We start from the raw sequence: 114688 nt of genomic DNA, 5'->3' as shown, positions 1-114688 counted from the left end.
CATTTCGGCGATGTTGCCCAAATGCAAGGCGGCCCCGCCCATCAGCTGCACATCGAAGTGCCGCATTCCCAGGGTCCGTGATGACGCCTCGCGAACGGCGGCAAAGGCTTCGGGCAGCAGGGCCTCAAGGGTTTCGCCGTCTTGGTGGCGGGCACGGAGGCGATCCGTTTCCCCACGGAGTTCAGCGTCCGTGAAGGACTTGAAAGAGTCTTCCAGGGCATTGATGGAATCGGCATAGTTCCGCAGTTGCTTGAGTGTCTTTTTGTCACCCGTGCGGAGAAGTTTTTCGATTAGTGATGCCACGTGAAATTGCTCCCAGTCTCATGCTGCCGAATTCTGGCTGTTTCAGTCTACGGGAGAGACCAACGCCACGTTGCCGGGTTCACCTGTGAGCGGACTGCTCGGCTGGGCCGGGCCGGCACTATCGACACTGAGGACTGCCACCTCACTGGCCAGGCTGGCTGCAAGGTCACCAACGGGCCAAACCACCACTTCGTCCAAGCCGAGCCATCGGGCCATCAGGCAGAGCTCTGCGGCAAGTTCGACGGCGGTACCCGCCGGTGCGTCGGCCTCACCGAACGCCGAGCGCACCAGCAACTGGCCGGAGGCCCTGTCCGCCTTCAGGTCCACCCGGGCCACAATGCGTTCCCCCAGGAGGAACGGCAGAACGTAGTAGCCGAAACGTCGTTTGGCGGCCGGGGTGTAAATCTCAATCCGATAGTGGAAGCCGAAGAGCTCTTCCAGGCGTCGACGTTCAAAGACCAAAGAGTCAAAAGGACTGAGCAAAGCGCGCCCCTCCGCTTTTCGCGGCAATTTTGCCTCGACGTGCTTGAACGTTTCCCGGTCCCAGCCGCGGACGGAGACAGGTTCCAGCCGCCCTGATTTCACTAAACGCCGGACCGATTCCGCTCCCGCCTTCACCGGTGTACGGAAATAGTCCGAGAAGCACCGCACCGTGCCAATGCCATGGGCTTGGGCTGCCGCGTCCATCAATCGGTCCAGGGATGCTTCGGGATCAAGAACCGGCGGAGCCAGATCCGGAACGACCCGGGTGGTGAGGGTGTATTTCCGCTCGAATTGTTGTGTCCTCATAGCCGCGGAAACCCTTCCTTCTTCAAAGAGGTGCTCAAGCACGCGTTTGACCACGTTCCAGTTCCAACCCCATTGATCCCGCGAAGCGTCGTGGACATGCCCGAGCTTCGCAGTCAGTTCGGACGCGGTCATTGGATGCCCTGAGGCGAGGGCCGAGAGAATGCGGTCTTCCATACCCTGACGTTCCAAGGGATCCAGGTTGTGCGCGCCAACCCAAGCGCGCTTTTGCCACAGCAGGAGGTCGTGGAAGTGCTCCGGCCGGATAAAGCTTGCCTCGTGCGCCCAATACTCCATCATCTTGCGCGGCTTCCGGCCAGCCATGACATGCAGGATGTCGGGGTCGTAGTTACCCAACCGGGAAAAGAACGGAAGGTAGTGGCTGCGTGACACTACGTTCACTGAATCGATCTGGACCAACTGGAGCCGGGCAAAGGTCCGGCCCACCGCCCGTGCTGTGACGGGGCCGGTGGGCCGGACCTTTGCCAAACCCTGAGCTGCCAACGCGATCCGCCGTGCCTGTGAGAGGCTCAGCGAAGCGGTCATTGAAGTCCCTTCATGCAGGAGTTGACGACTTACTTTGCCGTAGCGGCCTGGTCATCGGAGCGATAGGCGTGGATCTTCTCTTCCACTGCCTCTTCCCCCGGTTCGCAGGTGGAATCAAGGGTAATCACACCATAGGTCCAGCCACTGCGCCGGTAAACGACAGAGGGCGCGTTGGTTTCCTTGTCCAGGAACAGATAGAAGTTGTGTCCCACCAGTTCCATGCTGTCCACGGCGTCGTCGAGTGTCAGCGACGCTGCGGGGAACACCTTGCGGCGGATCAGGACGGGTGAATCGCCCGCCGGGATGTCGTTCTCAATCTCGTAGGGAGAACGCTCATCGGTTTGTGGCTCGGAGTCCTGGTGATTGCTTGCCTCGACGTAGAGCGGCTCGCTGGTGCTGGCCGGCTCCAACGTTGCCGTGGCCTCCCTGACGGCCTTGGGCGTGTGGCGGCCGTGGTGGACCTTCTTGCGGTCCTTGGCACGGCGGAGCCGTTCCAGCAGCTTGTTGTACGCAAGATCGAAGGCAGCGAATTTGTCAGCGGCTGTGGCCTCGGCACGGATAACGGGGCCTCGGCCCAGGACTGTCACTTCGACGGTGAGCTGGCCCGGCGTCTGCCGGGGATTGGTTTCCTTGGAAACCTTGGCGTCTACTCGCTGGACCTTATCCCCCAGCGATTCAATCTTCGAGATTTTTTCGCCGGCGTATTCGCGAAAGCGGTCAGAAACTGTCAGATTTCGTCCGCTGATCATGAACTCCATGGTGCCCTCCAAATAACTCGGTGACACGACAACGACTCTGTTGGGGGCTGGTCTGACGGACAGTCGAGCCCCTTTCCGAGCCGCTATCGACAGGTACATCTGTTCTTGGTACCCACAACCGACGTTAGTTCATCGTCACGTGTTATTCATCCTTTGGCCGTTTATTTTTTGATTTTGTCTTATCAACTGCCGTGGGGTCGTCTGGGATCACTACGGAGGCGTAGGCTGGTGGCCTCGTGGCCGCGAGAACAACGGCGCCGCAAACCACGCCCCCGGCAGCGGTGACGGCCCGCGCAGCCTCGGCCAAGGTGGCGCCCGTAGTGAGCACGTCGTCGAGCAGTATGCATCGGGCACCATTGAGCTCCTTGCGCCAGCGGCTCCGCACACGCATGGAGCCGCGGACCCTGCTGGCCCTCCCGCCCCGCCCCAGCCCCTTTTGCCCGCCCCGATCCTGGCCGGCGTCGCCACCCAGCACGGACTTGGCAAGCCAAATGGCAAGATCGCGGGGTGCGAATTGGCCCAGCCCGTGGCGGAACGGACGGGCGGTCTTCACCAGCGCATCCAATGCACGGCCTTGCGGGTGCGTCCTCCGAAGCCGCATCCAGAAGAGCAGGAGGTGCACCGGGCTGAATCCGCGCTTCGCGAACGCCGTTGTACTGGTCGGTACCGGGACGAGGCGGTAGCCCTCCAAGCCGCCGGTGGCAGAGTCCACGGCCTTGCCCAGGCAGCTCGCCAGCACTCCGGCCAACTTCCATTGGCCATGGTGTTTGAACGAGAGCAGGCATTGTGCCAGTTCATCGCGGTACGGCCCCGCAGCCACCACACCGATCTTCGCCGTACCGTCGACCTCGACCAGCGCTGGCGCCTCCAGCTCCGCCCGAAAGGGCTGCCTGCAGAGTTGTCGGACCCGCTTCGCGCAAGTTCGACACAGGACGGTGTCTTCGGCATTGCAGCAGACACATTCAACAGGGATCAGCAAGGCCAGCAATTCAGCCGCGGTTCTTTGGAGCGCGGAAAGGATCCTGCCCATGGGTTGCCTGTCCGGACCGCGACGCCGTGCGGGACCGCTGGCTGGTGCTTCCAGGTCAGGGTCCTCGCGGCGACGGCGGCGGGCTGCTTTTGGGGCGGGAGGAAAAGAAGTCATTCCATCAGCCTGTGCCAGCGCCCTACTGCACGGAAGGACTTTGTCGGCCTATGTGGACAGAGGCCCTATGTGAACAAAGGGCCGTGATACCGGCCCGGCGAAGACGTCAGCCGGGAAACGCGGGCTCCGTAGGTCCTTTGAGCTGGAGTTCCCAGCCGTTGCCGACCCGCTGGAAAATCCCCGCCTCTGACTGACCATAGATCTGCTCGGATCCGTTGCCGGCACTGAGGCTGGTCAGTCCGTCCCAGGGTGCGAGCTGCTGGGGTTCACCTGAGGCCAAACTGAGCAACTCCGGAACAACCGTGGACGTCGCGGAACCGGACATAACGGCTACCGTTGACCCGTTAATCCATACACCCTGGTTTGCGTTGCCGGTGCTAAGGAGGGTGACCGGAGTTGTGAGGTCCTTGGGCACGCCGTCAGGAGTACGGACTATTCCGGTGATCTGGACCGCGGATTTGCCGTTGGCCTCCGAAATGACCAGGGCCCGGGTCCCTTCCCTGGACACCCGGAAATCCTTCACGGTCCGGCCCGAGAGCCAGGACGGGGTGATCGTGACGGCAGGCACGGTGGTGCCCGGTGGTACTCCGGTGGGTTTGTACGCCACCACTTCGGCAGCGCCGTTGGCACCGGGCCCCGCGGTCCAAACCCAATCCTGTGGGCTGAACGATGGCCCGGTCAGTGTGCTCCTGGTGGTGAGTTGTCGCGCAGGCTGTCCTGGTTCGATGGAGTACAGGGTGGTCCTGTCACCGTTGAGGAAGGCGGCCGTCTGGGACACTGGCGACTCCGCGGGAGCGTGCGGCCCCAAGCCCGCAACGGATTGGATGTCCGGGAGCGGGGAAACCCTGTTGTTCTCGTACCGCACCAGGTCACCATTGTTCACGGCGATCTGGCGTGCAGGAACATTCTTGTCCAGCACGGGCGGCAGCACCGTTCCGTTATCCTCGACCCGGACCAGGTCCTGGTCCGCCCGAAGTTGGACGTTGATGACATCAGGCTGGCTCCTGAAGGTCAGGGCCAGTTGGTTTTGCATCCTCTGGCGATCCTCCGCGGAGGCATCAAACAGTTCCTTCGCCGACAGGTCCACCTGCGCAGCACCTGAGACCACGGGCACGGATTCGCGGGCAAGTTTCATCCCCGATGGGAACGCACTGACCACAGCGCCCCGAAGGTAGGGTGCCGGGCCGGCCAACAAGGCGCTGGTCATCGATTTGACGGTGTTCTTCTTGATGAACCACCGATAGTCAGGGACCGCGTAGGTGAAGGTCGGGTCGTAGAAGTAGATGGGGTTTGCCCCATAAATGACCTTGAACGTTTCTTCCGGAATAGCCGTGCCGTCCGGGACCTTTGAAATGCGCCACTCCCCCTCTACCTGCTCCAAGGTCAGGGGGATGGTCTCCTTGGTTCCCGGTGGGAACTGGGTGGCAACGCCGTCAGCGTCCACGGAGTAGGCAAGATCAAGTTCGTAGACGTATTCGTTTTCCGCGGCAGCCTTGACCACGTGCGCCGCACGGAAAACGAGGGCCTTCTTGTCAGGCTTCCAGGTCACCGACTGCGCCTGTGTCAGGTACTGGCGGGCAACAGGGTAATCGTCCTCATAGCCGCTGCCGGCCATGTAGAAATCCTCAATGATGGTTTCCGGGCTGGAACCGGACCGCGGAGCGGCAGGAAAGAAGACCGGCGCATTCGGATTGCCTGCACCTTCATCCTTGCTCTTGCCAACTGGTCCTGATCGGGGAATTTGCGCGCAGGAGGTGAGCAGGAGCATCAGCACGGCCAGAATGACGGCTGCGGCCTTGGAGCGGGCAAAACGCGTTCTCGTCACGGGGCCTCTCCCGTTCCGCTGCCTGTTTGCGGATTCCGGTCAGCATCTGAAGCAGTCTGACCGGGATTGCCCGTGGATCCCGTGGATCCCGTACCAAGCACCAGCATGTGGCGTTCGTTTGCCGATCCGGGGAATTCGATGTCCGCAGGTTCCAGAAGCAACGGCGACTTTACGATGGTGCCGCCTTGGCGCAGCGGCAGCGTCAGGCGGAAATTGGATCCCGATCCCTTACGGCCCCAGGCCTGCAGCCATCCGTTGTGCAATTTGGTGTCCTCGGCAGCGATTGACAGGCCAAGGCCGCTGCCTCCCGTGGTTCGGGCACGGGCCGGATCTGCCCGCCAAAAACGGTCGAATACCCTCGCTGCCTCTGCCTGGCTCATGCCGATGCCGTGATCCCTGACGGACACGGCCACAGCATCATGGTTTGCTGCCACCGAAACATGGATGGGCCTGCCTTCACCATGTTCGAGTGCATTGAGCAGCAAGTTGCGCAGGATCCGATCGATTCTCCTGGAGTCCATTTCCACCACAATGCTCTTCTGGCGGGCGCTCAGCCGGACTTCCGAGCCATACTCCTCGGCCACGGGCGCAGCACCGTCAATGACGTGGGAGATCACCTGGAAGATGTCCTGGGGCTCGGCGTCGAGGACAGCGGCGCCGGCGTCGAACCGGGAAATCTCAAGCAGGTCCGACAGCAACGACTGGAAACGCTCAACCTGGTGATAGAGCAGCTCCGCGGACCTTTTGTTCATGGGATCGAACTCGTCACGGGCGTCGAAAAGGACCTCTGCGGCCATGCGCACGGTTGTCAGCGGGGTGCGGAGCTCGTGGGAGACATCAGAGACGAAGCGCTGCTGCATCTGGGACAGCGTCGCCAGCTGGGTGATCTGTTCCTGGAGGCTTGCAGCCATGTGGTTGAACGAGGCACCCAATCGTGCCACCTCGTCTTCGCCCTTGACTACCATGCGTTCCTGGAGCTGCCCGGCGGCAAGCTTTTCCGAGACCACTGCAGCGTGGCTCACGGGACTGACGACATTTCGGGTGACATACCAGGCAATGGCACCAATCATGAGAACCAGTGCTGCGCCACCGGCCCAAAGGACGTTCTGGATCTCATTGAGGGTCTGCTGGGCCGTGTTGAGGTCATAGATCAGGTACAGCTCATAGGCCGTGCCGTTGAACGTCACCAGGTTTCCGACCGCGATGCCGGGCCGGTCCTCGTTGCCCACAGGGAACTGCGTGGAGGCCCAGAACTGCTGCTTCCCGCCTTCCTGGACGGCCTTGCGCAACTCCGGCGGAATGACCCGGACTGTCAATTGGTCCGAGGCCCTCGACTCGACCCAGCGGTTTCGCGGCTTGGTCTGTTCGGGTTTGGCTTCGAAGACGTATCGCCGTTGAATGACCGATCCGCGGCCTTCCACCGCAGTGAGGGTGTCGTAAACCAAGGTGATGACGCTCGACTGGTCGGTGACCTGAGCGCCGTCGAACGTGTCCTGGACCTGTTTGACGTTGTAGCGTGACTCGGACTCCGCTTGGGCGAGTCGTTCCTGGAACAGGTTGTTGGCGATTTGGTTGGAAAGGTACGCACCCACGATGGCGAACGATGTCACGGCCAGGAGCAACGTGGTGAGGACCGTTCGGAATTCCAGTGAACGGCGCCAGCGTCGCAGTAAGGACTTCCACAGGAAGCGCAGGCCAGGCCGGATGTGCCTGATGCCGGTGACAACCAGCCGCGACACCCGCAGGACAAGGATCAGGGCCCGGCGCGTCCAGATCCGGGTTCGGGTCAGGAACCACGAGAGGTCCCGTGCCGGAGGCGGGGACGATTCTGCCGGTTTTGGGGTGGCCGAAACAGCCGGCGTCGGTTGTTCGACGCCGGATGTTTCGGAAACCTCGGGGGCAGTATCCCCTTTTGCCGCGCCGGCCTCGCCGGCTGCGGACTCAGGAACCTGCTTTATATCCGACACCACGCACCGTCAGGACAACCTCTGGCGCTTCCGGGTCGCGTTCAATCTTTGAGCGCAAGCGCTGGACATGGACGTTGACCAACCGCGTGTCCGCGGCATGCCGATACCCCCACACCTGCTCAAGGAGGAGCTCGCGCGTAAAGACCTGCCACGGCTTCCGGGCCAGGGCCACAAGAAGGTCGAATTCGAGGGGCGTCAGCGAAATGCGCTCACCGCCACGGGTCACCAGGTGCCCTGCGACGTCGATCGTGACGTCCGCAATTCGCAGCGTTTCGGGGGCCTTCTGGTCGCCCGGACGCAGGCGCGCACGAACACGCGCCACCAGTTCGGCAGGCTTGAAGGGCTTGGGCACGTAGTCGTCGGCACCGGACTCGAGGCCACGAACCACATCGGACGTATCGGACTTCGCCGTGAGCATCACGATGGGGACATCTGACTCGCCACGGATCTGGCGGCACACTTCAATGCCGTCCGAGCCCGGGAGCATGAGGTCCAGCAGCACGAGGTCGGGCTTCGAGGAACGGAAGATTTCCAAGGCCTGTCCACCATCCGCGCAGAAAACGGGCTCGAAGCCGTCATTGCGCAAGACGATGCCAATCATCTCGGCGAGTGCTTCGTCGTCGTCCACTACCAGAATGCGTGCCTTCATAGTTATATATTCCCTTATCGCCAAGTCTTTGTCCCGTTGGGCACGGCGCACGGCATGGCGCCCCCAGGGCAATTCCACCGTAACGCACCACGGCGCGGCCCTGCTTGTCGACGGCGGCACCGCGGCAGGCTAGGAGCGACGACGGCGGGACTATAGGCTGGGTGCGAGGGTCCGTATGGGGGACGTCGGACGTCGACGGAGCGGGCCTTATGGGGAGGATATCGTGTCACAACCACAGCACGGCCAGGATGGGGTGCCAGGCAACCAACCCGCGTGGGGCAACCAGCCACAGTGGGGCGGCCCTCCTGCGTGGGCAGTTCCGCAGGCCGGCGGCCAAGGCGTCGCAGGGCAGCATTCGCCAGGGTGGCCACCCGGAGCTCCCTACGGCCAGCCCCTCTACGTTGCGCCCCCAAAACCCGGCGTCATTCCATTGCGTCCGTTGCAGTTCGGCGAGATTCTCGACGGCTCCTTCCAAACCATCCGCCGCAATGCCGCGGCGATGTTTGGCTCGGCCCTGATCGTGCAGGCCATCGGGGCGATCCTGATCGGGGCAGTCACGGTGGGGATGGTCCAGATGACCTCATCCCTTGAAACCGTCAACTCCGAGGAGGAGTTCCTCCAAGCGATGGGCCCGGTCTTTGCCTTCATGGCAGGGGCCATGGGCATTTCGGTCTTGATCGGTTTCCTGGGCTCGGTCCTCCAGGGAGTTCTGGTGGTCCCGGTGGCGCGGTCGGTCCTTAACCGACGGACCGGCTTCAAGCAGATGTGGACGCTCGCCGGACGCAGGATCTGGCCGCTGCTTGGCGTAGCCGCCTTGCTGACGGTGGGCGGGTTGCTCGCTGTTGCTGCCGTCGCGGGAATCGCTGTACTGCTGTTTACGGCCCTGGGTCCCATGGCCTTGTTTATTGTCTTCCCGGTGGGGCTGGGCTCAGTCGTCCTTATTGTGTGGATCGGCCTGAAGCTCATGCTCGCCCCGGCGGCCATCGTCGTGGAACGCACGGGCGTCTATGACGGCCTCCTTCGGTCCTGGCAGCTGACGAAGAACAACTGGTGGCGTATTTTCGGGATCACCCTCGTAGTGGCGATCATGGTGGGAATCATTGCCCAGATCGTGCAGATCCCGGCCTCGCTGGCTGCCACTGCCATCGGCGGAGTGGTCTCACCCCATCCCGACCAGGACACAGTCGCTTCCGCTGTGGTGGTCAGTACGGTTATTTCCTCCGCTATCGGAGCTTTGGTGGGCTCGGTAACTTTCGCCTTCCAGGCGTCAGTTCTGGCGTTGCTCTACATGGACCTGCGCATGCGCCGTGATGGCCTTGATGTGGAGTTGATGCGGTTGATGGAAACCGGAGCGGACCCTGAGGGCATCCCGGGCACCCCTTCGGCCCTACCCGGCAACGGGCAGCCACCCGCCGGTGGACAGTTTCCATACATCCCGCCTGGTCAGCGTCCTCCCGCATGAGGTTTCCCGGCTGGAACGTACCGGTGGGCACGGAGCCCCCGGTGGTACCGGGTCGCGACGAAGCGCGCCAATGGGCCGCCGAAGAACTCGCAAAAGCCCAATACCCCGACGCACGTCCAGGCTGGGTTGACCAGCTGTGGCGGGATTTCCTGGACTGGCTCTCGTCCTTCGACGGGGAGCTGTCCGGTCCCGGCCCCGACCTCGCCGTGCCCATCATCCTTGCTGTGGCCGTAGCGGTCATTATTGTGGCCATCTTTGTTGTCCGGCCACGGTTGAACGCACGGCGAAAAGCAGCGGACACGGACATTTATGGTGACGAACGCATTATGGATGCGGACGGGTACCGTTCGCGTGCCGCAGCTGCGGCCGACGACGGCGACTGGCCGGCCGCCGTCGTCGACTTGTTCCGCGCCCTGGTCAGGTCCGCCGAAGAGCGGGACGTCATTGATGTCCGGGCCGGCAGGACCGCAGACGAAGCTGCAGCCCAACTGGGAAGTGTTTTTGGCGCCGCACAAAGCAGGCTCATTGCCGCTGCCCGCGTGTTCGACGCAATACGCTACGGCGAGGCGGGGGCTACGAAAGCCGATTACGGTTCCCTGCGCCAGTTGGATACCGATGTCCTTGCCATGAAGCCCGACTATGCAGGGCAGGCAGCTGCCGGCTTCGCGGTGCCGCGATGACGACAACTTTGCAGGAACGCTCCCACGGCTCGGATGAGGCGGCACCCACCAACGGCTCCACCCGGCGCGGCTTCCCTGACTGGTTCCGAAAAAACCTGGCGTGGATCGCGATCGGTGCGTTGCTCGCCGGCCTGGTGGCCTTTCTCGCTGTTTCCACTCTCACTGGCAACAGCGACAAGCGCCCCCTGTCCGCCCGGAATCCCGCCCCGGATGGCGCCATGGCCGCGGCAGAAATCCTGGGGCAGCACGGCGTTTCCGTCACTCCGACCGGCACGTTGGAGGAGACCCGGGCCGCGTTGACGGAAAAGCCCCAAGCCACAGTGCTTGTCTATGATCCCCGTGGCTTCCTCAATCAGGACCAAGTACAGGACGTTGCGGCGATGGCCGACCGGTTGGTGCTGGTCAAGCCAAGGTTGCGAAGCCTCGGTGGACTGGGGCCGGACTTCCATCCCGGTGGCGTCGTTCCTGAAGCAACCACCGCGATAGAGCCGGGTTGCGAGCAGGAGGACGCTACGTCGGCCGGCAAAATCTCCGCGCAGGGACCTGTTTTCCGGGGTCCCGTAGTCTGCTACCCCATCCGGGACGGTGGACCGGGCGTGTACGCCGCATCAGCCGACGGGACGTTGGTGGTCATCGGCAGCTCCGAGGTGCTGGACAACGAACACCTTGCATCTGAGGGAAACGCCGCCCTGGCGCTTCGAACCCTTGGGAACAACCCGGACCTTGTCTGGTACCTGCCCGGCATCGAAGATGTTGCGGCATCGGATTCGACACCTACCCTGAACGATCTGGCACCCCGATGGCTGGCATTCGCCGGCCCCTGGCTTGGCTTGGTGGCCGTCCTTGCCATTGCCTGGCGGGGCAGGCGCATGGGGCCGCTGGTCTTCGAACCGCTTCCCGTGGTTGTCAAGGCAGCAGAGACAGCAGAGGGAAGGGCCCGGCTGTACCAGGACTCCCGGGCCATAGACCGCGCAGCGGACAATCTTCGGGCAGGAACCCTCACCCGCTTGGCCCGTCATTTCAACCTCGGGGCCGACGCCACCGCCGAAGCCATCGTGGACGCCTGTTCCAACCGCTTGGGGAGGCCGGCACCGGAAGTACGGTCAGTCCTGATCGACGCCATACCCGCAACCGAAGGCCAACTGGTGCAGTGGGCCCAACAGATCGAACGAATCGAAGAGGAGGCAACCGCCCGATGAGCAGCCAGCCGAACAGCTACACGGACAGCAACAGCCAACACGCAGGCGGCGCCGCCCCACAGCAGGCACCGGAGCGGCCGGCCGGAGAAGACCCTGCACGACAGTCGCTGCTCAACGTCCGGGCGGAAGTGGGCAAAGCTGTCGTTGGCCAGGATGCCACCGTGACTGGAATGCTGATCGCCCTGCTGTGTGGCGGCCATGTGCTCCTGGAGGGTGTGCCCGGGGTGGCGAAGACACTCCTGGTACGGGCGTTGTCCACCGCTCTCAGCCTTGACACCAAGCGGGTGCAATTCACCCCCGACCTGATGCCAGGCGATGTGACGGGCTCCCTGGTGTACGACTCCCACTCGTCCGAATTCACTTTCCGCGAAGGCCCGGTCTTCACGAACATCATGCTCGCGGACGAAATCAACCGGACACCGCCGAAGACCCAGGCTTCGCTGTTGGAAGCCATGGAGGAGCGTCAGGTCTCGGTCGATGGGCTGTCCCGTCCCTTGCCGGTTCCTTTTATCGTGGCGGCGACGCAGAATCCTGTGGAGTATGAAGGCACCTATCCGTTGCCTGAGGCCCAGCTCGACCGTTTCCTTCTCAAGCTGACCATGCCGTTGCCGGGAAGGGCCGAGGAAATTGAGGTCATCCGGCGCCATGCCGTCGGCTTTGATCCACGCAACCTCGCGGCCGCCGGCGTGCGGCCGGTCGCTGGCGCCGTCGAGCTGTCCGCCGCCCAGGTGGCAGTAGCGGATGTAACCGTTGCACCCGAAATTCTTGCGTACATCGTGGACGTGGTGCGGGCCACCAGGTCCGCACCTTCTTTCCAGCTCGGGGTCTCCCCCAGAGGTGCCACCGCATTGCTCAATACGTCCAAAGCGTGGGCGTGGTTGTCGGGCAGGTCCTTCGTGACACCGGACGATGTCAAAGCGTTGTCCTTGCCCTGCCTGAGGCACCGTGTGGGCCTCCGGCCGGAAGCCCAAATGGACGGCATCCAGGTGGACGATGTCCTGGGCAGTATCCTGGCATCCGTCCCGGTGCCACGATGACTCCGGGATTTCCCAAGGACCGGGCGGCCTAAATGGCAATTACCGGGCGTTTCGTGCTCCTGGCCGTGCTGGGCCTGGTTCCCTTGGTGCTGTTCCCCGCGTGGAGCACCGTTCTCTTTGTCGGCATCGGACTCCTGCTCCTGTTGGTCCTTGACCTCGTGGTGGCGGTGTCTCCGGCCAAACTGGGCTTGGAACGACGACAACCCGGCAACGTCACGCTTGAAGGCCAAGCGGATTCGGTGGTGATGGTATTCAATCCCACCGGCCGTCAACTGCGGGCCCGTATCCGTGATGCATGGCAGCCTTCGGCGGGAGCCATCAGCCCTGTCCAACCCCTCACGATCCCGGCCGGTGAGCGGCGCCGCCTGAGCGTGGCCCTGCTCCCCCGGCGTCGCGGGGACCTGGAAAGCCCCCACGTGACCATCCGCTCAATGGGTCCCCTGGGTCTGGCCGCCCGGCAGCGCACGCGCGTGCTCCCCGGCCGGCTGCGGGTGCTGCCACCTTTCCACTCCAGGCGGCATCTGCCCTCCAAGCTAAGGAAGCTCAGGGAACTGGACGGAAAGGCGGCCGTGCAGATCCGCGGCGCCGGAACGGAGTTCGATTCCCTGCGGGACTACGTCCGCGGAGACGATGTCCGGTCCATCGATTGGCGCGCCACGGCACGCCGGACCTCTGTGGTGGTGCGGACGTGGCGTCCGGAGCGGGACCGCCGCGTCGTCATCGTCCTCGATACGTCCCGCACAGCCGCGGCCAGGATCAACGATGAACCCCGCCTCGATACAGGCATCGAAGCCGCCTTGTTGCTGGCTGTGCTCGCCGAGAGGGGTGGAGACCGGGTGGACTTCCTCGCCTACGACAGGAGGCTGCGCGCCCGGGTCGAATCGGCGTCGAAGGGCAATCTGCTCGGGCAGTTGGTCCAGGCCATGGCCCCCTTGGAAGCGGAACTGATCGAACTTGACTGGCAACAGATACCGGGCCAAGTGCGGGCCGTCTCGGCGCACCGCTCGCTGGTGGTTTTGTTGACGGCGCTCGACGGCGGCGCCCCCGAAGAAGGGTTGCTCCCCACCGTCGCGCAGTTGTCGCGTCAACACGCGGTAGTGGTTGCCTCGGTCCGCGATCCCCTGCTCACCGGGATGAAGGAACAACGGACCACGGCCAGCCAGGTGTTTCGTGCAGCCGCCGCTGAACGCGCACTGTTGGAGCGGGCCGCTGTTACAGCCCAACTGCGACAACTCGGAGCCGAGGTGGTGGACGCTGACCCCCTCGACGTTCCGCCTCTGCTCGCAGACACCTATATACGGCTCAAAGCCGCCGGACGGCTCTAGGAAGGACGCCCATGAACAGCCCCATCTATGAACTCGCCCTCGGAGAGGACTTCAAGAGACTGACGCCGGAACTCCAGGAGTATTTTTCGCTTTCCGCTGGTTCAGGCACCTATGGCATAGGCGAGGGGATCTTTGATGTTGTGGGTTGCCGGCAGAAGTGGCTGCGGCCCCTCCTCGCATTGACCGGAAGCGAGGAGGCCTTCTTCCCCGAGTACGGTGAAGGCATAGCGTTCCGCATAGAAAACCACGCCCATGTCGACCCCTTCGGGCGACCAGCGCTCACAGCCCGCCGCGAGATCTACTTCCCGTCCGGAACACGGCTTTTCCATGACACGACCAGTGCGATTCCGACGTCCGGCGGGCAACCGGCACCTGGGGTGGAAGCCCGACTGGTGGACCATGTGGGCCGGTACCGCCGGTTGGTCACGGACCTGGATGTCAGCGTCACCCCAGAGGGCCGGCTGCGTGGAGTGTCGAAAGCAAGCCGGCTCCTGCTGGGGCCGTTGCGGATTCCGTTGCCTGAAGCCCTGGACGCCCGCGCCTACGCCGAGCAGTGGTGGGACGGCGTCGAGGGCAAGCACCGGATCCAGGTCAAGGTCATCCAACCGCAGATCGGCCTGGTCCTGGTGTATGCCGGGCGGTTCGATTACCGCCTGACACCCTACCTGCCGGGCACGGCACCCGGCACAACACTCCCACGGTACGCGGAACCGGACCGCTGGGAGGAGCGGATTTAGCCCTGGATGAGTTGGTCCAGACCGTCAGCGACCTTCGTCAGCTTCGAAAGGACGGCTTTGGCGGACGACGGTGTGAAGTGTTCCAAACCAGTGGACGGGGTGACCCGAACCCCGGCAAGCTGCGATGCCGGCAAGCCGAGTTGGCGCCACGGTTTCCAGATGCACTCCACCACGTCGGCAGTCCGGGGCAGCAGGGACTGGGGATCTCCCGTCGGCAGGGCACCTGCCCACAAGCGTTTGCCGTTTTCCACGGCCTCTGCAAGCTGTTCCCATTGCCGGGTCGTCAGGGCCTTGAGGGGCACGGCGACACCGTCAGCCCCGGCAGCGATCACACGGTCAATGGGTGCTTCTATTTCGGGAACCGACACCACGGTTTCCACCACGCCCGCAGCCTTGAGCGCCTTGATCACCAACTGCCACGCGCCGGTAACTTCCTCCCCGGGGATGGACCTCAGGGTCCGGTAACCACTCGCCGTCGGAATGGTCCCTGCCATGATCGACGCGATATCCGGTTCGTCCATCTGGACCACGATCCCGGCGCCCGGCACCGCGGCTGAGATCCTGCGGACATAGTCGCCAACGCCCGCAGCAAGGGACTCCGCAACATCCCGCCTGGCGCCATAGTCCAGGAGGGCCCGCTCCCCGTTGTGCAGGTAAAGGCTGGCAGCGAGGCTCATCGGGCCCAGCAACTGGACTTTCAGGGCCGTGGCCGAAATATCCTCGGCGCCGGCGATGTCGGCCAGGATGTTGATGTCGGTAGACAGGGCCGAACGAGCGCGTTGGGCGTCCTTGCCGGGCCTGTCCACCAGACGCCAACCATGGGGCTGGACATCGATGGCCAGGTCCACCAGCAGGGAACCCGTTCGGCCAACGGGGTCCGATCCCACACCCCTGTCCGGCAACGACGGCAGGAACGGAAGATGCGGGTCGCCCAACTCGCCGCGGATAATCCGGTTTGCTTCTGCCGGGTCGCTGCCTGGCCACGGCCCCAGCGCCGTGGCACCGGCACGCAGGTCATTCACTGAGGACATGGATCAGGCCTGCTGGCTGGAGATCTGGTGATCCTCGGCAATAGCCTCATGGTGTCGGATCACTTCGCTGATGATGAAGTTCAGGAATTTCTCCGCGAAGGCGGGATCAAGGTGCGCGTCCTCAGCGAGCCTCCGCAGCCGCGCGATCTGGGCAGCTTCACGCCCCGGGTCACCAGCAGGAAGCTTGTGCGTGGCCTTGAGCACCCCTACTTTCTGGGTGGCCTTGAAGCGTTCCGCGAGGAGGAAAACCAGGGTCGCGTCAATGTTGTCGATACTGGACCGAATGGACAGCAGCTCATCCATGACGGCGCGGTCCACCTGGCCGGCCAGGGAACTCGCAGCCGGGTTGAAGGAATCGGCGTCATCGGGAAGGGCATTGTTGTACTCGGTCATGCACCCCAGTCTAGGGTGTGGGGACGTGACGGCGCCGGTGTTACCTGCCCTCCGCAAGCAGGGCATGCACCACGCCTGGCGAGCCGGTCAGGGCAGTGTTCGTGCCGCCGGAAACGGAGCAGAATGGCACCATCACCGCAGCCTAGGCAAAGGAGCTCCCATGAAAATCGCTGTGCTGGGTACGGGAATGGTAGGGCATGCGCTCGCCGGAAAACTCGTCACCCTGGGTCATGAAGTAACCATGGGTTCCCGCGAGGCCGGTAATCCCAAAGGCATGGAATGGGCCCGAAGCGCCGGCGCAGGGGCAAGCGCCAGCTCCTTCGCGGAGGCCTGTGCACGGTCCAGCCTGATCATCAACGCAACCCCCGGCACCGTGAGCCTGTCAGTCCTGGCCGAGGCAGGTGACAGCACGCTGGACGGCAAGATCCTGTTGGACGTCTCCAACCCCTTGGATTCATCGAAGGGATTCCCTCCCCCGCTCACGGTCTGCAATACGGACAGCATCGCCGAAACCATCCAAAGAGCCCATCCGGGAGCCAGGGTGGTGAAGTCGTTGAACACCGTCACCGCACCGGTCATGGTGGATCCCGGCCGGCTCCCGGGACCACATGACATCTTCATGGCCGGCAACGACGCTGACGCCAAGGCCGTAGTGTCGGGCCTGCTCCAGGAATTTGGGTGGACGCCCGCGCACATCCGGGATCTGGGCGGGCTGGACGCTGCGCGCGCAATGGAGATGTGGCTCCCCCTCTGGTTGCGGATTTTCATGCAACAGCCCCAAGGAAAGATGTTCAATATCGGCATCGTTTCCGAATAGAAACAACTACGGCAAAGGCACGCCCCCATGCAGGGGGCGTGCCTTTGCCGTAGCTCACGCGCCGGGATAAATGCCGGGCTAGCCGCCCAGCAGTGCCCGGTGCGCTTCCCGCCGTCGTGCTTGTTCGTCCGGGTCCGGCACCGGCAGCGAGGCAATGAGCCGCTTGGTGTAGTCATGCTGGGGCGAACCCATCACATGGTTGCCGATCCCCTGCTCCACCAGCTGGCCTTTGTAAAGCACTCCCACCCAATGCGACAACATGTCCACCACTGCGAGGTCGTGGCTGATGAAGAGCGCCGCGAAGCCGAACTGCTCCTGGATCTCCTTGAAGAGGTCCAGTACCTTGGCCTGCACCGACACATCCAGGGCCGACGTGGGTTCGTCGGCGATCAGAAGCCGCGGGTTCAGCGCCAGCGCCCTCGCCAGCGAGGCCCGTTGCCGCTGCCCACCTGATAGCTCGTGGGGGTAGCGCTGAGCATACGACGCCGGTAACTGGACTGATTCGAGCAGCTCACCGACCTTTTTCCTCGCTTCGGCGGCGCTCGGTTTCGTGTGGATGACCAGCGGCTCCGCCACGCACTCACCAATGGTCAGGTGCGGGTTGAAGGACGCCGCCGGGTCCTGGAAGACAAACCCGATCTCTTTCCGCAGTGGACGGAACGATCGTTCCTTGAAGTCCAGCATCTCGTAGCCGAGCACCTTCAAGCTGCCCCCGGTTGTCCGGTTCAGGCCTGCGATGGCGCGACCAATCGTGGACTTTCCGGAGCCGGATTCACCCACCAGGCCAAAGACCTCGTTCTCTGACACCGTGAAGCTGACGTTGTCCACTGCCTTGAACCCGTGCCGTCCGAACCGGCCCGGGTACTCAATTGTCAGGTTCTTGGCCTCAACCAGTACCTTGCCGTCCTGGTGGAGGCGGCTCCGGGCACCTTCAGAGGCCGAGTGCCGGCCCAGATGGGGAACCGCGGCGAGGAGGTTGCGGGTGTACTCCTGGCGGGGTTCGGCGAAGAGGACGCGGGACGGCGCCTCCTCCACCACGTCGCCCTGATACATGACAACCACGCGGTCAGCGAGGTCAGCCACAACGCCCATGTTGTGCGTGATGAGCACAATGGAGGTGCCGTAGTTGTCCCTGAGGTCGCGCAGCAGCTGCAGGATTTCGGCCTGGACGGTGACGTCCAACGCCGTGGTGGGTTCGTCGGCCACGATCAGCCCGGGGTTCAACGCGAGCGCCGCGGCGATGACGACACGTTGTTTTTGGCCCCCGGAGAACTGGTGCGGATAGTAGTCGACCCTGGTTTCAGGGTCCGGGATGCCTACTTTCCGCAGCGCCTCCGTGGCCCTTTTCTTGGCTTCCTTGGCGGAAACACGCTTGCCGTCCGTTGCGTGCGCCCGGATACCCTCGGCGATCTGCCAGCCGACGGTAAAGACAGGATTCAGCGCCGTGGAGGGTTCCTGGAAGACCATGGCAACATCCCTGCCACGGATTTTCCTGAGTGTGGATTTGCTGACACTGATCACGTTGTTGCCATTGATCACCACGGCACCGGAGCTGATGGCCGTTTCGGGAAGCAAGCCCAGGATCGTTTTTGCGGTGACGGTCTTTCCCGATCCCGACTCGCCCACGATGGCCACTACTTCACCGGCCTTCACCTCCAGGCTGACGTCCTTGACGGCGTGAACGTCTCCGCCATCGGTGGCGAAAGTGACTTGGAGACGGTCAATGGTGAGCACGGGCTCACCAGCAACGGACTGGTCTGAGACATTTCCAAGGTTGGTGGTCATGGCTTTCCTGCCTCTGCCGGGGCTTCCGGCGTTCCTGTTTCCGGGGTTGCGGACAGTACCGGGGTCCTGCCGGCGCGCTTGCGTCCGCGGATGCGGGGGTCGTTGAGGTCGTTGATGCTCTCGCCGACCAACGTCAGGCCCAGCACTGTCAGGACGATCGCGATGCCCGGGAAGACACCTGTCCACCAAATTCCCGACGAGGTGTCAGCCAATGCCTTGTTGAGGTCGAAACCCCACTCGGCTGCTGACGTTGGTTCGATGCCGAAGCCCAGGAAGCCCAGGCCGGCCAGGGTGAGAATGGCCTCCGATGCGTTGAGGGTAAACATCAGCGGCAGGGTCCTGGTGGCGTTCTTGAAGATGTGCCGTCCGATGATGCGCAGGCTCGAGGCGCCCAGGACCTTGGCCGATTCGACGAATGGTTCGGCTTTGAGGCGGATGGTTTCGGCGCGTATCACGCGGAAATACTGTGGGACGAACACCACGGTGATCGAGAACGCGCAGGAGAAGATCCCGCCCCAGAAACTGGACTGACCCCGGCTGATGACAATGGAGATCACGATTGCCAGGAGCAGCGTCGGGAAGGCGTAGATGGCGTCCGCGACCACCACGAGGATCCGGTCAAGCCAGCCCCCGAAGTACCCGCTGAGCAATCCCAGGGCGACGCCGAGGAACAGGGACATTGCAACGGACACGATGATGACCGTCACGGCCGTCTGCGATCCCCAGATAACCCGCGACAGGACGTCGTAGCCGCCCACGGTGGTTCCCAACAGGTGATTTCCACCGGGAGCCTGCTGGGTGGGGAAGGAACCGGAGGCATCGCTGAGCTGGGAATATCCATAGGGTGCCAGCAGCGGTGCGAAAATGCTCGTCAGGATGAACAGCCCGCTCAGGACTACCCCCACGATGAGCATGCCGCGTTGGAGCCCTACGCTCTTCTTGAGGTGGGACACTACCGGAAGCCTCGAGAACAGGGGCTGCCGTGGCGGTGTGAGCGTTGGTGTGCTCATGGTCAGTACCTCACTCGGGGGTCGATGAGCGCGGCGATGATGTCCACGATGAAGTTGGTGACGGCCACGATGATGGCCAGCAGCACCACGATGCCTTGTACTGCCACGAAGTCGCGGGCATTGAGGTACTGCACCAGTTGGTACCCAAGGCCCTTCCACTCGAACGTGGTTTCCGTCAGGATGGCACCGCCCAGCATCAACGCGATCTGCAGGCCCATGACGGTGATGACCGGGATCAATGCCGGTTTGTAGGCGTGCTTGGTCACCAGCCTGTACTCGCTGACGCCCCGGGACCGGCCGGCCTCGACGTAGTCCTTGCCGAGGGTACCGATCACGTTGGTGCGCACCAAGCGCAAGAACACCCCGGCGGTCAACAAGCCCAACGCGATGGCAGGGAGAACCGCATGGGCTGCGACATCGCCCAGTGCCGTGAAGTTGCCGCTGCGAATCGCGTCCAGCCAATAGATGCCCGACGGCGCCGCGAGTCCGCCCATGGTCAGTTCCGTCCGGGTTGAAGCACGGCCCGCGACGGGAAACCAACCCAGCCAGACGGAGAAGGTGAGCTTCAGCAGCAGTCCCGAGAAGAAGACGGGTGTCGCGTAGCAAAGGATCGCAAAGAACCGCAGCACGGCGTCGGACGTCTTGTCCCGGTGTTGCGCGGCGATAAGTCCGAACGGAATTCCCACTGCGAGCGCAACGATCAGTGCGTTGATGGACAACTCCAGGGTTGCCGCACCAAAGGTAGTGAGCACCTCGACGACGGGACGCCGGTCCGTGATCGTGGTACCGAAGTTCCCGGTCAGGAGTTGGCCGAGGTATTCGAAGTACTGGACGAGAACGGGCCGGTCGTAGCCGGCGTCATGGATGCGCTGGGCCAAGACGTCCGGAGGAAGCCGGCCTCCTTGTGCCGCGGTGATGGGGTCGCCAATGACCCGCATCAGGAAGAAGACGAGTGTCACGAGGATAAAAACTGTGGGGATGATCAGGAAGAACCTAACCACGATGTATCTGCCAAGCCCTCCTCCGGACCTGGACTTGCTCTTTGGAGCAACGATCCCTGGCTCTGCCTCGGGGACCTCAATAAGTGTTGTCATTGTTACCTGTATTTCCTGCCCGTGGATTGCGCGGGATTTGGCTCATGCGTGCTGCCCACCTTGGTGTTCAGCAAGGAGGCGGGACGTCTGGTGGACGTCCCGCCTTCCTTCCATGGAGAGGCTCGGTTACTTGGAGACAGTTCCGAGGCGGAACTTGAAGGACGGATCCAATGTCTTGTCGACACCGTTCACGCCACTGCCGACAACTGCCACCTGGGCGCCCTGGAGCAGGGGCAAGGTGGAGATGTCCTTAGCCAGTGCGTTCTGGACATCCTTGATGTCGGATTCGCGCTTGGTCTTGTCCGCTTCGGTGAGCTGCTTGGCGATGAGGTCGTTGACCGTGGCGTTGTTGTAGTGGTTCTTGAGGAAGCCGCCCTCCGGGAAGAACGGGGTGAGGTAGTTGTCCGCGTCGCTGAAGTCCGGGAACCAACCGAACTGGAACAGCGGGTACTCGTCGGCGCGGCTGGCCTTGCTGTAGGTCACCCACTCGGTGGATTGCAGGTTGACCTTGAACAGGCCGGACTTCTCCAGCTGTTCCTTCACCATGGCGTATTCGTCGCCGGAGGATCCACCGTAGTGGTCCGGGTTGTACTGGAGGTTCAGTGAGACGGGTTCAGTGATCCCGGCATCTGTCAGGACCTTCTTGGCCTTGTCCAGGCTCGGCTTGCCGGCGTCGCCATAGGCGTCCTTAAAGGACTCGTTGGCTCCCATGAATCCGTTGGGGACGTTCGAGTACAGGGGCAGGTAGGTGCCCTTGTAAACCTGGTCGGCGATGGCCTGGCGGTCAACAAGGTTGGCGATTGCCTGCCGCACGGCAAGTGCTTTGGCGGGATCAGCACCGGTGGCCTTGGTTCCGAACGGCATGGTGTCGAAGTTGAAAGTGATGTAGCGGATTTCGCCACCGGGGCCTGTGAGGACCTTGACTTTGGAATCCTTGCGGAGATCGTCGATGTCCGTCGCGCTGAGGCTGCGGAAGGCAACGTCAATGGCACCTTGCTGGATTTCCAGTTTCAGGTTGGTGGGGCTGGCGTAGTACTTGATGGTGGCGGCGTCGTTCGCCGGCTTGCCAAGGACACCCTTGTAATCGGCAAATGCCTTGAAACTGACCAGCTCGTTCTTTTTGTAGCTGTCGATGGTGTACTGGCCATAGAAGGCGTTGGCCTTGATGATTTCGTCGTCCGAGAGGATCTTGTCTGCCGGGAAGACTTCATCGTCCACGATCGGCGCGGCAGGGCTGCTGAGAATCTGGCTGAACGTTTGGTCATTGGCGTTCTTGAGCTTGAACACCACGGTGGTGGCATCCGGTGCGCTCACGCTTTGGATGTTGGTAAGCAACGAGGCCGGTCCAGCGGGGTCGTTGATGGCTACCTGGCGGTCGAACGAGAATTTGACGTCCTTGGAGTCCAAGGTGTGGCCATTGGCCCACTTGAGCCCCGACTTGAGCTTGACCGTGTACTCGGAAGGGGACGTGAACGACGCCGATTCGGCGAGGTCGGGTACGGGCTCTGCGCTGCCCGGCTTGGAATTGAGGAGGAACGAGTAGACCTGGTTCATCACCATGAATGAACCGTTGTCGTAGGAGCCTGCCGGGTCAAGGGAGGTGACCTTGTCCGTGGTGCCGTAGGCGATGGGGCCGCCGGCAGCCGGAGCGGATGATGAACCGCCTCCGGAGGGCCCGGTGCATGCCGTCAAGGCGAATGCGGAGATGCCCGCCAGCGCGATAACGCCGTGCAGGGCCTTCTTGTTCAGTGCCATCTGGTGAACCTTCTGTTCGATGGATTGGGCGCGCCGCCGTGGAAAATTTGTGACGGCGGACACTCTTGATCCCACGATTCAACCAGACTTCCCGAGCGGAGAACCCCGGATTTTGTGATTCGAGACATAAAATTTACCTTCCAGTAGCTTTCTTCTTCGTCCGGCAGCTATTGCCCGGCCGCGGAGGCGGGAATATGGTGGTCCCGGGGATCAGTCAAGGGGCGACGGCTTGGACAAGCACATGGATAAGGCAGCACTCTGCGTAGGTATCAATCAGTTCGCTTCCCTGCCGCAGTCGAGCTGGCTACAGGGCTGCGTGAATGATGCCAAGGACCTGGCCGCTGTCCTGGGAGACTCCTACGGCTTCGAGGCTTCGGCCATCACTGTTCTCTGCGACGCCCAGGCCACGAAGAAGGCAGTCATGGCGGAGCTGAACAAACTGGTGGACACGGCGGTCGCCGGCAAAGCCAAACACCTCGTTTTCACCTTTTCCAGCCACGGCACCCAAATCCCTGATACCAACGGGGACGAGGACGACAGCCTGGATGAGGCTTTCGCGTGCCATGACATCAACAGCAGCGGGGACGCGTGGGACCCGGACACCGTGATCTCGGATGATGAACTCTCAGCCGTTTTTGCCCGCCTGCCCGAAGGTGTCCTCATGGACGTTGTCCTGGACACCTGCCACAGCGGCACGGGGCTCAAGTCCCTGGACTTGCTGCCCGGCAGGCGGCCGCGTTTCCTCCCCGCACCGACGCCGGAAGCTGCCATAGCGAACGAAGACAAGGAGCTCCGAAGCCTGCGCGACCTGGTCAAAACCGCCAAGCTATCAGCTCCGGTGCTGATGGCGGCCTGCCGATCGGACCAAACGGCCGCCGACGCGTTGATCGAGGGCCGCTATAACGGCGCCTTTACCTACAACTTCCTGAAGACACTCCGATCCGACGGGGCGTTGGGGCGGGCCGAAATCCTCAAGCTGGTCAGCAAAGGCCTGAAGGCCGGAGGCTTTGACCAAGTGGCGCAACTGGAAGCCCCCAAAGCAGCCCGCAAGGCCGCATGGGGAAAGTGAGAGTTCGGGCATGAATCGCCTAGTCACCGGTGCCGTGAAACCTGTTTCGCACGCCCGCTGAGGCGGCCAGCTCGGCGTCGTGCTGTTGGTCGGAACCGAACAACTTGCCTTGGCGGTCCCGGTCCATCACGGGCTTCAGCGCGGCATACACGAGCCGCCCACCGGCGTCGAACCGCAAAAGTCCTCCACCCCGAATGTCCACGTAGTCCCTTGTGGTCCTCAACCCGAGGCGGACGTTCGCTTCCCGCCGGCTCATCCGCACCGTCTGGATGAAGGAAGCCCCAATTTCGGAAATGACGAACCCGTCCGGGGACACGCGCTCCGATGTCCGGACGCGCGTGGAGCTCAGTGGCGTCCGTCGTTCCAGCCGTGCCGCGTCCAGGAGCCTCGGGTTTTCCCAGACGAAGCGCTGCACTTCCTGGGGGTCCGAGCCCAGGGCCGATAGGCGGATGGGATAGCGGAGCCCCTGGTAGTTCTCAACGCCGCTGATGTTGTCCCTGGACACCCTCCGGATGCCGATTGCGGAGAATTCCGCTTGAAGAGCGTCGCGGTACCCGTGGATGTCCTCCGGGACCATGTCCAGGTCGGCTGCGATGATGCCCCGCAGGAGATCACGCCAGGACACATCAACCGGCGGCATGTAGGACAGTCCCCGGATAACCATCCGCAGGACCCGGGTTGCCACGATGGAGCCGGATTCGGCTTTTTGCCGGAGGCTTTGCCCGTCTCCCAGTCTGGCATTCCTTTCGACCCAGAGCCGCTGGACGGCGCGGAGCACGGCGCCCACCACCACGGCACCGCGTGCATGAGGTTCGCACAGCTCCTGCCAGTGGTCGGGGACGACGCCCACGAACGGCTCACGCAGCGGCCCCCGGGCGAACAGGTCGCGGGCGAAATCGAAAAGCGATCGCATCATGACCACGTCGTCGACCACCTGCCCGGCTCCGAAACCGGCTCGAGCTGCTTCAAGCTGGCGGTAGACGACGTCCCGCGAAGAAAAGACCGAAAGGATAGCCACGAGGTCAGCCAGGGCCTCGTGCATCGCCAGCTGCTCCATGGTGGCCAGCTCATCGGCCCAGGCGGGACGGAACCCGTCCAGGATCGCGTGCGTCACCTCGTGGGCCACGATGTCCCTGTAGAGGGCCGTCGGAACCTTGTATCCCATCCGGTCCACCGAGCCGAAGCGGATGATGTTGCTTCCACGCTGATATCCGGTATCCGTGGCTGTGACCAGGTCGCGGGCTTTGAGGACCACGCGCCCCTCCGGGTTCCAAGGCATACGCCGTCCCAGGGTGCTTTCAAAGATGTCCAGGGTGCTCATCGCCACCCCGTACACATGTTGGGCCAGGAAGCGGGTGTCATCCAGCAGCTCCCGCAGACCGTGCGGAGGTGGCTCGTCGACCAACTGCCAGGGGTCTCCCTGCCGGGTAAGCGTTACCGGGGATACGTTGGTACCGCGCCACTTCCGGATGTGGATCGCGTAGCGATGCCCGGTGGGTCCGCGCCTCAGCCGTTCCACAGGGATCCGTACCTGCGCCGTCTCCGGGGCAGTACCGTCCGCTCCGATTGGCCCCTCAGCCAGGACGGTCACCGTGACCATTTGCCCGGCTTTGACATCTCCCGGGCCCTTCTTTGGAAATGCCACAGTCATCGCCATCCCGGATGCGGACCCCACATACCGCAGCGGAAACGCTGCTTAGCCCAGTATGGAGGCCGGCCAATCCGGTGGCAATGGTCCTTTAGAGTGCCGCGCGCTGGAGGGAGCGGGCGGCGTCGATGGTTGCCTGGCCCAGTACCCTGCTCCCCTGGTAGAGCACGACTGTCTGGCCCGGCGCAACCCCACGCAAGGGATCCGTCAGGGTAACCACGAGCTCAGCCCGCTCAATGCCGGAGTCGTCGGTCACTGCTTCCACGCGTGCAACTGCCGGCACGGGATCACCGTGGGCGCGGACCTGGGCGTAGCAGTCGAACTCCGCACCGGTAGCAACCTCGGAAATGGGCAGGCCCGCCCACGAAACCTTGATGCCGCGAATCTCATCGATGGCCAGGAGCGCTTCGGGACCAACCACCACTTTGTTTTCCTTGGGACGGATCTCCAGGACAAACCGGGGCTTGCCATCGGCAGCGGGAGTCCCGAGCTTCAGGCCACGACGCTGGCCCACCGTGAAGGCATTGGCGCCGGGATGCTCCCCGACTTTGGCGCCGGTTTCATCGACGATATCGCCGGTGGTCATCTCGATCTTTTCGGCCAACCAGCCACGCGTGTCGCCGTCGGAAATGAAGCAGATGTCGTGGCTGTCCGGCTTGTTTGCCACGGACAGGCCCCGGCGTTCAGCTTCGGCGCGGACCTCCGCCTTGGACGGCGTATCAGCGAGCGGGAACATGGAGTGCTTGAGCTGCTCGTGGGTCAGGACACCCAGAACGTAGCTCTGGTCCTTTGCCCAGTCAGCGGCACGATGGAGTTCGCGGTTACCGTCGGCGTCTTCGATGACCTTGGCATAGTGGCCGGTGCACACAGCATCAAAACCCAGAGCAATGGCCTTCTCCAGCAATGCGGCGAACTTGATGCGCTCGTTGCAGCGCATGCACGGATTGGGCGTGCGCCCGGCGGCGTACTCATCGATGAAGTCCTGGACCACATCTTCCTTGAAACGCTCCGAGAAGTCCCACACGTAGTACGGGATGCCCAGGACGTCGCAAGCACGCCAAGCGTCACGGGAATCCTCGATGGTGCAGCAACCGCGGCTTCCGGTGCGGAGGGTCCCCGGCATGCGCGACAACGCGAGGTGGACCCCGACGACGTCGTGACCCGCTTCGACGGCGCGGGCGGCTGCCACGGCGGAGTCGACTCCGCCGCTCATTGCTGCAAGTACTCGCATGCTGGCTTTCTGTGTGTTTGGGGCTGCCCTGTGTCCGGCCCGGAACGGCCAGTGTGCCCGTCCATTCTAGCTCGCGGTGGCCGGAGTGTGCTAAATGCCTTGACCACTCCTACCCGTAATTCTAAAATGAGAACAACTGATTTTAGAATCGAGCTGACATGGCTTCAGGACGAATGGTCATATCCGGCGGGGGCCTGGCCGGTGCCACTGCCGCAAGGACCCTGCGGGACGAAGGTTTCGATGGTCCCATCACACTGCTCGGCGCCGAGAACCGTATCCCCTACCTCCGCCCTCCCCTCTCAAAGGAGTTCCTCCTCGGAAAGGCGGGCGAAGATTCCGTGCCCGTGGTTCCTGCCGGCTGGTACCAGGAGAACGGCGTCGAACTCCTGCTTGGTGAAGCCGCAACCGAGGTCGATCCACCCAACCATCGGATAGTGCTGCAAGGTGGCCACCATCTGGAATACGCCAAACTGCTCATCGCCACCGGCGCACGCCCCAGGACCATCCCCCTGCCCGGCTCGGACCTGGCGGGCGTCATGACCTTCCGGACCTTCGAGGACAGCCTGCGGCTGCAAAGCCTCCTCAAAGACGGCGGCAGGAAAGTGGTCATGATCGGATCCGGCTGGATCGGCATGGAATTGGCGGCGGCAGCCCGCACATACGGCAACGACGTCACGCTCATCGGGCTGGAGGACATTCCGCTGAGTGCCGCCATTGGACCGGAATTGGGACGTTACTTCCAACGCCTTCACCAGGATCACGGTGTGGCCTTCAGGCTTCCGGCGAGCGCGGCGGGAATCGAGGGACGCGCCGGAACAGTGGAAGCAGTGGTCACGGACACGGGCGAAAGGCTCCCGGCCGACGTCGTCATCGTTGCCGTCGGCGTCGTCCCGGATACCGCGCTCGCCGAGACAGCCGGCCTGGCCGTCCGCAACGGGATCCTGGTGGACAGCGCCCTCCGCACCAGTGCCCCGGACGTCCTCGCCGCAGGAGATGTGGCCAACGCCCTCCATCCGTTCACCGGCGAACACCACCGCAACGAACACTGGTCCAACGCACTCAACGGCGGCAAGACCGCGGCGAGGTCGATGCTTGGCCAGGACGCCACGTTTGATGCTGTGCCCTACTTCTATACCGACCAGTTCGAGGCGAGCATGGAATACTCAGGCTTCCCTTCACTGGCATCCGGCCTTTCTCCCGTCATTCGCGGCACCGTGGCTGACGGCAGCTTCATCGCTTTCTGGGTCAACGACGGATGCGTGGTTGCAGGCATGAGCCTCAACCAACGCCGTGTCCAGAAGGCGATCAAGGCCCTCATCACGGGCAGGGTTCGCGTCAGCCTGGATCGGCTGGCCGATCCGGCAGTCCCCCTCGAGGAACTTCTGCCCACCCCGTAACGGGACGGAACTGCCTACGCCCTAGCGGCGCGCAACAGCTCAGGCCTGGTGTTGCCTGGCTACCGTCGCCGCCGTTTGAATGCTGGACTCGTGACCGGCCATCCCGGCCTGACGTGCCCGTGCACAGGCCTCCGGCAGGGCCTTGAGGAGTGCGTCGACGTCGGCATCCGTAGAGCTGTGGCCCAGGGTAAACCGCTGTGCCCCGCGGGCCGTGTCCTCATCCAAACCCATGGCAAGGAGGACATGCGAAGGGCGCGGCACTCCCGCGGTGCATGCCGATCCCGTGGACGACTCCACGCCGGCCAGGTCAAGGAGGAAGAGCAGCGAATCCCCTTCACATCCCGGGAACGTGAAGTGGGCGTTGCCGGGCAGGCGGCCAGCGCCCGGCGCTCCCCGCAGTACGGCATCGGGAACCGCCGCCAGGACGCCGTCGATCAGGCGGTCGCGCAGGCCAGCCAGCCGCTCCTGCTCTTGGGCCAAATGGGCGGTGACTGCTTCGGCGGCCGCAGCGAACGCAGCGATGGCCGGCGTGTCCAGGGTTCCCGAACGTACGTCCCGCTCCTGGCCGCCACCATGCTGAACCGGAGTCAAGGTCACGGCCCTGCCCAGGAACAACGCGCCCACGCCCACTGGTCCGCCGAGCTTGTGACCTGAGACGGACATTGCAGACAGGCCCGATCCCCGGAAGTCGACGGGAACAGAACCGAATGCCTGGACGGCGTCCGAATGCACCGGGATTCCGTGGGGCTTGGCCAGCCCCACCACCTCGGCTACCGGCTGGATGGTCCCGACCTCATTGTTGGCCCACATCACGGTAATCAAGGCGATCGAATCAGGGTCACGTTCGATCTCGCGCTGGAGTACATCCAACCGGACGGCGCCTTCACTGTCCACGGGAAGCCATACGACGTCGGCCGCCTCGTGGCGCTCGAGCCACTCAACGGTGTCCATGACGGCGTGATGTTCGACGGCGGAGCAGAGGATGCGGGTCCGGCGCGGATTTTCGTCACGGCGGGCCCAGAACAGGCCTTTGACAGCCAGGTTGTCCGCTTCAGTTCCACCCGAAGTGAAGATCACTTCCGATGGATGGGCGCCGGCTGCGGCAGCCAACGTCTCGCGGGCATCCTCCACCGCGCGGCGTGCACGACGGCCCGCGCCGTGAAGCGACGACGGATTGCCTGTTCGCGCCAGCTCACGCGTCATGACGGCGAGCGCTTCAGCCGAAAGGGGCGTGGTGGCAGCGTGATCGAGGTATACAGGCACCTTGCAATTCTACCGGGCCGCGTCGTGGCCGGAGTCGTCAATGTGGCGGGTGATCCTGGCGCAGCAATGTCCGGGCCCTGTGTCTCCCACCACCGTTGACGGGTCGGCACCGGACGTCACCGCCACACCCCGCAGGAAGGCCCCGCTCATGGGGCAAACCACCTCTGAGTGGTCCCGGGAGAGTCGATGGAAGGGGCAGTTGAGCAGCCGGTACCCGCCGGCGTCGTCGGGCGTTGGCTGGTAGCCGCAGTCGGCGAGTGCGCCAATGAAGTCACCCGATCGACCGGCCTCCCTGCCGGAGGCATCGGCCACATCGAGAAGGGCATGTGAGACCGGAACTCCCTCCGCCGCGGAGTGGGCAATCGCGGAAGCCATGAGGTGGCCGGCAAGGTCGTAGCTCCGCTGCGGAACCGAGGCGCCGACTTCATCGAGTGTGGGCCTGTAGAGCTTGGCGGGCCGCCCGGACCCGGGACCGGTTTTACCTCCCGGCCTTTTGAACTCTGCGCGAAGAAGCCCGTCGTCCACCAGCCGGTCCAGATGGAAGGACGCCGTGCTTCGCGATAGTCCAAGGGCCGTGGCAGCCTGGTCCCGGCCAACGGCTTCACCCGATGCCAGCACGTACTGGTACAGCGCCCGGCGGTTCTCCTCCCCCAAGGAGGCTACGGCGGCGATTTTTCGGATCCAGGGGAAGTCGGTTGCGCCCATGGGAACAGCTTATCTCTAAAAGTAGATTCATTGATTTAAGAATCCTGCGGTTCTAAAATCAAGGTATCTATTTTTAGAAAGGATGAGTCATGGAAACCTCAACAACAGCAATGCCGCGGGCCACATTTCGCCGCAACCCCGACCGGCAGGCGTTCATCCTGCTACGGACCGTCTTTACGGTCGCACCCGTGGTTTTCGGCCTCGACAAGTTCACCAACCTCCTGACGGAGTGGACCCACTACCTCGCTCCAGTTGCCACGGCCGTGGTACCGGTGCCTGCGCAAGTCTTCATGTATGGGGTGGGCGTGGTGGAGGTAGTCGCCGGGATCCTGGTCGCTGCGCGTCCGCGCGTAGGCTCTTTGGTGGTTGCCGCCTGGCTGCTCGGCATCATCGTCAACCTTTTGGTCCTTGGCGCTTTCTTCGATGTTGCGCTGAGGGATTTCGGCCTCCTCATAGGAGCATTGGCGCTGAACCGCCTCGCCACAGCCCGCGCACCGCAAGGCTAGGACCCAGCCGGGCAAGCCGCTCAGGAAGGGGGAACTACTGCCAGCTTGGAAACCATCTCCGCCCGCGCGCTCGCAAGCGCTCCAGGATTCGGGCAAGCGAGGGAGATGTACACCGAGGACGCCGGCGCACTGAATAGCCTTGCCAGCACCAGCGCCGCGGTCCCTCCGGGAGATGACGAGTCCAGGGCGAGGAACTCCACACTGTGCTGCGGTTTGTCAGTGTCTCCTCCCCATCGAAGTGAGGCGGGCTTCAGCGTCTCGGCGGCGATCCCTGCATCCAGGTATTGGAACAATGCCCTGGTTGAAGCGTTGTCGTCGCCTGAGACCACCAGAGGGCCCTGGTTGACGCTGACCCGGATTGCCAACGCGCATCCATCGGCCCTTTTGTACCGGACTTCGCCCTGCAGGCCCGAATGAACCAGTGACCACCCAGGCACCTCCTCCATCCGGCTGGAGACTGTCACAGGATCCCCCGACGCCAAGGTGCTTCCTGCAGTCATGGGAAGGTCCTTGGCAGCCACCGCCTCCGCATCGTGCCCGGGCGTAATGGTGGGGGTCGAAAGCGTGGACTCCGACGGCGAGGGCTTCGGCGCTTCCGGATCCGGGACGTTGACGCTGCAAGAGGCCAACAGGACACCTACGGCGGCGATGGCGGCCGACCCGGCCAACCGCCGTCGAACATTCCCTGACACTGTCGCTCAAGCCCCTTCCGGCTTTCCCGGCCCCGGCCCGCGGCCCTGACGCGATCGAGTCTATCCGGCTACCGCTCAGGCGAGGACGCGCAAGCCGCCAGGCACCACTTCCACGTCGACAGGCAATTCGCCCAGCCTCTCGCCGTCGGCATAGGCAACGACACCAGCGGCCTCCAGCCGCACCTGCCTCACCCTGCGGATCTGTACTGCCGGGTGGTCGGTATGGTTTCCCGCAAACACCTTGGGGAAGACAGCCAGGAAGCGCAGCCTGGAAAGCGGCCGCACCACGAACAGGTCCAACCATCCATCGTCAGGGGCGGCTTGCGGGGTGATCCTCATCCCGCCACCGATCGATTGCCCGTTGGCCACGGAGATCAACAACGCCCGCTGCCTCCACTGCCGGCCGCCCGCAGTCACCCGATATTCGATCGGACCGAAGGAGACAAGCTCACGCAGCATCGCCAGGTTGTATCGGTTCTTTCCCCGCGGCCAACGCCAGGAATTGGCCCGTTCATTGACTGCTGCATCGAATCCCGCTGAGAGCACCCCTGCAAAGCAGGTGGTACGACCCTCCACGGTGACCCGTCCGACGTCGATCTTCCGCCCATCGAACGCCAGCGCGGCCAGCGCCTGCCTACACGCAGCGGTGGTGTCATGGAGGGGCAGGTTCAGCAAACGCGCCACGTCATTGCCAGTACCGCTGGGGACGATACCCAATGGAATGTCCTTGCCAGCAAGGGCATTGATGCCCAGGTGGACCATGCCATCGCCTCCCACCACCACCAACGCAGCCACACCCGTCCTGCCCAGCGCGCGGTCCACCATGTCAGCCAGGGCGCCATAATCTTCAGCTTCGAGCACGACGACGTCCCAGCCTGCGGCGCGGAAACACCCTGCGGCCTGGTGCCCGGCATGGCGGGTACGGCCGAAGGAAGCAGCAGGATTTATTGCCAGGACAATATTTCCCGATGCGCCGGAGGACGGGACGGGAAGGGCGGGTGACGTCACAGCCTGCATTATGCCAGCCGGGAACCACGCACCCTCCTGCACTCGTTCACCACGTAGCTGGATAAACTTGCCAGTGCCGCGCCTGTCTTGCGCGGACCGTCATAAGAGAAGGGCCCGTGCTTGGCCGAGGGCAGCAGTTCGCACTATCAGGTTCTCCGTGTCTCCGTCACCGCGACGGACAAGGAGATCAAAGTGGCCTACCGCAAGGCCGCCCGCAAGGCACACCCCGATCACGGCGGAGAAGCGGAAATGTTCCGGCGGGTGACCTTGGCCTACGAGACATTGATCGATCCACAGCGCAGGGCAGAATATGACCGCCGCTATGCCAGCGGAGCGTCGGGTGTCAGCCAGCCGCGGCCAGGCGATTACACGGGCGCGTCCGCTCCGGGTCCGACCACCAACATCAAACGGCCCCAAGCCCAACGAAACACAGCCGGCGATCCCCCGGTCTACGTCCCCGGCTTTGAGGACCCCAACGAGGTTCCCCTTATCTCCGCGGCAGAGGCGGCCCGGCAAGTCCACGGCATACCCCGCAAACGCGGCATCTTTGGCGCCGAAGCGCGCATCCAGCGCGAAATGAGAACGGTCCAACTCATCAGCCGGCAAGTCCTGACCGCTATCCCCGCCGCCCGCCTGATCAACGGTCTCCGGTCGCCGTCGGACAATAACCACATCGATCACGCTGTCCTGTCGGGCTACCGGCTTGCCCTGGTGGGCTCCATGCTGCTGCCCAAAGGCGCCTATGCGTGGGACGGACAATCGCTGCGGCATGGCGGACGTTCCGTTGCTCCCCCGCAACTGGCTCACATCGTCCGCCATATGCAGGAGATCTTTCCTGAACTGAACGTCACCGGCTGGGTGGTCCTGCACAGCCCGGACGGAAACCTCCACGAACCGGTCATCGACCAGTACGGCAAGGGCCAGTCCACCCACAACCCGGTGGAAGTGGTCAATGGCGCCGGTCTGGCTCGGGGCTTGAAGCAGTTCCTCAGCTCCGGCCCCGCACCCAACACCGTTGTAGTCCCGGTGTTGGCACGCCTCCTCCGCGGGATGCACTAAGCCCAATCAGTAGCTCCTCCGGGCCCCTGACTAAGATGGGACAGTGTTCCGCATCCTTTTCCACACTCCAGAAATCCCGGGCAATACGGGCAACGCTATCCGCCTGGCGGCCATCACCGGGGCTGAGCTCCATTTGGTGGAGCCCTTGGGTTTCGACTTCTCCGACGCCAAGCTGCGTCGCGCCGGCCTCGATTACCACGACCTGGCTGTCGTGACTGTCCACAAGGACATCGACGCCGCGTGGTCGGCCCTGCAGCCGGAGCGCGTCTTCGCCTACACCGCCGACGGCGAAACGTCCTACACGGACATCAGCTACCGCGAAGGGGACGTCCTGATGTTCGGCCCCGAGTCCGTGGGCTTGCCGGAATGGCTCAAGCAGGATCCCCACGTCACCGCACGTGTACGCCTGCCCATGAAGCCTTCCCTCCGCTCACTGAACCTGGCCAACGCGGCCTCGATCGCAGTCTTCGAGGCCTGGCGGCAAAACGGATTCGCGGGCGCCAAACTCTAGCCCATCCAAGGACCCCACAGCACCGAATACCTTATGCAGGGACAACCCCTGGCCCGGATATTCATTGAGGGAGCCTACGTGAGCGTGCAGCAGACCAGCGTGATGGCAGCAAGGCACCGTCCCGCCGCGCCCACAACACCAGCGGCTCATGCTGCGCGATTCAAACGGGACAACATATGCTGGACGGTGATGGACATCCCCAACAAACCCTCCGTTCCGGTGGTCGAGCCGGCCGATACTGCGACAGACCTGAACTCGCAGCTCACCGGCCTGCTCAACCTTGTGGCCGCAGGAGACCAGCAGGCCTTCGCAGAGTTCTACCGTCTCACTTCGCGGAGGGTATTCGGCATGGCCAAGCGGGTCCTGATTGACCCGGACCTCAGCGAAGACGCCACCCAGGAAGTCTTCATCCAGGTATGGGAAGGCGCAGCAAAGTTTGACCGTGCCGCAGGAACTCCGCTGGCCTGGCTCATGACCATCGCGCATCGTCGCGCCATTGACCGGGTGCGTTCCGTGCAGTCCGCAACGGACCGTGAGGCCAAATACGGCGCAGCCAGCTTGGACCCGGACAGGGACGTGGTGGCAGAGGAAGCGGACAGCAACCTCGAAGCCGAGGCCGTCAGCCGATGCCTTGGCACCTTGACTGACACCCAGCGCGAGTCGGTCCGGCTCGCCTACTACGGCGGCCTGACCTACAGGGAAGTGGCCGAGCACCTTGGCGCCGCCGTTCCCACGATCAAGTCCCGCATCCGCGACGGACTGCTGCGCCTGAAGACCTGCCTGGGGGTGGGTTCCTTTGAGTGAGAACACTGGTGGAGGCTTTATCCGCAGAATGTTTGCCAACGACATTGCTACCGACCTCGCCGAGGGCCGGGTCCTCGAATTGGCTGAGATCTATGCCCTGGACGCCGTCAGTGACGATGAACGGGCCATGATCGATGAGTACGTCAAGGACGCCCCCGAAGCTCCGGAATTCCTGGAGCGGGTCCGTGAAGCCCGCGAGACCCTTGCGGTCAGCTTTGCGCCCGAGGAAGAGCCGCCTGCCGCACTTTTCGGGAACATCATGGACCGCATCACCAAGGACGCTGCCACGGAGCCCGTCTCCGCGCCCGCAGCGCCTGCGGTGGCCGGGCCCGCCGTCGACGATCTCGCGGCCGCCAGGGCAAAGCGCGAAGAACGCCGCAATGGTGGCGCGCGCCGATGGATCGTAGGAGCGGCAGCCGCCGCGGCGCTTGCCCTGGGTGGGATTGGTGTGGGGTCGTATGTCTCCGCCCAGAATGATCCCGTCAACCAGGTCCTCCAGGCACAGGATGTCCAGAAGCAGTCTGCAGCGGTTCCCGGCGGCGGCACAGCCACCATCTCGGCGTCCTCGGCCAAGGACTCCTTTGTGGTCCTGATGAATGGCGTAGCACCTGCACCCGAGGGCAAGGTCTACCAGCTGTGGACGCTGCCAAAGGACGGATCCGCCCCTGTACCCCAAGGCACCATGGACGCCCAAACGCTCTCAAAGCCGGCAGTTGTAAAGGGCCTCTCCTCGGCTTCCTCGGTCGCCATTACCGTGGAACCGGCAGGCGGGTCAAAAGCACCCACCACAGCCCCCGTGCTCGTAGTGGCGTTGTCTGCTTGAGCGCTGACGCGCTGATTTAACGCCCGACGGCGGCCGCCCCACCAACAAGGGACGGCCGCCGTCGGCGTCTTAATGCGTTCCGGAACCTATAACACCAGCGACAGCAGCATCACGAAGCCGAATCCAACCACGGAAATCAAGGTCTCCATGACCGACCACGTCTTGAACGTTTGCCCGACCGTGAGGCCGAACAGTTCCTTGACCAACCAGAATCCGGCGTCGTTGACATGCGAGAGGAACAGCGAGCCGGCGCCGATCGCCAACGCAAGCAGAGCTGCATGGGTTGGGCTCAGGCTGCTGGCGAGGGGCGCGACGATACCGGCTGCCGTGACCGTGGCGACCGTTGCCGAGCCAGTGGCCAGGCGGAGGGCCACTGCGACAATGAAGCCCAGGACCAGGACCGACATGTTGGCCCCTTCTGCCCACTTCTTGACGGCGTCTCCCACTCCGGCACCAATGAGCGTCTGCTTGAAACCGCCGCCTGCACCCACAATGAGGAGGATGGCTGCGATGGGGCCAAGGCTCTCCCCCAGTTTGGCCGTGATCCTGGTTCCGGTGAATCCCACGGCGTAGCCGAAGGTAACGATTGCCAGGAGCACAGCAAGGGTCATGGCTACCAGCGGCTGGCCGACGAAGTCGAAGAAGATCCTGATGCCGGGCGCAGTTGCGGCGTCCGGCCAAATGATGCCACCCAAGGCCTTCAGGAGCATCAGGACAACCGGGAAGATGATGGTCAGCAGAGTCACGCCAAAGGAAGGCTGGCGCTTGACGTCGCTCAAGTCCGCCGTGTGCTGGGTGTCAATGCCACCTGCAACGGCCGGAGCATCCACGGGGACCCAACGGGCTGCAAGGCGTGAGAAGAGGGGACCACAGATGATTACGGTGGGGATCGCCACCAAAATGCCCAGGCCCAGCGTTGTGCCGAGCTCCGCTTTCACTGCACTGATGGCAATGAGCGGTCCCGGGTGCGGTGGCACGAGGCCGTGAAGCACCGACAGGCCAGCCAGTGCCGGGATGGCTATGCGCATCAGCTTCATCTTGGATCGCTGGGTGACCAGCACGATGACCGGCAGCAGCAGGACGAGCCCGATCTCGAAGAACATCGGCAGGCCGATGATGACCGCGACCAGGGTGATCATCCAGACCAGCTTGTTACCGCTGGCCTTGGCCAGCAGCGTATCAACAACCCGGTTGGCCCCGCCGGAATCGGCGAGCAACTTCCCGAGCATGGCGCCAAGGGCAATCAGCAGGCCGACTTCCTTCAGGACACCGCCCACGCCGTCCTCGAAGTTGGTGATGACTTTCCCCAGCTCCACCCCTGACGCAAGCCCAACAAAGGCTGAGCCCAGGACAAGTGAAAGGAACGGGTGCATTTTGAGCTTTGCGATCAGCACCACGATCAGGGCGATTCCCAGCGCCGCAACTACCAGGAGCTGGGTGTCGTGCGCGGTCCATTGCTGCACTTCCGTCGCAGCTTCCAAGGCCTTCACGAGGCACTCGTTCCGGTATTGGCACCCATGGGGCGAAGACCAAGCCGCTCGATGACTTCGTCAGCTTCCTCGGCCGGCGAGGCGGAAACGCACAGCGAGATGTAGTTCTCGTCGTCGGTGGGTTCCTCCAGGGCGTCAAACTGCGATTCCAGAAGCGACGGCGGCATGAAATGCCCGTGCCTGGAGGCCAGTCGGTCCGAGATCTTGTCCTTGCTTCCCTGCAGGAATACGAACACCACGCCTTCGCCGCGGAGAACGTCGCGGTACTTCTTTTTCAGTGCCGAGCACGTAATGATTGCCGGGATTCCGGCGTCCGTGCGCTGACGGATCCAGTCCGAAATGATGTCCAGCCAAGGCCAACGGTCCTCATCAGTGAGGGCGAGCCCCGACTGCATCTTGGCGACGTTGGCTTCGGGGTGAAGGTCGTCGCCCTCAGCGAGATCCCATCCCAGCTTCCCGGCGAGAACACCGGCCACAGTCGATTTGCCGGAACCGGAGACTCCCATAATCACCAGTACGGGTTGTTGCGCAGTCTTCGCCATCAAAGTCTGCCTTCCTCGAATAAATATGATTTAACCGAGGTCAAGCATATGACACGGGTTACATCACGGCAATATCAGAAGCCTGCTATGGTGCTGGATCCATTGACAGACACCACATGGAAGCCCTCGGCGCTGGTCCCCTCCGGCAGTCCGGCACGCTGTCCGTTAGCGACCATGAGGCCGCGGACCACCCTCTCCATCGCTTCGACATCCGGGTGCTGGCTCGCGTGGACCCGTATGGCGTCGAGCTTGGCGGAAACGTGGGCCGAGACATCCACGAAGTGGTTCTCCCGGGCCTCCGGGCTCGAGATAAACCAGAGCCACGGCAACTTGTAGGCCTCGAGCCCGGCCTCCGCCAGTTCCGGATAAGCGAAGGGATTCTCCACCGCCGGATACACGGCCCGGGTCACCGCTTCCCCTGCCGCAAGGTGGTCGGGGTGGCTCTTCTGGAGGCGGTCCCAGTTCCGCTCCGGATGCATGGTCAAGACGATGTCCGGCCGGATCTCACGGATCAGCTTCACCACCTGCCTGATGACGCCGTGAGTCGGTTCAAGGTAGCCGTCGCGCTCGTGAAGGTAATGGATGTCAGTGACACCAACCAAAGCAGCGGCCCGCTTCTGCTCCTCGGCCCGCAACTCGATGATGCGTTCCCGGTCCACAGGATCGAATCCGCCGGCATCGCCGTCGGTCATGATGCAGTAGCTGACCTCGACACCGGCTGCCGTCCAGGCTGCGATGGTGCCCGCAGCGCCAAAATCGATGTCGTCAGGATGGGCGGTAAAACAAAGCACCCGCTCGACACGCTCCGTGGAGGCATCGAACGGGCTCTTTGCTGACGGGACGTCAGTAGGCAAAGCGATCAGCCTTTCCGCTTCTTGATTTCTGCGGTTGCCTGCGGAAGGACCTTGAAAAGGTCACCGATGATGCCATAATCCGCGATCTCGAACACCGGAGACTCGGCATCCTTGTTGATGGCAACGATGACCTTGGAGGTCTGCATTCCGGCCTTCTGCTGGATGGCCCCGGATATGCCGGCGGAGATGTACAGCTGCGGAGACACCGTGACACCGGTCTGGCCGACCTGGGCATCGTGACCGATCCAGCCGGCGTCGGTGGCGGCACGGGATGCACCCACCGCGGCACCCAAAGCATCTGCAAGCTCTTCAAGTGGACCGAAGTCCCCGTCCACGCCGCGTCCGCCGGCAACAACGATCCTGGCTTCGCTGAGGTCCGGCCGCCCACTGACCGGCGCTTCGGTGCGGGCCGCGATGCGGGCAGAGTTCGCTGCGGCATCGGCCGGTACATCCACCGTGGTGGTCGTCGGGACAGCGGTAGCACCAACCGGAGCCGGCTCAACGTTATTGGCCTTCACCGACAACACCGTGACCGGCGTCGTGGCCTTGGCAGTGGTGGTGTAGGAACCGGCCAGCACAGACTTGTGCGCAGTGCCGTCAGCTTCGACGCCCACAACATCCGTGATAACACCTGCGCTGAGTTTGATGCCGAGCCGGCCCGCAATTTCCTTGCCCTCTGGCGAGTTGTCGAGAAGCACTGCGGTGGCTCCCGAAGCGTCGACGGCTGCCGCAAGGTAAGCGGCCTTCGGCCCAACAAGGTATTCGTCAAGGTTCGCCAGCGACGGCTGGTACACCGCAGAGGCACCGTAGGCACCCAAGGTGGCCGCGACGTCGTCGGTCAGTTCACCGGTAATTGCGACGGCGGTCTCCCCCAGCGAACGGGCGATGGTCAGGAGCTCCAGGCTGCTCTTCTTGAGAGCCGCTCCCGGGTTGTCAATGAAAACAAGTGCATTTGCCATGGTTGGGATCCCCTTAGAGCAGCTTCTGTGCGGCCAGGAAGTCGACCAGCTTGATGCCGGCGTCGCCTTCGTCTGTGATGATGGTGCCTGCGGTCCGGGGTGGACGCGCATCCGCCGATTCCACCACTGTCCAGGAGCCGGCCCGGCCGACCTGGGAGGGGTCCAGCCCAATATCGGACAGCGTCAGGGAATCGATCTTCTTTTTCTTGGCCGCCAGGATTCCCTTGAAGTTGGGGTACCGGGGCTCGTTGATCTGGTCGGTGACCGAGACGACGGCCGGAAGGCCCGCTTCGACAGTCTCCGAAAAGTGGCCGGCGTCGCGGCGTGCGCGGACCTGACCGCCCGAAACCTCCAGGCTCGACGCGAAGGTCACCTGTGGGTACGACAACCGCTCGGCCAGCTGCGCCGGAACAAGCGAGGTCTCGCCATCGGTCGATGCCATGCCCGTCAGGACAAGGTCCACCGGACGGCCGTCAGCCGAAAGGTGCTCAATGGCGGCGGCAAGGGCAAGCGACGTAGCCGCCGCATCCGAGCCGGCCAGCGCGTCGTCACTCAGGTGGACGCCCGAATACGCGCCGATCTGGAGGGATTTCTTGACGGCATTAACGGCTCCCGAAGGACCCATGCTCAAGGCGATGACCTCGTTGCCGGCTTTGGGGCCGCCACGCTCTTCGGCGAGCTGCAGCGCGGCCTCGAGGGCGTACTCATCCAGTTCGGACAGGATGCTCTCGTCACGGTCGGTTGTGTTGTCTGGGCCGGTGATGTGCCGGTCGAACTGCGCGTCCGGGACGTGCTTGACCAGAACGACAATCTTCAATGTCTCTTCCACTGTCTTCGAAGCAGCCTTCCATGCTTGTGGACGGCCAAACGCAGAAGCGTGGCCGTGAATTGCCCAGCGCGTGGGCTCGTCCTAGCTAAGCATATTGCCCACGGAATTCCACTCCCAGCGTTAACCCCTGTTTCGGGCCAAACGGCCGGGTGCAACGACGAAGCGGGCAACACCCAAGGGTGCGGCCCGCCGTCGTACTTCACTTTTCCTGTGTTGCTGCGTGCTTACTGCTGGGCAGCCGCGTCGAGGGTAACTTCAACCTCCTGCGACTGGCCGCCGCGGAGGATGGTCACCTTCACCTTGGCGCCCGCCGGCTGCTCCCGGACCGCTGCCGTGAGCTGGTTGGGGTCGCTGACCGTGTAGTCCCCGAACTTGGTAACGACGTCGCCCACCTTGAGCCCCGCCTTTGCGGCGGCGGAGCCGGACGTCACCGAAGCAACCTCGGCGCCCACCGAGAAGCTCGAGTCACTGCCCGTGGATGACTTGGCCCGCACCGAGACGCCGAACTGGCCGTGGCTGGCCTTGCCGGTATCGATAATCTCCTGGGCCACACGCTTGGCATGGTTGATCGGGATGCTGAAGCCCACGCCGATGTTGCCGCTGGAAGAACTGGAGGTGCCGCTGCCGGCGGAAGCGATCGCGACGTTCACGCCAATGATTTCACCCTTGCTGTTGACCAGGGCGCCGCCGGAGTTACCCGGGTTGATCGCGGCGTCAGTCTGGATCACGTTGATGGAGATGGATCCCTCATTCGCCGTGGACTGGCTCTGGCCACCGCCTGGAGGGGCGAATTGGAAGCCCTGTCCGCCGCCTTGGGAATTGTCCGTGCCCTCCTTCGGCGCGGCCGACGAAGCCACGCTGATGGTGCGGTTCAGGGTCGAAACGATGCCGTCCGTGACAGTCCCGGTCAGGCCCAGCGGCGAACCGATCGCGACGGCGGTGTCCCCCACGTTGATCTTGGAAGAGTCACCCAACGCCGCCGGAACCAGGCCCGAGGCGTCGTCCACCTTGATGACGGCCAGATCTGACAGAGGATCTGTGCCTACGACCGTGGCTTTGAGCACCTTGCCATCGCTGGTCCGTACCTCGATCGCCGCGTTGGACGTCGCTCCGTCCAAGGTGACCACGTGGGTGTTGGTCAGGATGTGGCCCTTGTCATCGAGGATGATGCCGGAGCCCGTACCGCCTTCGTTGCCACTGGTTGCCTTGATGGTCACCACGCTGGGCGAGGCCTTGGCGGCTGCTGCGGTGATGACGTTGACGTCGTCCTTGTTGTTCACGATGACCGTGCTGGACTGGCTGCCCGTCGAGGCCGCAGGTGAGGTGTTGTTGTCCCACAAGGCGTTGCTTCCAGCCACCACGCCGCCGCCAATCAAGCCAGCGGCGAGCATGCTCGCGACCAGGGTCCCGACGCCGAAAGCCGGCTTGCGTTTGGTAGTGACCGCGGTCGACTGTCCAGGTGTGTGCTGCGATCCAGGTCCCTGATGGGGTCCCTGGGCGTTGCTGAAATGCGAGCCCGGGTTGTTGGCCTGTCCCCCGCCGTAGAACGGCTGCTGCGAGGGGTACGCAGGACGCTGCGTTGGGGCTTGGTGCTGCGCACCGGGCTGAGCCCCTTGGGCCGGGCCCTGTTGGGCGCCGTAGTAGTGGGGGTTCGGCGCCGTCGGCTGGTGCTGTCCGGCCGGCGGCTGATGCTGTCCGGCTGGCGGCTGATATGCCGGAATGGGAGTTGTTGGTTGTGCTCCGCCCTGGGCCGGGCCGCCCTGCCCTGAAGTCCAGGCAGGCTGCTGCTGGTTAGCGTTGGCATCGTTGTGCTCGCCCGAAGTGGCCCGTGGCTCTGACGGCTCACGGTTCTCTGGGGCGGTGCCCTGCGCTGGGTTCTCCGTCATGGGTCTTCCTTTCGTCCTCGTCTTCATCAACTATGTACCCATTCACTGGAACAAAAGCGGACGTTCGCTGGGAGCTTCCTGAAAGGGCAGGGCGAGCGGTGCAGGGGTTCCTTGGATTGCCCTGAACGTGCCAACAGCCACGCTTTCTCCTATATTTCGCTGGTGGCATATTCACCGCTGTGGACGGGCTATGGGGTGCACCATAGAATCAAGAGGAATTGCCACAGCGACCTGCGGCTTTACACCATGCGTGGGGGCGCTGAGCATTCTGTGACGATTGGTACGCCTTGTTCCAGTCGCAGACGTGCTGAAGGGTTGCACATGCGGTCAATATTTAAACGCGTACTCGCTGTCGTTGGCGTGGCTGGAGTGTTGGCCTTCCCGGCCGGCGCGGCTTTTGCTGCCGATCCCGTGACGATACCGTCGGGGCAGAACATCGTGGATGATGCGAATCTCCTGGGCAGCCGCAAGGGTGAAGTCCAGGATGCGATTCAAAAGACGCTCAAGGACCACAAATACAACTTGTATGTGGTGACGGTGGACTCGTTCACGAATCCCTCCGATCCCAAGGCCTGGACACAAGCCGTAGCGACGGCCAAGAAAATGGGCAAAGCAGACGCCGTTCTGGCCATCTCTGCAGCAGGTCAGTACAACTTCGTGGTGAACTCTGCGAGTTCGATCGCCTCCAAGCAGGCCAACATCACTCAGAACGCTGTGACGGCCAACCTGGCAGGTGGCAAGAAGGACTATGCCCAGGCCGCGATTGATACTGCAGCCGCTATCGGCGATGCAGCCGGCGGCGGCAGCGGAACTGTGCCCAGCGGCAACGCAGGTGTCGGCGTCCTGGTTGGCGTCGGCGCCGTTGCTGCTGGTGGCGCAGGAACCTACCTCTACCTCCGGAACCGCCGCAAGAAGGCCGGCACCAAGGCAGTCAGTGCAAGTTACGGTCCGCAGGGCGAACAGCTTGACCCGTTGGCTGGCCTGAGCATCCCCGAGTTGAGGCAGAAGAGCGGTTCGCTGTTGATTGAAGCCGATGATGCCATCAAGTCGAGCGAGCAGGAACTCGGCTTCGCGCAGGCACAGTATGGCGATTCCGCAATCGGCAACTTCACCAAGGCCCTGGAAGAGGCCAAGAACCACATGACCGAGTCGTTCAAGCTGCAGCAGCAGCTCGACGACCATATCCCGGACACCGAAGAGCAGCAGCGGACCTGGCTTGGAGAGATCATTCGCCGGTCCGAGGCCGCCTTGGCATCACTCCGCGACCAAAAGGCGGATTTCGACTCCCTGCGCGAGCTGGAAAAGACCGCGCCGCAGGCTCTGGCAGCCGTCTCGGTAGGGGCCAAGGACGCTGACGCCAGGATCGCCAGCGCGGAGCAATCCCTTGAAGGACTTCGTGCCAAGTACGCCGAAACTGCTTTGACCCAGGTTTCGGACAACATTCTCCAGGCCAAGGAGCGCCTCGAGTTTGTACAGAACGCCGCCTCCACCGCACAGGAGAAACTGGCTGCAGGTGAGAACAGCATGGCGGCAGTGGCCGTCCGCGCTGCCGAGGAAAGCCTGCACCAGACGAACATCCTGATCGAAGCAATATCCAAGACTGCGGGAAGCCTGGATGAAGCCCGCGCGTCGCTTGACGGCGCCGTGGCAGAGACCAGCCAGGACCTTGCCCAGGCACGTGCGATGATCCAGTCCGGTGCACACCCCGAGCTGGCCGGCCCGGTGGCTGGCGTGGAATCTGCCTTGGCGCAGGTCAAAGCAGAGATTCAGGGCGGCAAGATCGATCCCATCGCCACGCTCAGCCGCGTTGAGTCGGCCCATCAGGTCCTGGACCAGTCGTTGACGGGTATCCGGGACCAGCAGGAACAGGCCCGGCGCGCCCAGGCCTCGCTGCAGCAAACCATCATGGCGGCACAGGCCCAAATCAGCGCTACCTCGGACTACATCACCGCTCGACGCGGCGGCGTAGGCACAGAAGCCCGTACCCGACTGGCCGAAGCACAGCGAAACCTCGACTACGCCTTGTCCATCTCCCGCAATGATCCCGTAACGGCCCTGACCTACGCCCAGCAGGCACACTCCCTCGCCGCGCAGGCAGCTCAGCTCGCACAGTCCGACGTTGACCAGTTCGGCTACGCAGACCAAGGCTACGGTCGTGGTGGAATGTTCGGCGGCGGCGGAGGCGGCGGTGGTGGCCTCGGCGGCGCCATCCTCGGCGGAATCCTCATCAACTCCATCCTCAACGGCGGCGGGGGTGGCTGGGGTGGTGGCCACAACGACGGCGGGGGCGGCGGAGGCTTCTTCGGCGGCGACTCGGGCGGTGGCGACTTCGGTGGCGGTGGCGGCGACTTCGGTGGCGGCGATTCCGGCAGCTTCTAGACCTACAAACTAAGCGGGGTCCGTGCCCCGAATAGCAGCGGTACAACAACTGATCACTGATTTCAGTGGGCATTCACTGAGCAGGACGAAAGGCAACACCATGGTTAAGCAGTCCATTTTCGGTCGGATCTCCCAGCTGGCTAAGGCCAACATCAACGCCTTGCTCGACCAGGCAGAGGACCCGCAGAAAATGCTGGACCAGATGGTCCGCGACTACACGAACAACATTGCCGAGGCCGAGTCAGCTGTGGCGCAGACCATCGGCAACCTCAGGATGCTGCAGGCCGACTACAACGAGGACATCAAGAATGCCCAGGACTGGGGCAACAAAGCACTCGCTGCATCCCGCAAGGCCGACGAATACCGTGCTTCCGGTAACGCTGCGGATGCCCAGAAGTTCGACAACCTCGCCAAGGTGGCCATCCAGCGGCAGATGACTGCCGAATCCGAGGCACGGACCGCTGAGCCCAGCATCGCGTCCCAGACCGAGGTTGTGGACAAGCTCAAGACCGGGCTTGACCAGATGAAGAACAAGCTCAACCAGCTCACCGCCAAGCGCAACGAGCTCGTGGCACGCTCGAAGACCGCCGCTGCGCAGTCCCAGGTACACGACGCCCTCAAGAGCATCGACATCATGGACCCGACCAGCGAAGTAGGCCGCTTCGAAGAAAAGATCCGCCGCGAAGAGGCAAAGGTCCTCGGCCAGCAGGAACTCGCCAGCTCCAGCCTCGATGCCCAGTTCAACCAGTTGGAAGATCTGGGGGAACAGACCGAAATCGAGGCCCGGCTCGCGGCGCTCAAGTCCGGCGGCGCCAAGCCGGCTATCGGCGCCGGCACCCCGGCCTCGAGCGGCTCGACCGTTGACGAAGCCGACTTCGACAAGCTCTAGACAGTCGCCGGCACGTTCAGGCCGGCACCGTTGTAAACCTTGAACCGGCACCGTTGTAAACCTTGAAGTGGGTGGGACCGGAGACGGTCCCACCCACTTTTTGTTGCCTCTTTTGACGCCGGCACGGTAACTATCCACCAGGCTGCGGCTGGTCCTGGCCCGGGCTGGCATCCGTTGCCACTTCGGCCCGGATCTCAAAACCTTTCGGATGGAAGTACGTCACTGTGCATTCCAAAACCTCGCCGTGGGGTCCGAGCGTGGTCCGTTCCAAGCGCGGGACCATGGGGAATTCGCGCACGTTCAGGGCGTCAGCGAGGTGCTCCGGGGGAGCATGCATGGTTACCGTGATTTCGGCCCGGTGCAGGGGCTTGAGGGTCCTGTCCTGGATGACCTGGTAAATCGAGTTCCGCTCCGCGTCGGCAAGACTGATGTGGCGTCCAATGTGCGACGGTATGAATATCTCAGCAATCGCATAAGGCCAGCCCGCGCTTGAATAGGAGCGGCGAATGACCAGAACAAGGTTGTCCTCGGAGACCAGCTTGGCCGGCACCGATTGATCCTTTTCCATCCACTTGTATTCGATGAGCCCTTTGACGGTCTTCATCCCCGCCGCAGTAAACGTCTCCATGAACGGCGCCAGGCGGTTGAGCATCTTGACCGGCCGCTGGGCCATCACGAACGTCCCCTTTCCCTGCCTGCGGATCAGGAGACCCTTGACCACGAGCTTCTCAATGGCTTTACGAACAGTCGTACGGCTGATCCCGTACTCATCCATGAGGGACTCTTCCGTTGGTATGCGGGAGCCCGGTTCCAAGCGGCTGATCTGTTCTGTCAGTACGTCGGCCACTTGCTGGTAGACAGCGACTGGGCTGTCCCGTTGAAGGATCCGACGATCGAGGCCAAGGTGGGGGTCTTCATTGACCAATGGGGCCGTCTCCTCTGTTCCTGGCAAAGTATGGCAACTATCAAACGCAAGGAATTCCATGCGCAGCCAATCCGCTTCGATGCTAGCATCGGCGGCCCGACCTGCCCTTAAGGCAAAAGATCCGGATCAGTAATACTGATCCGGATCTTTGTCCAGTTGCGGGGACAGGATTTGAACCTGTGACCTCTGGGTTATGAGCCCAGCGAGCTACCGAACTGCTCCACCCCGCGTCGCAAGAACAACTCTACCGCACCCGCGGTGCGGTTCTGACCAGTCGGGCCGGAAGGTGCCGGAGATCACCTCAACCCCTCCCCCAAACGGGTAGGACGTGAGAGAGCGTCACACCCAAGCGGGCGGGAGGTGAGAGAGCGTCACACCCAAACGGGCGGGAGGTGAGAGAGCGTCACACCCAAGCGGGCGGGACGTGAGTGAGCGTTGGAGGCAGGCCGTTCGAGACAAAACAAAAGGTCCGGATCAGTGATGACTGATCCGGACCTTTTCCAGTTGCGGGGACAGGATTTGAACCTGTGACCTCTGGGTTATGAGCCCAGCGAGCTACCGAACTGCTCCACCCCGCGTCGCAAGAACAACACTACCGTCCGGTGAACGGCAGACCAAATCCTGGCTACGTGATGTGCATCTCCCCCGCACGAGCAAGGGCCGGTACCGGCCTCCAGAAGGAGGCTGGTACCGGCCCTCGCCGGAGGCGCCGCTCTTAGCTACTGGGCGAAGGCGACGGGGTCGCGCTCGGAGTAGCTCCCGGCGTCGTGGTTGGTGCCGGTGTGGCACCCAAACGGTTTTCTGCGTCCACGGCCTTCTTCAGCGCCTCGGAGAGCTTGGTTTGCTGTGCGCCGTATCCGGCGAAGTCGCCCTTGGCCAAGGCCGCCTGTCCGTCCTGGATGGCCTTGTTGGCCTCGTCCAAGGCCGCCTTCAGGTCAGCCTTGGCATCGCTGGGACCGGCCGGGGGCGTCGTGGTGCCCGGAGGGGTGGTTGGCGTTTGGCCATTGTTGGCGACGTCGCCGGCAGAAGCGCCGGAGTCTCCGCCAAACAGCTGGTTGAGTGCCGCATCCAGTGTGGGCGCGAAGCCGATCTTGTCACCGAAGGCTACCAGGACGCGCTGGAGCGTGGGATAGGACGTCTCACCAGTGGACTTCAGGTAGACCGGCTGAACGTAGAGCAGGCCACCACCAACAGGCAGTGTCAGCAGGTTGCCGTTGAGCACATCCGAGGCACCCTGGCGCAGGAGGTTCAATGCCTGGGACACGGTGGGGTCCGAGTTGAACTTGTTCTGCGCCTGGCCCGGTCCCGGTACCTGGGTGTCGGTGGGAAGTTGCAGGAGCCGTAGCTGCCCGTAGCTGTCCGCCTTCACGCCCTTGACGTTTCCGGCGTCGGAGTCGGCCGCCAGGAATCCGTAAAGAATGTTCCTGGCACTGCCATTGACCGTTTGCGGAATGAACGAGGACGTCAGCTGGAAGGCAGGTTTGTTCTGGTCCGGCATCTGCAGCGACATGTAGAACGGTGGCTGCTTGACGGCTTCCGAAACGGTGGGATCGTTCGGGACGCTCCAGGCATCGTTGTTCTGGTAGAAGCTATCCGGATCCGTGACGTGGTACCGGCCAAGCAGTTCACGCTGGACCTTGAAAAGGTCCTCCGGGTAGCGGACGTGGCTCATGAGGTCGCCCGACATCTCAGAGAAGGGCTTGATGACCGTGGGGAAGACTTTCTGCCATGCCTTCAGGATGGGATCCTTGTCATCCCAGGCATAGAGATTCACGGAGCCGTCGTAGGCGTCCACGGTTGCCTTAACCGAGTTGCGGATGTAGTTCACCGAGCTGTTGGGCAGCGCGACGGTACGCCCGGCGTTGGTCTGGGAATCAGCGGTGGCATTCTGCAGCTGTTGTGGTTGGGAGTACGGGAAGTACTGGCTGGTGGTGTAGCCGTCAACGATCCATTTGACCCTGCCATCAACGACCGCCGGGTAGGCGTTGCCATCCACGGTCAGGTAAGGGGCCAGCTTCTCGACGCGTTCACGAGGGTTGCGGTCATAGAGAATCTGGGATTCCGCATTGACACCATCCGAGAGCAGCAGATCAGAGGACTGGAACTTGATGGAGTAGAGGATCCGGTTGAGCCAGTTGCCCACGTTCGGGCCGCCGTTGCCATTGAAGGTGTACTGCGTTTCACCCCCGCCTTCGCGGCCAACGGGCCGGTCCTGCTCGCGGTTCGGGGCACCGTCCGGGGCTCCCACGATGGAGTATTCCGGCGAGTTTTCGCCGAAGTAGATGCGCGGCTCGTACGAGGTGTCGTTGCCGAGGACGCCATTGGAAGGGATGCCTGACTGAAGGAAATCCGGTTTGCCGTCGGGGGTGAACTTATTGCCCTTCGCAGCAACGACGCCATATCCGTGCGTGTAGACAATGTGCCTGTTGACCCACGTCTGCTGGTTGGCGCTCAGGCCGTCAGGGTTCAGCTCTCGAACCGCGATCACTGTGTCCTGCACCTTGCCGTCAACCACGTAGCGGTCGACGTTGAGTGTCTGCGGGAACTGGTAATAAGGACGGAACTGTTCCAGCTGCGCAAACGCCGATGAGATGAGGTTCGGATCCAGGAGGCGGATGTTTGCAGTCGTTTGCGCGTCGGCGGCCAGCGCACCGGACGTAGCGTTGGTGGTGGCGTTGTAAGCCGACACATCAACCTTGTCCAGGCCGTACGCCGCACGGGTCATCTTGATATTGCGGTCAATGAAGTCTTTTTCCAGGGTGTTTTCCGAAGGCCGGACCTGGAACTGCTGGATGACCCACGGGTAGACGCCACCGGCCAGGATCGCTGTGATGACGAGCATCGCCGTACCGATGACCGGCAGGCGCCAGCGTCCGATGATTGCGGCGATGATGAAGAGGATCGCCACGAGTGCAGCGGCAACGGCAAGGATGGCCTTGGTGGGAACCACCGCGTTGACGTCCGTGTAAAGGGCACCGGCCCATCGGCCCGAATTGCTTTGGACGGTGGTGTACCTGTCCAGCCAGAAGTTGATACCCAGGAGCACCAGGAAAATCGCACCTGTCACGGCAATGTGGATCTGGGCAGCGCGGCTGGTGAAGATACCGCGCTCCATGAGCCGGATGCTGCCGTAAAGGTAATGCGTCAGGATGCCCGCGATACCAGCCACGACGGCGATGCTGATGAGGAATCCGGTGACAAATCCCAAGAACGGCAACGTCATCAGGTAGAAGCTGATGTCGAGGTTAAACAGGGGATCTGTCTGGCCGAACGGTTCCTGGTTGAAGAACAACAGGGCCTTTTGCCACTGGCTGGCGGCCGCACTGCCGGCGAAGAGCCCGAACAGGATAGGCAGGCCAATCATGACCACCCGGCGCACCGGCTCAAGCTGCGCCTGGTAGCGGTTCAGGTTGTCCCTGGACTCGGCATCGGGAGCGTAAACGGGCCTGGACCTGTACGCAATCCGGATGGCAAAGAACACGGCTGCGAACATCATCGCGAAACCAATGAGGAAGGTAATGATCCGGGCAAGGTTTTCGCGCAGATAAACTTCGAAGAAGCCGAGCTGCTGGTACCAAAGGACGTCAGTCCAGACATTGGCGAAGAAAATGAACCCGACGACGGCCACTGCCACGACAATAAGCGTCGGCGTCAGGGCACCTCGTCTCAGCGGTGATCTTCCGGGCGGGTTGGAGCTGGCGGGACGGGACAAACTCTGTACCTCATTGGTGTCAGTGAACAGTCGGTGTGCGAGTGATTGACATTCTCTGCCGCTGGGATATGGCGGAGGCCGTCATATATGCCACGAGTGGCAGTAAAGCTAAGTTCCACCGTCAGTCTAGTTGTTTGTGCAGGTGGGAAGGCCCGCCGTGTCTTGTCCCGACGCAAGCCGCTCCACTGCGGAGGTGGCATCGGCGAGCGTGTCGACCTTGACCACCTGCAAACCGTCCGGAACGTGGCCTACGACATCGGCGCAATTGGCGGCCGGGGCAAGGAACATAGTGGCCCCGTGGCTGCGCGCTCCGATCATCTTCTGTGCAATGCCGCCAATCGGCCCCACAGCACCGTCGGCGTTGATGGTTCCGGTGCCTGCGACATGCTTTCCACCCGTGAGGTCGCCGGGTGTGAGGTTATCCACGATCCCCAAGGCAAACATCATTCCGGCACTCGGCCCACCGACGTTATCCAAGGAAATCCGGACATCGAACGGGAACGTGAAATCGCTGGCGAGCAGCACACCCAGCACGTAGCGTCCGGCATCGTTCTTGGTCGGCGTGACGGTCTCGGACACCTGCGTGCCTTTCCGGTCAACGACGACGGCGGCAGGGGCTCCCGCCGCGGCGGCCAGTTCCGCCTGGATCACGCTCATCGACGTGATGGACTTGCCGTTGATGGAGATCAGACGGTCCCCCTCCTGGATCTTCCCTGCCGACGGCGAAGGGTCGGACAAGCCGGCCACCGTCAGCCGCTGTTCAAACGGGATATCCAGCTCGCGCAGCGCCGCCGCAACAGCATTCTCCTGGGACGTCTCCATGGCGATCTCGCCTTGCTGGACCGTCTGCTCCGCGGTGGTGCCCTTGGGGTAGATGAGTTCCTCGGGATAGATGGCTTTGGAAGGGTCGACCCACGCACGGAAGACATCGAAGATGGTGGCGGGGCTCTTCGGTCCTCCCGTCATGACCACGGTGGTCAGGTCCAGGTTGCCACTGGCGGGGAAGGACTCATGGCCGGAGATGGTGATGACCGGTTTGTCGCCGTCTTTACCCAACGTATTGAAGGTAGGACCTGCTGACTCAATAACGTACGGAACGGGCAGTGCTGCTGCGCCGACACCAAGACCCACGGCCACCAGGCCGGAAATGACCATGACCATGAACCGGTTGTCCCGAGCAGGTGCCGGTGGCACGGAGGAGGGATCGGCGTCGTGCACTTGACGCGGGTCCAATGAGCCCTCGGGGCTGGGCGAAGTAAGCATTGGGACCTCTCTATGCCGGTATTGCATTCCGGTGACATGGCTCGGCCGCCGGAGTCGACGGCAGCATATATACCAAACATCAACAGTACGCGTTCAGCCGTTGTGGCACTGCTTTGCCTACAGCGAACGACGCCCCATCCGGGCAGACAGCGTTGGGCCCGCGCGGTACGGTGAAAGAGATCACCAGCCAGTTCGACGATCGGCGGCACCATGACTTCCAACCCCAACAATCCGTCCAACGACGACGAGAATCCCCAGGATCCGCTGGCAGAAATGCTCCAGAACCTGATGGGCGGGCAGGGCATGGGCAACATCGATCCCGCCGAGCTGGCCAAGGCTGCGGGGCTGCCCAACGACCCCCAGCTCCTTCAGCAGATGTTCGCGCAAGTCCAGGCCATGATGAGCTCATCCTCCGATGGCCCGGTCAACTGGCAGCTTGCCCACGAGAATGCGCGGCGCGTTGCGGCCACTGGCAGTGACCCCTCGGTCAGCGCCCACCAAGCAAAGGAAATCGACGAAGCGCTTCGGCTCGCGGAGCTTTGGCTCGACCCCGTCACAGATCTTTCCGCCACGGGCCTCATTGGCCGTGCCTGGTCCCGTGCCGAATGGGTTGAAGCCACCCTGGGCACATGGAAGCGACTCACGGAGCCGGTGGCGAACAGCATTGCCAATGCCCTGTCCAACGCGCTCACCCAGCAGATGCCCGAGGAAATGAAGTCCATGATGGGCGGGGCCTCCTCCATGCTGCAAAACATGGGCGGGGCGATCTTCGGCATGCAGCTGGGACAGGCCATCGGAGCGCTCTCCGCCGAAGTGGTCAGCTCCACGGACATCGGAGTTCCGCTGGCGGACCTTGAAATGGCTTTGCTGCCGGCCAACGTGACGAAGTTCGGTGAAGGCCTCAGCCTCCCGGAGAACGATGTCCGGCTCTTCCTCGCGGTCCGCGAAGCAGCACACGCACGCCTGTTCGTGCAGGTTCCGTGGCTGCGCGGCCATCTCCTCGGCGCCATTGAGGCGTACGCCCGTGGCATCCACATCGATATGTCGCGTATTGAAGACGTGGCCCGCGACCTGGATCCGAGCAACCCCGAGGGAATCCAGGAAGCCCTGTCCCAGGGAGTCTTCACGCCCGAACGCACTCCTGTCCAGACGGCCGCACTGGAGAAGCTCGAAACGGCACTTGCCCTCGTCGAAGGCTGGGTGGATGAACTGACTGCAGAAGCCACCGCCAACGTTTTGCCATCCGCGACAGCACTGCGCGAAACAGTCCGTCGCCGCCGGGCAACGGGCGGCCCAGCGGAGCATGCTTTCTCGTCCCTGGTTGGCTTGGAACTGCGTCCCCGCCGGCTCCGGGAAGCTGCAACCCTCTGGGCAACGCTCAAGGAAGAACGCGGAATCGCCGGCCGCGACGCCATCTGGCACCACCCCGACCTGCTGCCGACTGGTGACGACCTGGACGACCCCAAGGGATTCTCCGAGCGGCGCCGACTTGCCGAGGCAAGCGACAGCGAAGTGGACGACGCCCTGCAGAAGCTGCTCAACGGCGGATACGACACTGACGGGCAGGAAGCACAGGACTCTCAGAGCGGAACAACGGAGGACGAGCCCGAGTCGGGCGACACCGACCCGCAGTCACCGAACAAGTAGGCAGTATCCAACAAGTGGCCGTCCCCTCCCGGGGCGGCCACTGTTGCATTAAAGGCTCTTGGTGAATCAGCAGCCGTCGCTTGCCGTATCAGCGCCGTCGCTGCTGTCCGTATCGGGCGGCAGCCCCCGGGACGTAGCGAAGGCAACTCCTTCCAGGAAAGCCTTGGCCCGCTGCGTTTCGGGATAAGCGTCCACCAATCGCCAGAAGGCTGCGTTGTGTCCGGCGACGAGCAGGTGGGCGAGCTCGTGCACCAGAACGTAGTCGATAACCCACTGCGGCATGGGCTGGAGCTTGTTTGAAAGCCTGATGCTGCCATCCGCAGGTGTGGCCGAACCCCAACGTGAGTTCTGGTTCCCAACCCACCGGACCGACGTCGGAACGGCCCGCCCACCAAGATAGGTCCGCGAAAGATGCGCGGCATGACTGGCCAGTGCTTGGTCCGTCGCGGGACGTCGCCTGCCCGAACCTGCTTGGCGCTCCCCCTGCTTCTTGAGTTTGGTCAGCATGCGCCCCACCCATTCGCGTTCCTGGGATGCGGAGAAGCTCGCCGGAATTGCCACCACGGCATTGCCGTCTTCCCAGAAGGCAGCTACCGTCCTGCGCCTGCGGGCCGATCTCCTCACGACCACCGGCGCACCATCTTCAGTCACCGTAGGGGTGCCGGCGGAGGAGGCAGGGCGCGCCATCAGAGCTCAGTGCTCTCAGCGAGCACAGCCAAAACGGCCTCACCGTAGCGCTCAAGTTTGGACGGGCCAATGCCCGCCAAACCAGCCAACTCTTCCAGGGACGAAGGGCGCGCCTCGGCGATCGCCGTCAGCGTCGCATCGGTGAAAACGACGTAAGCGGGCACGTCTGCCGACTGTGCCTCTTCCTTGCGCCATTGCCGCAAGGCATCGAAAGTCTGTTCCTCATACGTGGGAGGACATTGGCTGCAACGCCCGATTTTGCGCTCAGCTCCGGTGGCCAGCATGCTCCCGCACACCCTGCACGACGCCGGGGCGGCAGCCTTGCGCCGCGCCGGACCCGACTTGCTGCGTGCATTGGCCGAAGCCACAGAATCCGGACGGAGTCCATCCAGGAAGCGCGAGGGTTTCCGGTTGGCCCGGCCACCCGGAGTACGCGCCGTGGACCACGACATCGTGAGGTGCTCACGGGCACGGGTGATGCCCACGTAAAGCAAGCGACGCTCTTCGTCCACGTCCTCCGGGGTGTCAGCGAAGGAAATCGGCATGAGGCCTTCGCTCAGGCCCACCAGGAAGACGGCATCCCATTCAAGGCCCTTGGCCGCGTGGAGGGAGGCCAACGTCACGCCTTGGACGGTGGGGGCATGCTGGGCCACCGACCGTTCCTGGAGCTCGTTGACAAATTCGGCCAGGGTGAAGGACTCTCCCCGGCTCACAGCAAGTTCGTCGGCCAACGCGACCAATGCGGCCAAGGACTCCCACCGCTCACGGAGCGCTCCCCCGTTGTGTGGGGGCGCATCCGTGTAACCGAGCGAAGCCACGATATCCCGCACCACCTGGCCCAGGGCTTCCTGGGGACCCTCGGCTACGGCACGGGTAGCGGCACGCAACTGCAGGATCGCATCCCGGACTTCTTTCCGCGCAAAGAACCGCTCGCCACCACGAAGCTGGTAGCCAATGCCGGCTGAGGCCAGGGCTTGTTCGTAGGCCTCGGACTGACCGTTGGTCCTGAAGAGAATGGCTATTTCACTGGCCTTGACCCCGGTATTGAGCAATTCCTGGATTCGGCCAGCCACGACGGCTGCTTCCGCTTCGTCGTCCGGACACTCCATGAACCGCGGTTCCGGTCCTGAGGGTCGCTGCGCGATGAGCTGCAGCGGCGGAGCCCAGGCTGCGTCAGCCGCGGGTCCCCCGCTGCGCCGGGAGCCAAGAAGCTCATTAGCCAACTTCACTACCTGCGGAGTGGACCTGTAATCCCGGACGAGCTTAACGACGGTAGCGCCCGGGAACTTCGCCTTGAATCCGAGCAAGTGCTTCGGAGAAGCGCCGGTGAAGGAGTAGATGGTCTGGCTGGCGTCGCCCACCACGCAGAGTTCATCCCGTCCCCCGAGCCACAGGTCCAGGAGCCTTTGCTGGAGGGGAGAAACGTCCTGGTACTCATCCACGACGAAATGGCGGTATTGCTCGCGGACAGTGGCGGCCACCTTCGGGTCTTCCTGAAGGATCCCGACGGTAATGAGAAGAACGTCTTCGAAGTCAATGACGTTGCGGTCCGTCTTGATATCCTCGTACGCCTGGAACACCCTCGAGACTGCCGTCAGGTCGAAGCCCCCCGGGGTTCCCCTGCCTTGGGCGTTCTCCAGGTAATTGGCGGGCGTCAACATGGACACTTTGGCCCATTCGATTTCCGCAGCCAGATCCCTGATGGAGGCACGGTCTGTGCTGAGGCGGAGCCTGCGGGAAGCCTCGGCGATCATGTTGGCTTTGTGGTCCAACAGGCTTGGCAACGTACCACCGATGGCCTGGGGCCAAAAGAACTGCAACTGCCTAAGGGCTGCGGCATGGAAGGTGCGAGCCTGGACGTTGGCCACACCGAGATCCCGAAGGCGGCTTCGCATTTCCGCGGCGGCCCTGGCAGTGAACGTCACAGCCAACAGCCGCTGGGGGCTGTATACCCCCGAGTGCACTCCGTAGGCTATTCGGTGCGTGATGGCCCGCGTCTTGCCGGTGCCCGCCCCGGCAAGGACACAGAGTGGACCCGTCAAGGTACTGGCTACTTCGCGCTGCTCTTGATCCAAGCCGCCGAGGATGCGTTCCTCAAGCGATGTGCTGGCGTCGAAAAGTTCCGCTGTCACGGCTGGAGGTCTTCGATGACGCCGCCGTACCAGTGCTCGATCAGGGAACGTGCGATGGAAAGGCGAGTTGAGATGGTGATTTCACCACTGAGCACCGCTTCCTGCAGCTCCTCACGGCTGAACCACCGCGCGCGGGTAACCTCGACGCCGTCGGGCCGCGCCACGGCGTCGTCCGTTGTTGCCGTGAAGCCCAACATGAGCGAGGCGGGAAAAGGCCAGGACTGCGATCCGAGGTACTGGCAGGCGGTTACACGGACGCCCACTTCTTCCCCGATCTCACGCACAACGGCCTGTTCCAAGGACTCGCCCGGCTCCACGAATCCGGCAAGGGTGGAGTAGTTCCTGGCATCCGCAGGTCCACCTCCGCCCAGGAGCAGGCGACCGTCGGGTCCTACGACAGTGACGATGATGGCGGGATCAGTGCGGGGATAGTGCTCCGAGTTGTCCTTCGGGCACCGCCGGACCCACCCGCCGGCTTCGATGTCAGTGGGATTGCCGCACTTGGGGCAGTGGGTGTGGTTTGCGTGCCAGTTGGAGATGGCGCTGGCCTCGATGAACAAGGCGGTATCGACGGCATCCAGCCGTGCTGCGACCTCGCGGAAACCCGCCCACTGGACATCCGAAGGCACCGTCAAGCTGCCGGGCGCTGGCGGTTGATTGACTGTGAACAGCAGAACGGGAGTGCCTTCTGCCACAGACGACGGTGTGAGGGTTGTGCCGAGGTAGATGGCCGTGACGGCACCGGCGTCGGAGTCTTTGAGGGCATTCCACAGCGTCGTGGCGTCAGCAAACCACAGGCCGTCCGCGGTGACCAGCGCCTTGCGCTCCGAAATCACCATGGCCCGGGCACTACCGGAGGAGATGAGTTCCTCGACCATGCCAGGCTTCATACGCGCCGCCGAGCCCCGGTCCACCATCGCCGGGCGCACCGGCAAGACTGTGTCCATCAGGTGGTTGGCCAGTGCCGGGGACTCCGTATAACTCATGTATCTACCGTACTGACTCGTACCGACAAAAAACATTTGAAGAGGCCCCGCCTTGTGGACACCAGGACACTATGCCGTTAGAACGACGTATTCTTCCTTGTTTTACTGCGGATCTGAAGACTCGCCGCGCTGCATCATGGCCTGAGGCCGCACTCAATCTACCGTGGAACACGTGAGAAGAACACCGCTAGAACTGGCCGCTATAGCAACCGCGGCAGTGCCTGGATTGGCACCGACGGCTACAGCCTATTCCCCCGACGACGACGCCGATTTTGACTCGGCGATGTTGCTCGATGCGGAAGGCAAGCGCTGGCGTGTCCGTTCGCCGCGCCATCCGGAAGCCAGCACCCGGTTGGAGACGGAGTTCATGGTGCTCCGCGCTTTCGCGCCCGCTATCCGGGCGGAGCTTCCGTTCCATGTCCCCACCATCGCGGGCACAGTACGCCAGGGGGCGCTCACCACCTTCGTTTACGCCCACCTTCAGGGCGCGATGCTGTCCATAGAGGAAATCTCAGCCGGAACTCCGGCGTTGGCCCGTGAAGTCGGTGCCGCCTTGGCAGCCATCCACGACCTGCCTCTGACGCTGGTCACCAACGCAGACCTCCCGAGCTACTCGGCCAACGAATTCCGGCAGCGCAAGCTCAACGAACTCGACCAGGCCGCCACCACCGGCAAGATCCCGGCAACGCTGCTTCGCCGCTGGGAACACGCACTCGAAGATGTTGCCCTCTGGCGGTTCAACACCTCAGTTGTGCACGGCGATCTTCACGAAGACAACCTCATGGTCCAGGATGACGCCGTGACCGCGGTGACAGGCTGGACGGACCTTCGCATTGGCGATCCGGCCGACGATTTTGCCTGGCTGGTGGCCTCCAACGAATCCTCATTCGTCCAAGCGGTCCTGAGCCACTACACACAGGCGCGCCGCGAGACTCCCGACAACCACCTCCTTCGCCGTGCTGCCCTGCTGGCCGAGTTTGCCTTGGCCCAATACTTGGTGAAGGCCATGGCCGCGGGACACCAAAGCATGACAGCCGAGGCGGAGTCCATGCTCCAAACCCTTGCCAACGACATCGAAGAGCAAGCCCGACGCGACGCAGCGGCCCAAGCCGCCGAAAACGAGGCTGCAGCGCACGACCTCGCAGTCGCGGCCGCCTCGCAGCCAGCTGTCAGCGTCGTAGCGATTCCCGACGTCGGACCAGCCGTTTCGGTGGCCGCCATCCCCCCAGCCGCCGAACCGGCCGGCGCAACACAAGTGGGGTCTTCGAATGAAGAAGGCGAACCGGACGGCACTGACGACGGGAACGTCGAGGCCTTAGACAACGGGGACGAATCCGACGCAGGCACCCCGGCCGACCACGATGAAACCTCAACGGCCGCCATCAACGTGGTCACCGTGACACCACTGCATTCGGTGGACCGCTCTTAGGCCTCAGGCACTGTTCTTCAAAGCACGTTCAATAATCTCCTCCAGTTCTTCGGCCGTGCCCAGATCATGGGGCCTCACCACGGAGTCGTCCACCACGTAGTAGAAAGCGGCACTGACGTCGTCCAGGGGAACTCCTTGCAATCGTGCCCAGGCGAGCCGGTACACGGCGAGCTGAACTGCGCGCGACGCCAACTGTTGGCCTGAGGGACGGCGTCCGGTCTTCCAGTCAATGAGCTGCCAACGCCCGTCAGAGTCACGGAAGACAGCGTCGATGCGACCACGGACCACGACGTCGCCGATGCGCGTTTCCACCGGTACTTCCACGAATGCGGGGGCACGATGGGCCCACTCTGACTGTTTGAACGCCGACACCATCTCGTCCAGGCCGTAGGCCTCGTCGATGTGGGCGTCCGAACCCGGTGCCTCGTCAAGGTCCAACATGCCGGTTGAGCCGAAGTACTCCTCCACCCATGAATGGAAGGCCGTACCCTTGCGGGCTGAGATTCCAGGCTCCCGGGGCACGGGCCTGCGGAGTTGGGACAGGACAGCCGTCGGATCGGATCCGAGGTCCACGAACAGCGATGCAGAGATGTGGCTGGGCAGGTGGACGTCCTGGACTGATGAACGCATCCGCTGGCGGTCCAGCAGGAGTTCGGCCTCCTGGGACCATCGTGCGGCCATGCCACTCACATCATCGGAGGCCTCGCTGGAGCTGTGTCCTTCCATGAAGCCGCGAACCAACGCCGCTGCTTGGTCCATGGCAACCCTGCGCCCGGGAACCAGCCTGAGACGCGCGCCGGTCCGGGGATCGGAAGGGCCCTCCAGAGGATCGTAGGGGAACTGTGCCACTTCCAGGGTTGCGGTCAACGGGCTTTCCTGCGGTAACGCTTCCTCGGCCACGGATTCCGCATGGATGACTGCTTGTGCCGTCCTGCGGGCGATAGCCGGTTCCCGGCCTTCCCCGTCCACGCCTTCCAATCCGGCGAGCGGGGCCAGTTCTGACAGGAAACCCGACATGGGGGCCATCCCCGAGCGGGAGCCGTTCCAAGCTGCGCTGGAGGCCCACAAGACAAATTTGGCCCGGGTGTAGGCCACATACGCCAGCCTGCGTTCCTCTGCCTCACCGTGATGCTGGACCTCGGACTTGAAATCCTTCTCTGCGTCCAGCCACCCTTTCTGGTCCGGCTGGTCAAGGTCCCACTGGGGAAGATCGGCGCGGTCCCCCCGCAATGGCCACGGCAATGCTGCAGCTCCGCTGCTCCATCGGGAATCCCGGTTGCTGGGGAACGAACCGGCATTGAGCCCGGGAACAAAGACAACGTCCCATTCCAGTCCTTTGGAGGCATGGACTGTCAGCAACTGCACGGCTTCCCTGTTGGTCTCCACCGGAGCTACGTCCAAACCGCCCTCTTCTGATGCGGCCGCCTCCAGCCAGGACAGGAACGCCAAAAGGTCGATGCGCTGGGACGTCTGCAGGAACCCGGCCGCGGCGTCCTGGAAGGCATCCAGGTTGCGGCGGGCCTGGTGAATGCTGATTCCTGGTTTGGCTGCCACTTCGATGTCCAGGAGCATCGCCCGTTCCACTTCGCCCAGGAGCGTGGTGAGGTCGTCGCCAATGTAGCTCCTAAGGAAGCGAAGTTCGGTGGCAAGCCTGGCCAGGCGTTCCAAACCGGCCTCGCTCAAGCTCCTTCCGTGCCCCGAAGTCCAGCCGGGCTTGGGCAGGAAGTCCAGGGCCTCCACCAGGCTTGCGGCATCGGTGATATCGCTCTCAACCACTACCGCTGCCGGCTCCTCATTGGCATCGATGGGATCCGGGTGGGAGTCCGGGGCAGACCGGCGACGGGCCAGCGAACGCGACCAATCGCTGAAAGCCATCAAGTCCGCCGGACCAATGCGCCAACGTGCGCCGGCCAGCAACCTCATCAGGGCATCAGAACGTCCAGGGTCTGCCAGCACCCGCAGGGTGGCCACCAAGTCCACTATCTCCGGCGTGTCCAGCAGGCCTCCGAGGCCCACGATTTCATACGGGATGCCTTGCAGCTCGAACTCGCGGCGAAGGCACTCCATCTGGGCGCGCCGCCGGCACAGCACCGCCATCGTCGGCTTGACCGGCGTACCGTCCCCCTCCTCTTCGAAGACCGTCCGCTGGTACCGCCGGACATCGCGGGCAATGACAGCGGCTTCATCCTCATCGGTGCTGAAACGCCCAATCACCACGCTCCCGTCAACGGCCGCCGGGCTGGGAACCAAAGGCGGGACCGAGACACCGGAGGCTGAGTCCCTTTCCCCTGCGGGCCCATCCATCACCGCTGCCTTGTTCAAGGGCGCTGCGATCGTATTGGCCGCTTCCAGAATGTTCCGACCGTTGCGCCAGGCCGTAGTCAGGTACGACGTGGGAGCCACGGAGTACGTTTCAGTCCCGCCGGCCGTATCGATACGTCTGACGGGAAACTCCTGCACAAAATGGAAGAGCTGTCCTGCCGAAGCACCGCGGAAACCATAGATCGACTGGTTCGGGTCGCCCACTGCGGTGACAGCATGGCCCTGTCCAAACAGTCGCGAGAACAGGACGAGCTGCGCATGCGAGGTGTCTTGGAATTCGTCCAGGAGCACCACCTTGTAACGGGCACGTTCGGTGATGGCAGCAAGGGGGATGTCGCTGGCGATCCTCGCGGCGAGTGCCACAAGGTCGCCGAAATCGAGGACACCCCGCTGCCGCTTTGCCTCCTGGTACCGGACCACCATGTCAGCGACACTGGCACGGGTCCGGAGCATCGACGCCAGCTCGCCGGCGGCCTGGGTGGGGCTCTTCTTTGCACCGGCTACGTAGGGAAGCTCTTCGAAGGCGTGGACGCGTTCAAGGACCCATTCCCTGACCGCGGCCGGGTCCTGAAGGTGCTCAGCACACTCCCCCGCCAGCTGGATGACGGCGTTGACCAGGGTTGACTTGGCCGCGGTGAAGTGTTCGTAGTCGCCGTCATAGGCCTCGACGACTTCACTGGCTAGCTGCCACGACTGGGCACCGCCCAACAGGACAACATCGCGTTCAATACCCAACCTCAGGCCATAGTCGGAGACGATGCCGCTCGCGTAGGAGTGGTAGGTGGAGACCTTGGGTTCGAGGTCGTCAGTGCCCATCAACCCTTCCGGGAAACCAAGGCAGCCGTCGTCTTCGGCCGCAATGCGCTGCAGCGTGGCCAGTTTGCTCCGGATGCGGCTGGCCAGCTCCCCTGCGGCCTTCCGGGTGAAAGTCACGCCAAGGACTTCCTCAGGGCGCACCCATCCGTTGGCCACGAGCCACACAACGCGGTCCGCCATGGTGGCAGTCTTGCCGGAACCGGCTCCAGCGATGACCAGGCGTGGAGTGAGGGACGATGCAATGATGGCGGCTTGTTCGTCCGTGGGGTGGTTCTTCTCACCCAAAATTCCAGCCAGTTGCGAGGGCGTGAACCGGGGCTCAGGAACGTCCTCCGCGCCCGGACTGCTGGCGGCAGAACCAGCCAGGAGCTCGATTGTCATTCGGTGACCTGCTTTCCTCTGGCACACAACGGGCAGATATCGGGGAGACGGCACCCATGGCCGCCGTGGCCGCTTTTGCTGGGGTCGTGCCGGGCTTCGAAGGTCGCCGCAGCCATGAGCCCGGCCGCCTCATTGACCAGGACCTCGGCCCAGTTATCGGCAGGGTCAAGCGGCTCCTGCTGCTGCACGGCGGGGCTCTTGGCCTTGGTGCCGAGCTGGGCCAACACCGCTCCGCCCGGGACTGCGGTGTCCGCCGGTCCGGCGTCGGGCGTTTCCGTACCGGTTATGGCGTCCCGGAAGGCACCTTGAAGGACGGCAGCCTGGTAAGCACCGAGCTGGGGGTGCCTGGCAACTTCGGCTTTACCGGGCTGGCGTTTTCCGGTCTTGAGGTCCACGACGACCAGCCGGCCCCCGGAATCGATCTCCAGACGGTCCACCTGACCGCGGAGGACCGCGTGCCGCGTGTTCCCGGCCCCGGGCTCTTCCACGCCAAGGTCATCCACGTGGACATCGGGAAGCTGGACTTCAAAATCATGCTCGACGGCCAGCAGGCTCCTTCCCTCGCTGCGCATGAGGAGCACATACTGGGCCAGCTTACGGACCATGAGTTCGGCCCTCTGGAAGTCCAGCTTTCCCTCCCAGTTGTCTTTCATGCCAAGGGTGGGCCAGCGCCTGACGAGCTCTGCGACGTACTCGGAGCCGGAGGCGTCGGGCAGCTCCTGGGCGATGCTGTGCACCAGCGTTCCCAGGCTGCGCGCGAAATCCGTAGCTGCCTCTCCTCCCGCGGCCTGGACAAACCAATCCAGGGGTGACTTGTGGACAGCTTCGACTTTCGAGGGCGAGACGGACACTGTGCCCCCGGGCGGCACCACGGCAGCTTCGGAGCTCAGTGGCGCCAGTCCCCACCAGGTGTCCGGGTGGGCGCCTGCGACAGGGGGCTCCGTACTGGCGAGGCGGGCAAGTACCCGTGCAGCCTCCCGTGCGGATTCCGGCCCGCCAGGACCGGACTCGCCTGCCTGTGCGTGCTGCCGCAACTCCGCGACGAGTGCACGCAGGGTCATGGGACGGTCCACGGGCGTGTACTCACGCCTGTACTCGCCGCCGGCCAGCGGTGCCACGTAATCCAGGAACGCCGAGGGCTGTTCGTCCTCGGAAGACACTGCAGTGCAAATAAGGACCTCGCGGGCACGCGAGACTGCCGTCGAAAAGCTCCTCAGCTCGTCGTAGCGGATGTCGCGGAGGCGGCTCAAGGGTCCACGTGCCAGCGCATAGTCCACCCCATGCTCCACGGCGTCGGCGTACACGGTGCTGCCGAGCAGTTCACCACGCAAACGGGTGTTGGGCCACACACCTTCCTGAAGGCCTGCAACGATCACCACCGGCCATTCCTTGCCTGCAGCACTGGCCGGGGTCATGATCTCAACGCAGGCCTCCAGCTGGGCGCGGGCCGCGAGGGTGTCCATGGGAAGTTCCTGGTTCATCAAATAGTCCAGGAACTGTTCGGGACCAGAGCCCGGCAACTGGTCCACGAACCGTTCCGCCGTGTGGAACAGCGCCATCATGGCATCCAGGTCCCGGTCAGCGCGCGCCCCGGCGGTGCCGCCCTCAAGCGCTGCTTCTGCCCACCGGGATGACAACCCCGTGGCCTGCCATAGGGCCCACAGCACGGATTCGGCGTTCGCGCCAGGCTGTTCTGCGGCCGCGGCCCCCGCCGAAAACATCCGTGCCAGCCGGCGTGCCGAACTGCCTTCAATTCCCAGTGAAGCCAGGGCCCCTGGCTGAAGCAACGCCTCCACGAGCAAAGCGTCACTTGACCGCCCTCCGCCGCCGAGCAGTTCCTCGCGGCGCAACGACTGCCGCAGTCTGCGCAGTTCGATAGCGGTGGCGCCGCCGATCCGGGAGGTGAGGAGGGAAACTGCTGTCTCGGGGGTGAGTTTGGCGGGGTCCAGGACAATCGCGAAGGCCTCCAATAGAGGACGGACTGCCACTTCGTCGCGGACGGCCGAGTCAGCCACAGGAACCCGCACCGGGATCCCCTGGCCCCCCAGGTAGCGCTGCAATTGCGAGATCTGCCCGCCGTTGCGAACGATCACCGCGATGTCGCTGAACTCCCGCCCCTCACGGAGCTGCGCTTCGAGGATGCGTTGGGCTACGTATCGCATTTCGTGGACGGCGGAGGGAAGCACATGCCCTTCCACGCGGCCCTCCCCTGCCCCGTTATCCTGCCCGGAAACAGAGACGGCCGGTTGTTCCAATCGGCGTGCGAGCTGACCGCCGGACCGCTGCGAAATGCGGGCGGCGACCCGCGTCCAGGCTTCGGCTACCGCCGGCGTATGCCGGTGGGTGACGCCCAGGGGAAGTTCCACGATGTCGTGATTGGCGCCGCCCAGCAGGGATGGCAGCTCAGCTACGAGGTCCGGCCGCGCACCCCGGAACCCCTGCACGACGGTATCCGGCGAATACGTCACCACGACATCCTTGCCCTCCGCCACATCGGCGAGGAGCTCGAACACGGCAGGGTTGGATTCCTGGGCGTCGTCCACGAGGATGAGCTGGAGCCGGTCCCTTTCGGCGGCCAGGAACGACGGTGAGTCCTGGAAAATCTGCCGTGCCGTGGTGATGATTCCAGCGGGGTCGAAGGCCTCGGGCATTCGCAGGTCCAGGACATCCCTGTACTCGCTGTACAGCTCCGCCGCCGCCATCCAGTCCGGCCGGCCACATTCATAGGCCAGGCCAACCAGGTCTTCGGCAGTTCGTCCCGATTCGATGATTCGGTCGAACAACTGCCGGATCTCGTGGCGGAAACCGCGGGTGGGCAGCGCAGCCGTAAGATCCTCGGGCCAGGGCAGATGGAATCCGGGACGCGCGTGTCCTTCCAGCAGCTCTTTGATGATGAGGTCCTGTTCGGGGCCGGACAGGAGCTTGGGCGGCCGGGCCAGCGGAAGGATGCCTTCCGCTTTGGCTCGCCGGATGACATCGAAGGCGTACGAAGCCCACGTCCGTGCCGGCGTCGTGCTGAGGCTACGGTCCAATCGCCCCGTGAAGGTGTCCCGCAGGCCGGCGGCCGCGTGCCGTGCCGGGGCAAGGATGAGGATGCTGCCCGGATCCAGGCCATCCTCGCGGACCCGGCGGACAGCCGATTCAATGAGCACTGTGGACTTGCCCGTTCCCGGACCGCCGGGGACGAGTACGGGGCCACTTCCCTGTGGAAGCGAAACCACGGCCTGCTGGTCCGGAGATAGAACAGGTGCCGCGTAGTGGGTCTCGCGCGGCGGCAGCAGGCGGAGCGTTGCCGAAGCTTGGCGGGTTTTAGTGGGTGTCGCGGTCACACAGTCATTTCATCATCGGGCACCGACAAAATATGGAGTTGACGCTCCAACTGGTCCGAGATCACATCAAGTTGATCAAATTCCGCATCCGTTGGTGCCCAACGCGCGGCGGCCAAGTCCACGCGCCACCGGCCCTCGCCCGTGAGCAGGAAAGCCTGGTATGCACCATGAAGAGGGGTGGATTCGGCCAGGTAGTGCCGCAGGGCGTCGGCTTCGTGCCCGGCAGGTGCCTCGCCGCTGGCCCGCAGCACCCTCCACCACGCCACCGGGCTGCCGTAATGGCTCATGACGGAGCCAACCTGCCGTGGACCACCGGCGCCCAGCAGCTCGGCGACGTCACCATAGGACACTGCCGAGCCGGACGGAACGAGGTCCACAACGGCCAGCACCGCCGTCACATACTCCATCCGCATGTGTTCAGCGTAACGGCAGGAGTGTCGTGCCCAAATAGTGTCGGAGCCAGCCGGTAGCTTGAAGACATGAGCTCCTGGAACACTCTCTCCCGCGCCGCCTTCGACCTCGAGACCACCGGGAAAAACTCCCGGTCAGCGCGGATCGTCACCGCATCCATCACGGTGGTGGATGAACGCGGAGAGCTCATCGCCGAGCATGAATGGCTGGCGGATCCGGGTGTGGAGATTCCTGCCGAGGCCAGCGAGGTCCACGGCGTGACCACCGAAAGGGCTCGGGCCGAGGGGCGCCCCGCCGCAGAGGTCACCCGCGAGGTAGCCGCAGTTCTTCAGGGACTTTTCGACGACGGCACTCCGGTCATCGCTTTCAACGCCAGTTACGACTTCACGGTCCTCGCGGCGGAATCCGCCCGCTACGGCGTTGCTCAATTGACGCGCTTCCCCGTGCTGGATCCCTACATTATGAACAAGCAGGTAGACCGTTACCGGAAGGGCAAGCGGACCCTGACCGCCCTGTGCGAGGAATACGGGGTTGACCTCAACAACGCCCACACGTCAGCTGCGGATGCCCTGGCAACCTTGAGGGTGCTGGACGCCATGGCCGGCAAGTTTCCCAAGCTGCAGATGCCGGCATCCACGCTCCACCAGTTGCAGGTGGACTGGGCGGCCTCGCAGGCGGCTGATTTCCAGCAGTATCTCCGCCGCAGCAAGCCGACGGCCGTCATCGAGGGCGAATGGCCCGTCCTTCCGCCCGAGGACGCCAGCAGAGGCGGCTTCTAGCGGCGCACCGCGCAAGCGGAACCGTCCCCCCGCGGATTACGTTCTGCGACGCAAGTCACACCTGATTTCGGGAACCCCCATCAGGCTTGTTTTCGTGCGCGGATTCCACGACTTCGCCCCACCGTTGAATAGTCCAAGGGGCAATGCACTCCTGGTAGGAACTATATTCGGCTAAACCGAGCGTTGGCACCCACTTATTCGATTCACTGGCGCCTGGGGCCCTGGTGACATAATTAAGTTTGGCGGGTTGAAGTCTGCTAGGGCAGCCAACTTTCGTTTCGCTGCCGTGTTCCCCGCCCACCGCGATACGTCTCCGTGACCCGATGAAAGTGATTTCTTCATGAAATTCAAAGCCCCTAAGTGGCTGTCTGTCGCCCCTGTGGCCGCAGCCCTGGTGATTTCCCTGGCAGCATGCGGCGGTGGATCCTCCACCCCGAGTGGCACCCCCACCGACGCCCTCGCCGGCAGCGACCAAAAGAGCCTGGACTCCTTCACCACCGCTGACGTCACCCCCTTGGACAAGATCGACAAGTCCAAGCTCGGCCTCATCACCGACGGCACCCTTCGCGTCGGCACCCTCTCCGACGCCCCGCCCAACATCTTCATTGATCCTTCCGGCAAGTTCACCGGCTACGACAATGAACTGCTCCGCGCTATCGGCGACAAGCTGGGCCTCAAGGTCGAATTCGCGTCGACTGACTTCTCAGCACTGCTCTCCCAGGTGGGCAACAAGCAGTTCGACGTCGGATCCTCCTCGATCTCCACCACGGACGCCCGCCGCAAGACGGTCGGTTTCACCAACGGTTACGACTTTGGCTACATGGCCGTTGTCACCAAGAAGGATTCCAAGGTCACCGGTTTCGGCGACATCAAGGAAGGCCTGCGCGTCGGCGTTGTCCAGGGCACCGTCCAGGATGACTACATGACCAACACGCTCAAGATCGAGCCTGTCCGTTTCCCTGACTACAACACGGTCTACGGCAACGTAAAGAACGGCCAGATCGACGCTTGGGTGGCCCCGTCACAGCAGGCAGAAGGCCAGGTCAAGGAAGGCGACAACACCAAGATCGCCGAAAAGGTCGTCAACACCCAGAACTTCACCGCGTACGCAGTGAATAAGGACAACAAGCCCCTGATCGATGCCCTGAACTCCGGCTTGGACGCTGTGATCGCCGATGGCACCTGGACCAAGCTCACGGCCGAGTGGTACAAGGACCGCCCGACTGCTGCTGAGCAGACCCCCCAGGGCTGGAAGCCGGGCAGCAAGGCCGTCCAGATCCCCGCCAAGTAACCCGGACGTTCCATGGATATCCTCAACCAACTGGCCCAAAGCTTCTTTGACTGGAAGGCGATAGGCGAAGTCCTTCCCAAGATGTTCGCCGTCGGCTTGCCCAACACCATCGTGCTGGCTGTCGTCTCCGGCGTCATCGGGACAGCGATCGGGATGCTGCTCGCCCTGATGGGGATTTCCCGGAACGCAGCGGCACGGTGGATAGCCCGCATCTACACGGACATTCTCCGCGGGCTTCCACCGGTGCTGACCATCCTGGTGATCGGATTCGGGTTCGGCCCGATTGTTCGTGAACTCACAGGCTCAACCAGCCCATACCCCATGGCCATTGCGGCGCTGTCCCTGATGTCTGGTGCCTACATCGGTGAGATCTTCCGATCCGGCATCCAGAGCGTGGACAAGGGTCAGCTGGAGGCTACCCGTGCCCTCGGGTTCAGCTACGGTTCCTCCATGCGCCTGGTAGTGGTCCCCCAGGGTATCCGCCGCGTGCTTCCGGCCCTGGTCAACCAGTTCATCGCGTTGATCAAGGAGTCGTCGCTGGTCTTCATGTTGGGCCTCCTGGCAACCGAGCGTGAGATCTTCCAGATCGGCAAGGACGCGGCGGCCAACACAGGCAACCTGTCCCCCTATGTAGCTGCCGCCATCTTCTACCTGGCACTGACCATTCCGCTCACCCACTTCGTGAACTGGATTGATGCCCGGATGCGGACCGGCCGTCCGGAGAAGAAAGAACCGGACGAAGCAGCAGCCGTCGTTGGAAAAGGAGCCCAAGCATGAGTGAATTCGTTTCAGGCACATTGACGGCCAAGAACATCCACTTGTCCTTCGGCAGCAACCATGTCCTGCGTGGCATCGACCTGCACGTCGAGAAGGGCACCACAGCCTCGGTGATCGGTCCTTCCGGTTCGGGCAAGTCGACGCTGCTTCGCGTCATGAACCGGCTCATCGAGCCGGACCAAGGCGACATCCTGCTTGACGGGCGTTCGGTTCTCAAGGACAACCCTGATGAGCTGCGCCGCCGGATCGGCATGGTCTTCCAGCAGTTCAACCTGTTCCCGCACAAAACGGTGGCAGAGAACATCTCGCTCGCCCTGCGTAAACTCCGTGGCATGTCCAAGGAGCAGGCCCGGGACGAGGCCCTGAACCAGCTGGACCTGGTGGGATTGAAGCACAAAGCGGACTCCCGGCCGGCCAACCTCTCAGGTGGCCAGCAGCAGCGTGTGGCTATTGCCCGCGCGCTGGCCATGAAGCCGGAAGTGATGTTCTTCGACGAGGCAACATCTGCGTTGGACCCGGAGCTGGTCAAGGGCGTCCTGGCCCTCATGACGGACCTGGCCAAGGGTGGCATGACCATGGTGGTGGTGACCCACGAGATGGGCTTCTCCCGCAACGTTTCCGACGTTGTGACCTTCATGGATGCCGGTGTGGTCGTGGAGTCGGGCCCGCCGGAACAGCTGTTCACGGATCCGCGCACCGAGCGTCTCCAGGGCTTCCTTTCGGACGTCCTTTAGAAGCGAAGCCACAGGAAACCCCGCTTTGCGTGCCCCCTCGGGGCTGCGCGAGGCGGGGTTTCCCGCGTTCGGAACCAGATGCTACTGGCCGGCCTTGACCCGCAGGATGGTCAGCACTGCGGCGTCCACCTTGGCACGGAACGCCGGATCGGATTGGGCCTTCTGCACCACGGCCTGGTGCATGGTGGGGATGCGGGCAGGATCGGCGCACACCAGCATGGTTCCCCCGGCAGCAAAGAAGTTCAGCGCCCTATCGGCATCGGACCATGCTTCCAATTGAGCCGCGCTGCAGAGGTCGTCTGACAGGACGATTCCCGTGAACCCGGCATCAGTCCGCAGCATGGTGTCCATGATGGTCGCTGAAAAGGGTGCAATGTTGGCGGGGTCGATCTTGTCGTAATAGGCATTTGAGACCATGACCCACCGGGCGCCACCTTTGATGGCTGCCTGGAAAGGTTCCAGGGCGGGATCATTACGGGTGGTGGAAGTGTCCCGGACCTCGCTGCTGACGTCCGTATTGGGAACCACTCGGCCCAGGCCCGGGAAGTGTTTCATTACTGGAGCGACGCCGGCATCCTTCATCCCATCAGCGAAGGCATTGCCCAGCACCGAGACATCGTGGGGTGTAAAGCCGTACTCCCGCTGGAAGTGGCCGATCGGGGCGTTGGACGGGGCAAATTCGGGACTCGTGACGGTATCCAGGACAGGGGCAAGGTTCACATTGACGCCAACGCTGCGTAGCTCCTTGCCCCAGACGGCCGCGTCGGCACGGAGCTTGGTGGGCCCTGCCCCTGCCTGTATGAGCGCTGCGGGTATTTGCGAGAAGCCCAGACCGGACAGGACCTGTACGAATCCGCCTTCCTGGTCTGTGGCGACAGACAACGGCAACCCACCGGTTGTGGCAGCGGAAACCGTGCCGGTCAATGCTGACACCACCGACGCTGTCGTCGCCGTTCCGGCTTTGCTGCGCCCGCTCAAGTAGACGTTGCCCACGTGATAGTTGTTCAACGCGGCCATGGTTGCAGCTTCGGCGCCGGTAGCCTTGGCAGCGACCATGAACAGCTGTCCAACGCGTTGTTCCACGTCCAGGGTGGCGAGCTGCTGTTCAGCCGCAGATGGGGTGCCGGTGCTCGGCTGTGGGGCCGGAGCAGGGGCCGCTGGAGCAGAAGGCCGTGCCGAGGGCGTTGCCGCCGCGGTGCTGGGAACCGGGGCGGCTGATGACGGGGAAGCGGAGGCCGACGGCGTCCCTTGAGTTGGGTTCTGGGCGGAACTTCCGTTGCCTGCCGAGCAGCCGGACGCCATGGCGAGCAGAGCTCCAGCCGCCGCGATGCTCATTCCGAGGGATGCAATTGTCTGGGTCTTGCGCATGGTAAACCGTTGATTCGTTGGGGTTGGGTTTCCACTTACGAGCCTACCCCGTGCGGGTACAACAATGCCCCGGGCAGCTGCGCGGTGCAGCTCCCCGGGGCAGGCTGGCCACGTCAGGCGGAGGCGGCGGCCGCAGCTTTCGCAGCTGCCGGGAGTGCGTCGAAGATCCGGCTCATAGCTGCGTCGTCGTGGGCTGCAGACAGGAACCAGGCTTCGAAGACCGACGGCGGAAGGTAGACACCGGAGTCCAGCATGGAGTGGAAGAACGGCGCGTAGCGAAAAGATTCCTGGCCCTGGGCGTCGTCGTAGTTGTGCACACCGTGGGCGGAGGTGCCGAACGCGACGGAGAACAGGTTGCCTGCCCTCTGGATGGAGTGGTCCACTCCGGCAGCATCAAGGGCAGACGACAGGGCCGCGGACAGCTCCAGTGACCGGGCATCGACGTGGGCGTAGACCTCAGGCGTCGCGTTCGTCAGCGTTGCCACGCCGGCAGCCATGGCCACAGGATTGCCGGACAAGGTGCCGGCCTGGTAAACCGGACCAACCGGAGCGAGGTAGTCCATGACGTCGGCGCGTCCGCCGAGTGCCGCCGTCGGCATGCCGCCGCCGATGACCTTGCCGAAGGTGAGAAGGTCCGGCGCCCAGCCCTCCTGGCGGCCAGTCAGGCCCCAGTAGCCGGCATGTCCAGTGCGGAATCCGGTGAGCACTTCGTCGAGGATAAGCAGTGCACCGTGTTCCTTGGTGATCCGCGAAAGACCGGCGTTGAAGCCTTCTCCCGGGGTCACGACACCCATGTTGGCCGGCGCAGCTTCCGTGATGACGGCCGCGATGTTGTTGCCGTGGGCGGCGAAGGCAGCTTCGACGGAGGCGAGGTCGTTGTACGGCAGCACCAATGTCTCAGCTGCCGTGGCTTCAGTGACACCTGCCGAGCCGGGCAAGGCCAAAGTGGCGACGCCCGAACCGGCCGCGGCGAGCAGTCCATCGAGGTGGCCGTGGTAGCAGCCGGCGAACTTGATGATGAGGTTGCGGCCGGTAAAGCCGCGGGCCAGGCGAACGGCCGTCATGGTGGCTTCCGTGCCGGTGGACACCATCCGGAGGCGTTCGACGGCGGAGACACGTTCCTTGACGATGGCAGCCAGGTTGGCTTCGTCCGGAGTGGAGGCACCGAAGGACAGGCCACGGTCCACGGCCGCGTGGACGGCGTCGAGGACGGCCGGGTGGGCATGGCCCAGCAATGCCGGCCCCCAGGAGCACACCAGGTCAACGTATTCTTTGCCGTCCGCGTCCGTGAGGTAGGCACCCTTGGCCGAGACCATGAACTTCGGGTTGCCACCCACGGATCCGAAGGCGCGGACCGGGGAGTTCACGCCTCCGGGCATAAGGGACCGGGCGCGGTCGAAGAGCTGGTCGGACACGGGGGTGTTTGAAGTCATGGTTCCTATTCTTTCAGTGATTCAACAGCGGCAGGGCCGTCGCCTACGAGGCCGCGGCAAGCAGCTCGTCGACCCGTGGGGCCACCTGTGTGCCGTAAAGCTCGATGCAGCGCATCATGGATTGGTGCGGCAGGGTCCCATTGCTGTATTTGAGGTCGAAGCGGTCAACCCCGAGGTTCCGCTTCAGGAGCGCGATCTTCTGCGCCACGGTTTCCGGAGAGCCCACATAGAGAGCGCCTTCGGGACCGCACATCGCATCGAATTCGCCCCGGTTGCCGGGTCCCCACCCACGCTCGGCACCGATCCTGTTGCGCTGTTCAAGCCAGTGCGGGAAGAGTTCTTCGCGGGCGGCCTCGTCGGTATCGGCGATGAAACCCGGTGAGTGTGTCGCTATCTGGCGCATCGGGTGGCCGTACTTGCCCATGGCATCGCGGTACAGATTCACCAAGGGCGCAAAGCGGCGGGGTTCTCCGCCGATGATGGCGAAGATGATCGGGTATCCGTATTCGGCACAGCGCAGTACAGACTCAGGGGTTCCGCCTACTCCGATCCAGGCGGGCAACAGATGGTGCTGCAGCTTCGGGTAGACCTGGAGCCCGCTGACGTTGGGGCGGGTACGGCCTTCCCAATGGACCGGCTTCTGCGCGCGCACTTTATCGAAGAGCTCAAGCTTTTCCTCGAAGAGGACCTCGTAATCGGCCAGGTCAAGGCCGAACAGCGGGAAGGACTCCACGAACGAACCCCGTCCGAGCATCACCTCGGCCCTGCCGTTCGATATCGCGTCAACGGTGGAGAAGCGTTGGAACACCCTGATGGGGTCGTCCGAGCTCAGCACCGTGACAGCCGAGCCGAGGCGGATCCGGGACGTCACAGCCGCTGCCGCGGCGAGGAAAACCTCCGGCGCCGACACGGCAAAGTCCCGGCGATGGTGCTCACCCACGCCGAAGGCATGGAGACCGACGGAGTCTGCGAGTTTGGCTTCTTCCAACAGCTCCCGCAGGACTTGGGCATGCTCCTTGGGATTTCCGTCGGCGTCGAGTCCCGCGTCACCGAAGGTGTTCAGCCCGAGCAGGATCTGGTCAGAAGCTACCGGTGCTGTGGGATCGGAGGAAACAGAGGTCATCAGGACTCCTTCAGCCAGCCTGCCAATTCGGAGGCCCAGTAGGTCAATACGGTATCGGCGCCGGCCCGCTTGATCCCCAGCACGGACTCGGTGATGGCACCACGCCGGTCGATCCAGCCGTTGGCCGCAGCCGCTTCGATCATGGCGTACTCGCCTGAGATTTGGTAGGCCGAGACGGGTACCGGGCTCATGGCGGCGACGTCGGCAAGGATGTCCAGGTAGCTCATGGCCGGCTTGACCATGACCATGTCCGCTCCTTCCTCCAAGTCCAACTCGACTTCGAGGATGGCTTCGCGACGGTTGGCCGCGTCCATTTGGTAGGTCCGGCGGTCACCCTTCAGCTGGGAATCAACGGCCTCACGGAACGGGCCGTAGAAAGCGGAAGCATATTTTGCGGCGTACGCCAGGACCGCGGTGTTCTTGTGGCCGGATTCCTCCAGGGCCTGCCTGATGACGGCGATCTGGCCGTCCATCATTCCCGAAGGGCCCAGGACGTGCGCGCCGGCATCTGCTTGGGCCACTGCCATCTTGCCGTAGATTTCCAACGTGGCGTCATTGTCCACGTAGCCCTCGGCGTCCAGTACACCGCAGTGGCCGTGGTCGGTGAATTCGTCCAGGCACACGTCGCCCATGATCACCAGGTCGTCACCGACTTCGGCTTTGACGTCGCGGATTGCCTTGTTCAGGACACCGTCAGGGTCAAGGGACGCAGTGCCCTGCGCGTCCCGGACCGCGGGTACGCCGAACAGCATGATGCCGCCCACTCCCAGCTGCACGGCCTCGGCGGCAGCACGTTTCAGGGAGTCGGTGGTGTGCTGGACGACGCCCGGCATGGAGCTGATGGGGCTCGGTTCGGTGAGGCCCTCCCGGATGAATGCCGGGAGGATCAGGTCTGCGGGGGCCAGCCGGTTCTCGGCGGTCAGCCTGCGCATGGCGGGAGTTGTGCGCAAGCGGCGGGGACGATGGTTTGGAAAGCTCATTGCGGGTTCCCTTCGTTGGCGAAAACAGATACCAGTGCGGCCACGATGCCGTCCGGTGTTGGTTCTTTGGCCGTGGCAGCCACGGCGAGTCCGAGCTGGGAGGCCGCAGCCGCCGTCGGACGTCCAATCGCGATGACCTGGCAGCGGCCCAATCCCGGAAAGTCCCTGGCGATGCGCCGTGCGCCACTGGGCGAGGCGAGCACCACGGCGTCCATGGTCCCGGCGTCCAGGGCCTCCCGCGCTTCTGCCGGACTCATGATCCGCGGTGCTTGGTCTTCAACCACGACGGCGGACGGCAGCTCCGCTGTCAGGCGGCGCCCGGTGTGGGCCGGGAAATCAACGGTGTGGTAGGCGGTCACGGCAGTAACGTCGGCGCCCTTCGCTGCAAGGCCTTCACGGAGGCCCGGCGCGGCAATATCTGCTTGGGGCAGGAAGACCTGGCCGGGTGCCGCTGTCCAGAGCTCAAGGAGGCCATCTGCCGACTGTGCCTCGACGGGCGCCAGCGCAACTGTGAGTCCAACGGACTCCAGCGCGCGCCTGGTCGACTCGCCCACGGTGGCCACCCTGGTCCCGGCGGGGACCAGATGAGCAAGGGTGACACCGCGTTCGGCAGCCTTTTCCAGCAGGACACGTACCGTGGTGATGCTGCTGACGACCAGCCAGTCGAATCCGCCCGCGGAAAGCCGGTCAATGCCCTCATCCAACGGGGACTGGTCTTGGGCCCGTTCGAAATCGATCAGTGGAAGAACCAGTGGCTCCGCACCGGCTCCGGTGAGGAGTGAAGCCAAAGCCTGGGCGCGGTCGGCGGTCCTGGTAACTAGGACGCGCCGGCCGGCCAAGGTTTGTGCTTCCAAGGGCTTAGGATGCGGCAAGATCCGCAATCTCCGCCGCGCCGGCGGCGAGCAACAGCTCGGCAACCTCGATGCCCAGCAGGGTGGCTCCCACCTCAGTGAGGCCGTCGGTGGCCTTTTTCTCGCGCACGGTCTTGGTCCCGTCCACGGAGCAGACGGCAGCTTCGAGGTGAAGCATGCTCCCCTTGCGGAAGGCGAAGGCACCTACGGGAGCCGCGCAGCCGGCCTCGAGCCTGGCAAGGACCGCACGCTCAGCTGTCACCGCAAGGCGGGTGTCGTCGTCGTCCAGCGCGGCCAGGGCCTGCGCCAACACACCGTTGGAGCCCTCCGTCGTGCCTGCCTGGTTGGGAGCATCCTCCGTGCGGCATTCGATGGCCAACGCCCCTTGCCCAGGTGCCGGCAACATGACGCTGGTTTCGAAGAACTCGCTGACGGTGTCCAGCCGGCCCATCCGCTCCAGGCCGGCAGCGGCGAGCACCACGGCGTCCAGGTCGCATGACTTACCGGGAACAACCTCGGACGTGGTGTTTCCCGGAAGCCCCGGGACCCTGCCAAGGCGGGTGTCAACGTTGCCCCGGATATCGAGGACCTCGATGTCCGGCCGCGCGGCCCGAAGCTGGGCTGCACGGCGGGGCGAGCCGGTGCCCACCTGCGCGCCACCCGGCAGTTCCGCGAGCGTCATGCCGTCGCGCGCGCAGAGGACATCCCGGACGTCGACGCGCTTTGGCGTCGCAGCGATACTCAGGCCAAGGGCCGCCCCTGTGGGCAGGTCCTTCAGGGAATGCACGGCGACATCGCAGGTGTCGGCCAGCAGCGCATCACGGAGCGCCGCGACGAACACGCCTGTGCCGCCCATCTGGGAGAGGGAACCTGTCTTGACGTCGCCCTCGGTCCGGATGTGCACGAGGTCTACCGGGAAACCGCCGACAGCAGCCAACTTGTCGGCAGTCTGCTGCGTCTGGGTCAGGGCCAGCTTGCTGGCCCTGGTGCCGATGCGGACGGTCACTTGGCGGCCTCCGACGCGGCGTACGCGTCGTGGCCGATGCCGACGCGGGTACCGACTTCGGCGATGACAGGCTTGGCACCGCGGAAGTTCTCGCAGCAGTTGGGACGGCACACGTCGTACCACGGTCCGAGGTCGGTGACATGCGGACGATCGGCGATGTTGTTATCCACGGTACGTTCGCAGATCAGGTCCACGAGACCGGAAACAAAGGCTGCATGCGTGCCCGGCGTGGGAACGCGAGTGGCCTCGATGTTGAGGTTCTGGCACGTTTCCAGCGCCTCAGTGTCGAGGTCCCAGGCAACTTCCATGTGATCGCTGACGAAACCGAGGGGAACAATGACAACGCCCTTGACACCTTCAGGAGCGATTTCCTCGAGGTGGTCGTTGATGTCCGGCTCCAGCCAGGGAATGTGCGGTGCGCCCGAGCGCGACTGGTACACCAGATCCCATGCGACGTTGGGTGCCACGGTATCCATGATGGCCTTGGCGTTGGCAAGGTGCTGGGCTGCGTAGGCAGATCCTTCAGCGAACTCGCGCGGCTCGTCGTCTGAACGGCCGGCGGCCTCGGCATCGCGGGTGGGAATGGAGTGGGTAGCGAACAGGACACGGATCTTCGAGTCCGGGTCGGTTTCGCCGGCAGCAGCCAGCTTGCCCCGGATCTCTTCAAGCCCGGCGGCTGTCCCCTCAAGGAAGGGCTGAACCACACCAGGGTGGTCGAAGTACTGGCGGATCTTGTCCACCTCGAGCTTGCCGTCCAGGCCGGTTTCGGTCAGCGCAACGCCGATGTCTTCGCGGTACTGGCGGCAGCTGGAGTAACAGGAGTAGATGCTGGTGGTGAGCATCAGGATCCGGCGGTGGCCGGCGTCGTATGCATCCTGCAGGACGGGGGCGATGTACGGGTCCCAGTTCCGGTTGCCCCACAGGACGGGCAGCTCGATTCCGCGCTGTGCCAGCTCGGCTTCGATCGCAGCCTTCAACTCACGGTTCTGCTGGTTGATAGGGCTGATGCCACCAAACGCGCGGTAGTGGTGCGACACCTCTTCCAGGCGTTCGTCGGGGATGCCACGGCCACGGGTGACGTTGCGCAGGAAGGGTATGACGTCCTCCTGGCCTTCGGGTCCACCAAAGGACGCCAGCAGGACGGCGTCGTAGTTCTTGGGTTCCTGGCGGCCGCGCTCGGTGACGCTGTTCGGTTCGGTGGAAAGGGGGAGCTCACTCATGCCAGGACCTCAGCAATCTCGGCGGCGCTGATGCGACGGCCGGTGTAGAACGGGATTTCTTCACGGACGTGGTTGCGGGCTTCGCTGTCGCGCAGGTGGCGCATCAGGTCGACCAGGTCCACCAGTTCCGGTGCCTCAAGTCCAAGGATCCATTCCCAGTCCCCCAGCGCGAAGGAGGAGACGGTGTTGGAGATGACCTGCGGGAATTCGCGGCCCAGCAAACCGTGTTCGCGGAGCATGGCGCCGCGCTCTTCGGCCGGCAGGATGTACCACTCGTAGGAGCGGACGAACGGGTAGACACAGAGCCAGGTGCTGGGCTCGACGCCACGCGCGTAGGCGGGCACGTGGCTCTTGGCGAACTCGGCCTCGCGGTGCACGCCCATGGCGGACCAGACAATTTCCGTTCCTGCGAACAGTTTGCTGCGGCGGATGGAGCGGACGGCGGACTGCAGGTCCTCGGGCTTGGCGCCGTGGAGCCACACCATGATGTCGGCGTCCGAGCGCATCGCCGACACGTCATAGCTACCTCGGAGGACCACGCCGCCGTCGGCGAGCGTTTCGATCAGGGCTTCGAATTCCTGGGCAGCCTCGCCGCTGCGCAGGACGTCGGCCGAGCGCTTGAAGACGGTCCAAAGCGTGAAGAACTGCTCGTCGGTTCCAGCAGTTTTAGTGACAGATTCGGCAGAAGTGTGGCTCATGGTTCAAGTTTGCCCCGTGCATGGCGCTAAGTCGAAACGGATCAGTTCTACAGGGCGTAGAAGTGATACAAATCACACAATGGCGGGCCCGCGCTTGATTGCCTCGCTGAGTTGCTTCCGGGTATCCGACACGACCGCGGCCAAGCCGTTGCCTGCCAACCACCCTCCGACAACCGTCAGCCCCTCCGCAGCGGCGCACACCTCACGGACGTGCGCCACGCGCTGTTTATGACCGACGGCGGCGAACGGCAGGGCACCTGCCCAGCGCACCACATCCCAATCCACAACATCCGCCCGGGATACCGGCACCGTCAACAACTGTGAGGCATCGGCCAAGGCCGCCGAGAGGAGGGATTCGTCATCCAGGACCACATCCGGGGATCCACCCGCATCCTCGCGGCGACCATAGGACAGCCGCAGCACGTGGGTTCCAGGACCGGCTTCCCCGGCAAGCCAATCCCATTTAGCCGTGGCGTGCGTCAGCGCCTTCGCTGTGATCCCCGGGGTCTGTGGCGCCACGAGGATGCCGGTTCCGCGGGGTCGCCGATCAAGTTCTGGCACGTCAACCACCATCGTCACCAGGCTCACCAAGGGCCCTGGCGCCGGACGCAGGTCGGACAATGCCGGCAGCGACTTCTCTAACAGGCCCACAGCCGCCGGGCCGTCCAGCGCAACCACCAGGTGGCCGGCGTCGTACGGGGAATCACCGGCGGTGACACGCCAACCGGCCGAAGTCTTCACGACGTCCGTCGCCGCAGTTCCGGTGAGCAGGTCCACACCACGCCCGCGGAGGTCGGCCACCAAGGCAGTCACCAAGGTGTTCATGCCGCCTGCCAAGCCGGCGACGGCGGAACCCGCCTTGGCAAGCCCGGAGCCTGTTTTCCGGGCTGACGCATTGTCGCCGGCCGGGACGGCAGCAACTTTGCGCTGGGCTGCGACGGCCGCCGACAAGGAACCGTGTGTTCGGATTCCAGCCCGGAGCCCGGGCGCAACCATGTCCACGTCCAGGAGGGCGGGGTCGGCGGAATGGACACCGCCCACCACTGGGGAAACAAGGCGTTCCAGGACTTTCCTGCCCATCCGGGTCCGCACAAGGGAGGCAACACTGGTGACGTCCGAGGACGTACCCACCGACGCCGGCAACCACCGGTCCCAGGAGGCGCGCACGGCACCGAGGAAGCCCAGTGAACGCCGGACCTCCGGGTCCCAGGGGTTGGCTGGTATGCCGAGGACTCCGGTCTTGGGCAACTCCTGCGGGCCGTCCGGCAGCTGCACCCAGGCACCACCGGGGTGCGGGGCTACGATCCTGTCGCCGAGTCCGAGCTCCCTGGCGAGGTCGGCTACCGCCGAAGACCTCGTGGCATATGACTCTGCGCCGCTGTCCAGTTGGAGCCCTGCGACTACGTGGCTGCCCACGCAACCACCCCAGGCGCCGGTGGCCTCGAGGACCGTGACCGGCATGCCGGCCATGGCAAGTTCCCGCGCAGCAAGGAGCCCTGAAATGCCACCGCCCACCACCACGGCACGTGGTCCTGCGGGACGGGCTGTGGGCGTTGGATGTCCGCCGCGCATGAGCCCTACTCTGCCGGAATCGAGTGGATGAGTTCCACGACGCGGGTCAGGACGGTCGGATCCGTTTCCGGAGGGACGCCGTGGCCCAGGTTCAGGACGTGGCCCGGGGCGTGGGCGCCGGCTGCGATAACCTCGCGGACATGCGCCTCCAGGATGTCCCAGGGCGCGGACAGCAGTGCGGGATCGATGTTGCCCTGCAACGGAACGGCCCCGCCAAGGCGACGGTTCGCTTCATCAAGGGGAAGCCGGTAGTCCACGCCCACCACGTCCACCCCGACGTCGCGCATGGCAACCAGGAGTTCGGACGTGCCGGTGCCGAAGTGGATCAACGGAGCACCGAGGTCCCGGACATGGTCCAGTGCGCGGGCGGAGGCCGGTGCTACGTACTTGGTGTAGTCGGCAAGGCCCAGGGAGCCTGCCCAGGAGTCAAAGAGCTGCGCGGCCGAGGCTCCGGCTTCCAGCTGCGCCTGGAGGAACATTCCCGACGTATCGGCGGCCCAGTTGGCCAGCGCGTTCCAGGTCTCAGTGTCGGCGTGCATCATGGTCCGCGGGCCGAGGTGGTCGCGGGAGGGCTTACCCTCAACCATGTAGGCGGCCAGCGTGAACGGCGCACCTGCGAAGCCGATCAGCGGAGTCTTTCCGAGCTCCGCGACCGTCAGGCGCACGGCCTCACGGATTGGCTCCAGTGCCTCCCAGGTCAGGGTGGGAAGAGCGGCGACATCGGCAGCCGTGCGGACGGGCTTGTCCAGGACCGGCCCCACGCCGGGCACGATATCCACGCCAACGCCCGCCAGCTTCAAGGGAATGACGATGTCCGAGAAAAAGATGGCGGCATCGACGTCGTGGCGCCGGACGGGCTGCAGCGTGATCTCGGCGGCGAGTTCAGGACGCAGGCACGAGTCCAGCATGGCAACGCCTTCGCGGACCTTGAGGTACTCAGGAAGGGAACGGCCGGCCTGGCGCATGAACCACACCGGCCGCCGCGACGGCTTGCCGCCACGGTATGCCGTGATCAGCGGCGAGTCCGAGGTACGGCCGTCCTTCAGCGGGTGGTTGGGGCCGAGGGCTCCCGCCGGGGCGTTGGAGGCCGTACTCTGGGATGCTGCCGAGCTAGAAGTCATGCCTTTGATTGTGCCGAAAATCCGGGGCAAAAGATAACGACAAGCTGTCACGTCGAGCCCAAAAGGAGCCGCTGTGGCGGGGATCACGCATCCGCGTGTGGATCACCACGGCGCCATATTGTTCTACCGGGCTACGAAAAAGCTATGATGGGGTTGCTGTGGTTCTTTTCTCATTGGTGGCTACACACGCCGACATCGACCTTGAAACTGTCGCTCAGTTGAGCAACGGTTCCTCCGAGCTTGCCTCCGCGGCCCTGACGGATTCGCCCGTGGTTTCCGGTGCGGTGGTGCTTGCCACCTGCAACCGCTACGAGATTTACGGCGAAACAGGCAACGGCGATGACATCGAAGCGGCCCGCTCTGCCCTGGTGTCCCAGATCAGCGAACTGAGCGGCCTGAACGAGCAACTCGTCTCCCGCTCCTTTGCGACCCACACCGGCCCGGACGTCACCAGGCACCTCTTCGCCGTGAGCGCCGGGCTGGACTCGGCAGTGGTGGGTGAGCGCGAAATCGCAGGCCAGGTCCGCCGCGCCCTGATCACTGCCCAGCAGGAAGGCACGGCGAGCTCCGGCTTGGTCCGGCTTTTCCAAGCAGCTTCCAAAACCGCCAAGGACGTCGGCGCGCAGACAGCGTTGGGCTCCCGCGGCCTGTCGATTGTCTCCGTTGCTTTGGACCTCGCCACCGACCTCGCCGAGAACGATGACTGGTCCACCAAGAACGTCGTAGTCTTCGGCACCGGCGCCTATGCGGGTGCCACCATGTCACTCCTGCGCGAACGCGGCTGCACCGCGATCTCCGTCTATTCTTCCTCCGGCCGTGCCGAGGCTTTCGTAGCCACCCGCGGGGGTACAGCGCTCGACGCCGAAACGCTCCCCGCTGCTGTCGCCGCAGCTGACGTCATGATCGGTTGCAGCGGTTCGGACAACCGCGTGGAAGCAGCGGACCTTGCGCGCGTCCGGGCACAGTCCAATAAGCCCTTGATTGCGATCGACCTCGCCCTGACCCATGATTTCGATCCCGCGGTCGGCGAACTCGACGGCGTGGAACTCCTCACGCTTGAATCCGTCCGGCTCGCTGCACCCCAGGAACAGGCAGAATCGTTGTCCCAGGCCAGCGCAATCGTCACCGGCGCGGCCACTTCCTTTGAGTCCGAGCGTGAGGCACGCTCCGTGGATTCGGCCATTGTCGCGCTGCGCCGGCACACCATGAACGTGTTGGACGCTGAGATGGAGAAGGTCCGTGCCCGCCACGGTTGCACGGCTGCCGCGGAGGAAGTCGAATTCGCCCTGCGCCGGATGGTCAAGCAGCTCCTCCACATCCCTACCGTCAGGGCCCGTGAACTGGCCGCCAACGGCCAGCAGGAGGAGTACGTCGCAGCACTTGAGGCGCTGTACGGCATCCAGGTTGAGCAACCTGCAGCAGCCCCGGCCGCGGAGTGCCCTGTGGATCACGGGCAACTCCGCTCCGAAAGCGCCTGACACCGCCTGCTAGGCGAAAGCGTTGACTCCCGTCAGCTTCGCTGACAATTCCCAAAGCCTGGCGGCGTCCGCCTTGTCGATGGCGTGCGCGTCCACCCCCTGATACCTCGCCAACGGCGATTCCTTGTCCGTGGGCTTGGCAACGTCGCAGTCTTCACAGTAGACACCGCCCATACCTGACAGGGCCCGGGAAGTCGCAGCCCACACCGAGGTAGCAGCGCCTTGCTCCGGCGTCTTGAATCCTTCGCGGACGTTACCCTCCGCATCCATCCATCCCGCTGCGACCATCTCTTCCTTGGGCAAATGACGTTGAAGCTCTGTCATGATGCCACCAGGATGAACCGCGAAGGCCCGGACTCCGGAGTCCTGGCCCAGGCGGTCCAATTCCACGGCGAAGAGCGCGTTTGCCGTTTTTGCCTGGCCGTAGGCGCGCCACTTGTCGTAGCCGCCGTCAAAGTGGACGTCGTCGAACCTGATCGGCGACAACTTGTGGCCGGTGGACGAGAGGGAGATGACGCGGGCATCCCCCGAGGCGGCAAGGGCCGGCCACAAAGCATTAACCAGGGTGTAGTGCCCCAAGTGGTTGGTTGCGAACTGCGCCTCCCAGCCAGGACCTACCCGTTGTTCCGGGCTGGCCATGATGGCGGCGTTGTTGATCAGGATGTCCAAGGAACTGTGCCCGGCCAAATACCGCTGGGCGAATGCCTTGACGCTGTCCTGGTCAGCCAGGTCCATTTCTTCCACTGTGACGACGTCGCCGAGCCCGGCCGCGGCCAGCACTTCCCTGGCATGTTCCACGCGTCGTGCGGGGACGGTCACGGAGGCGCCTGCGGAGGCCAGTGCCCGCACGGTCTCCAGGCCTAGCCCCGAATATCCGCCCGTGACGATCGCCGATTTTCCGGAGAGGTCGATCCCGTCGATGACCTCCCGGGCCGTGGAACCGTGTCCAAAACCGGAACCAATTGGGTGTTGCTGGGTCTCTGCCCGTTCTTCGCTCATGGTTGAGCTTTACAGATAACGGCCGGAACGGGCAACGCTCAGTAAACGGGCTTTTGGGGTTCCACGTCACGCACCCAGGCGAGGATACCGCCGTCGAGGTGGCTGACGCGCGTATAGCCCGCCTTCTGCGCGGCCTCCAGGACCGCCGCCGAGCGCGTTCCGGCCTTGCAGTGGAACACAATGTCCTTGTCCTGTGGCAGGTGGGACCACGCCTCTCCGGCCAGGATCCGGCCTTGTGGGATCAGCACGGAACCATCAATGCTCACAATGCTGTGCTCGCCTGATTCACGGACATCCACCAGTTCGAAGTCCCGCTCCCCTGACGCCCGCTCGGCGAGCATCGCTGCCAGCTCGGTGGCCGTGACGGTGTGGTCCTGGTCAGTGGCCGTGACGGGAGTGACGCCGCAGAAGGCCTCGTAGTCGGTCAGTTCGGTGATGGGTTCGGCTTCCGGATCCTTGGACACCTTGATTTCCCGCCAACTGCCGCCCAAGGCGTCAAAGAGTGCCACGCGTCCCAGCAAGGAACGCCCGACGCCGGTGATCAGCTTCACGGCTTCGGTCACCATGAGCGATCCAACAGCCGCGCACAACATGCCGAACACTCCGCCCTCGCCACACGACGGCACGGAGCCGGCCGGAGGCGCCTCGGGGTAGAGGTCCCTGTAGGTGGGTCCGTGTTCGGCCCAGAAAACGCTGACTTGCCCGTCGAAGCGGAAGATGGATCCCCACACGTAGGGTTTGCCGAGGATGGCCGCGGCGTCGTTCACGAGGTACCGCGTGGCAAAGTTGTCAGCACCGTCAAGGATGAGATCATAATCGGCAAACAAATCCAGGGCGTTGGAAGAATCCAGGCGGAGATTGTGCAGGACCACGTTCACCAAGGGGTTGAGCTCGGCGATCGCGTCGCGTGCGGACTCGATCTTGGGCGTACCCACGTCCTTCACCCCGTGGATGACCTGGCGCTGAAGGTTGCTGAGGTCCACAGAGTCGTCGTCCACGATGCCCAAAGTTCCCACCCCGGCTGCAGCCAAGTACAGCAGGGCCGGGGAACCGAGCCCGCCGGCGCCTATGACGAGGACTCTGGCATTCTTAAGCCTGCGTTGGCCCACGGCGCCGATTTCCGGAATGATGAGGTGCCGGGAGTACCGCTCCACCTCGGCCGGAGTAAGTTCAGCGGCCGGTTCCACAAGGGGCGGAAGGACGGCGGGCGCAGCGGTGCGGACAGCAGCAATTGAGGCCATACCCCAATGTATGCCCGCAGATACCGCCCGGTCATATTACCCACCGGTAGAGTGGTCATAACTGCAAAGGAAAGGCGGCAGACTGTGGCTGACGGCACACGTGCAAACGATGGAGCACCCGCGAAGCAGGAACGGACCGGTTCGCCTCGATCGCCAAGGCTGCCAAGGGACGAGCGCCGCGCACAGTTGCTCAACGCAGCGTTGGAAGTCTTCGTTGCCAACGGGTTCCACGGCGCAGCCATGGACGAAATCGCAGAGACCGCACATGTGAGCAAGCCGGTCCTGTACCAACACTTCCCGTCGAAGCGCGAGCTCTACATGGCCCTGCTGGACAGCCATCTCGCGACGCTGACGGACCTGATGCTAAGCGCCCTGAACTCCACAACGGACAACAAAGAGCGCGTCAAGGCAGTCATGCGGGCCTACTACAGGTTCATTGCCGACGACGACCAAGCGCACCGGCTGGTGTTTGAGTCGGACCTCATCAACGACCCCGATGTCAGTTCCCGGCTGGAAACGTTCAACAAGACGTTTGCGGACGCCGTGGCCCATGTCATCGCCGAGGACACCAAGCTGCCGCCCCTGGAAGCGCAGCTCCTTGGCCGCGGCCTGGCCGGAATGGCGCAGGTCAGCGCGCGGTATTGGCTTGAGACAGACGGAAACCTGGACCTCGATGTGGCCAGCGATCTGATCTATCGTTTAGCTTGGCGCGGAATCAGTCGATTCCCCAAAGAGTCCTAAGCTACAAATAGAGGACTGATTCAAAACTTGATTGGCTTGGAGGCCTTGCTGTGGAAGTAAAGATCGGCATTCAGAACGTTGGCCGCGAAATTGTGCTCGAATCCGCTTTGGATGCCGACGCCGTAGCCAAGATCGTGGCGGAGGCCGTGTCCAAGGGCTCGGAATTGCGCCTCACGGATGAGAAGGGCCGCCAGGTCATCGTTCCTGGCAACGTTTTGGGCTATGTGGAGATCGGCGCCGAGGAAGTCCGCCGCGTGGGCTTCGGCGCCCTCTAGCATTCCCCCACCACCCGTCGTCCGCTAAGGAGTCTTCATGCTTTCACTCGTCGTGGTTGTTCTTGCAGCCATTGCCACGGGCTTCATTGTCTGGGCCAACGACAAGCGGCACGGCAGGTACGGCGTCGCCCTACCGGTAGGCGTTTCAACCGCTGTTGCGGCGCTGAGCTGGATTGCCTTCATCAGCGCGGGCTTGGGTTACCAACCGGGGGTCACCTGGATTCCGTGGGTTCTCCCCATCGTCATCGGAACCGCGGCAGCCGCGGCGGTTGTGGTGTACTTCGGCCGGACCCGGACCAAGCACGATACCGAGGCCCTCACCAGGGCCCTCCGGCTCTAAGCGCCACTTACAGCGATGGCCATCACCCGCGGGTGATGGCCATCGCTGGTTAACGCCCTAAAGGAACTCGGCGCGTCCCTCCATCGCGGAGGACGCCAAGGCGTGTTCGCGCCGGGGAATCCGGCCTGCCTGCCTGGCCAAACGGCCGGCAATGACAGCGTGCTTGAAGGCCTCCGCCATCTGCACCGGGTTCTGTGCACGCGTCACCGCTGTAGCCAGCAGGACGGCGTCGCAACCCAGTTCCATGGCCAGCGCGGCATCGGAAGCGGTTCCGATCCCGGCGTCGAGCACCACGGGCACCGATGCCCGTGACACAATCAGCTCAATATTGTGCGGGTTCAGGATGCCCAGGCCCGTCCCGATGGGTGAGCCCAGCGGCATCACCGCGGTGGCGCCAAGGTTTTCCAGCCGCAGGGCAAGGACCGGATCATCATTGGTGTAAGCGAAGACCTTGAACCCGCGGTTGACCAGCTGCTCCGTAGCATCGACGAGTTCAACGGCATCGGGGAGGAGTGTGTGCTCGTCCGCGATGACTTCCAGCTTCACCCAATCGGTCTCCAGCGCCTCGCGGGCAAGTTCGGCGGTCATCACCGCGTCCTTCGCCGTGAAACAGCCGGCCGTGTTGGGCAACACCCGGATGTTGTGGTCCACCAGGAGCTGGAAGAGAGACCCGGTTTCTGCCGGCGAATAGCGCCGCATGGCTACGGTGGTCAGCTCCGTACCCGAGGCCAGGAGCGCAGCGCCCAAACCGTCCAGGCTCGGGGCACCCCCTGTTCCCATGATCAGTCGAGAACCAAAGTCGACGCCGTCGATCACCAAGGCGTCGGTGCTGGGGGCAGTGCTTGTTGTGGTCATTGTTCAGCCTCCCTGGACTGCGGTAACGAGTTCGAGTTCATCGCCGTCGGCGAGTGCTGTTGCCGCCCACTGGCTGCGCGGCACCACCTCTGAATTGCGCGCGACGGCGACACCCAGCTTGCCGCCGTCGGCCGCCTGTCCCCTGTGGTCCAGTTCGCGGCCGGTGATGGCGGTGACGAGGGTGCTGACAGAGGCGTCATCGGCCACTGCATGGTCGGATCCATTGAGTTTGATGTTCATGCGCTTTCCTTGCTGCGGGCGTGTGCTGGGACGAAGTTCCGTGGACCGGTTGCGCTGGCCGTAAAGCGGTCGGGGCGGAAAGGGGCCCACTGTGCATCGGTCGATCCGTTGATCAGTTCGCCGACAATCCTTGCGGCTACCGGTGTCAGCAGGACTCCGTGACGGAAGAACCCGGTGGCAACCACCAAACCCTCAATGTCGCCATTGGTTCCGGCGACGCGGCCAAGCAACGGTGCGTTGTCCGGCGTCCCTGGCCTGGCGCGGGCTGTTGCCTCCAGGAGTTCGAGTTCGGCGACCGCGGGGACCAGGACCTGGGCGTCGCGCAGGAGTTGATAGACGCCGCCCGCCGAGACGGCGTTGGAGGCCGTGGACAGTCCGTCCTCACGCTGGGTCGCTCCGATCACCACGGTGCCGTCGTCGCGGGGGACGATGTAGACGGGAACGCCCCGCACTATCCCCCGGACGGTGGAGGTAACGAGAGGTTGCAGGTTGTCCGGAACCCGAAGCCTGAGGATGTCACCATAGACCGGCCGCAGTGGAAGCGTGAGCCCTTCGGGCAGGCCGTCCAAGCCGGCGGCGCCCAGACCGTTTGCGACCACCGTGTCGGTGGCAAAGACTTTGGTGCCTGACTCGAGTTCGACTCCAGAGACCCTGCCTTCATCCCACAGGAGACGATGTGCCAGCGCTTTCACAGCGAATCCGTCGTCCGCCCCCGTAACCCAGCTCGGATCATCGGGAGAGTGATCCGACAGTTCGGCCAAAAGGCAGGCGGCGAGCTTGCGGGGATCCACCTGGTGGTCGGTGGGGATGTCGAAGGCACAGGAAATTTGGGGACTCAGCAAGGGCTCACGCTCCCTCGCCTCCCGGAGGGCCAATGGCTCCACTCCCAAGCCTGCAGCCTTCTGTACCACCCGGAGGTCTGCGAGCGCGCGGCGGTCGGCGGCGTCGGCACCCACGGCGAGGGTCGGCGTCGTGCGGTATCCGGCGGCGTGCGCCCCTCCGGCCAGCGCGCCAACAAAAGCGGGCCACAGCCGGGAGGATTCGACCATGAGTTCCAGGAGTTCTTCTTCCTGGTAGTGCAGTTCACTGACGGGTGCCAGCATCCCGGCCGCTGCGAAAGTTGCGCCGTTTGCGGGCCAAGGGTCGATGAGTGCGACTGAGCGGCCCAGCCTGCGCAGTTGGTGGGCGATGCCCAACCCGATGATGCCGCCGCCGATAATGGCTACATCTGCATGAATGGCGTCTGCCATGTGTTCCCTTCCCTACGCCGGTATTAGCCGGATCAGGTCAAGCGGTCGGCGCTGAAGCCCTCTCAGCCGGACGGTCACATAGTCGAACGTCGCGGCTCCCGCAGTACGTGCCCAGTGTAGAGGAACTACTCTGGTTCCCATGACCCAGCCTGAATCCCTCGCCTCAGCCCGACTCTATTTGTGCACCGATGCCCGGAAGCGACAGGGCGATTTCAAAGACTTCGTCGATGCCGCCTTCGAGGGTGGGGTGGACATCATCCAGCTCCGGGACAAGTCGATCGAGGCAGCCGAAGAACTGGACTTGCTGGCCATCCTGCGGAGTGTGGCAGAGCGGCACGGCCGACTGTGGGCTGTCAACGATCGGGCCGATATTGCCAGTGTTTCCGGGGCTCCTGTGTTCCACGTGGGCCAGAAGGACCTGCCCCTTCCGGTGGCCCGGACCTTCCTCCCGGCCCCTGCCGCGATTGGACTTTCCACGCACACTCCGGAGCAGGTCAATGCGGCCATTGCCGCTTCTACCGGCGACGGCGGCCTGGACTATTTCTGTGTCGGTCCGGTTTGGGCGACACCCACCAAACCAGGGCGCCAAGCCGTTGGGCCGGACCTGGTCACATATGCCGCAGAAGCGATGAGGCGTGCCACGGAAACGACCGACGGCGCCGTGCAGCTCCCCTGGTTCGCTATTGGCGGCATCGACCTGGGCAACGTGGAACAGGTCCTTTCGGCGGGGGCCAGCAGGATCGTGGTTGTCCGTGCCATCACCGAAGCCGCAGACCCGACGGCGGCTGCCAAGTCGCTGCTGGAAGCCCTGGACTCAATTTAGCGAAAGTCGCTCACCGTGCGGCCTTGACATGGTGTGATCCCCGGAATCCGGGCTACCCTGATTTTCGTGTCACATCATCGGATTGCACCCAACGTCGACGACTCGTCGGACCAGCTCGCAGCGGCCCTCGCCGCACTCCGGACGGAGCTGGAACTCCCAGGCGACTACCCCACGGGGGCAGTGGAAGAAGCCCGAAAAGCCGTGGCGGACCTGAAGCTGCCTGAACGCGACCTTCGGGACATTCCGTTTGTCACCATCGACCCGGCCACGTCGACAGACCTGGACCAGGCGCTGTTCATAGAGCGCGCCGGTGACGGTTACAAGGTCCTCTATGCGATCGCCGACGTTCCGTCCTTCGTGGCTCCCGGTGGTGCCCTCGACACGGAGACACGCCGGCGCGGCCAGACCTTCTATGCTCCGGATGGACGCATTCCCTTGCACCCGGAAGTCATCAGCGAACATGCCGGCAGCCTGCTGGCAGAGCAGGACTGTGGCGCCTTCGTCTGGGATTTCGTCCTGGACGCGCAGGCCGAAGCAGTGACGGTGACAGTAGGCCGCGCCACCGTGCGCAGCCGGGCCAAGCTAAGTTACAAGGGCGTCCAGGAGCAGATCGACGACGGAACGGCACCGCCTGTACTGCAGCTCCTCAAGGAAGTGGGGTTGAAACGGGTAGAACTCGAACGCCTCCGCGGCGGCGCGAGCCTGAACATGCCCGAACAGGAGATCGTCCAAGCGGCCGACGGCGGCGGGTACAGGATCGTTGCTGCCCCGTCGTTGCCGGTGGAGGACTGGAACGCGCAGATTTCACTCATGACCGGGATGGCGGCAGCTCAGCTGATGCTGGACGGCAAGGTTGGCATACTGCGCACCATGCCCGCACCGGATGAACGCTCCCTGCGTCACTTCAAAAGGCAGACCACGGCCCTTGGTAAACCCTGGGATGGACGGATCAGCTACGGCGAATACCTGCGGACCCTGGACGCATCAGACCCGAAGCAACTCGCCATCCTGCACTCAGCCGGGACGTTGTTCAGGGGTGCCAACTACACACCTTTCGACGGCGAGGTCCCGACGGAAGTCATCCAGGCAGCCATCGGCGCTCCGTACGCGCACACCACAGCACCGTTGCGCCGCCTCATCGACCGTTTCGTCCTGGTGATCTGCGAGGCACTGAGCAACAAGCGCGACATCCCTGCCTGGGCCCGGGAAGCCTTGCCGTCCTTGCCCGAGATCATGGCCTCGTCCGATCAACTCGCTGGCCGCCTCGAGCGTGCCGCCCTGGATACGGTGGAAGCGGCACTGGTTGCCAACCATGTTGGCCAGGAATTTGATGCGGTGGTCATTTCCGGCTCGAAGCCAAACGGGAACGGAAAGGGCAACGGGAACGGAAACGGGAACGGCGGTCCTTACGGAATCGTCCAAATAGCGGAGCCCGCCGTGACCGCCCGTTGCGACGGCGAACTGGAGTCCGGGACCAAGGTCCGCGTCCGGTTGGTCAAGGCTGACATTGCCAGCCGCGAGATCCTGTTTGAACTGCTGCCATAGCGCCGTTCAATCCCCAATCCGGGCTTTCGGGCTCCCAGAGGATAGACTGGGCGTGTAGTAATGGATGCCCGGTCGTTGATTCAGTTAATTTTTGAACTCAACAAGCCCGCCCCTACGCGATCTTGAGATGTACCAACTGGTCACCAGTGCCAGTACTTAGATAGCCCGCGATCGGCTTCCACTGGACTTGCTTGCGCGCCCGTTGGTGCTCCGGTACGGCTATGCCGCCCCCGTTGAGCATGCGGCGCCAATGCCCAAATGAATAAGGAAACTCCCTGTGAGTGAATTGCATACCCATGAAGTCCTGACGGACCCCACCGGAACAGAAACCCTCGAGCCCGAGGAAACAATCGTCTCGGACGAGAAGCCCCACGAGATCGAAGAGAAGTCGTTCGCAGACTTCAACGTGCGCGCAGACATCGTGGAGTCCTTGGCAGATGCCGGGATCACCCACCCGTTCCCCATCCAGGCCATGACCCTGCCCGTCGCACTGGGCGGCCACGACATCATCGGCCAGGCCAAGACAGGTACAGGCAAAACCCTCGGCTTTGGCGTGCCTGCCCTGCAGCGCGTTGTAGGGCGCGACGACGCCGGCTATGACAAGCTCGCCGTCCCCGGCGCACCGCAGGCCTTGGTCATCGTCCCCACGCGCGAACTTGCCGTGCAGGTCGCCAACGATCTCCAGACGGCCTCGCGCAAGCGCAACGCGCGCATCGCCACCATCTACGGCGGCCGGGCCTACGAACCCCAGATCGATGCGCTGCAGAAGGGCGTCGAGATCGTCGTAGGTACCCCTGGCCGACTCATCGACCTCTACAAGCAGAAGCACCTGAGCTTGAAGAACGTCAAGATGGTGATTCTTGACGAGGCCGACGAAATGCTGGACCTTGGCTTCCTTCCGGACGTTGAGACCCTGATCGCCGGCACTCCCGCCGTGCGGCAGACGCTGCTCTTCTCCGCAACGATGCCTGGCCCCGTGATCGCGATGGCACGTCGTTACATGACGCAGCCCACCCACATCCGTGCGGCTGACCCGAACGATGAGGGCCTGACCAAGCGGGACATCCGCCAGCTCATCTACCGTGCCCACAGCATGGACAAGACCGAAGTCGTGGCACGCATCCTCCAGGCCCGCGGACGTGGCCGGACCATCATCTTCACCAAGACCAAGCGCACCGCCGCAAAGGTCGCCGAGGAACTCGTGGACCGCGGGTTCGCGGCTGCAGCCATCCACGGCGACCTGGGCCAGGGCGCCCGCGAACAGGCCCTGCGTGCCTTCCGCAACAACAAGGTGGACGTCCTGGTTGCCACCGATGTCGCCGCCCGTGGCATCGACGTCGATGACGTCACGCACGTGATCAACTACCAGTGCGTTGAAGACGAGAAGATCTACCTGCACCGTGTTGGCCGCACCGGCCGCGCAGGCAACAAGGGCACCGCCGTCACGTTCGTTGACTGGGACGACATGCCCCGCTGGGGACTCATCAACAAGGCCTTGGGACTCAGCGTTCCGGAGCCGGTTGAAACGTACTCCTCCTCGCCGCACCTCTACACCGACCTTGATATTCCCGAGGGAACCAAGGGACGCTTGCCCCGGAACAAGCGCACCCTGGCCGGTGTGGACGCCGAGGTCCTGGAGGACCTCGGCGAGACCGGCAAGAAGAACTCCCGCTCAGGCGGTTCGGACCGTAACGGCTCCCGTGACGGCGGACGTGGCCGCGATGGCGGCCGTGGACGTTCCGGCAAGGCCGACTCCGGCGAATCCAAGGGTGAGGGCGGACGCAACCGTACGCGCCGCCGTCGTACCTCCGAAGGCGAAGCGGCACCGGCTGCCGCAGCCCCGGAAACGGGCACGGACAATTCCGAGAAGCCCGCACGTACACGTCGCACCCGGACCCGCCGCCGCAACGGCGAAGTAGTCTCCGGTCAGACCGCAGCTGCCCAGTCCGGCAGCACCGAGGCTTAATTTCCTCAATGACTGAAACTGTTTGGGCGCCGGACGGCGGCAACCTGGTGGTACACGCGGACAACGCGGAGTTCCTTCCAACGCTGCCGGACGGCGCCTTCACACTCATTTACGTGGACCCTCCCTTCAACACCGGGCGGGTCCAGCGACGCCAGGAAACCCGGATGGTCCGCAACTCGGACGGCGACGGCGACCGCGTGGGCTTCAAGGGCCGCTCCTACGACACCATCAAGGGCGCCCTGCACAGCTATGACGACGCCTTCAGCGACTACTGGTCTTTCCTGGAGCCCAAGCTCGTGGAAGCCTGGCGCCTGCTGGCAGACGACGGCACCCTGTACCTGCACCTGGACTACCGCGAGGTGCACTACGCCAAGGTGATGCTCGACGCCATCTTTGGCCGGGAATGCTTCCTGAACGAAATCATCTGGGCCTACGATTACGGCGCCCGGGCCAAGAACCGCTGGCCCACCAAGCATGACAACATCCTGGTGTACGTGAAGAACCCCACCAAGTACCACTTCGACAACGCCGAAGTGGACCGGGAGCCCTACATGGCTCCGGGCTTGGTGACCCCCGCCAAACGTGAGCTGGGTAAGTTGCCCACGGACGTCTGGTGGCACACCATCGTTTCGCCGACAGGCCGCGAAAAGACCGGCTACCCCACGCAAAAACCCGAAGGCCTGGTCCGCCGGATTGTTTCGGCATCAAGCCGCGAGGGCGACTGGTGCCTGGACTTCTTTGCCGGATCGGGGACCCTTGGCGCTGTGGCAGCCAAACTGGGCCGGAACTTCGTGTGCGTCGACCAGAACGAGCAGGCCATTGAGGTCATGCGGAAACGCCTGGGCAGCAAGGCCGTGTTCCACCAGGCCCAAACCACGGCGTCCTAGCCGGGAGCTGTCAGGCGACACCCTTCACGAAGGCAGTCACCGAGTCAGCGATCATCTGTACGGCGATGGCAGAGAGCAAAAGGCCGGCAATGCGGGTCACCAGCTCCACTCCGTTCTCCCCAAGGACCCGCTGGACCACGCCCGCGAACCGCATGGCCAGGTACAGCGAGGCGAGCACCACCGCGATGCCCAGGCCAACGGCAAGGTAGCCTGACAGGTCCTTGGACTGCTGGACAAACACCATGACCGCCACGATCGCACCAGGCCCGGCCATCAGCGGCGTACCCAGGGGAACGAAGGCCACGTTCTTGTACTTCGCGGCGTTTTCCTCGCCGCTGGTGGACCCCGTCAAGAGCTGCAGGGCAATGAGCACCAGCAGCAGGCCGCCGGCACCCTGCAGGGCCGCCAGGGAGATGTGCATGTAGTTCAGGATCGATTGGCCGAAAATTGCGAAAACTACGATCACGCCCGTGGCCACCAAAAGGGCCTGAAAAGCCGAGCGGTTCCTGTCCTTCGGTGACATCTGGGCCGTCAACGACATGAAGATCGGGACTGTACCCGGCGGGTCCATGATGACGAACAGCGTGACGATCACCGAGGCCAGCAACTGCAGGTCCATCAACGGACTACCTTGCTGCCCGTCGCCAGGTCCTCAATGCGGGCCAGGACGTCGGCCGGCGTCGTGTTTTCGCCGAGGAGGTTCGGTTTGCCGGTGCCATGATAATCGGAGGATCCTGTCATCAGCAGCCCATGCCGGGCAGCCAGCTCGCGCAGGAACCGCCTGCCGTCCTCCGGGTTGTCCCGGTGGTCAACCTCAACCCCCAGCAGGCCGGCGTCGATCATTTCACGGTAGGTGCGTTCCCCCACGATCCGTCCCCGGGACGAAGCCACCGGATGGGCGAACACGGGAACGCCGCCTGCCGCGCGCACCAGCTCGACGGCGACCGCCGGGTTGGGCGCGTAGTGCTGCACGAAATACCGCGAATGGGAGGTAAGGATGGAGGTGAACGCTTCTGTGCGGTCCGCGACGACTCCGGCGGCCACCAGGGCGTCGGCAATGTGCGGGCGGCCCACCGTCGCTCCGGGTGCCACATGGTGGATCACGTCGTCCCAGGTCAGCGGATAGTCCTCGGACAGCAACGTCACCATATGCTCTGCGCGGGTGAGGCGTGCGTCCTTGGATTTGGTGATTTCCTCGAGGAGGCCGGGGTGGGACGGGTCGTGGAGGTAGCTGAGCAGGTGGACGCTGATGCCCTGCTCCGTCCGGCAGGAGATCTCCATGCCCGGGACAAACGCAATCCCCAGTTCCACGGCGGTTGCCGCAGCCTGGTCCCAGCCATCGGTGGAGTCGTGATCCGTCAACGCCACGGCGTCCAGGCCCGCCGATACGGCAGAAACGATCACCCCGGCGGGTGTCTCGGTTCCGTCGGAAACATTGGAGTGCGCATGCAGGTCTATCCTCACTTTCCCAGCCTATGGGATGCAGGGCTCCTTGGAGCGTTGCGCCGTTGGCCTCCTCACCGAACTGGTGGGACGATGTAACGGTGAACGATGCCGAAAACACCCAAACCATGGACTCCGCAAATTCCCAGCCGCTGCAGGAGCGCGTTAACAACCGCTCACAGAGGCCAACATCGGATGCTTTCAAAGCATTCATGGCCAGCAATTGGGCTGCCGCCCCGCAGGTGACCCCTGCGCGCGACGCCGTTGCAGACCACGCTGCACGCCGCCGTCGTGCCATTTCCGAACTGTTCAAAGGCGAACGTCTTGTCATCCCGGCCGGTCCGCTGAAGGTCCGCTCCAACGACTGCGATTACCGTTTCCGGCCCCACTCCGGCTTTGCGCACCTCACGGGCCTGGGCCTGGACCACGAGCCCGACGCCGTCCTCATCCTTGAGCCGGTGGCTGAAGGCAAGGGCGACGACGGCGGTCACCACACCGCCACGCTCTACTTCCGTCCCTTGGCCGGCCGCGATACCGAACAGTTCTACGCCGACTCACGCTCCGGTGAGTTCTGGATCGGTGCCCGTCCGACGCTGGCGGAATTCGAGGCCCGCCTGGGCCTCTCCTGCGCCCATATCGCCGAACTCGAAATGGCCATTACCAAGAACGTAGGCGCCCCGGAAATCGGTGGTATCTCCATCCGCCTGGTCCGCAAGGTGGACGAGAACATTGACGCTTTGGTGGACACCGCCCGGTACAACACCGCCAAGGATCCCGAAACCCTGGACCTGGGCGAACTCGATGCCTTGGACGAGAAGCTCAGCGAAGCACTCTCGGAATTGCGCCTCCTCAAGGACGAGTGGGAAATCGAGCAGATGAAGATCGCCGTGGCCGCCACTGTGGAGGGCTTCGCCGACGTCGTTCGCGCCCTTCCGCGGGCGCTGACCCACGCACGCGGCGAGCGCGTCGTTGAGGGTGCATTCTTCGCCCGCGCCCGCGAGGAAGGCAACGAGCTCGGCTATGACACCATCGCTGCCTCGGGAAACAACGCCACTGTCCTTCACTGGACCCGGAACACGGGCAAGGTCAACGCGGGCGAACTCCTTCTCCTCGATGCCGGCGTGGAAGCTGATTCCCTCTACACTGCCGATGTCACCCGTACCCTGCCCGCCACGGGCACCTTCACTGATGTCCAGCGCAAGGTCTACGAGGCCGTCCTGGACGCAGCCGATGCCGGTTTCGCAGCCGCGCAGCCGGGCGTGAAGTTCCGCGACATCCACACCGCAGCAACCACGGTCCTGGCCGAACGCCTCGCCGAGTGGGGCCTGCTCCCCGTGTCCGTGGAGGAAGCCATCAGCCCCGAGGGCCAGCAGCACCGTCGCTGGATGCCGCACGGCACCAGCCACCACCTGGGGCTGGATGTCCACGACTGTGCACAGGCCAAGCGCGAGCTTTACCTGGACGGGATCCTCACCGAGGGCATGGTCTTTACCATCGAACCCGGCTTGTACTTCAAGAATGAGGACCTTGCGATCCCTGCCGAGTACCGCGGAATCGGTGTTCGCATCGAGGACGACATCCTGATGACAGCCGATGGCCCGGTCAACCTCAGCGCCGCCCTGCCCCGCAAGGCAGCCGACGTCGAATCATGGATGGCTGGTATCTACCAGGAGTCGCAGGGCTAGCCCGCGCAGCCCAGGGCAAACGCCAACATAAAGGGAAGGCCACCGGAGATCCGGTGGCCTTCCCTTTGTTCTGTGCATTTGTCCTTTGCCGGGGACTACTGCTGTTTCGGTGTGTCCTCGGAGCCGGCTTGCTGTCCGTCTTCACGCGGGGCATTGTGGCCTTCGGTCACGCGGACACCGTACTGCGGCCTGCCGTCGGGCAGGTCGGGGTAGCGGACAGCCGACGGCGGCTGGTGGTTCGACGGCGCAACGCCGGCGTGCGGATCCCCGTTTTCCTGCGTGCCGGTTTCACCGGTGCCGCGCTGGCCGTAAGGGTCATTCCATGTGGATGGCCTTTCCGGCGCCTGGCCCGGCTGCTGCAGCGGAGCGCTGTGCTGGTTGTAGTTCGTTGCCTGCGGCGCTGCCGCCTGCGAGGGGTTCATCGGCAGCTGGTGGAGCAGGCGACGGGCCTCGTGGGCTGCTTCGATGGCGACGATCACGTCATAGTTGGTGGCCACCACCTGGCTTGTGGAGGTGAAGTCACGCTTCCCGCGCTGGGTGGCATAGGTGACGATGCCGAAGAGCATGAAGAAGGCCGCGCCCATCAGGACCGAGGTGATGATGGAGAACGGTCCGCCGCCCGGCGTAAAGAAGGACAGCATCACACCGACGAACAGGCCAAACCACATGCCGCTCAAAGCACCGGACAGGGCCACCCTCGGGTAGCTCAGGCGACCGGTCACCCGCTCAACCATTTTGAGGTCGTTGCCCACGATCGATACCAACTGAACCGGGAACTGCTGGTCTGCCAGATAATCCACCGCCTTTTGGGCATCCAAATACGAGGTGTATGAGCCGACGGTGTCTCCTTGTGGGACGCTCCGGGACTCCTCGACAGCTTTGGGACCACCAAAAATGTTAGACATAGCCCCATTGTGTCCCATTGACATGTGAAGCGGCTGGAATTCAGCTAAAAGAGAGCAGACTCGGTAGCCTGTAAACATGAGCACACATCCCTCACGCGTCTTTGTCGCGCGCCTGCTCGGCCTAGACGTCTTCGACCCCCTGGGTGACCGTCTTGGCCGATTGCGCGATGTCGTGGTGCTCTCCAGGGGCACCCGTGGAGCCCCCCACGTGGTGGGCATCGTGGTGGAAGTTCCCGGCAAGAAGCGCGTCTTCGTGCCCATGACGCGCATTACGTCCATCGACCAAACACAGATTATTTGCACCGGGCTGGTCAACCTGCGACGCTTCGAGCAGCGGGGAGCCGAGACCCTGGTGGTGGCCGAGATGTTTGATCGCCGCGTCACCCTTGCCGACGGCAGCGGGGATGCCACCATCGAGGACATCGCCATGGACCAGCACAGGTCCAAGGACTGGTTCGTCAGCAAACTTTTCGTCCGCCGCGGCCACTCCCTGTCGCCGTTGAGCCGGCTGCGTCGCAACGAGACCCTGATCATCGACTGGGCCGATGCCCAGACGGGCGCCCACAACGAGCCGCAGGCGGCCACCCAGTTCGTGGCCACCCACGAGGACCTCAAGCCTGCCGACTTTGCCGAAGCCCTGCAGGAAATGAGCGACAAGCGCCGGTTCGAAGTGGCCAGCGAGCTCCAGGACGAGCGCCTCGCGGACGTGCTGCAGGAACTGCCCGAGGACGACCAAGTGGAAATCCTCTCGGCCTTGGACGTGGAGCGCGCCGCAGACGTCCTTGAAGAGATGGATCCTGACGACGCCGCAGACCTCCTCGCTGAGCTGCCCTCAGCGCAGGCCGAGGAACTGCTGCAGCTTATGGAGCCTCAGGAAGCCGAGGACGTGCGCCGGCTCCTGGAGTACGACGAAGACACGGCAGGCGGCCTCATGACCCCTGTCCCGGTCATCCTCCCGCCGGAAGCCACGGTCGCGGAGGCCCTGGCCCACGTCCGGCGCGAGGAGCTCTCCCCTGCCTTGGCCTCATCAATCTTCATTGCCCGCCCTCCGCTGGAGACGCCTACGGGCCGATTCCTCGGCGTGGTGCATATCCAGCAGCTCCTGCGTTTCCCGCCGCCGGAACCTCTGGGCAACCTTGTGGACAAGAACCTTGAGCCGCTCTCGGACCAAGCCCACATCAGCGAGGTCGCCAGGACCTTGGCAACCTACAACCTGAATTCACTTCCAGTTGTCGACGACGACGGCCGCCTTGTGGGGGCGGTGACTGTTGATGACGTGCTGGATCACCTGTTGCCGGATGACTGGCGCGCCCACGAGGACGACGCCCCTATAAGGAGACTTGGAGGCCGCATTGGCTGATAACAACGCCACCCGATCCCCCAAGGCCACTGGGCGTACCGTCAGCAGCCTGGATACGCCCCTGAGCGGGCGCCAACGCATCCTGCCCAAGTTCTCCCCCAACCCGGACGCCTTCGGCAACGCCACTGAGGGTTTCGCCCGTTTCATGGGAACCCCGCAGTTCCTGGTCTACATGACCATCTTTTGTGTGTTCTGGCTGGCGTGGAACACCTTCGCGCCGACTGAGTGGCAGTTTGACCGGATGGAGCTTGGCTTCACCCTCCTGACCCTGATGTTGTCGCTCCAGGCCTCCTACGCAGCACCGCTGCTCCTGCTGGCCCAAAACCGGCAGGACGACCGCGACCGTGTCTCCCTCCAGCAGGACCGCCAACGCGCTGAGCGCAACCTATCCGACACCGAGTACCTGACCCGGGAATTGGCTTCGCTGCGTATTGCCCTGCGTGAAGTGGCCACCCGTGACTACGTCCGGGCCGAACTCCGGAGCCTCCTGGAAGACATCATCGACGCCCAGGAAGAGCTCCGCGAGCACGATCCCGCCACCGATGGCAGCGAATCCTCCGGAGAAAAGGTCAAGGAGAAGCTGAAGGAAAAGCGGGACAAGTCCCGCGGACCCCGCACCCAGCAGATCCCCAAGGTCCGGCCGCCGCGGAGCGCCGGCCCCCAGCATTCCACTGCCAAGCGAACACCCGAGAACCCCGAAAGCCGAGCCTGACCTTATGAGCACCGTATCTGCCGAGGCGCTCCGTGCTGCCCTGGCAACCGTCATTGATCCGGAGCTCCGCCGCCCCATCACCGAACTCGGGATGGTGGAATCGGTCTCTGCCGATGAGGCCGGCGCAGCCCACGTCGCCGTCCTGCTGACCATTGCCGGGTGCCCCTTGCGCGAAACCATCACGGAGGACGCCACTGCAGCCCTGTCCAAGGTCCCGGGGGTGACCGGAGTGGACGTGGAACTCAAGGTCATGACGCCCGCCCAGCGCGAAGCCCTCAAAGAGCAGCTCCGTGGCCCCGGCGGGCAGCGCGGAATACCGTTCACCAAGCCGGGTTCGTTGACCAAGGTGTACGCGGTGGCCAGCGGCAAGGGGGGCGTGGGCAAGTCGTCCGTCACCGTGAACCTCGCCTGTTCCCTGGCGGCCCAGGGACTGCGCGTTGGAATAGTGGATGCGGACGTCCATGGTTTCTCCGTACCGGCCCTGATGGGAATCACACAGAAGCCCACACAGGTTGACGACATGATCCTCCCGCCAGTGGCTTATGGCGTAAAAGTCATTTCCATCGGCATGTTCGTCGCAGGCAACACGCCCGTAGCCTGGCGCGGCCCCATGTTGCACCGCGCCCTGGAACAGTTCCTCAGCGACGTGTACTTCGGCGACCTCGACGCCCTTTTCCTGGACCTGCCTCCCGGCACCGGAGACATCGCCATCTCTGTCGCCCAATTGCTTCCCAACGCCGAGATCCTGGTGGTCACCACACCGCAGGCAGCGGCCGCGGACGTCGCCGAACGCGCGGGGACGATCGCCACCCAGACCGGACAGACGGTGGCCGGGGTGATCGAGAATATGTCCTTCCTGGAAATGCCCGACGGCGGCCGCATGGAGTTGTTCGGAAGCGGGGGCGGTGCCACCCTGGCTGCGAGGTTGAGCGCTGCGGTGGACACCGATGTTCCACTGTTGGGGCAGATTCCCTTGGACATCCGTTTGCGGGAAGGTGGGGACGCCGGGAAGCCCGTGGTCCTGGCCGCGCCGGAAACCGCTGCCGCGAAGGCCCTGGAGGGTATTGCATCGGCCCTGGCCACCCGGCCGCGTGGGCTATCCGGGATGCCTTTGGGAATTCAACCCCGCTAACCGCGGCTTTCGGGCGAGCTGAACGCCGTCTTCCGGGTCAGGTAGCCTCAGTGTCAAAGGGTGCGGCTTCACCGTCTGCAAGCCGCTCGATGATCCTCGCCGGGGCTTTGGGCTTGGTGTCCGCGGCCGAGGCAGTTGCCGCGGCGACGGGCGCACCGGGACTCACTGGCTTGGTGTCGTCCTCCAGGAGTGCATCCTTGATGATGCGCCGGGGATCATACTGACGCGGATCGTACTTCTTCCAGTCGACCTCATCGATGTCGATGCCGACTTCTTCCTTGATCTGCTCGCGCGCGCCCGACGCCATCCGCCGGACTTCCTTGACCAGGTTGGCGAGCTTTTGAGTGTATTCGGGCAAACGGCTGGGACCGATCACGAGTACGCCGATAAGAAGGAGGATTATGAACTCCGGGCCGTTGATTCCAAACACGCTACGAAGATTACCTTGTCTGTGGTGCCGCTCATAAACCGGCGGGACGGAGGAGGGTCTGCAGTCCGCGCAGCAGTCGCCCATACCAGGACCCGGAGCTGTCCCCGTGCCCTTGATGCGACATGGAGTCTCCTGCCCGGACTATTTCCGGCACCGCGTCATCAGCGCTTTCCGGGGGCAGGTCGGAGGTGTAGCTGATCACGGCAGCAGGCATGGCGTAGACAGCCTTCCACGGCGTTCCCTGGGTGACGGACAGCTGCGCCGCGCCCCTCTGGCCAGCGGATTGCGCGTCGGCCGGAAGGTGTTCTTCGGTGATGGTGGCGTAATGGCCGTTGCTTTCGAGCCGGATTTCCACCGCCGGGTGCCCATTGAGCATCGAGGCCTGGGCGGAGACGACGTGGAAGCCCATCTCCAGGAGTTCAGGACAGGCCCACCCTTGGTCGCGGAGGGCGTCCAGTTGCGACGCACTAAGACTCATGGTGCTTCCGGCCGTGAACGAGGGGTCCATGACGTCCACCGGTCCAGCGCTCCATGCCCCCACCAGCGCTCCGGCATTGCCGGCGCCGGCTAATACCCGCGGCTGGTCGTCCCCGGCCACAACGTAAGCTGCGACGCCCAGAGCTCCGGCGCTCACCACGAGGGTACCCGCTGCGACGGCAGCGAAGCGGAGACCCCTGGACAGCCCACCCTGCTGTGGCTGGTTCCACGGATCCTGTGCAGGTTCACTGGCAAGCCGCTCTGTGTGCTGGATCAGGCGTGCAGCAAGGTCCTGGCTCGCTTCCGGCACGGCCGCAGCCCGGAGCCGCTCAAGGTACTGCCGTTCCCGGCCTGCCGCGGCACGGCAGTCCGCACATACCTGCAGGTGTTCCGGTAGCCGCGAATGGCGCCGGGCAGCAAAAGCGCGCGGGGACAGGGCTCCCGGACGGAAGGGACGTCGAGGCATCGACAACCTAGTGGATGCTGGCGATGCGGGGCATCTTCAAGCGCGGCTTGCGGGCCTCGGCGGGTCGGGGATCGCGGTGGGCCAGCTTCTCGCGCAGCATGGTCCTTCCGCGGTGGATACGGGACCTGACGGTCCCCAGCTTCACCCCAAGCGCCTCGGCGACTTCGTCATAGGAGAGGCCTTCAAGATCGCAAAGAACGACGGCGGCACGGAAGTCGGGTGGGAGCTCTTCCAGTGCCCGCTGGACGTCCAGGTCAAGGTTGTTGTGCTCAAAGCTCTGCTCGGGTCCGGGCTCGCGGCCAGGAAGGCGGGACTCGGCGTCCTCGGCCAGCGCATCAAACCGTATGCGGCTCTTTCGGCGGGCCTGGTCGAGGAACAGGTTGGTGGTGATGCGGTGCAACCAGCCGTCCAATGTTCCCGGCTTGAAGTTCTCAAGCGAGCGGAATACGCGGACGAAGACCTCCTGGGTGAGGTCTTCGGCGTCGAACTTGTTGCCGGTCAGGCGGTAGGCGAGGCGATATACCTTGGCGGAGTGGTTCGCCACCACGTCCTCCCAGCTGGGCATGACCCATTCGGCTACGGCCTCGTGGCCTTCTGATGTTTGGACTGGCGCAGCATGCGATGCCGGCATCGTCCACTCCCCTCAACTGTGGTTCACCGAAGAATCCGGTGCCGTCCACCTCATGGATGACCGGAGCAATATCATCCCAAGGTTGTCTGGGAATTTCCTGACCGGCCGCCGATTTCCCCGCAGGGCAGAAAACATCGGCGGACACAGCCGCATGCCGCTCCCCCAACAGCGGGTTTACGCGGGACCACGCAGTAGTCTGGTACAAACACCCCTACCCGCGGAAAGCGAATCCTTCATGAGTGCCGACAAGTCAACCAGCTGGTCCTATGCAGAAGATCTGCCGGCTGAGGACGACGTCTTGTTGCGTGCCCGTGAGCGGTCCTTCGAGCTGGGTGTCACCCCGATCAGTCCGGGTGTTGGTGCGGTGCTCACAGTCCTTGCTGCTGCGTCCAAGGCACAGACAGTAGTAGAAGTCGGATCCGGTGCCGGAGTATCCGGGGTCTGCCTGCTGCGGGGCCTCAGCCCGCAGGCGGTCCTGACAACCATCGACGTCGATGTCGAGCACCTGAAAGCCGCACGGGAAGCGTTCTTGGAATCCGGCAGCCCGGCAAACCGTACGAGGACCATTTCCGGCAGGGCGGCCGACGTGTTGCCCCGCCTGACGGACTCTGCCTACGATCTCGTCTTCATTGATGCGGACAAGCCGAACTTCCCCAAATACGTTGAACAGGCGGTCCGTCTGCTTAAAAGCGGCGGCACCTTGGTGATCAATGACGCCCTGGACAAGGACCGGGTGTCCAACCCTGCTGCACGGGACGCAACTACCGTGGTCCTGCGCCAGATCGGCAAAGCCATCCGCGACGACGAGCGCCTGGCTTCGGCCATGCTGCCCACGGGTGACGGACTCCTGGTGGCAGTCAAGAAGTAGCGGGGAGCGGCGTCGAAGGACGCCGCCCTTAAACTCAAAGCAGGGCTCGAGCTTCCGCCGGGCCCTGCTTGGTAAATCTATTCGGTCACACCTACGAGGCATTCCTTGAGGTTCTCCGCTTCGGAGGCGTTGAGCTCGACCACAAGCCGTCCCCCACCTTCGAGCGGCACACGCATGATCAGGCTGCGCCCCTCCTTGGTAACTTCCATAGGGCCGTCGCCAGTACGTGGTTTCATAGCCGCCATTAGGAAAATCCCCTCCATTTGTCCCAAGTCCGCCCAACCCGGCCGGGCTGGATCCGCCAAGCAATCGCAGCCGGCGGCACCGCTTGGGAGGCCGCCTTGGCCAGGCACTTTAGGTGCTTTGTCCTTGCTAATAGTCCATTATCCCGTACTTACCCGCCCGTAACGAAATCAACAGCCTGTTAGTCAGGGCTTTGTACATATTGCCGTTCCCGAACAAAGCTCCACGTCAGGGCGGATAATCGCCGCCTCCGGGCAAAGGGGCCCACGCCCAGAGCCAAACGACCCACACCATTTGGAGGAGGATGAACATGACGACGACGGTTCCCCGGTACGCCTTGGACTTCGACAACATCGCTGTTGCCAGGGCAAGGGGAAACAGTGGAAGGAGCATTCGGAACGTGCTGGTTTGCGGGTGCAGGAACACCAGCAGGTAACCCATGTAGCAGGCACACCATAGCCGGAGCTCCGTCCCCAGCGCCCGGACTGGCCGGGAGATCATGACCAGTACGAACAACGCCGTGAAGACAAAGGGGGCGAGCACGCCAAGGACTGGACCAAAAAGCATCCGGCCGGTGTCGAACCAGGGCTTGAAGGGCACCAGGTCATCCCCGCGCCAGGCAGTTTCCGTGCGGGTATAGGCTGCAGGGTCGCCGGTGGCCGCCCAGGCAATTGCCGGCCATGCAAGGGCTGCGACACAGGCGGCTACCACCAAGGCACCCAGCGACAACAGGTTCCGCGTAGACAAGGGCCGGGTATCGGAAACGAACCCTTGCCTGTTCCTGGCCGCCCCGAAACGCTGCCATAGATGCCAGAGGAAAAGGAGGCCCACCACGGCCGCGAACGGGACGCCCGAGGGCCGGGACAGCGACATCAGAAGGACCACCGGTATGGCCGCCAGATAGTGCCGCCGTACAACCAAAAGCAGGGACGCTGCGAGAAGCAGGAGGTTCAAGGACTCCGCGTAGGGGACCTGGAGAATCGGCGCGATGGGAAAGGTCGAGACGAAAATGACGCCCCACATGGCTGTGCGCCTGCCCGCGAACTGCCTGAAGAGCTGATGAATGACCAAGACGGCTGCAAGACCTGCCACCATCGCGATGGCAGTGAGCGCTGGAAGCGTGCCCAGCCCTGTGATGGCCGAAAGCCCACGGGCGAGCAAGGGAAACAACGGGTAGAAGGCCCACGCGTTTTCCTTCACCACGCCGTTCTGGTCTAGCGGCAGGACAGCCGGGTAGCCGTCGTCAACGGCCTGCTGGTACCAGCGTGCATCCCAGATAGTGATGAAGTTCCAGTAGTCCGGTGCCGGCGCAAACCAAGGGTTGGTCCCTTGGTGCACTGCGGCGGCCATGAAGATACACGCACTGACCAGCCGCGCGAGGATGAAGACCGCAGCAACCTGGAGCCACCACGTCCACCGTGCCATCCGCGCGCCGGCATCCGACACGGCACGCGAAAGGAGTGCCGTGGGTCCCACTCCCCCGGGCATCTGAGCCCCGGAACTCACTGTTTGGTCCGGGTATCATCATCGACGCCGGGCCGCTGCGGGGTGAGGCCACTGAGCCTCTCGATCTCGCGGTCCTTGGCCTTCAACTGGTCCCGGAGTTCATCGAGTACCTGGTCCACCTGGTCCATGCGGTAGCCCCGCAGGCCCAGGGCGAAACGGACTGTATCGATGTCGGATGGCTTGGCCTCCGCCGGCAGTAACACCGGAGGTAGGTTTGGCGTCGGGTCATCCAGGCCGGCCCCCATGGAGCGGCCGCGGACGATTCCGGCGCCCACAAAGAGGGCAGCGCCAACCAGGACAATCGCGACGAACACCAGAAAAAAGCTCACAGTGTCCATGGTGCCAGAAACCCGTTGCTACTCCGGGCGCTGCTCCCCGGTGGGGCTGGGCAGCGGGGCACCATGGAGCACGCGATGGACGGCGTCTGCCGGGTCATCGACCAGCTGGATCAGGTCGAGGTCCTTTTCGGACACCATGCCCTCTGCCACCAGAGTTTCCCTGATCCATTCGATCATGGGTCCCCAGAAGCCCACGCCCAGCAGCACAATCGGGAACGAGGTCACCTTGCGTGTCTGGACGAGGACCATAGCCTCGAAGAGTTCATCCAGGGTGCCCAGTCCGCCCGGCAGGACCACAAAGCCCTGCGCGTACTTGACGAACATGGTTTTGCGGGCAAAAAAATACCTGAAGTTGATACCCAGGTCCACCCACTGGTTGAGCCCCTGTTCGAAGGGAAGCTCGATGCCCAGGCCGACGGAGACCCCGTTGCCCTCCACAGCACCTTTGTTGGCTGCCTCCATGGAACCGGGGCCGCCGCCTGTGATGACCGCGACTCCGGCTTCGGCAAGCTTCCGGCCGACGTCGACAGCCATCTCGTAGTACTCGGTGCCCGGTTTGGTCCGTGCCGAACCGAAGACACTGACAGCAGGCCCCAGATCTGCCAGGGCACCGAAGCCCTCCACGAATTCGCTCTGGATCCGCAGGACCCGCCAAGGATCCGTATGAATGAACTGGCCGGCACCACTCGTGTCCAGCAAGTGCTGGTCGGACATCCCCGTATCGGCTTGTTTCCGTCGCAGCTCCAAGGAGCCCTTGTGCTTGGCAGGCGCTATCTCGGACGGCAAGGGCACATGGCTGGACTTGGCGCGTCCGTTGGCATCCGGATGGGGAACTGGGTGCTGGCTGATGCTCATTGCCCAAGGCTAGTCCCTATGGACCCCTGCTTCGTCCATGCGACCCGCCCGTTGCATTGCAGTCTGGCATATCGCTGAAGGACAGGTTTCTGTTCAATCACGATCTTGGCGAACTTGGCGTGACCGTAGTCATATTTGGGTCTTTGTTCGCTAGATTCTTCGTATGACTACTCAAGCGTCCGGCGATGCCCTCGTCTCACTGAACGGCGTCAATAAGCATTACGGTCAACTGCACGTCCTGAAAGACATCAACCTGCAGGTTCGGAAGGGCGAAGTCGTGGTGGTCATCGGACCGTCCGGCTCCGGCAAGTCCACCTTGTGCCGCGCGATCAACCGCTTGGAAACGATCGACGACGGTGCGATTGCCATCGACGGGAAGAAGCTCCCGGAAGAAGGCAAGGACCTCGCCCACCTGCGGGCCGACGTCGGAATGGTCTTCCAGTCCTTCAACCTGTTCGCCCACAAGACGATTCTTGAGAACGTCACGCTGGGGCCGATCAAGGTCAAGAAGGTGGCCAAGGGGACAGCGGACAAGGAAGCCATGGCACTGCTCGAGCGTGTCGGTGTGGGTCACCAGGCTCCGAAGCTGCCCGCCCAGCTGTCCGGCGGTCAGCAGCAGCGCGTAGCCATCGCCCGTGCACTGGCCATGAAGCCGAAGGTCATGCTCTTTGATGAGCCAACCTCCGCACTTGACCCCGAAATGATCAATGAAGTCCTGGACGTCATGATCCAGCTGGCCAAAGAAGGCATGACCATGATCGTGGTCACCCATGAGATGGGCTTTGCGCGCAAGGCCGCTGACCGTGTGGTGTTCATGGCGGACGGCCAGATCGTGGAAGACGCAACTCCTGAGGAGTTCTTCACCAACCCGAAGAGCGACCGCGCCAAGGACTTCCTGTCCAAGCTTTTGACCCACTAGCTCCCCACCGCCCGCATCCCGGCTGTAGAGAACGCACCCTGGCCGTACGACGGCCAACCAATGAAAGGAATGTCATGAAGGCTTTTATTACCCGGAGGAAGTCGCTCCTGGTGGCCGCTTCGGCCGTGCTCGCCCTCTCCCTGAGCGCCTGTGGAGGTGGCGGAAGCTCCACCACTCCCCCCGTTGCCTCGGCCAGCTTCGACGCCGGCACGACGATGGAAAAGCTGAACAAGGCGCAGAAGATCACCATCGGCACCAAGTTCGACCAGCCGCTCTTCGGCCAGAAGGGCCTTGATGGCAAGCCTGTCGGTTTCGACGTTGAAATGGGCAAAGCAATCGCCGCCAAGCTGGGCATCCCCGCCGACAAGATCGAATGGGTAGAGACCGTCTCCCAGAACCGCGAATCGTTCATCGAACAGGGCCGCGTAGACCTCGTCATCGCCACCTACACCATCAACGATGCCCGTAAGGAAAAGGTCGCTTTCGCCGGACCGTACTACGAAGCCGGCCAGGCTTTGCTGGTGAACAAGGACGACAACTCCATCACCAAGCCTGAAGATGTCAAGGGCAAGAAGGTCTGCTCCGTTACCGGTTCCACACCGGCCAAGACCATCGCCGAGAAGTACGGTGCCGAGGTCGTTCCTGCCGCCACGTACACCGCCTGCCTGGAGCCGCTGCGCAACAAGCAGGTTGTCGCCGTGACTACCGACAACGTCATCCTCGCCGGCTACGTCGACAAGGAGCCGGACGCCTTCAAGCTCGCTTCGGACCAGACCTTCACCAAGGAGCCCTATGGCATCGGCCTGAAGAAGGACGACACCGTTTTCCGCGGCTGGATCAACGACCAGCTTGAGGGATTCGCCAAGGACGGCACCTACAAGAAGGCCTGGGAAGCCACAGCAGGCAAGGTCATCAAGACCACCCCTGAACTTCCTGCGATCAACCGCTACTAGTCGGGACCAGTCAGCTGCCGCCGCCCCTTTGGACGGCGGCAGCTGACGAATCCAGGACCCTGTTCCCTGATTAGCTGCAGCCAAAGGAACCCATGGACGCCGTCATAGCAAGCCTCCCCCAATACTGGGACGGATTTCTCCGCACCCTGTATCTTTCCGTCATTTCAGGAATCATCGCCCTCATCGTCGGGACAATCCTGGCAGCCATGAGGGTCTCCCCCGTGGCTGCCCTCCGCGGATTCAGCACGTTCTACGTTGAAGTCGCCCGAAACACACCCCTCACCATCATCTTCTTCTTCGCCGCGATCGTTCTCCCGCGGCTGGGCGTCAAGTTCGAACAATTCGAAGTCGCCGCCATCATCGCGCTGAGCAGCTACACGGCCGCCTTCATTGCCGAAGCCGTCCGTTCCGGCGTCAACAGCGTGCCCGTAGGACAAGCCGAAGCCGCCCGAAGCATCGGGATGACCTTCATCCAGGTGCTGGGCTTCATCGTCCTCCCACAGGCTGTCCGCACTGTGATCCCGCCCTTGATCAATATCCTGATCGCCCTGGTGAAGAACTCATCGGTAGCCGGCGCCTTCTTCGTCCTTGAGCTTTTCGGCTATGGCCGCCAGCTCTCCAACGACTACGGCGACCAGGTTCTTTGGATCCTCCTTGGGGTGGCGTTCTTCTACCTCCTGATCACAGTGCCGCTGGGCCTCCTGGCTCACTTTGTTGAACGTAAGGTGGCGATTGCCCGATGACCTCGGTTCTGTACGACGTCCCCGGGCCCAAGGCCCGCCTCTACTCGCTCATTGGGTCCGCCGTCGGCATCCTGCTCATCGTTGGCGTACTCGCCATCGCGGTGGCCACCCTGGCCCAACAGGGCATCTTCGACGCCGAACGCTGGGAGATCTTCTACGGTCCCATGGCGCCGGATGTCTGGAGCCTGATTGGGCAGGGCATTCTGTCCACGCTGGCTGCTGCGGCCGTTGCGGCGATCATCGCCTTCCCGCTCGGCATCGCACTGTGCCTGTTGCGGATTTCGCTGATTCCCTGGATCCGGATCCCCACCCAGGTAGTGCTTGAATTCCTGCGCGGCATGCCCGTGGTCCTCATGATGTTGTTCGTCCTGCTGGTTTTCGCCACGGGCCAGTTCCAGGCCGTCGTGGTTGGCCTGGTTCTTTACAACGCGGCCATCTTCGCCGAGATCCTCCGGGCCGGCATCCAGTCCCTGCCGAAGGGGCAACGCGAAGCAGGATTGGCCATCGGGCTGCGCAGCTTCCAGTCCCGGATGTCCATCGAGTTCCCGCAGGCCGTGCGCCGCATGCTTCCGTCATTGGTGGCACAGCTGGTGGTCCTGTTGAAGGACACCTCGCTGGGCTACATCGTCGGGTACGAGGAATTGCTGCGGAAGATCCAGATCATGGCAGACTTCCTCGGGCCGAACTTCCTGTTCCCTGCGTTCTTTGTGGGCGCAGCGATTTACATCCTGATCAACCTGTCGGTGTCACGGATCGCCATCTGGATTGAACGCCGGGGGTCCCGGAAAACTGCAGGTGGCACGGCCAAGGCAACGGCAGGCGGAACGGTTCCAACCGCCAAGTAGTGAGCTGTCAGGAAAAGGGGCGGGTCCCGGTTCAGTGGAACCGGGACCCGCCCCTTTTCGTTTTTTGGCGTTCGTGTCGGGCTAAGCCAGCCACGTACGCAGTGCCCGCAGGCACTCACTGATCGCATCGGCGTCGATGTGTTCGTTGTCTTTGTGCGCCAGCAGGGGGTCGCCGGGGCCGAAGTTCACCGCCGGGATTCCCAGCTCACTGAAACGCGCGACGTCGGTCCATCCGTATTTGGGCTTCGGGTCGGCGCCCACTGCGGCAACGAAGGACGCGGCGGCGGGGTGGTTGAGTCCCGGCCGCGCGCCGGCAGCGGCGTCGGTCCGGACGACGTCGAACCCTTCCAGGAGTTCGCGGACGTGGGCTTCGGCCTCATCCGGGGTCTTGTCCGGCGCGAAGCGGTAGTTGATTTCCACCACGCACCGGTCCGGGATGACGTTGCCTGCCGTGCCACCCTTGATCTTCACGGCGTTGAGGCTTTCACGGTAGTCCAGGCCGTCCACGTTGATGGTGCGGGGTTGGTAGGCGGCCAGCCGTTCCAGGATTGGAGCGGCAGCATGAATGGCGTTCACTCCCATCCACGCGCGGGCGGAGTGCGCGGTTTCACCCAGGGTGGTGGCTTCGAACCGGCTGGTTCCGTTGCAACCACCCTCCACCGTGCCGTGGGTTGGTTCCAGCAGGATCGCGAAATCGCCGTGGAGCTGCTCACCGTGGTTCCGGAACAAACGGCCCAACCCGCTCTTGACCGCTTCCACTTCCTCATGGTCGTAGAAGACGAAAGTGACGTCCTTGTCCGGCTGCCTGCCGTCGTCGAACAGTGTGGCGGCCAAGGCGAGCTGCACCGCCACGCCGCCCTTCATGTCGGTGGTGCCGCGGCCATACAGCACACCCTCCCCCGGCGTGCCGGACTCCCAAGTGGCCGGAACGGTACCCAAGGAACCTTCAACGGTGGGCAGCGGGACCGTGTCCAGGTGTCCGGCCAGGATGACGCGCTCAGCCCGGCCAAGTTCGGTGCGCGCGATAATCGCATCGCCGTCCCTGATAACCGTGTAGGCGGGGATGGCGCGGAGGGCTGCCTCCACGGCGTCCGCGAGCTCAGTCTCGTTTCCGGACACGCTGTTGTAGTCGATGATCGCCGCGGTCAGCAAAGCGACGTCCTGGCGCAGGTCAAGGAGGGCGGGGTTCTGGGTCACTGCTCCAGCTTAACAACCCCCATTGCGACCTGCTGTCCGTGAGACGGGTTTTAACCGACCTCTGCCTGCTGGATACACTTGGCGCATGACTGAAACTGCTTCTTCCACCGTGCCCGCAAGCACAGCCACCGACACCCGCTCAGCCTACGGATTCGGCCTCGCCACCATTGCCACCTCGGCATCCGGGGAAGCAACCGTGCTGGACGTCTGGTACCCGGCACCCTCCTTGGGTGTCGCCGCTGACTCTCTCCGGGACGTGGAGAACGCCGATCCTGCCCTGACGGCACTCGCCGACCAGAGCAAGGACGCAGACCGCGGCACCGAGCAGAAGGTCGTCTTCGCCCAGATCGACCTCGACGCCGCCCCGGCAGACACTGCCGACGCCTACCTGCGCCTGCACCTTCTGTCCCACCGTCTGGTGAAGCCGAACAGCATCAACCTGGACGGCGTCTTCGGCAAGCTCCCCAACGTGGTGTGGACCAACTTCGGCCCGGCCGCGGTTGATGGCTTCGAACTGACCCGGGCGCGGCTGCGCAAGCGCGGGAACGTTGTGGTTTACGGCGTGGACAAGTTCCCGCGCATGGTTGACTATGTCGTTCCCTCCGGCGTGCGCATCGCCGACGCCGACCGCGTCCGCCTCGGCGCCCACCTGGCCGAAGGCACCACCGTGATGCACGAGGGCTTCGTGAACTTCAACGCCGGCACCCTGGGCACCTCCATGGTCGAGGGCCGCATCTCCGCGGGCGTCGTCGCCGGCGACGGCACCGACGTTGGCGGCGGAGCCTCCATCATGGGCACCCTCTCCGGTGGCGGCAAGGAAAAGATCGCACTGGGTGAGCGCGTCCTGCTGGGCGCCAACTCCGGCGTAGGCATCAGCATCGGCGATGACTCCGTGGTTGAAGCCGGCCTGTACGTCACCGCCGGCACCCGGGTTCGCGTGCCGGGGCCCAAGGACGAGAACGGCGAGGACACCAGCACCATCATCAAGGCCGTGGAACTCTCCGGCGTTCCCAACCTGCTGTTCCGTCGCAACTCCACCACCGGCGGCGTGGAAGTCCTTCCCCGCAAGGGCCAGACGGTGGAGCTGAACGAGGCACTTCACGCCAACTAGCAGGAGGAAATCCGTGCGCCGGTTCCGCCGCGCCATCGTTGCGGTGCTGGCCTTGGCCCTCATAGCAGGGGCAATCTACGCGATCGTGGCTGTACTGCAGCGCTCCGAGACCCTGGTCACGGAGCGCTGCGTCGCCGTCGTAGGTTCTGACAGCCACGAGCTCGCCACGGACCAGGCAGCCAACGCTTCGCTTATTTCCGCGATCTCCGTCAGGCGCGGACTTCCCCCACGTGCCGCGAGCATCGCCCTCGCCACGGCGATGCAGGAATCCAGGCTTCGCAACATCAACTACGGTGACGACGCCGGCCCCGACTCCCGTGGCCTGTTCCAGCAGCGGCCTTCGCAGGGTTGGGGCACGGAAGCCCAAGTGATGGACCCCGTGTATGCGACCAACGCGTTCTATGACGGGCTGGTCAAGGTGCCAGGGTTCGAAACCATGGAAATCACCCAAGCCGCGCAAGCGGTCCAGCGCTCGGCATTCCCACGCGCCTACGCACAGCACGAACCCATGGGCCGCGCCTTCGCTTCGGCGCTGACCGGGCACTCGGAGTCAGCATTGAACTGCGAATTGCGCATGCCCGAAGCGGCAGGCGACCCCGCCGCCGTCGTCGATGAACTTTCGACGGCGTTCGGCACCCAGCCGGCCACCGTTCAGGGCCGGACGGTGCAGCTGAATATCAGCGGAACCCAGGCCTGGGCCGTGGCTCATTGGGCTGTAGCGAATGCCAAGACGCTGTCCATCACGCAAGTCGATGTTGCTGGCCAGACCTGGAACCGGGAGAAACGCAACGGCTGGCAAGCGTCGGCGGCTCCAGCCGGACCGGTCACCATCACGGTGTCTGCCCCCACCACCTGAGTTTCTGTAGGTCAGACCAGGAGCTCCACCACCGGCTGGACGTAACTGCGGAACACGTCCGGCTCCGACAAAAGCCGGTGGCTCATGATCATGGTGTTGGGCTCCAGATACCAGGCCCGGGGTTCGCTGAGTGGCAGTTCGATGATGGTGAGCTCGAAGTCCCGGGAGCTCCTGCCGACCTCCAGGAGCCGGTCCTCCACCATCTCGTTCAGCACGTGGGTGACGCCATTTGCCTCGCGCGCTGCTTCCAGGTCTGCGTACTCGTCGATCCTGTCCGTTGCCCAACCAAGGGCCGAGCCGAAATGGGCCTGGAGGACACGCTGGAGGGCAGGCGAATTACCGAACGCCTTGAAGCTTGGCGGTGCCAGCTCAGATGCGGGTTTGGGATAGGCCTTCACCAGGCTTTCCCACCAGGCCTCCCACTCGGTCTTGAGGGCCTGGATGCCCCCAACATCCGAGGTCAGGTGGCTGTGGTCGGCGTGCCGGACCTTGGGCGCTGCATGGGACAGCAGCGGCGTGCCGGCACCGTCAAGACCGGCAATGTCACGCAAGTACAAGGCAATGAGCATCGGCCCCGAAGTATCCATGGTGATGCGCCATCCCGGGCCGCCTGACTCATGCATCCGAATTCCTCCCTTTGGCAGGTCCCCGACAAGTCCCAGTCTATTCCCGTTAACCCCCGGCGGTAGAGGTCCGGACCCACTGCTTCGCGGGAGCGGAACCGGCTACCGGGATACCGGTGACGCTTCCAAGGAACGCAGGTGGGCGGCGAGGACGTCGCTGCACATTTCAGCGGTCATCCACTCGGGCTGGAGCAATGAGTGCATGCACAGACCGTCGAGGGTGGCCAGGAGCCTCTCAGCCTCGGTGACGAGGCCTTCTTGGGCGCTTTCTCCGGGATTCAGCGCCATGATCAAACGCCCGACGATGGCGGCTACGGTACGGTGGCTGCGCTCGGCTTCTGCGGCCAGCACCGGTTTGATGCGTGCAGCGTGGCGGAAGGCCATCCAGACGCAGGCATCCACAGCCAGTTCTTCGTCCAGGGGAAGGAATTGGCCGAGCAGGTTCAGGACGGCTACGTGCTGTTCCTGGCTTCCGGGTGGCTCGGCTTCGACTGCACCGAGTGCGGCCTCGAGCCTGCCGGCTATACGGTCGATCACTGCGCCGAAAGAGAAGGCCAACAGCTCGTCGCTGCTGGCGAAGTAGTGGCGTACCGAGCCCACTGCCAGCCCCGCCTCATCGGCTACTTCCCGCAGGGACGCCCGTTCCAGGCCATCACTGGCAATGATCCGAAAAACAGCGTGGACGACTTCCTGGCGCCGGGCTTCGGCATCAACAATTTTGGGCACTAATTGTTTTTAGCACGAACGTGCTTCCACAGCCCTCAACACTGAGCGGCGTGGCTTGGATTTCCGATAGCGTAGGGACCATGAAAATTCTTGTCACGGGTGGCACCGGCTACATCGGTTCGCACACCGTTTTGTCCCTTCAGGAAGCCGGGCACGACGTCGTCGTGCTGGATAACCTGGTGAATTCCAGCGAGGAATCCCTCCGCCGGGTCTCGGAGCTGACCGGCAAGAGTGCCGCCTTCCACAAGGTTGACCTGGTGGACGAGCCGGCCGTGGAGGCCGTTTTCGACCAGCACCAGATCGACGCCGTGATCCACTTCGCCGGGCTGAAGGCCGTGGGCGAATCGGTCCAGGAACCACTCGCCTACTACTACAACAACATTGTGGGCACCCTGAACCTGCTCCGGGCCATGGACAAGCACGACGTCCGCTCCATTGTGTTCAGCTCCTCTGCCACCGTTTACGGCGAGCACAACCCCATCCCCTACATCGAGAAGATGGAAATCGGCGCGAACAACCCTTACGGCCGCACCAAGGAACAGATCGAGGACATCCTCTCGGACCTGGGCAACGCGGACGACCGCTGGCATATCGCACTGCTGCGCTACTTCAACCCCGTGGGCGCCCACCCGTCGGGCCGGATCGGCGAGGACCCCCAGGGCATTCCCAACAACCTCGTGCCATTCATTGCCCAGGTAGCCGTGGGACGCCGCGAGAAGCTCATGGTGTTCGGTGGGGACTACGACACCCCTGATGGCACGGCACAGCGCGATTACATCCACGTGGTGGACCTCGCGGACGGCCATGTGGCAGCACTGAACTACATTGCCGAACGCGCAGGCGTTCGTCGCTGGAACCTCGGCTCCGGGCGGGGTTCTTCCGTCCTTGAGGTGCTTCGGTCCTTCGAGAAGGCCGTTGGCCAGCCGATCCCCTACGAAATCACGGGCCGCCGCGCAGGCGACCTCCCTGCCTTCTGGGCCGATGCTTCGTCCGCCCTGGCCGACCTCGGCTGGTCCACCACCAAGACGGTGGACCAGATGTGCGAGGACCACTGGCGCTGGCAGAAGAACAACCCCTACGGGTACAACGCTTCCTGAAACAACGACGGCGGCCGCCCACCTCGCGCGAGGCTGTCTCTTCTCCACATCTCCGAGCCCCCGAGAATCTCTTAGGTATCTGGGGGG

At 63.7% G+C, this 114688-nt stretch carries 104 protein-coding genes, 2 tRNA genes and 1 riboswitch (1 of these 107 cut by a window edge); of the genes, 42 read left to right on the top strand and 64 right to left on the bottom strand.

What is annotated here, in order from left to right; all coding sequences use genetic code 11:
- The 7 genes from secA to mtrA all read right to left on the bottom strand — a co-directional run.
- Positions 1–303: the 5' portion of a preprotein translocase subunit SecA gene (gene secA / locus ABHM97_RS08335; RefSeq protein ID WP_349470298.1), read on the bottom strand. The gene continues 2439 nt to the left of window position 1, outside the view; the window shows 303 of its 2742 coding nt (coding positions 1–303); its start codon is at positions 301–303; its stop codon lies beyond the left edge, outside the window.
- Positions 304–345: 42 nt separating this feature from the next.
- Positions 346–1635: a winged helix-turn-helix domain-containing protein gene (locus tag ABHM97_RS08330; protein WP_349470297.1), complete on the bottom strand. Its 1290-nt coding sequence runs from the start codon at positions 1633–1635 to the stop codon at positions 346–348.
- A 29-nt stretch (positions 1636–1664) separates the two neighbouring features.
- Positions 1665–2393, bottom strand: a complete 729-nt coding sequence (hpf, locus tag ABHM97_RS08325; protein ID WP_235520694.1) for a ribosome hibernation-promoting factor, HPF/YfiA family — start codon at positions 2391–2393, stop codon at positions 1665–1667.
- Between the two features lie 142 nt (positions 2394–2535).
- The gene (locus ABHM97_RS08320; RefSeq protein WP_349470296.1) at positions 2536–3537 is read right to left on the bottom strand and encodes a ComF family protein; all 1002 of its coding nucleotides are present in this window, start codon (positions 3535–3537) and stop codon (positions 2536–2538) included.
- Between the two features lie 106 nt (positions 3538–3643).
- Positions 3644–5362, bottom strand: a complete 1719-nt coding sequence (locus ABHM97_RS08315) for an LpqB family beta-propeller domain-containing protein (RefSeq protein WP_349470295.1) — start codon at positions 5360–5362, stop codon at positions 3644–3646.
- Positions 5359–7332 carry an MtrAB system histidine kinase MtrB gene (mtrB, locus tag ABHM97_RS08310; RefSeq protein ID WP_349470293.1) on the bottom strand — a complete coding sequence of 658 codons (1974 nt, stop codon included), beginning with the start codon at positions 7330–7332 and terminating at the stop codon, positions 5359–5361. Before mtrB ends, ABHM97_RS08315 begins: the two co-directional genes overlap by 4 nt.
- Entirely contained in the window at positions 7304–7978 is a 675-nt protein-coding gene (mtrA, locus tag ABHM97_RS08305) for an MtrAB system response regulator MtrA (protein ID WP_090818324.1), read from the bottom strand. Before mtrA ends, mtrB begins: the two co-directional genes overlap by 29 nt.
- Positions 7979–8201: 223 nt before the next feature.
- Between mtrA and ABHM97_RS08300 the strand changes: the two genes are divergently transcribed.
- From ABHM97_RS08300 to ABHM97_RS08275, 6 genes are read left to right on the top strand one after another with little or no spacing between them, the layout of a single operon-like run.
- The gene (locus tag ABHM97_RS08300; protein ID WP_349470292.1) at positions 8202–9440 is read left to right on the top strand and encodes a DUF7847 domain-containing protein; all 1239 of its coding nucleotides are present in this window, start codon (positions 8202–8204) and stop codon (positions 9438–9440) included.
- Positions 9437–10120, top strand: coding sequence for a DUF4129 domain-containing protein (locus tag ABHM97_RS08295; RefSeq protein ID WP_349470291.1), 684 nt, complete (start codon positions 9437–9439; stop codon positions 10118–10120). Before ABHM97_RS08300 ends, ABHM97_RS08295 begins: the two co-directional genes overlap by 4 nt.
- The gene (locus tag ABHM97_RS08290) at positions 10117–11319 is read left to right on the top strand and encodes a DUF4350 domain-containing protein (RefSeq protein WP_349470290.1); all 1203 of its coding nucleotides are present in this window, start codon (positions 10117–10119) and stop codon (positions 11317–11319) included. Before ABHM97_RS08295 ends, ABHM97_RS08290 begins: the two co-directional genes overlap by 4 nt.
- Positions 11316–12356, top strand: a complete 1041-nt coding sequence (locus ABHM97_RS08285; protein WP_349470289.1) for an AAA family ATPase — start codon at positions 11316–11318, stop codon at positions 12354–12356. Before ABHM97_RS08290 ends, ABHM97_RS08285 begins: the two co-directional genes overlap by 4 nt.
- A gap of 32 nt (positions 12357–12388) precedes the next feature.
- Positions 12389–13681 carry a DUF58 domain-containing protein gene (locus tag ABHM97_RS08280; RefSeq protein WP_349470288.1) on the top strand — a complete coding sequence of 431 codons (1293 nt, stop codon included), beginning with the start codon at positions 12389–12391 and terminating at the stop codon, positions 13679–13681.
- 11 nt (positions 13682–13692) lie between these two features.
- Complete coding sequence (locus tag ABHM97_RS08275) at positions 13693–14418, top strand: DUF4166 domain-containing protein (protein ID WP_349470287.1); 726 nt, start codon at positions 13693–13695, stop codon at positions 14416–14418.
- Here ABHM97_RS08275 and ABHM97_RS08270 read toward each other — a convergent pair.
- Together ABHM97_RS08270 and ABHM97_RS08265 are read right to left on the bottom strand one after the other, a co-directional pair.
- Positions 14415–15449: a uroporphyrinogen decarboxylase/cobalamine-independent methonine synthase family protein gene (locus ABHM97_RS08270; protein ID WP_349470286.1), complete on the bottom strand. Its 1035-nt coding sequence runs from the start codon at positions 15447–15449 to the stop codon at positions 14415–14417. The genes ABHM97_RS08275 and ABHM97_RS08270 overlap by 4 nt on opposite strands.
- A gap of 3 nt (positions 15450–15452) precedes the next feature.
- Positions 15453–15842, bottom strand: a complete 390-nt coding sequence (locus ABHM97_RS08265) for a chorismate mutase (protein WP_235520619.1) — start codon at positions 15840–15842, stop codon at positions 15453–15455.
- A 160-nt stretch (positions 15843–16002) separates the two neighbouring features.
- Between ABHM97_RS08265 and ABHM97_RS08260 the strand changes: the two genes are divergently transcribed.
- Entirely contained in the window at positions 16003–16659 is a 657-nt protein-coding gene (locus ABHM97_RS08260) for an NADPH-dependent F420 reductase (RefSeq protein WP_349470284.1), read from the top strand.
- A gap of 78 nt (positions 16660–16737) precedes the next feature.
- Here the strand turns inward: ABHM97_RS08260 and ABHM97_RS08255 are convergent, their stop codons facing one another.
- The 4 genes from ABHM97_RS08255 to ABHM97_RS08240 all read right to left on the bottom strand — a co-directional run bounded on the left by ABHM97_RS08255 (position 16738) and on the right by ABHM97_RS08240 (position 22303).
- Positions 16738–18444 (bottom strand): ABC transporter ATP-binding protein, encoded by a 1707-nt coding sequence (locus tag ABHM97_RS08255; RefSeq protein ID WP_257369218.1) that lies wholly within the window; start codon positions 18442–18444, stop codon positions 16738–16740.
- Positions 18441–19454, bottom strand: a complete 1014-nt coding sequence (locus ABHM97_RS08250; RefSeq protein WP_349470283.1) for an ABC transporter permease — start codon at positions 19452–19454, stop codon at positions 18441–18443. Before ABHM97_RS08250 ends, ABHM97_RS08255 begins: the two co-directional genes overlap by 4 nt.
- 2 nt (positions 19455–19456) lie before the next feature.
- A complete protein-coding gene (locus ABHM97_RS08245) occupies positions 19457–20548 on the bottom strand; it encodes an ABC transporter permease (protein WP_235520623.1) in 1092 nt (363 codons plus the stop codon).
- A gap of 126 nt (positions 20549–20674) precedes the next feature.
- The gene (locus ABHM97_RS08240) at positions 20675–22303 is read right to left on the bottom strand and encodes an ABC transporter substrate-binding protein (protein ID WP_257369222.1); all 1629 of its coding nucleotides are present in this window, start codon (positions 22301–22303) and stop codon (positions 20675–20677) included.
- Between the two features lie 241 nt (positions 22304–22544).
- Between ABHM97_RS08240 and ABHM97_RS08235 the strand changes: the two genes are divergently transcribed.
- Positions 22545–23372 (top strand): caspase family protein, encoded by an 828-nt coding sequence (locus ABHM97_RS08235; RefSeq protein WP_349470282.1) that lies wholly within the window; start codon positions 22545–22547, stop codon positions 23370–23372.
- Positions 23373–23391: 19 nt separating this feature from the next.
- Here the strand turns inward: ABHM97_RS08235 and ABHM97_RS08230 are convergent, their stop codons facing one another.
- A complete protein-coding gene (locus tag ABHM97_RS08230) occupies positions 23392–25017 on the bottom strand; it encodes a gluzincin family metallopeptidase (RefSeq protein ID WP_349470281.1) in 1626 nt (541 codons plus the stop codon).
- Between the two features lie 94 nt (positions 25018–25111).
- Positions 25112–26233, bottom strand: a complete 1122-nt coding sequence (gene mnmA / locus ABHM97_RS08225) for a tRNA 2-thiouridine(34) synthase MnmA (RefSeq protein ID WP_235520696.1) — start codon at positions 26231–26233, stop codon at positions 25112–25114.
- Between the two features lie 176 nt (positions 26234–26409).
- Between mnmA and ABHM97_RS08220 the strand changes: the two genes are divergently transcribed.
- The gene (locus ABHM97_RS08220; protein WP_349470280.1) at positions 26410–27648 is read left to right on the top strand and encodes an NAD(P)/FAD-dependent oxidoreductase; all 1239 of its coding nucleotides are present in this window, start codon (positions 26410–26412) and stop codon (positions 27646–27648) included.
- 39 nt (positions 27649–27687) lie between these two features.
- On the opposite strand, the gene ABHM97_RS08215 is transcribed toward ABHM97_RS08220, so the two are convergent.
- Both ABHM97_RS08215 and ABHM97_RS08210 read right to left on the bottom strand, forming a co-directional pair.
- A complete protein-coding gene (locus ABHM97_RS08215; RefSeq protein WP_235520628.1) occupies positions 27688–28911 on the bottom strand; it encodes a cysteine desulfurase family protein in 1224 nt (407 codons plus the stop codon).
- Positions 28912–28920: 9 nt separating this feature from the next.
- Positions 28921–29616 (bottom strand): helix-turn-helix transcriptional regulator, encoded by a 696-nt coding sequence (locus tag ABHM97_RS08210; protein WP_349470279.1) that lies wholly within the window; start codon positions 29614–29616, stop codon positions 28921–28923.
- A gap of 89 nt (positions 29617–29705) precedes the next feature.
- Here ABHM97_RS08210 and ABHM97_RS08205 point away from each other — a divergent pair, with 89 nt between their 5' ends.
- Entirely contained in the window at positions 29706–30122 is a 417-nt protein-coding gene (locus ABHM97_RS08205; RefSeq protein WP_349470278.1) for a hypothetical protein, read from the top strand.
- A gap of 20 nt (positions 30123–30142) precedes the next feature.
- Here the strand turns inward: ABHM97_RS08205 and ABHM97_RS08200 are convergent, their stop codons facing one another.
- Positions 30143–30814: a hypothetical protein gene (locus tag ABHM97_RS08200; RefSeq protein ID WP_284986907.1), complete on the bottom strand. Its 672-nt coding sequence runs from the start codon at positions 30812–30814 to the stop codon at positions 30143–30145.
- 75 nt (positions 30815–30889) lie between these two features.
- On the bottom strand, positions 30890–31831 hold the full coding sequence (locus ABHM97_RS08195) for a diacylglycerol/lipid kinase family protein (RefSeq protein WP_502921268.1): 942 nt from the start codon (positions 31829–31831) through the stop codon (positions 30890–30892).
- Between the two features lie 111 nt (positions 31832–31942).
- Between ABHM97_RS08195 and ABHM97_RS08190 the strand changes: the two genes are divergently transcribed.
- The 4 genes from ABHM97_RS08190 (at position 31943) to ABHM97_RS08175 (ending at position 35019) form a co-directional block, all read left to right on the top strand.
- Entirely contained in the window at positions 31943–32881 is a 939-nt protein-coding gene (locus ABHM97_RS08190) for a J domain-containing protein (RefSeq protein ID WP_235520633.1), read from the top strand.
- A 43-nt stretch (positions 32882–32924) separates the two neighbouring features.
- A complete protein-coding gene (locus ABHM97_RS08185; RefSeq protein ID WP_211714220.1) occupies positions 32925–33392 on the top strand; it encodes a tRNA (cytidine(34)-2'-O)-methyltransferase in 468 nt (155 codons plus the stop codon).
- Between the two features lie 78 nt (positions 33393–33470).
- Positions 33471–34196, top strand: a complete 726-nt coding sequence (gene sigK / locus ABHM97_RS08180) for an ECF RNA polymerase sigma factor SigK (RefSeq protein WP_374111521.1) — start codon at positions 33471–33473, stop codon at positions 34194–34196.
- Positions 34189–35019, top strand: coding sequence for an anti-sigma factor (locus ABHM97_RS08175; protein WP_349470275.1), 831 nt, complete (start codon positions 34189–34191; stop codon positions 35017–35019). Before sigK ends, ABHM97_RS08175 begins: the two co-directional genes overlap by 8 nt.
- A gap of 86 nt (positions 35020–35105) precedes the next feature.
- On the opposite strand, the gene ABHM97_RS08170 is transcribed toward ABHM97_RS08175, so the two are convergent.
- The 6 genes from ABHM97_RS08170 to ABHM97_RS08145 all read right to left on the bottom strand — a co-directional run bounded on the left by ABHM97_RS08170 (position 35106) and on the right by ABHM97_RS08145 (position 41579).
- Positions 35106–36509: a GntT/GntP/DsdX family permease gene (locus tag ABHM97_RS08170; protein ID WP_257369232.1), complete on the bottom strand. Its 1404-nt coding sequence runs from the start codon at positions 36507–36509 to the stop codon at positions 35106–35108.
- Positions 36506–37051 carry a gluconokinase gene (locus ABHM97_RS08165; RefSeq protein WP_257369233.1) on the bottom strand — a complete coding sequence of 182 codons (546 nt, stop codon included), beginning with the start codon at positions 37049–37051 and terminating at the stop codon, positions 36506–36508. Before ABHM97_RS08165 ends, ABHM97_RS08170 begins: the two co-directional genes overlap by 4 nt.
- 74 nt (positions 37052–37125) lie before the next feature.
- Positions 37126–37905, bottom strand: a complete 780-nt coding sequence (locus tag ABHM97_RS08160) for a PIG-L deacetylase family protein (RefSeq protein WP_349470273.1) — start codon at positions 37903–37905, stop codon at positions 37126–37128.
- A gap of 5 nt (positions 37906–37910) precedes the next feature.
- Positions 37911–38864: an electron transfer flavoprotein subunit alpha/FixB family protein gene (locus ABHM97_RS08155; RefSeq protein ID WP_349470271.1), complete on the bottom strand. Its 954-nt coding sequence runs from the start codon at positions 38862–38864 to the stop codon at positions 37911–37913.
- A gap of 13 nt (positions 38865–38877) precedes the next feature.
- Complete coding sequence (locus ABHM97_RS08150) at positions 38878–39681, bottom strand: electron transfer flavoprotein subunit beta/FixA family protein (RefSeq protein WP_349470269.1); 804 nt, start codon at positions 39679–39681, stop codon at positions 38878–38880.
- Between the two features lie 236 nt (positions 39682–39917).
- A complete protein-coding gene (locus ABHM97_RS08145) occupies positions 39918–41579 on the bottom strand; it encodes a S1C family serine protease (RefSeq protein ID WP_349470267.1) in 1662 nt (553 codons plus the stop codon).
- 321 nt (positions 41580–41900) lie between these two features.
- Between ABHM97_RS08145 and ABHM97_RS08140 the strand changes: the two genes are divergently transcribed.
- Positions 41901–43958: a TPM domain-containing protein gene (locus ABHM97_RS08140; protein ID WP_349470265.1), complete on the top strand. Its 2058-nt coding sequence runs from the start codon at positions 41901–41903 to the stop codon at positions 43956–43958.
- A gap of 100 nt (positions 43959–44058) precedes the next feature.
- The gene (locus ABHM97_RS08135; RefSeq protein ID WP_235520643.1) at positions 44059–44847 is read left to right on the top strand and encodes a PspA/IM30 family protein; all 789 of its coding nucleotides are present in this window, start codon (positions 44059–44061) and stop codon (positions 44845–44847) included.
- A gap of 130 nt (positions 44848–44977) precedes the next feature.
- Here the strand turns inward: ABHM97_RS08135 and ABHM97_RS08130 are convergent, their stop codons facing one another.
- The 5 genes from ABHM97_RS08130 to ABHM97_RS08110 form a co-directional block, all read right to left on the bottom strand.
- Positions 44978–45772 carry a GntR family transcriptional regulator gene (locus ABHM97_RS08130; protein WP_349470263.1) on the bottom strand — a complete coding sequence of 265 codons (795 nt, stop codon included), beginning with the start codon at positions 45770–45772 and terminating at the stop codon, positions 44978–44980.
- Between the two features lie 156 nt (positions 45773–45928).
- Positions 45929–46002, bottom strand: a tRNA-Met gene (locus ABHM97_RS08125).
- A 274-nt stretch (positions 46003–46276) separates the two neighbouring features.
- A tRNA-Met gene (locus ABHM97_RS08120) sits at positions 46277–46350 on the bottom strand.
- A 137-nt stretch (positions 46351–46487) separates the two neighbouring features.
- Positions 46488–49484, bottom strand: coding sequence for a UPF0182 family membrane protein (locus ABHM97_RS08115; protein WP_235520645.1), 2997 nt, complete (start codon positions 49482–49484; stop codon positions 46488–46490).
- Between the two features lie 126 nt (positions 49485–49610).
- Positions 49611–50747, bottom strand: coding sequence for a YlbL family protein (locus ABHM97_RS08110; protein ID WP_349470262.1), 1137 nt, complete (start codon positions 50745–50747; stop codon positions 49611–49613).
- 210 nt (positions 50748–50957) lie between these two features.
- Between ABHM97_RS08110 and ABHM97_RS08105 the strand changes: the two genes are divergently transcribed.
- Positions 50958–52394 carry a zinc-dependent metalloprotease gene (locus tag ABHM97_RS08105; protein WP_349470261.1) on the top strand — a complete coding sequence of 479 codons (1437 nt, stop codon included), beginning with the start codon at positions 50958–50960 and terminating at the stop codon, positions 52392–52394.
- A gap of 66 nt (positions 52395–52460) precedes the next feature.
- Here the strand turns inward: ABHM97_RS08105 and ABHM97_RS08100 are convergent, their stop codons facing one another.
- Genes ABHM97_RS08100 through nudC form a run of 3 tightly spaced genes read right to left on the bottom strand, consistent with a single transcriptional unit; the run spans position 52461 to position 56199 of the window.
- The gene (locus tag ABHM97_RS08100; protein ID WP_257369240.1) at positions 52461–53081 is read right to left on the bottom strand and encodes a M48 metallopeptidase family protein; all 621 of its coding nucleotides are present in this window, start codon (positions 53079–53081) and stop codon (positions 52461–52463) included.
- The gene (locus ABHM97_RS08095; protein ID WP_349470260.1) at positions 53081–55213 is read right to left on the bottom strand and encodes an ATP-dependent DNA helicase UvrD2; all 2133 of its coding nucleotides are present in this window, start codon (positions 55211–55213) and stop codon (positions 53081–53083) included. The genes ABHM97_RS08100 and ABHM97_RS08095 overlap by 1 nt, the downstream gene beginning before the upstream one ends.
- The gene (gene nudC, locus ABHM97_RS08090) at positions 55210–56199 is read right to left on the bottom strand and encodes an NAD(+) diphosphatase (protein ID WP_257369241.1); all 990 of its coding nucleotides are present in this window, start codon (positions 56197–56199) and stop codon (positions 55210–55212) included. The genes ABHM97_RS08095 and nudC overlap by 4 nt, the downstream gene beginning before the upstream one ends.
- Positions 56200–56371: 172 nt before the next feature.
- Between nudC and ABHM97_RS08085 the strand changes: the two genes are divergently transcribed.
- Positions 56372–57628 (top strand): macrolide 2'-phosphotransferase, encoded by a 1257-nt coding sequence (locus ABHM97_RS08085; RefSeq protein WP_349470259.1) that lies wholly within the window; start codon positions 56372–56374, stop codon positions 57626–57628.
- Between the two features lie 3 nt (positions 57629–57631).
- Here the strand turns inward: ABHM97_RS08085 and ABHM97_RS08080 are convergent, their stop codons facing one another.
- The 3 genes from ABHM97_RS08080 to ABHM97_RS08070 are packed head-to-tail and all read right to left on the bottom strand — an operon-like array spanning position 57632 to position 64889.
- On the bottom strand, positions 57632–61147 hold the full coding sequence (locus ABHM97_RS08080) for an ATP-dependent helicase (protein WP_349470258.1): 3516 nt from the start codon (positions 61145–61147) through the stop codon (positions 57632–57634).
- Positions 61144–64476, bottom strand: coding sequence for an ATP-dependent helicase (locus ABHM97_RS08075; RefSeq protein WP_349470257.1), 3333 nt, complete (start codon positions 64474–64476; stop codon positions 61144–61146). Before ABHM97_RS08075 ends, ABHM97_RS08080 begins: the two co-directional genes overlap by 4 nt.
- On the bottom strand, positions 64473–64889 hold the full coding sequence (locus ABHM97_RS08070; protein WP_257369245.1) for an MGMT family protein: 417 nt from the start codon (positions 64887–64889) through the stop codon (positions 64473–64475). The genes ABHM97_RS08075 and ABHM97_RS08070 overlap by 4 nt, the downstream gene beginning before the upstream one ends.
- A 66-nt stretch (positions 64890–64955) precedes the next feature.
- On the opposite strand from ABHM97_RS08070, the gene ABHM97_RS08065 reads away from it, so the two are divergent.
- The 4 genes from ABHM97_RS08065 to ABHM97_RS08050 all read left to right on the top strand — a co-directional run bounded on the left by ABHM97_RS08065 (position 64956) and on the right by ABHM97_RS08050 (position 68468).
- Entirely contained in the window at positions 64956–65666 is a 711-nt protein-coding gene (locus ABHM97_RS08065; protein WP_349470256.1) for a 3'-5' exonuclease, read from the top strand.
- A gap of 340 nt (positions 65667–66006) precedes the next feature.
- Positions 66007–66957, top strand: coding sequence for an ABC transporter substrate-binding protein (locus ABHM97_RS08060; RefSeq protein ID WP_235520656.1), 951 nt, complete (start codon positions 66007–66009; stop codon positions 66955–66957).
- A 12-nt stretch (positions 66958–66969) separates the two neighbouring features.
- Positions 66970–67734, top strand: a complete 765-nt coding sequence (locus ABHM97_RS08055) for an amino acid ABC transporter permease (protein ID WP_257369247.1) — start codon at positions 66970–66972, stop codon at positions 67732–67734.
- Positions 67731–68468, top strand: coding sequence for an amino acid ABC transporter ATP-binding protein (locus tag ABHM97_RS08050; protein WP_211714242.1), 738 nt, complete (start codon positions 67731–67733; stop codon positions 68466–68468). The genes ABHM97_RS08055 and ABHM97_RS08050 overlap by 4 nt, the downstream gene beginning before the upstream one ends.
- An 81-nt stretch (positions 68469–68549) precedes the next feature.
- On the opposite strand, the gene ABHM97_RS08045 is transcribed toward ABHM97_RS08050, so the two are convergent.
- The 10 genes from ABHM97_RS08045 to hemE form a co-directional block, all read right to left on the bottom strand.
- Entirely contained in the window at positions 68550–69803 is a 1254-nt protein-coding gene (locus ABHM97_RS08045) for a glycoside hydrolase family 3 N-terminal domain-containing protein (RefSeq protein WP_349470255.1), read from the bottom strand.
- Positions 69804–69949: 146 nt separating this feature from the next.
- Positions 69950–71269 carry a glutamate-1-semialdehyde 2,1-aminomutase gene (gene hemL, locus ABHM97_RS08040; RefSeq protein WP_349470254.1) on the bottom strand — a complete coding sequence of 440 codons (1320 nt, stop codon included), beginning with the start codon at positions 71267–71269 and terminating at the stop codon, positions 69950–69952.
- Positions 71270–71312: 43 nt separating this feature from the next.
- Positions 71313–72392 carry an LLM class flavin-dependent oxidoreductase gene (locus tag ABHM97_RS08035; protein ID WP_349470253.1) on the bottom strand — a complete coding sequence of 360 codons (1080 nt, stop codon included), beginning with the start codon at positions 72390–72392 and terminating at the stop codon, positions 71313–71315.
- Positions 72392–73372, bottom strand: a complete 981-nt coding sequence (gene hemB, locus ABHM97_RS08030; RefSeq protein WP_235520661.1) for a porphobilinogen synthase — start codon at positions 73370–73372, stop codon at positions 72392–72394. Before hemB ends, ABHM97_RS08035 begins: the two co-directional genes overlap by 1 nt.
- On the bottom strand, positions 73369–74226 hold the full coding sequence (locus ABHM97_RS08025; RefSeq protein ID WP_235520662.1) for a uroporphyrinogen-III synthase: 858 nt from the start codon (positions 74224–74226) through the stop codon (positions 73369–73371). The genes hemB and ABHM97_RS08025 overlap by 4 nt, the downstream gene beginning before the upstream one ends.
- A gap of 4 nt (positions 74227–74230) precedes the next feature.
- On the bottom strand, positions 74231–75229 hold the full coding sequence (gene hemC / locus ABHM97_RS08020; protein WP_235520663.1) for a hydroxymethylbilane synthase: 999 nt from the start codon (positions 75227–75229) through the stop codon (positions 74231–74233).
- Positions 75226–76449: a ferrochelatase gene (locus ABHM97_RS08015; RefSeq protein ID WP_349470252.1), complete on the bottom strand. Its 1224-nt coding sequence runs from the start codon at positions 76447–76449 to the stop codon at positions 75226–75228. Before ABHM97_RS08015 ends, hemC begins: the two co-directional genes overlap by 4 nt.
- Positions 76446–77147 (bottom strand): hydrogen peroxide-dependent heme synthase, encoded by a 702-nt coding sequence (gene hemQ, locus ABHM97_RS08010; protein WP_349470251.1) that lies wholly within the window; start codon positions 77145–77147, stop codon positions 76446–76448. The genes ABHM97_RS08015 and hemQ overlap by 4 nt, the downstream gene beginning before the upstream one ends.
- A 72-nt stretch (positions 77148–77219) precedes the next feature.
- The gene (hemG, locus tag ABHM97_RS08005; RefSeq protein ID WP_349470250.1) at positions 77220–78719 is read right to left on the bottom strand and encodes a protoporphyrinogen oxidase; all 1500 of its coding nucleotides are present in this window, start codon (positions 78717–78719) and stop codon (positions 77220–77222) included.
- A 5-nt stretch (positions 78720–78724) separates the two neighbouring features.
- Positions 78725–79840, bottom strand: coding sequence for a uroporphyrinogen decarboxylase (gene hemE / locus ABHM97_RS08000; RefSeq protein WP_349470248.1), 1116 nt, complete (start codon positions 79838–79840; stop codon positions 78725–78727).
- A gap of 158 nt (positions 79841–79998) precedes the next feature.
- Between hemE and ABHM97_RS07995 the strand changes: the two genes are divergently transcribed.
- On the top strand, positions 79999–81318 hold the full coding sequence (locus ABHM97_RS07995; RefSeq protein ID WP_349470247.1) for a glutamyl-tRNA reductase: 1320 nt from the start codon (positions 79999–80001) through the stop codon (positions 81316–81318).
- 9 nt (positions 81319–81327) lie between these two features.
- Here the strand turns inward: ABHM97_RS07995 and ABHM97_RS07990 are convergent, their stop codons facing one another.
- Complete coding sequence (locus ABHM97_RS07990) at positions 81328–82317, bottom strand: SDR family NAD(P)-dependent oxidoreductase (RefSeq protein ID WP_349470246.1); 990 nt, start codon at positions 82315–82317, stop codon at positions 81328–81330.
- A gap of 38 nt (positions 82318–82355) precedes the next feature.
- Complete coding sequence (gene moeB / locus ABHM97_RS07985; protein WP_349470244.1) at positions 82356–83558, bottom strand: molybdopterin-synthase adenylyltransferase MoeB; 1203 nt, start codon at positions 83556–83558, stop codon at positions 82356–82358.
- A gap of 6 nt (positions 83559–83564) precedes the next feature.
- On the opposite strand from moeB, the gene ABHM97_RS07980 reads away from it, so the two are divergent.
- From ABHM97_RS07980 to ABHM97_RS07970, 3 genes are read left to right on the top strand one after another with little or no spacing between them, the layout of a single operon-like run.
- Positions 83565–84299 carry a TetR/AcrR family transcriptional regulator gene (locus ABHM97_RS07980; protein ID WP_284986571.1) on the top strand — a complete coding sequence of 245 codons (735 nt, stop codon included), beginning with the start codon at positions 83565–83567 and terminating at the stop codon, positions 84297–84299.
- A gap of 50 nt (positions 84300–84349) precedes the next feature.
- The gene (locus ABHM97_RS07975; protein WP_018776516.1) at positions 84350–84574 is read left to right on the top strand and encodes a DUF3107 domain-containing protein; all 225 of its coding nucleotides are present in this window, start codon (positions 84350–84352) and stop codon (positions 84572–84574) included.
- 37 nt (positions 84575–84611) lie between these two features.
- On the top strand, positions 84612–84914 hold the full coding sequence (locus ABHM97_RS07970; RefSeq protein ID WP_257369261.1) for a hypothetical protein: 303 nt from the start codon (positions 84612–84614) through the stop codon (positions 84912–84914).
- A 57-nt stretch (positions 84915–84971) separates the two neighbouring features.
- Here the strand turns inward: ABHM97_RS07970 and ABHM97_RS07965 are convergent, their stop codons facing one another.
- The 3 genes from ABHM97_RS07965 to thiO form a co-directional block, all read right to left on the bottom strand.
- Positions 84972–85769, bottom strand: coding sequence for a thiazole synthase (locus ABHM97_RS07965; RefSeq protein ID WP_349470243.1), 798 nt, complete (start codon positions 85767–85769; stop codon positions 84972–84974).
- 3 nt (positions 85770–85772) lie between these two features.
- On the bottom strand, positions 85773–86009 hold the full coding sequence (gene thiS, locus ABHM97_RS07960) for a sulfur carrier protein ThiS (RefSeq protein ID WP_257369263.1): 237 nt from the start codon (positions 86007–86009) through the stop codon (positions 85773–85775).
- The gene (gene thiO / locus ABHM97_RS07955; protein WP_349470242.1) at positions 86006–87259 is read right to left on the bottom strand and encodes a glycine oxidase ThiO; all 1254 of its coding nucleotides are present in this window, start codon (positions 87257–87259) and stop codon (positions 86006–86008) included. Before thiO ends, thiS begins: the two co-directional genes overlap by 4 nt.
- Positions 87252–87371: riboswitch (TPP riboswitch) on the bottom strand. (Overlaps the previous gene by 8 nt.)
- Positions 87372–87398: 27 nt before the next feature.
- Between thiO and thiE the strand changes: the two genes are divergently transcribed.
- The 4 genes from thiE (at position 87399) to ABHM97_RS07935 (ending at position 92480) form a co-directional block, all read left to right on the top strand.
- Positions 87399–88082 carry a thiamine phosphate synthase gene (thiE, locus tag ABHM97_RS07950; RefSeq protein WP_349470241.1) on the top strand — a complete coding sequence of 228 codons (684 nt, stop codon included), beginning with the start codon at positions 87399–87401 and terminating at the stop codon, positions 88080–88082.
- A 66-nt stretch (positions 88083–88148) separates the two neighbouring features.
- Positions 88149–89627, top strand: a complete 1479-nt coding sequence (locus ABHM97_RS07945; RefSeq protein WP_349470240.1) for an RNB domain-containing ribonuclease — start codon at positions 88149–88151, stop codon at positions 89625–89627.
- Between the two features lie 277 nt (positions 89628–89904).
- The gene (locus ABHM97_RS07940) at positions 89905–91593 is read left to right on the top strand and encodes a DEAD/DEAH box helicase (protein WP_235520678.1); all 1689 of its coding nucleotides are present in this window, start codon (positions 89905–89907) and stop codon (positions 91591–91593) included.
- An 8-nt stretch (positions 91594–91601) separates the two neighbouring features.
- A complete protein-coding gene (locus ABHM97_RS07935) occupies positions 91602–92480 on the top strand; it encodes a DNA-methyltransferase (RefSeq protein WP_235520679.1) in 879 nt (292 codons plus the stop codon).
- A 10-nt stretch (positions 92481–92490) separates the two neighbouring features.
- Here ABHM97_RS07935 and ABHM97_RS07930 read toward each other — a convergent pair whose 3' ends face one another.
- Both ABHM97_RS07930 and ABHM97_RS07925 read right to left on the bottom strand, forming a co-directional pair.
- Positions 92491–93099, bottom strand: coding sequence for a MarC family protein (locus ABHM97_RS07930; RefSeq protein ID WP_235520680.1), 609 nt, complete (start codon positions 93097–93099; stop codon positions 92491–92493).
- Entirely contained in the window at positions 93099–93944 is an 846-nt protein-coding gene (locus ABHM97_RS07925) for a PHP domain-containing protein (protein ID WP_349470239.1), read from the bottom strand. Before ABHM97_RS07925 ends, ABHM97_RS07930 begins: the two co-directional genes overlap by 1 nt.
- 80 nt (positions 93945–94024) lie before the next feature.
- On the opposite strand from ABHM97_RS07925, the gene ABHM97_RS07920 reads away from it, so the two are divergent.
- Positions 94025–95608: an aminopeptidase P family protein gene (locus ABHM97_RS07920; protein ID WP_349470238.1), complete on the top strand. Its 1584-nt coding sequence runs from the start codon at positions 94025–94027 to the stop codon at positions 95606–95608.
- 95 nt (positions 95609–95703) lie between these two features.
- Here the strand turns inward: ABHM97_RS07920 and ABHM97_RS07915 are convergent, their stop codons facing one another.
- Entirely contained in the window at positions 95704–96513 is an 810-nt protein-coding gene (locus ABHM97_RS07915) for a YflT domain-containing protein (protein ID WP_257369270.1), read from the bottom strand.
- A 76-nt stretch (positions 96514–96589) separates the two neighbouring features.
- Between ABHM97_RS07915 and ABHM97_RS07910 the strand changes: the two genes are divergently transcribed.
- From ABHM97_RS07910 to ABHM97_RS07900, 3 genes are read left to right on the top strand one after another with little or no spacing between them, the layout of a single operon-like run.
- Positions 96590–97873, top strand: coding sequence for a magnesium transporter MgtE N-terminal domain-containing protein (locus ABHM97_RS07910; RefSeq protein ID WP_144648468.1), 1284 nt, complete (start codon positions 96590–96592; stop codon positions 97871–97873).
- Positions 97854–98585: a DUF1003 domain-containing protein gene (locus tag ABHM97_RS07905; protein WP_235520684.1), complete on the top strand. Its 732-nt coding sequence runs from the start codon at positions 97854–97856 to the stop codon at positions 98583–98585. Before ABHM97_RS07910 ends, ABHM97_RS07905 begins: the two co-directional genes overlap by 20 nt.
- A gap of 4 nt (positions 98586–98589) precedes the next feature.
- A complete protein-coding gene (locus ABHM97_RS07900) occupies positions 98590–99717 on the top strand; it encodes an Mrp/NBP35 family ATP-binding protein (RefSeq protein ID WP_349470237.1) in 1128 nt (375 codons plus the stop codon).
- Between the two features lie 37 nt (positions 99718–99754).
- Here the strand turns inward: ABHM97_RS07900 and ABHM97_RS07895 are convergent, their stop codons facing one another.
- Genes ABHM97_RS07895 through sigE form a run of 3 tightly spaced genes read right to left on the bottom strand, consistent with a single transcriptional unit; the run spans position 99755 to position 101721 of the window.
- Positions 99755–100147 carry a twin-arginine translocase TatA/TatE family subunit gene (locus ABHM97_RS07895; protein WP_235520686.1) on the bottom strand — a complete coding sequence of 131 codons (393 nt, stop codon included), beginning with the start codon at positions 100145–100147 and terminating at the stop codon, positions 99755–99757.
- A gap of 31 nt (positions 100148–100178) precedes the next feature.
- Positions 100179–101090: a hypothetical protein gene (locus ABHM97_RS07890; protein ID WP_349470236.1), complete on the bottom strand. Its 912-nt coding sequence runs from the start codon at positions 101088–101090 to the stop codon at positions 100179–100181.
- A 7-nt stretch (positions 101091–101097) separates the two neighbouring features.
- A complete protein-coding gene (gene sigE / locus ABHM97_RS07885) occupies positions 101098–101721 on the bottom strand; it encodes an RNA polymerase sigma factor SigE (RefSeq protein ID WP_235520688.1) in 624 nt (207 codons plus the stop codon).
- A 235-nt stretch (positions 101722–101956) separates the two neighbouring features.
- Here sigE and ABHM97_RS07880 point away from each other — a divergent pair, with 235 nt between their 5' ends.
- On the top strand, positions 101957–102589 hold the full coding sequence (locus tag ABHM97_RS07880; protein WP_211714276.1) for an O-methyltransferase: 633 nt from the start codon (positions 101957–101959) through the stop codon (positions 102587–102589).
- Between the two features lie 77 nt (positions 102590–102666).
- Here the strand turns inward: ABHM97_RS07880 and ABHM97_RS07875 are convergent, their stop codons facing one another.
- From ABHM97_RS07875 to ABHM97_RS07860, 4 genes are all read right to left on the bottom strand, one after another.
- Positions 102667–102834, bottom strand: coding sequence for a DUF3117 domain-containing protein (locus ABHM97_RS07875; protein ID WP_211714277.1), 168 nt, complete (start codon positions 102832–102834; stop codon positions 102667–102669).
- A gap of 226 nt (positions 102835–103060) precedes the next feature.
- Positions 103061–104257: a putative hexosyltransferase gene (locus tag ABHM97_RS07870; protein ID WP_349470531.1), complete on the bottom strand. Its 1197-nt coding sequence runs from the start codon at positions 104255–104257 to the stop codon at positions 103061–103063.
- A 77-nt stretch (positions 104258–104334) separates the two neighbouring features.
- Positions 104335–104676, bottom strand: coding sequence for a DivIVA domain-containing protein (locus ABHM97_RS07865; protein WP_257369274.1), 342 nt, complete (start codon positions 104674–104676; stop codon positions 104335–104337).
- Positions 104677–104694: 18 nt separating this feature from the next.
- Positions 104695–105531, bottom strand: a complete 837-nt coding sequence (locus ABHM97_RS07860; RefSeq protein WP_257369275.1) for an LOG family protein — start codon at positions 105529–105531, stop codon at positions 104695–104697.
- A 163-nt stretch (positions 105532–105694) separates the two neighbouring features.
- Between ABHM97_RS07860 and ABHM97_RS07855 the strand changes: the two genes are divergently transcribed.
- The 4 genes from ABHM97_RS07855 (at position 105695) to ABHM97_RS07840 (ending at position 108991) form a co-directional block, all read left to right on the top strand.
- Entirely contained in the window at positions 105695–106450 is a 756-nt protein-coding gene (locus tag ABHM97_RS07855; RefSeq protein WP_235516869.1) for an amino acid ABC transporter ATP-binding protein, read from the top strand.
- 74 nt (positions 106451–106524) lie between these two features.
- Positions 106525–107403 carry a glutamate ABC transporter substrate-binding protein gene (locus ABHM97_RS07850; RefSeq protein WP_235516871.1) on the top strand — a complete coding sequence of 293 codons (879 nt, stop codon included), beginning with the start codon at positions 106525–106527 and terminating at the stop codon, positions 107401–107403.
- A 92-nt stretch (positions 107404–107495) separates the two neighbouring features.
- Positions 107496–108146, top strand: coding sequence for an amino acid ABC transporter permease (locus tag ABHM97_RS07845; protein WP_235516873.1), 651 nt, complete (start codon positions 107496–107498; stop codon positions 108144–108146).
- Positions 108143–108991, top strand: coding sequence for an amino acid ABC transporter permease (locus ABHM97_RS07840; RefSeq protein WP_349470235.1), 849 nt, complete (start codon positions 108143–108145; stop codon positions 108989–108991). The genes ABHM97_RS07845 and ABHM97_RS07840 overlap by 4 nt, the downstream gene beginning before the upstream one ends.
- An 81-nt stretch (positions 108992–109072) precedes the next feature.
- Here ABHM97_RS07840 and dapE read toward each other — a convergent pair whose 3' ends face one another.
- Positions 109073–110188: a succinyl-diaminopimelate desuccinylase gene (gene dapE / locus ABHM97_RS07835; protein WP_349470234.1), complete on the bottom strand. Its 1116-nt coding sequence runs from the start codon at positions 110186–110188 to the stop codon at positions 109073–109075.
- Between the two features lie 85 nt (positions 110189–110273).
- On the opposite strand from dapE, the gene dapD reads away from it, so the two are divergent.
- Positions 110274–111299, top strand: coding sequence for a 2,3,4,5-tetrahydropyridine-2,6-dicarboxylate N-succinyltransferase (gene dapD / locus ABHM97_RS07830; protein WP_235516884.1), 1026 nt, complete (start codon positions 110274–110276; stop codon positions 111297–111299).
- Positions 111300–111312: 13 nt separating this feature from the next.
- Positions 111313–112155 carry a hypothetical protein gene (locus ABHM97_RS07825; RefSeq protein WP_235516886.1) on the top strand — a complete coding sequence of 281 codons (843 nt, stop codon included), beginning with the start codon at positions 111313–111315 and terminating at the stop codon, positions 112153–112155.
- An 11-nt stretch (positions 112156–112166) separates the two neighbouring features.
- Here the strand turns inward: ABHM97_RS07825 and ABHM97_RS07820 are convergent, their stop codons facing one another.
- Both ABHM97_RS07820 and ABHM97_RS07815 read right to left on the bottom strand, forming a co-directional pair.
- On the bottom strand, positions 112167–112778 hold the full coding sequence (locus tag ABHM97_RS07820; RefSeq protein ID WP_235516888.1) for a hypothetical protein: 612 nt from the start codon (positions 112776–112778) through the stop codon (positions 112167–112169).
- A 102-nt stretch (positions 112779–112880) separates the two neighbouring features.
- The gene (locus tag ABHM97_RS07815; RefSeq protein ID WP_349470233.1) at positions 112881–113504 is read right to left on the bottom strand and encodes a TetR/AcrR family transcriptional regulator; all 624 of its coding nucleotides are present in this window, start codon (positions 113502–113504) and stop codon (positions 112881–112883) included.
- Between the two features lie 80 nt (positions 113505–113584).
- Between ABHM97_RS07815 and galE the strand changes: the two genes are divergently transcribed.
- A complete protein-coding gene (galE, locus tag ABHM97_RS07810) occupies positions 113585–114601 on the top strand; it encodes a UDP-glucose 4-epimerase GalE (protein ID WP_235516892.1) in 1017 nt (338 codons plus the stop codon).
- Positions 114602–114688 lie beyond the last annotated feature (87 nt).

Origin of the sequence: Paenarthrobacter sp. CAP02, assembly GCF_040137855.1 — a bacterium.
GTDB lineage: Bacteria > Actinomycetota > Actinomycetes > Actinomycetales > Micrococcaceae > Arthrobacter.
This window is presented reverse-complemented; position numbering and strand designations above follow the sequence as displayed.

Excerpts from the sequence above, each read along its gene's own strand:
- hemG (WP_349470250.1), bottom strand. The coding sequence starts at position 78,719 with ATGCGCGGCGGACATCCAACGCCCACAGCCCGTCCCGCAGGACCACGT.
- ABHM97_RS08295 (WP_349470291.1), top strand. The coding sequence starts at position 9,437 with ATGAGGTTTCCCGGCTGGAACGTACCGGTGGGCACGGAGCCCCCGGTG.
- nudC (WP_257369241.1), bottom strand. The coding sequence starts at position 56,199 with ATGAGTTATACGGAGTCCCCGGCACTGGCCAACCACCTGATGGACACA.
- ABHM97_RS08195 (WP_502921268.1), bottom strand. The coding sequence starts at position 31,831 with ATGCAGGCTGTGACGTCACCCGCCCTTCCCGTCCCGTCCTCCGGCGCA.
- ABHM97_RS08100 (WP_257369240.1), bottom strand. The coding sequence starts at position 53,081 with ATGGCGCGCCCTGCCTCCTCCGCCGGCACCCCTACGGTGACTGAAGAT.
- ABHM97_RS08280 (WP_349470288.1), top strand. The coding sequence starts at position 12,389 with ATGGCAATTACCGGGCGTTTCGTGCTCCTGGCCGTGCTGGGCCTGGTT.
- ABHM97_RS08320 (WP_349470296.1), bottom strand. The coding sequence starts at position 3,537 with ATGACTTCTTTTCCTCCCGCCCCAAAAGCAGCCCGCCGCCGTCGCCGC.
- ABHM97_RS07890 (WP_349470236.1), bottom strand. The coding sequence starts at position 101,090 with ATGCCTCGACGTCCCTTCCGTCCGGGAGCCCTGTCCCCGCGCGCTTTT.
- ABHM97_RS07860 (WP_257369275.1), bottom strand. The coding sequence starts at position 105,531 with ATGAGCATCAGCCAGCACCCAGTTCCCCATCCGGATGCCAACGGACGC.
- ABHM97_RS07970 (WP_257369261.1), top strand. The coding sequence starts at position 84,612 with ATGCTTTCACTCGTCGTGGTTGTTCTTGCAGCCATTGCCACGGGCTTC.
- ABHM97_RS08240 (WP_257369222.1), bottom strand. The coding sequence starts at position 22,303 with ATGGCACTGAACAAGAAGGCCCTGCACGGCGTTATCGCGCTGGCGGGC.
- hemE (WP_349470248.1), bottom strand. The coding sequence starts at position 79,840 with ATGACTTCTAGCTCGGCAGCATCCCAGAGTACGGCCTCCAACGCCCCG.
- ABHM97_RS08205 (WP_349470278.1), top strand. The coding sequence starts at position 29,706 with ATGGAAACCTCAACAACAGCAATGCCGCGGGCCACATTTCGCCGCAAC.
- ABHM97_RS08015 (WP_349470252.1), bottom strand. The coding sequence starts at position 76,449 with ATGAGTGAGCTCCCCCTTTCCACCGAACCGAACAGCGTCACCGAGCGC.
- ABHM97_RS07850 (WP_235516871.1), top strand. The coding sequence starts at position 106,525 with ATGAAGGCTTTTATTACCCGGAGGAAGTCGCTCCTGGTGGCCGCTTCG.
- galE (WP_235516892.1), top strand. The coding sequence starts at position 113,585 with ATGAAAATTCTTGTCACGGGTGGCACCGGCTACATCGGTTCGCACACC.
- ABHM97_RS07965 (WP_349470243.1), bottom strand. The coding sequence starts at position 85,769 with ATGACCACAACAAGCACTGCCCCCAGCACCGACGCCTTGGTGATCGAC.
- ABHM97_RS07880 (WP_211714276.1), top strand. The coding sequence starts at position 101,957 with ATGAGTGCCGACAAGTCAACCAGCTGGTCCTATGCAGAAGATCTGCCG.
- ABHM97_RS08110 (WP_349470262.1), bottom strand. The coding sequence starts at position 50,747 with ATGCTTACTTCGCCCAGCCCCGAGGGCTCATTGGACCCGCGTCAAGTG.
- ABHM97_RS07910 (WP_144648468.1), top strand. The coding sequence starts at position 96,590 with ATGAGCACACATCCCTCACGCGTCTTTGTCGCGCGCCTGCTCGGCCTA.
- mnmA (WP_235520696.1), bottom strand. The coding sequence starts at position 26,233 with ATGAGCGGCGGAGTCGACTCCGCCGTGGCAGCCGCCCGCGCCGTCGAA.
- ABHM97_RS08250 (WP_349470283.1), bottom strand. The coding sequence starts at position 19,454 with ATGAGCACACCAACGCTCACACCGCCACGGCAGCCCCTGTTCTCGAGG.
- ABHM97_RS07980 (WP_284986571.1), top strand. The coding sequence starts at position 83,565 with ATGTATGCCCGCAGATACCGCCCGGTCATATTACCCACCGGTAGAGTG.
- ABHM97_RS07930 (WP_235520680.1), bottom strand. The coding sequence starts at position 93,099 with ATGGACCTGCAGTTGCTGGCCTCGGTGATCGTCACGCTGTTCGTCATC.
- ABHM97_RS07820 (WP_235516888.1), bottom strand. The coding sequence starts at position 112,778 with ATGCATGAGTCAGGCGGCCCGGGATGGCGCATCACCATGGATACTTCG.
- ABHM97_RS07900 (WP_349470237.1), top strand. The coding sequence starts at position 98,590 with ATGAGCACCGTATCTGCCGAGGCGCTCCGTGCTGCCCTGGCAACCGTC.
- hemL (WP_349470254.1), bottom strand. The coding sequence starts at position 71,269 with ATGACTTCAAACACCCCCGTGTCCGACCAGCTCTTCGACCGCGCCCGG.
- hemQ (WP_349470251.1), bottom strand. The coding sequence starts at position 77,147 with ATGAGCCACACTTCTGCCGAATCTGTCACTAAAACTGCTGGAACCGAC.
- ABHM97_RS08270 (WP_349470286.1), bottom strand. The coding sequence starts at position 15,449 with ATGTCCTCAGTGAATGACCTGCGTGCCGGTGCCACGGCGCTGGGGCCG.
- ABHM97_RS08265 (WP_235520619.1), bottom strand. The coding sequence starts at position 15,842 with ATGACCGAGTACAACAATGCCCTTCCCGATGACGCCGATTCCTTCAAC.
- ABHM97_RS07840 (WP_349470235.1), top strand. The coding sequence starts at position 108,143 with ATGACCTCGGTTCTGTACGACGTCCCCGGGCCCAAGGCCCGCCTCTAC.
- ABHM97_RS08155 (WP_349470271.1), bottom strand. The coding sequence starts at position 38,864 with ATGGCAAATGCACTTGTTTTCATTGACAACCCGGGAGCGGCTCTCAAG.
- thiO (WP_349470242.1), bottom strand. The coding sequence starts at position 87,259 with ATGGCAGACGCCATTCATGCAGATGTAGCCATTATCGGCGGCGGCATC.
- ABHM97_RS08290 (WP_349470290.1), top strand. The coding sequence starts at position 10,117 with ATGACGACAACTTTGCAGGAACGCTCCCACGGCTCGGATGAGGCGGCA.
- ABHM97_RS08145 (WP_349470267.1), bottom strand. The coding sequence starts at position 41,579 with ATGACGGAGAACCCAGCGCAGGGCACCGCCCCAGAGAACCGTGAGCCG.
- ABHM97_RS08165 (WP_257369233.1), bottom strand. The coding sequence starts at position 37,051 with ATGGCGAAGACTGCGCAACAACCCGTACTGGTGATTATGGGAGTCTCC.
- ABHM97_RS08245 (WP_235520623.1), bottom strand. The coding sequence starts at position 20,548 with ATGACAACACTTATTGAGGTCCCCGAGGCAGAGCCAGGGATCGTTGCT.
- ABHM97_RS08055 (WP_257369247.1), top strand. The coding sequence starts at position 66,970 with ATGGATATCCTCAACCAACTGGCCCAAAGCTTCTTTGACTGGAAGGCG.
- ABHM97_RS07915 (WP_257369270.1), bottom strand. The coding sequence starts at position 96,513 with ATGTCTAACATTTTTGGTGGTCCCAAAGCTGTCGAGGAGTCCCGGAGC.
- ABHM97_RS07935 (WP_235520679.1), top strand. The coding sequence starts at position 91,602 with ATGACTGAAACTGTTTGGGCGCCGGACGGCGGCAACCTGGTGGTACAC.
- moeB (WP_349470244.1), bottom strand. The coding sequence starts at position 83,558 with ATGGCCTCAATTGCTGCTGTCCGCACCGCTGCGCCCGCCGTCCTTCCG.
- ABHM97_RS08070 (WP_257369245.1), bottom strand. The coding sequence starts at position 64,889 with ATGCGGATGGAGTATGTGACGGCGGTGCTGGCCGTTGTGGACCTCGTT.
- ABHM97_RS08260 (WP_349470284.1), top strand. The coding sequence starts at position 16,003 with ATGAAAATCGCTGTGCTGGGTACGGGAATGGTAGGGCATGCGCTCGCC.
- ABHM97_RS07845 (WP_235516873.1), top strand. The coding sequence starts at position 107,496 with ATGGACGCCGTCATAGCAAGCCTCCCCCAATACTGGGACGGATTTCTC.
- ABHM97_RS07865 (WP_257369274.1), bottom strand. The coding sequence starts at position 104,676 with ATGGACACTGTGAGCTTTTTTCTGGTGTTCGTCGCGATTGTCCTGGTT.
- ABHM97_RS08065 (WP_349470256.1), top strand. The coding sequence starts at position 64,956 with ATGAGCTCCTGGAACACTCTCTCCCGCGCCGCCTTCGACCTCGAGACC.
- ABHM97_RS08045 (WP_349470255.1), bottom strand. The coding sequence starts at position 69,803 with ATGAGCATCGCGGCGGCTGGAGCTCTGCTCGCCATGGCGTCCGGCTGC.
- hpf (WP_235520694.1), bottom strand. The coding sequence starts at position 2,393 with ATGGAGTTCATGATCAGCGGACGAAATCTGACAGTTTCTGACCGCTTT.
- ABHM97_RS08140 (WP_349470265.1), top strand. The coding sequence starts at position 41,901 with ATGCGGTCAATATTTAAACGCGTACTCGCTGTCGTTGGCGTGGCTGGA.
- ABHM97_RS08255 (WP_257369218.1), bottom strand. The coding sequence starts at position 18,444 with ATGACCACCAACCTTGGAAATGTCTCAGACCAGTCCGTTGCTGGTGAG.
- ABHM97_RS07875 (WP_211714277.1), bottom strand. The coding sequence starts at position 102,834 with ATGGCGGCTATGAAACCACGTACTGGCGACGGCCCTATGGAAGTTACC.
- ABHM97_RS08235 (WP_349470282.1), top strand. The coding sequence starts at position 22,545 with ATGGATAAGGCAGCACTCTGCGTAGGTATCAATCAGTTCGCTTCCCTG.
- ABHM97_RS07990 (WP_349470246.1), bottom strand. The coding sequence starts at position 82,317 with ATGAGCGAAGAACGGGCAGAGACCCAGCAACACCCAATTGGTTCCGGT.
- ABHM97_RS08135 (WP_235520643.1), top strand. The coding sequence starts at position 44,059 with ATGGTTAAGCAGTCCATTTTCGGTCGGATCTCCCAGCTGGCTAAGGCC.
- ABHM97_RS07855 (WP_235516869.1), top strand. The coding sequence starts at position 105,695 with ATGACTACTCAAGCGTCCGGCGATGCCCTCGTCTCACTGAACGGCGTC.
- dapD (WP_235516884.1), top strand. The coding sequence starts at position 110,274 with ATGACTGAAACTGCTTCTTCCACCGTGCCCGCAAGCACAGCCACCGAC.
- ABHM97_RS08050 (WP_211714242.1), top strand. The coding sequence starts at position 67,731 with ATGAGTGAATTCGTTTCAGGCACATTGACGGCCAAGAACATCCACTTG.
- ABHM97_RS08080 (WP_349470258.1), bottom strand. The coding sequence starts at position 61,147 with ATGACAATCGAGCTCCTGGCTGGTTCTGCCGCCAGCAGTCCGGGCGCG.
- mtrA (WP_090818324.1), bottom strand. The coding sequence starts at position 7,978 with ATGAAGGCACGCATTCTGGTAGTGGACGACGACGAAGCACTCGCCGAG.
- ABHM97_RS07870 (WP_349470531.1), bottom strand. The coding sequence starts at position 104,257 with ATGGCACGGTGGACGTGGTGGCTCCAGGTTGCTGCGGTCTTCATCCTC.
- ABHM97_RS08330 (WP_349470297.1), bottom strand. The coding sequence starts at position 1,635 with ATGACCGCTTCGCTGAGCCTCTCACAGGCACGGCGGATCGCGTTGGCA.
- ABHM97_RS08035 (WP_349470253.1), bottom strand. The coding sequence starts at position 72,392 with ATGACCTCTGTTTCCTCCGATCCCACAGCACCGGTAGCTTCTGACCAG.
- thiS (WP_257369263.1), bottom strand. The coding sequence starts at position 86,009 with ATGAACATCAAACTCAATGGATCCGACCATGCAGTGGCCGATGACGCC.
- ABHM97_RS08060 (WP_235520656.1), top strand. The coding sequence starts at position 66,007 with ATGAAATTCAAAGCCCCTAAGTGGCTGTCTGTCGCCCCTGTGGCCGCA.
- thiE (WP_349470241.1), top strand. The coding sequence starts at position 87,399 with ATGACCCAGCCTGAATCCCTCGCCTCAGCCCGACTCTATTTGTGCACC.
- hemB (WP_235520661.1), bottom strand. The coding sequence starts at position 73,372 with ATGAGCTTTCCAAACCATCGTCCCCGCCGCTTGCGCACAACTCCCGCC.
- ABHM97_RS08105 (WP_349470261.1), top strand. The coding sequence starts at position 50,958 with ATGACTTCCAACCCCAACAATCCGTCCAACGACGACGAGAATCCCCAG.
- ABHM97_RS08210 (WP_349470279.1), bottom strand. The coding sequence starts at position 29,616 with ATGGGCGCAACCGACTTCCCCTGGATCCGAAAAATCGCCGCCGTAGCC.
- ABHM97_RS08275 (WP_349470287.1), top strand. The coding sequence starts at position 13,693 with ATGAACAGCCCCATCTATGAACTCGCCCTCGGAGAGGACTTCAAGAGA.
- ABHM97_RS08220 (WP_349470280.1), top strand. The coding sequence starts at position 26,410 with ATGGCTTCAGGACGAATGGTCATATCCGGCGGGGGCCTGGCCGGTGCC.
- sigE (WP_235520688.1), bottom strand. The coding sequence starts at position 101,721 with ATGCCGGCATCGCATGCTGCGCCAGTCCAAACATCAGAAGGCCACGAG.
- ABHM97_RS08285 (WP_349470289.1), top strand. The coding sequence starts at position 11,316 with ATGAGCAGCCAGCCGAACAGCTACACGGACAGCAACAGCCAACACGCA.